99 protein-coding genes are annotated in these 115343 nt (G+C 38.0%); 89 read left to right on the top strand and 10 right to left on the bottom strand.

What is annotated here, in order from left to right:
- Nucleotides 1-27: 27 nt before the first annotated feature.
- The 3 genes from msrB to O3617_RS01595 all read right to left on the bottom strand — a co-directional run bounded on the left by msrB (nucleotide 28) and on the right by O3617_RS01595 (nucleotide 3243).
- Nucleotides 28-963 (bottom strand): peptide-methionine (R)-S-oxide reductase MsrB, encoded by a 936-nt coding sequence (msrB, locus tag O3617_RS01585; RefSeq protein ID WP_371448291.1) that lies wholly within the window; start codon nucleotides 961-963, stop codon nucleotides 28-30.
- Nucleotides 964-2085 carry a 5-methyltetrahydropteroyltriglutamate--homocysteine S-methyltransferase gene (locus tag O3617_RS01590; RefSeq protein ID WP_371448293.1) on the bottom strand — a complete coding sequence of 374 codons (1122 nt, stop codon included), beginning with the start codon at nucleotides 2083-2085 and terminating at the stop codon, nucleotides 964-966.
- 222 nt (nucleotides 2086-2307) lie between these two features.
- Nucleotides 2308-3243 (bottom strand): LysR family transcriptional regulator, encoded by a 936-nt coding sequence (locus tag O3617_RS01595; RefSeq protein ID WP_005380952.1) that lies wholly within the window; start codon nucleotides 3241-3243, stop codon nucleotides 2308-2310.
- A 108-nt stretch (nucleotides 3244-3351) separates the two neighbouring features.
- On the opposite strand from O3617_RS01595, the gene rnmV reads away from it, so the two are divergent.
- Together rnmV and rsmA are read left to right on the top strand one after the other, a co-directional pair.
- Entirely contained in the window at nucleotides 3352-3882 is a 531-nt protein-coding gene (gene rnmV / locus O3617_RS01600; protein ID WP_005378514.1) for a ribonuclease M5, read from the top strand.
- A 57-nt stretch (nucleotides 3883-3939) separates the two neighbouring features.
- The gene (gene rsmA / locus O3617_RS01605) at nucleotides 3940-4794 is read left to right on the top strand and encodes a 16S rRNA (adenine(1518)-N(6)/adenine(1519)-N(6))-dimethyltransferase RsmA (protein WP_371448294.1); all 855 of its coding nucleotides are present in this window, start codon (nucleotides 3940-3942) and stop codon (nucleotides 4792-4794) included.
- A 74-nt stretch (nucleotides 4795-4868) separates the two neighbouring features.
- On the opposite strand, the gene O3617_RS01610 is transcribed toward rsmA, so the two are convergent.
- Nucleotides 4869-6116, bottom strand: a complete 1248-nt coding sequence (locus tag O3617_RS01610) for a sodium/glutamate symporter (protein WP_316585952.1) — start codon at nucleotides 6114-6116, stop codon at nucleotides 4869-4871.
- 236 nt (nucleotides 6117-6352) lie between these two features.
- A complete protein-coding gene (locus O3617_RS01615; protein WP_371448296.1) occupies nucleotides 6353-7948 on the bottom strand; it encodes a peptide chain release factor 3 in 1596 nt (531 codons plus the stop codon).
- Between the two features lie 176 nt (nucleotides 7949-8124).
- On the opposite strand from O3617_RS01615, the gene O3617_RS01620 reads away from it, so the two are divergent.
- Nucleotides 8125-10437 (top strand): DNA topoisomerase 3, encoded by a 2313-nt coding sequence (locus O3617_RS01620; RefSeq protein ID WP_371448298.1) that lies wholly within the window; start codon nucleotides 8125-8127, stop codon nucleotides 10435-10437.
- A gap of 49 nt (nucleotides 10438-10486) precedes the next feature.
- On the opposite strand, the gene O3617_RS01625 is transcribed toward O3617_RS01620, so the two are convergent.
- Nucleotides 10487-11785, bottom strand: a complete 1299-nt coding sequence (locus O3617_RS01625) for a DEAD/DEAH box helicase (RefSeq protein ID WP_371448299.1) — start codon at nucleotides 11783-11785, stop codon at nucleotides 10487-10489.
- 509 nt (nucleotides 11786-12294) lie between these two features.
- On the opposite strand from O3617_RS01625, the gene O3617_RS01630 reads away from it, so the two are divergent.
- The 57 genes from O3617_RS01630 to O3617_RS01910 all read left to right on the top strand — a co-directional run bounded on the left by O3617_RS01630 (nucleotide 12295) and on the right by O3617_RS01910 (nucleotide 71607).
- Nucleotides 12295-12525 carry a ferrous iron transport protein A gene (locus O3617_RS01630; protein WP_371448300.1) on the top strand — a complete coding sequence of 77 codons (231 nt, stop codon included), beginning with the start codon at nucleotides 12295-12297 and terminating at the stop codon, nucleotides 12523-12525.
- Between the two features lie 13 nt (nucleotides 12526-12538).
- The gene (gene feoB, locus O3617_RS01635) at nucleotides 12539-14908 is read left to right on the top strand and encodes a ferrous iron transport protein B (protein ID WP_371448301.1); all 2370 of its coding nucleotides are present in this window, start codon (nucleotides 12539-12541) and stop codon (nucleotides 14906-14908) included.
- Nucleotides 14909-15141: 233 nt separating this feature from the next.
- Nucleotides 15142-15360 (top strand): FeoB-associated Cys-rich membrane protein, encoded by a 219-nt coding sequence (locus tag O3617_RS01640; protein WP_371448303.1) that lies wholly within the window; start codon nucleotides 15142-15144, stop codon nucleotides 15358-15360.
- Nucleotides 15361-15454: 94 nt separating this feature from the next.
- On the top strand, nucleotides 15455-15715 hold the full coding sequence (locus tag O3617_RS01645) for a DUF6110 family protein (RefSeq protein ID WP_005376730.1): 261 nt from the start codon (nucleotides 15455-15457) through the stop codon (nucleotides 15713-15715).
- Between the two features lie 15 nt (nucleotides 15716-15730).
- Nucleotides 15731-17866 (top strand): heavy metal translocating P-type ATPase, encoded by a 2136-nt coding sequence (locus O3617_RS01650; RefSeq protein ID WP_371448305.1) that lies wholly within the window; start codon nucleotides 15731-15733, stop codon nucleotides 17864-17866.
- Nucleotides 17867-18007: 141 nt separating this feature from the next.
- Nucleotides 18008-18415 carry a hypothetical protein gene (locus O3617_RS01655; RefSeq protein WP_371448306.1) on the top strand — a complete coding sequence of 136 codons (408 nt, stop codon included), beginning with the start codon at nucleotides 18008-18010 and terminating at the stop codon, nucleotides 18413-18415.
- A complete protein-coding gene (locus O3617_RS01660) occupies nucleotides 18408-19247 on the top strand; it encodes a hypothetical protein (RefSeq protein WP_371448308.1) in 840 nt (279 codons plus the stop codon). Before O3617_RS01655 ends, O3617_RS01660 begins: the two co-directional genes overlap by 8 nt.
- 58 nt (nucleotides 19248-19305) lie before the next feature.
- Nucleotides 19306-19983, top strand: a complete 678-nt coding sequence (locus O3617_RS01665; protein ID WP_371448310.1) for an ECF transporter S component — start codon at nucleotides 19306-19308, stop codon at nucleotides 19981-19983.
- A 71-nt stretch (nucleotides 19984-20054) separates the two neighbouring features.
- Entirely contained in the window at nucleotides 20055-20198 is a 144-nt protein-coding gene (scfA, locus tag O3617_RS01670; protein ID WP_004693318.1) for a six-cysteine ranthipeptide SCIFF, read from the top strand.
- A gap of 167 nt (nucleotides 20199-20365) precedes the next feature.
- Complete coding sequence (gene scfB, locus O3617_RS01675; protein ID WP_371448311.1) at nucleotides 20366-21775, top strand: thioether cross-link-forming SCIFF peptide maturase; 1410 nt, start codon at nucleotides 20366-20368, stop codon at nucleotides 21773-21775.
- A gap of 41 nt (nucleotides 21776-21816) precedes the next feature.
- Nucleotides 21817-24114, top strand: coding sequence for a carbamoyltransferase HypF (hypF, locus tag O3617_RS01680; RefSeq protein WP_371448313.1), 2298 nt, complete (start codon nucleotides 21817-21819; stop codon nucleotides 24112-24114).
- Between the two features lie 117 nt (nucleotides 24115-24231).
- A complete protein-coding gene (locus O3617_RS01685) occupies nucleotides 24232-24483 on the top strand; it encodes a HypC/HybG/HupF family hydrogenase formation chaperone (protein ID WP_371448315.1) in 252 nt (83 codons plus the stop codon).
- Nucleotides 24443-25561, top strand: a complete 1119-nt coding sequence (hypD, locus tag O3617_RS01690) for a hydrogenase formation protein HypD (RefSeq protein ID WP_371448316.1) — start codon at nucleotides 24443-24445, stop codon at nucleotides 25559-25561. The genes O3617_RS01685 and hypD overlap by 41 nt, the downstream gene beginning before the upstream one ends.
- On the top strand, nucleotides 25562-26569 hold the full coding sequence (gene hypE, locus O3617_RS01695) for a hydrogenase expression/formation protein HypE (RefSeq protein ID WP_371448318.1): 1008 nt from the start codon (nucleotides 25562-25564) through the stop codon (nucleotides 26567-26569).
- Between the two features lie 181 nt (nucleotides 26570-26750).
- Entirely contained in the window at nucleotides 26751-27197 is a 447-nt protein-coding gene (locus O3617_RS01700; protein WP_371448320.1) for a hypothetical protein, read from the top strand.
- 115 nt (nucleotides 27198-27312) lie between these two features.
- Nucleotides 27313-28443 (top strand): hypothetical protein, encoded by a 1131-nt coding sequence (locus O3617_RS01705; RefSeq protein ID WP_371448322.1) that lies wholly within the window; start codon nucleotides 27313-27315, stop codon nucleotides 28441-28443.
- A gap of 15 nt (nucleotides 28444-28458) precedes the next feature.
- Nucleotides 28459-30009, top strand: a complete 1551-nt coding sequence (locus O3617_RS01710; protein ID WP_371448324.1) for an LptA/OstA family protein — start codon at nucleotides 28459-28461, stop codon at nucleotides 30007-30009.
- A gap of 11 nt (nucleotides 30010-30020) precedes the next feature.
- Nucleotides 30021-30881 (top strand): UTP--glucose-1-phosphate uridylyltransferase GalU, encoded by an 861-nt coding sequence (gene galU / locus O3617_RS01715; protein WP_371448325.1) that lies wholly within the window; start codon nucleotides 30021-30023, stop codon nucleotides 30879-30881.
- 177 nt (nucleotides 30882-31058) lie between these two features.
- Entirely contained in the window at nucleotides 31059-31601 is a 543-nt protein-coding gene (locus O3617_RS01720) for a hypothetical protein (protein ID WP_371448327.1), read from the top strand.
- Nucleotides 31602-31627: 26 nt separating this feature from the next.
- A complete protein-coding gene (locus O3617_RS01725; RefSeq protein ID WP_371448328.1) occupies nucleotides 31628-32143 on the top strand; it encodes a biotin transporter BioY in 516 nt (171 codons plus the stop codon).
- Between the two features lie 55 nt (nucleotides 32144-32198).
- A complete protein-coding gene (locus O3617_RS01730; RefSeq protein WP_371448329.1) occupies nucleotides 32199-33305 on the top strand; it encodes a thiolase family protein in 1107 nt (368 codons plus the stop codon).
- 69 nt (nucleotides 33306-33374) lie between these two features.
- Nucleotides 33375-34610, top strand: coding sequence for an AMP-binding protein (locus O3617_RS01735; protein WP_371448331.1), 1236 nt, complete (start codon nucleotides 33375-33377; stop codon nucleotides 34608-34610).
- A 24-nt stretch (nucleotides 34611-34634) separates the two neighbouring features.
- On the top strand, nucleotides 34635-35633 hold the full coding sequence (locus O3617_RS01740; protein WP_371448333.1) for a nucleoid-associated protein: 999 nt from the start codon (nucleotides 34635-34637) through the stop codon (nucleotides 35631-35633).
- 11 nt (nucleotides 35634-35644) lie between these two features.
- Nucleotides 35645-36136, top strand: a complete 492-nt coding sequence (ybaK, locus tag O3617_RS01745) for a Cys-tRNA(Pro) deacylase (protein WP_371448335.1) — start codon at nucleotides 35645-35647, stop codon at nucleotides 36134-36136.
- 8 nt (nucleotides 36137-36144) lie between these two features.
- Complete coding sequence (locus O3617_RS01750) at nucleotides 36145-36807, top strand: viroplasmin family protein (protein WP_371448336.1); 663 nt, start codon at nucleotides 36145-36147, stop codon at nucleotides 36805-36807.
- 17 nt (nucleotides 36808-36824) lie between these two features.
- Entirely contained in the window at nucleotides 36825-37742 is a 918-nt protein-coding gene (locus tag O3617_RS01755; RefSeq protein WP_371448338.1) for an NAD-dependent epimerase/dehydratase family protein, read from the top strand.
- A gap of 9 nt (nucleotides 37743-37751) precedes the next feature.
- Complete coding sequence (locus tag O3617_RS01760; RefSeq protein ID WP_371448339.1) at nucleotides 37752-38030, top strand: DUF1294 domain-containing protein; 279 nt, start codon at nucleotides 37752-37754, stop codon at nucleotides 38028-38030.
- Nucleotides 38031-38042: 12 nt separating this feature from the next.
- Nucleotides 38043-39467 (top strand): glucose-6-phosphate isomerase, encoded by a 1425-nt coding sequence (locus O3617_RS01765; protein ID WP_371448340.1) that lies wholly within the window; start codon nucleotides 38043-38045, stop codon nucleotides 39465-39467.
- A gap of 145 nt (nucleotides 39468-39612) precedes the next feature.
- Nucleotides 39613-40260 (top strand): hypothetical protein, encoded by a 648-nt coding sequence (locus tag O3617_RS01770; RefSeq protein ID WP_371448342.1) that lies wholly within the window; start codon nucleotides 39613-39615, stop codon nucleotides 40258-40260.
- Complete coding sequence (locus O3617_RS01775) at nucleotides 40236-41435, top strand: type II secretion system protein GspD (RefSeq protein WP_371448343.1); 1200 nt, start codon at nucleotides 40236-40238, stop codon at nucleotides 41433-41435. Before O3617_RS01770 ends, O3617_RS01775 begins: the two co-directional genes overlap by 25 nt.
- Before the next feature lie 32 nt (nucleotides 41436-41467).
- Nucleotides 41468-43381: an ABC-F family ATP-binding cassette domain-containing protein gene (locus O3617_RS01780; RefSeq protein ID WP_371448345.1), complete on the top strand. Its 1914-nt coding sequence runs from the start codon at nucleotides 41468-41470 to the stop codon at nucleotides 43379-43381.
- Nucleotides 43382-43526: 145 nt separating this feature from the next.
- The gene (locus tag O3617_RS01785) at nucleotides 43527-44675 is read left to right on the top strand and encodes an ABC transporter substrate-binding protein (RefSeq protein ID WP_156931097.1); all 1149 of its coding nucleotides are present in this window, start codon (nucleotides 43527-43529) and stop codon (nucleotides 44673-44675) included.
- Between the two features lie 16 nt (nucleotides 44676-44691).
- On the top strand, nucleotides 44692-45573 hold the full coding sequence (locus tag O3617_RS01790; RefSeq protein ID WP_005384250.1) for a branched-chain amino acid ABC transporter permease: 882 nt from the start codon (nucleotides 44692-44694) through the stop codon (nucleotides 45571-45573).
- A complete protein-coding gene (locus O3617_RS01795) occupies nucleotides 45573-46583 on the top strand; it encodes a branched-chain amino acid ABC transporter permease (RefSeq protein WP_371448346.1) in 1011 nt (336 codons plus the stop codon). Before O3617_RS01790 ends, O3617_RS01795 begins: the two co-directional genes overlap by 1 nt.
- Before the next feature lie 11 nt (nucleotides 46584-46594).
- A complete protein-coding gene (locus O3617_RS01800) occupies nucleotides 46595-47356 on the top strand; it encodes an ABC transporter ATP-binding protein (RefSeq protein WP_371448347.1) in 762 nt (253 codons plus the stop codon).
- Nucleotide 47357: 1 nt separating this feature from the next.
- Complete coding sequence (locus tag O3617_RS01805; RefSeq protein ID WP_005380876.1) at nucleotides 47358-48068, top strand: ABC transporter ATP-binding protein; 711 nt, start codon at nucleotides 47358-47360, stop codon at nucleotides 48066-48068.
- A gap of 359 nt (nucleotides 48069-48427) precedes the next feature.
- The gene (locus O3617_RS01810; protein ID WP_371448348.1) at nucleotides 48428-49126 is read left to right on the top strand and encodes a polysaccharide biosynthesis/export family protein; all 699 of its coding nucleotides are present in this window, start codon (nucleotides 48428-48430) and stop codon (nucleotides 49124-49126) included.
- 42 nt (nucleotides 49127-49168) lie between these two features.
- The gene (locus O3617_RS01815) at nucleotides 49169-50995 is read left to right on the top strand and encodes a polysaccharide biosynthesis protein (RefSeq protein ID WP_371448350.1); all 1827 of its coding nucleotides are present in this window, start codon (nucleotides 49169-49171) and stop codon (nucleotides 50993-50995) included.
- Nucleotides 50996-51045: 50 nt separating this feature from the next.
- Nucleotides 51046-52479 carry a GumC family protein gene (locus O3617_RS01820; RefSeq protein ID WP_371448352.1) on the top strand — a complete coding sequence of 478 codons (1434 nt, stop codon included), beginning with the start codon at nucleotides 51046-51048 and terminating at the stop codon, nucleotides 52477-52479.
- Nucleotide 52480: 1 nt separating this feature from the next.
- Nucleotides 52481-53101, top strand: coding sequence for a CpsD/CapB family tyrosine-protein kinase (locus tag O3617_RS01825; RefSeq protein WP_371448354.1), 621 nt, complete (start codon nucleotides 52481-52483; stop codon nucleotides 53099-53101).
- A 22-nt stretch (nucleotides 53102-53123) separates the two neighbouring features.
- Nucleotides 53124-54323 carry a DegT/DnrJ/EryC1/StrS family aminotransferase gene (locus O3617_RS01830; protein WP_371448355.1) on the top strand — a complete coding sequence of 400 codons (1200 nt, stop codon included), beginning with the start codon at nucleotides 53124-53126 and terminating at the stop codon, nucleotides 54321-54323.
- Nucleotides 54320-55006, top strand: a complete 687-nt coding sequence (locus O3617_RS01835) for a sugar transferase (RefSeq protein ID WP_371448357.1) — start codon at nucleotides 54320-54322, stop codon at nucleotides 55004-55006. Before O3617_RS01830 ends, O3617_RS01835 begins: the two co-directional genes overlap by 4 nt.
- Before the next feature lie 9 nt (nucleotides 55007-55015).
- Entirely contained in the window at nucleotides 55016-55876 is an 861-nt protein-coding gene (locus O3617_RS01840) for a phosphorylcholine transferase LicD (protein WP_371448359.1), read from the top strand.
- Between the two features lie 17 nt (nucleotides 55877-55893).
- Nucleotides 55894-56613: a 2-C-methyl-D-erythritol 4-phosphate cytidylyltransferase gene (locus O3617_RS01845; RefSeq protein WP_371448360.1), complete on the top strand. Its 720-nt coding sequence runs from the start codon at nucleotides 55894-55896 to the stop codon at nucleotides 56611-56613.
- Complete coding sequence (locus O3617_RS01850) at nucleotides 56594-57661, top strand: NAD-dependent epimerase/dehydratase family protein (RefSeq protein ID WP_371448362.1); 1068 nt, start codon at nucleotides 56594-56596, stop codon at nucleotides 57659-57661. Before O3617_RS01845 ends, O3617_RS01850 begins: the two co-directional genes overlap by 20 nt.
- Entirely contained in the window at nucleotides 57654-58721 is a 1068-nt protein-coding gene (locus O3617_RS01855; protein WP_371448364.1) for a glycosyltransferase, read from the top strand. The genes O3617_RS01850 and O3617_RS01855 overlap by 8 nt, the downstream gene beginning before the upstream one ends.
- A 48-nt stretch (nucleotides 58722-58769) precedes the next feature.
- Nucleotides 58770-60020, top strand: a complete 1251-nt coding sequence (locus O3617_RS01860; RefSeq protein ID WP_371448365.1) for an O-antigen ligase family protein — start codon at nucleotides 58770-58772, stop codon at nucleotides 60018-60020.
- Nucleotides 59995-60927, top strand: coding sequence for an ATP-grasp fold amidoligase family protein (locus O3617_RS01865; protein ID WP_371448366.1), 933 nt, complete (start codon nucleotides 59995-59997; stop codon nucleotides 60925-60927). Before O3617_RS01860 ends, O3617_RS01865 begins: the two co-directional genes overlap by 26 nt.
- Nucleotides 60875-62044 carry a CapA family protein gene (locus O3617_RS01870; RefSeq protein ID WP_371448368.1) on the top strand — a complete coding sequence of 390 codons (1170 nt, stop codon included), beginning with the start codon at nucleotides 60875-60877 and terminating at the stop codon, nucleotides 62042-62044. Before O3617_RS01865 ends, O3617_RS01870 begins: the two co-directional genes overlap by 53 nt.
- A gap of 16 nt (nucleotides 62045-62060) precedes the next feature.
- Complete coding sequence (locus O3617_RS01875; protein ID WP_371448369.1) at nucleotides 62061-63512, top strand: lipopolysaccharide biosynthesis protein; 1452 nt, start codon at nucleotides 62061-62063, stop codon at nucleotides 63510-63512.
- 15 nt (nucleotides 63513-63527) lie between these two features.
- Entirely contained in the window at nucleotides 63528-64622 is a 1095-nt protein-coding gene (locus O3617_RS01880; protein WP_371448371.1) for an NAD-dependent epimerase/dehydratase family protein, read from the top strand.
- Nucleotides 64623-65789 carry a nucleotide sugar dehydrogenase gene (locus O3617_RS01885; protein WP_371448373.1) on the top strand — a complete coding sequence of 389 codons (1167 nt, stop codon included), beginning with the start codon at nucleotides 64623-64625 and terminating at the stop codon, nucleotides 65787-65789.
- Nucleotides 65790-65804: 15 nt separating this feature from the next.
- The gene (locus O3617_RS01890; RefSeq protein ID WP_371448374.1) at nucleotides 65805-66251 is read left to right on the top strand and encodes a VanZ family protein; all 447 of its coding nucleotides are present in this window, start codon (nucleotides 65805-65807) and stop codon (nucleotides 66249-66251) included.
- Between the two features lie 262 nt (nucleotides 66252-66513).
- Complete coding sequence (locus tag O3617_RS01895) at nucleotides 66514-67329, top strand: CpsB/CapC family capsule biosynthesis tyrosine phosphatase (RefSeq protein WP_371448520.1); 816 nt, start codon at nucleotides 66514-66516, stop codon at nucleotides 67327-67329.
- Between the two features lie 255 nt (nucleotides 67330-67584).
- On the top strand, nucleotides 67585-69735 hold the full coding sequence (gene nrdD, locus O3617_RS01900; protein WP_371448375.1) for an anaerobic ribonucleoside-triphosphate reductase: 2151 nt from the start codon (nucleotides 67585-67587) through the stop codon (nucleotides 69733-69735).
- A 131-nt stretch (nucleotides 69736-69866) separates the two neighbouring features.
- The gene (gene nrdG, locus O3617_RS01905; protein ID WP_371448376.1) at nucleotides 69867-70364 is read left to right on the top strand and encodes an anaerobic ribonucleoside-triphosphate reductase activating protein; all 498 of its coding nucleotides are present in this window, start codon (nucleotides 69867-69869) and stop codon (nucleotides 70362-70364) included.
- Between the two features lie 10 nt (nucleotides 70365-70374).
- Complete coding sequence (locus tag O3617_RS01910; protein ID WP_371448378.1) at nucleotides 70375-71607, top strand: chloride channel protein; 1233 nt, start codon at nucleotides 70375-70377, stop codon at nucleotides 71605-71607.
- Between the two features lie 134 nt (nucleotides 71608-71741).
- Here the strand turns inward: O3617_RS01910 and O3617_RS01915 are convergent, their stop codons facing one another.
- A complete protein-coding gene (locus tag O3617_RS01915) occupies nucleotides 71742-72290 on the bottom strand; it encodes a gamma carbonic anhydrase family protein (protein ID WP_371448380.1) in 549 nt (182 codons plus the stop codon).
- Nucleotides 72291-72301: 11 nt separating this feature from the next.
- On the bottom strand, nucleotides 72302-73255 hold the full coding sequence (locus tag O3617_RS01920) for a nitronate monooxygenase (protein ID WP_371448382.1): 954 nt from the start codon (nucleotides 73253-73255) through the stop codon (nucleotides 72302-72304).
- Between the two features lie 301 nt (nucleotides 73256-73556).
- On the opposite strand from O3617_RS01920, the gene O3617_RS01925 reads away from it, so the two are divergent.
- The 20 genes from O3617_RS01925 (at nucleotide 73557) to uvrC (ending at nucleotide 96331) form a co-directional block, all read left to right on the top strand.
- Nucleotides 73557-73691 carry a rubredoxin gene (locus O3617_RS01925; protein WP_004693422.1) on the top strand — a complete coding sequence of 45 codons (135 nt, stop codon included), beginning with the start codon at nucleotides 73557-73559 and terminating at the stop codon, nucleotides 73689-73691.
- A gap of 101 nt (nucleotides 73692-73792) precedes the next feature.
- The gene (locus O3617_RS01930) at nucleotides 73793-74308 is read left to right on the top strand and encodes a DUF177 domain-containing protein (protein ID WP_371448384.1); all 516 of its coding nucleotides are present in this window, start codon (nucleotides 73793-73795) and stop codon (nucleotides 74306-74308) included.
- Between the two features lie 25 nt (nucleotides 74309-74333).
- Nucleotides 74334-74510: a 50S ribosomal protein L32 gene (gene rpmF / locus O3617_RS01935; protein WP_005376859.1), complete on the top strand. Its 177-nt coding sequence runs from the start codon at nucleotides 74334-74336 to the stop codon at nucleotides 74508-74510.
- Between the two features lie 246 nt (nucleotides 74511-74756).
- Nucleotides 74757-75320, top strand: a complete 564-nt coding sequence (gene fapR / locus O3617_RS01940) for a transcription factor FapR (RefSeq protein ID WP_005381039.1) — start codon at nucleotides 74757-74759, stop codon at nucleotides 75318-75320.
- Nucleotides 75321-75323: 3 nt separating this feature from the next.
- Nucleotides 75324-76352: a phosphate acyltransferase PlsX gene (plsX, locus tag O3617_RS01945; RefSeq protein WP_371448385.1), complete on the top strand. Its 1029-nt coding sequence runs from the start codon at nucleotides 75324-75326 to the stop codon at nucleotides 76350-76352.
- Complete coding sequence (locus O3617_RS01950; protein ID WP_371448386.1) at nucleotides 76336-77331, top strand: beta-ketoacyl-ACP synthase III; 996 nt, start codon at nucleotides 76336-76338, stop codon at nucleotides 77329-77331. The genes plsX and O3617_RS01950 overlap by 17 nt, the downstream gene beginning before the upstream one ends.
- Before the next feature lie 15 nt (nucleotides 77332-77346).
- Nucleotides 77347-78291, top strand: a complete 945-nt coding sequence (gene fabK / locus O3617_RS01955; RefSeq protein WP_371448387.1) for an enoyl-[acyl-carrier-protein] reductase FabK — start codon at nucleotides 77347-77349, stop codon at nucleotides 78289-78291.
- A 12-nt stretch (nucleotides 78292-78303) separates the two neighbouring features.
- Nucleotides 78304-79245 (top strand): ACP S-malonyltransferase, encoded by a 942-nt coding sequence (gene fabD / locus O3617_RS01960; RefSeq protein ID WP_371448388.1) that lies wholly within the window; start codon nucleotides 78304-78306, stop codon nucleotides 79243-79245.
- A 1-nt stretch (nucleotide 79246) separates the two neighbouring features.
- Nucleotides 79247-79990, top strand: a complete 744-nt coding sequence (gene fabG, locus O3617_RS01965; protein ID WP_371448390.1) for a 3-oxoacyl-[acyl-carrier-protein] reductase — start codon at nucleotides 79247-79249, stop codon at nucleotides 79988-79990.
- Nucleotides 79991-80041: 51 nt separating this feature from the next.
- A complete protein-coding gene (locus O3617_RS01970) occupies nucleotides 80042-80272 on the top strand; it encodes an acyl carrier protein (protein ID WP_005376767.1) in 231 nt (76 codons plus the stop codon).
- 78 nt (nucleotides 80273-80350) lie between these two features.
- A complete protein-coding gene (locus tag O3617_RS01975; RefSeq protein ID WP_371448392.1) occupies nucleotides 80351-81307 on the top strand; it encodes an NAD(P)H-dependent flavin oxidoreductase in 957 nt (318 codons plus the stop codon).
- Between the two features lie 35 nt (nucleotides 81308-81342).
- Complete coding sequence (gene fabF / locus O3617_RS01980; RefSeq protein ID WP_005380883.1) at nucleotides 81343-82587, top strand: beta-ketoacyl-ACP synthase II; 1245 nt, start codon at nucleotides 81343-81345, stop codon at nucleotides 82585-82587.
- Nucleotides 82587-83330: a ribonuclease III gene (rnc, locus tag O3617_RS01985; RefSeq protein WP_371448394.1), complete on the top strand. Its 744-nt coding sequence runs from the start codon at nucleotides 82587-82589 to the stop codon at nucleotides 83328-83330. The genes fabF and rnc overlap by 1 nt, the downstream gene beginning before the upstream one ends.
- 106 nt (nucleotides 83331-83436) lie before the next feature.
- Nucleotides 83437-84480, top strand: a complete 1044-nt coding sequence (locus O3617_RS01990; RefSeq protein WP_371448395.1) for an elongator complex protein 3 — start codon at nucleotides 83437-83439, stop codon at nucleotides 84478-84480.
- 46 nt (nucleotides 84481-84526) lie between these two features.
- Nucleotides 84527-88081 carry a chromosome segregation protein SMC gene (gene smc, locus O3617_RS01995; RefSeq protein WP_371448396.1) on the top strand — a complete coding sequence of 1185 codons (3555 nt, stop codon included), beginning with the start codon at nucleotides 84527-84529 and terminating at the stop codon, nucleotides 88079-88081.
- Nucleotides 88081-89016, top strand: a complete 936-nt coding sequence (gene ftsY / locus O3617_RS02000; RefSeq protein WP_295229801.1) for a signal recognition particle-docking protein FtsY — start codon at nucleotides 88081-88083, stop codon at nucleotides 89014-89016. The genes smc and ftsY overlap by 1 nt, the downstream gene beginning before the upstream one ends.
- Entirely contained in the window at nucleotides 89006-89389 is a 384-nt protein-coding gene (locus tag O3617_RS02005) for a hypothetical protein (RefSeq protein WP_371448398.1), read from the top strand. The genes ftsY and O3617_RS02005 overlap by 11 nt, the downstream gene beginning before the upstream one ends.
- Nucleotides 89389-91569, top strand: a complete 2181-nt coding sequence (uvrB, locus tag O3617_RS02010; RefSeq protein WP_371448399.1) for an excinuclease ABC subunit UvrB — start codon at nucleotides 89389-89391, stop codon at nucleotides 91567-91569. The genes O3617_RS02005 and uvrB overlap by 1 nt, the downstream gene beginning before the upstream one ends.
- Nucleotides 91566-94418 (top strand): excinuclease ABC subunit UvrA, encoded by a 2853-nt coding sequence (gene uvrA, locus O3617_RS02015; RefSeq protein ID WP_371448401.1) that lies wholly within the window; start codon nucleotides 91566-91568, stop codon nucleotides 94416-94418. The genes uvrB and uvrA overlap by 4 nt, the downstream gene beginning before the upstream one ends.
- Before the next feature lie 74 nt (nucleotides 94419-94492).
- On the top strand, nucleotides 94493-96331 hold the full coding sequence (gene uvrC, locus O3617_RS02020) for an excinuclease ABC subunit UvrC (RefSeq protein ID WP_371448402.1): 1839 nt from the start codon (nucleotides 94493-94495) through the stop codon (nucleotides 96329-96331).
- Between the two features lie 73 nt (nucleotides 96332-96404).
- On the opposite strand, the gene O3617_RS02025 is transcribed toward uvrC, so the two are convergent.
- A complete protein-coding gene (locus O3617_RS02025) occupies nucleotides 96405-97760 on the bottom strand; it encodes an MATE family efflux transporter (RefSeq protein WP_371448403.1) in 1356 nt (451 codons plus the stop codon).
- A 193-nt stretch (nucleotides 97761-97953) separates the two neighbouring features.
- Here O3617_RS02025 and O3617_RS02030 point away from each other — a divergent pair, with 193 nt between their 5' ends.
- The 4 genes from O3617_RS02030 (at nucleotide 97954) to O3617_RS02045 (ending at nucleotide 101581) form a co-directional block, all read left to right on the top strand.
- A complete protein-coding gene (locus O3617_RS02030; RefSeq protein WP_371448404.1) occupies nucleotides 97954-98613 on the top strand; it encodes a TerC family protein in 660 nt (219 codons plus the stop codon).
- Nucleotides 98614-98773: 160 nt separating this feature from the next.
- A complete protein-coding gene (locus O3617_RS02035) occupies nucleotides 98774-99442 on the top strand; it encodes a TerC family protein (RefSeq protein ID WP_371448405.1) in 669 nt (222 codons plus the stop codon).
- The gene (gene rlmD / locus O3617_RS02040; RefSeq protein WP_371448407.1) at nucleotides 99442-100908 is read left to right on the top strand and encodes a 23S rRNA (uracil(1939)-C(5))-methyltransferase RlmD; all 1467 of its coding nucleotides are present in this window, start codon (nucleotides 99442-99444) and stop codon (nucleotides 100906-100908) included. Before O3617_RS02035 ends, rlmD begins: the two co-directional genes overlap by 1 nt.
- 25 nt (nucleotides 100909-100933) lie before the next feature.
- Nucleotides 100934-101581: a DUF4304 domain-containing protein gene (locus O3617_RS02045; protein ID WP_371448409.1), complete on the top strand. Its 648-nt coding sequence runs from the start codon at nucleotides 100934-100936 to the stop codon at nucleotides 101579-101581.
- A 125-nt stretch (nucleotides 101582-101706) separates the two neighbouring features.
- On the opposite strand, the gene O3617_RS02050 is transcribed toward O3617_RS02045, so the two are convergent.
- On the bottom strand, nucleotides 101707-103986 hold the full coding sequence (locus O3617_RS02050; protein WP_371448410.1) for a TonB-dependent receptor: 2280 nt from the start codon (nucleotides 103984-103986) through the stop codon (nucleotides 101707-101709).
- Between the two features lie 271 nt (nucleotides 103987-104257).
- Here O3617_RS02050 and O3617_RS02055 point away from each other — a divergent pair, with 271 nt between their 5' ends.
- From O3617_RS02055 to O3617_RS02075, 5 genes are all read left to right on the top strand, one after another.
- Nucleotides 104258-105838, top strand: a complete 1581-nt coding sequence (locus tag O3617_RS02055; RefSeq protein ID WP_371448412.1) for a YadA-like family protein — start codon at nucleotides 104258-104260, stop codon at nucleotides 105836-105838.
- A 316-nt stretch (nucleotides 105839-106154) separates the two neighbouring features.
- Complete coding sequence (locus O3617_RS02060; protein ID WP_371448413.1) at nucleotides 106155-109391, top strand: helicase-related protein; 3237 nt, start codon at nucleotides 106155-106157, stop codon at nucleotides 109389-109391.
- An 11-nt stretch (nucleotides 109392-109402) separates the two neighbouring features.
- A complete protein-coding gene (locus tag O3617_RS02065) occupies nucleotides 109403-110059 on the top strand; it encodes a DUF4391 domain-containing protein (RefSeq protein ID WP_371448415.1) in 657 nt (218 codons plus the stop codon).
- Nucleotides 110059-112011, top strand: a complete 1953-nt coding sequence (locus O3617_RS02070) for a site-specific DNA-methyltransferase (protein WP_371448417.1) — start codon at nucleotides 110059-110061, stop codon at nucleotides 112009-112011. Before O3617_RS02065 ends, O3617_RS02070 begins: the two co-directional genes overlap by 1 nt.
- Nucleotides 112012-112023: 12 nt before the next feature.
- Complete coding sequence (locus O3617_RS02075; RefSeq protein ID WP_371448418.1) at nucleotides 112024-115074, top strand: type III restriction-modification system endonuclease; 3051 nt, start codon at nucleotides 112024-112026, stop codon at nucleotides 115072-115074.
- Nucleotides 115075-115343 lie beyond the last annotated feature (269 nt).

Consider the following 115343-nt stretch of genomic DNA (forward strand, 5'->3'; position numbering starts at 1 on the left):
ATATATCGTCCTTTTATTGTATAGATATTAGTCGATATAAGGAATTAGGTATTCATACTTTGTTCCTAATAATTCATTTTTAGGTATAAATTTGAGCGCAGATCCATTGATACAATACCGTAATGATCCATTAGGTCCATCTTCAAAGACATGACCTAGGTGTGCATTACCGATTCGACTACGCACTTCAATACGCTGCATACCGTGTGAGTTATCTTTGTAATATCGAATAACATCCTTTGCTATTGGTTTTGTAAAACTTGGCCAACCACAGTGTGATTCGAATTTACGCGATGATCCGAATAGTGGTTCACCCGTTGTAATATCTACATAGAGTCCGGATCTAAACTCATCAGTCAATTCATGACTAAATGGTGCATCTGTAGCAGCATTTTGAGTCACTTCAAACTCTTGCGGTGATAAAGTTTGCAAGTCTTTTTCGGTCGGTATGTTATAGGCGCTATCGTCTATAAGTGGCTCTTGGGATAGGCCGAGAGGAATGTGACAATAACCATTAGGGTTTTTGTCTAAATAATCTTGATGATATTCTTCTGCAGAGTAATAGTTATCAAGTGGTAATACTTCGATGGCGAAGGGTTTGCTTTCAAAGGATTGAGCACGAGCTAATGTAGTCTCGATAATTGCTTTATCAGCGCTATCTGTATAGTATATACCTGTCCGATACTGAATTCCTTCATCCCCGCCTTGTTTATTGATACTAAATGGATCGATAGCACGCAAGAAATACTGAATTAAATGATCTAATGATAATATATCGGTATCATAGATTACTTTTAGTGCTTCTACATGGCCACTGTCATGACATACATCTTCATAACTTGGGTTGGTAGTAGGGCCGTTGGCATAGCCCACCTCAGTCGATACTATACCATGAATTTGGCGAATATAACCTTGTAATCCCCAGAAACAACCACCACCTAAGTATATTGTGCGTTCTGTCATCTAATCACCCCATACTTCGTGTGCTATTTCTTTAACTAATGCTAATTTTGCCCATTGTTCTTCCTCGGTTAATTGATTGCCGATTTCGCAGGATGCAAATCCGCATTGAGGGGATAGGCAAAGTCTTTCGAGAGGAATGTATTTCGTAGCTTCCTTAATGCGAGCCTTAATCACTTCTTTATCTTCTAGTTGTGGACGTTTTGTTGTAATGAGGCCTAATACAACCTTTTTATTAGGTGATACTTCACGTAATGGTTCAAAGCCACCGGACCGTTCGTCGTCGAATTCTAAGTAATATGCATCTACGTTTTCTTTGGCAAATAGAATTGGTGCTACTGGTTCATAGCCGCCGCTAGCAGCCCAAGTAGAGTTGTAATTACCGCGACATACATGTGTTGTAAAAGCTAGATCCTGAGGACGACCTTCAAGGGCCAAGTTATTTACGCGTAAGTATTTTGCTGTTTCTCCTTCGATGGTTACACTTTTATCTTTTTGACGGCCAGTCCAATAGCCATGGTCGCAGCACATACCCCATGTACAATCATCAAATTGAATGTTGCGACAACCTGCATCATATAAATCTTTTATAACTTGACGATAGGCTGCTGCAATGTCTTGGATTAACTCCTCTAAATCTGGGTAGAAGGAACGTGTTACAGTACCATTATCTTCTCGGAATAATTCTGCTAAGAATTGAGATGGGGCAGGGATGGTTTGACGAGCTGTTGTATGTTCATCTTCGAATTGTTTTACGAATTTAAAATGTTCTACGAATGGGTGATTAGTGCCTGTAATTTTGCCTGTAAGTGCAAGGGAACCAGGTGCTGTTTCTTGACCGTGGAATTTGTAGCCATGTTCAAGTTCAATTTCTTTTACACCATTGAATCCCCACATGAAATCCAGATGCCAATATGCGCGGCGGAACTCGCCATCTGTAATCACAGGTAGACCTGCTGCTTTTTGCTTTTGGATAAGATCTGTAATGAGACGATTTTCGACGGCTGTTAAATCTTCACGACTGATTTTGCCGTCTGTGAAAGCTTGACGTGCCTCTTTTAATTCTGCTGGGCGTAGGAATGAACCTACAATATCAAAATGAAATGGTGCTAAATGGTTAGACATAATAAAACCTCCTATAATAAACGGTATAACCGATAATTTCGATAGGTTTATTATAGCTAAGTCTAACTATATTTAAAAATATCTATATGTTGATGTTTGATATAGATTAGAGTTATGGAGGCAACCATATAGTGTGGCATTAGTTATAAAGAAAAAGTACATCCTTCTGTATAGAGGATGTACTGATTTAGTTTGTTATTTTGATTTGTAGAATCGAAAGATTTATTTTTCGGTGGGCAATTGAATATGTTTGCCATAATTGTTTACATATTGCTCTAAGGCATTAATATATCCTTGTCCTAAACGACTGCGCTGCATTTTATTGTTAGTAATGTAGCCGATATGCATGATGCCTTCTTCTGCTAGGGGTACAGAAATGATACTTTCACCATTGAACTCCTTATCGATAACGCCGCTTGATACAGTGTATCCATTGAGGCCGATTAATAGACTAAAGAGGGAGGCCCTATCACGGACGCGTATATGTTTTGGGCGCACAACAGTACTAAAAATTTCTTCGGAAAAATAGAACGAATTATGGTCGCCTTGTTCAAATGATACATAAGGATATGGTTCCAATTCATTCATGGAGACCATTTTTTTAGTAGCTAATGGATGTTGTTTGCCGATAAAAATATGAGGGCTAGCCGTGAATAGCTCTGTAAAGGTTAATTCGTTAGTATGAATCAATTTTTCTAGAACAGGTCGATTAAAATCATTGTAATATAAAAGACCGATTTCGCTTTTCATATGCGCTACGTCATCAATGATTTCATAGGTTTGTGTTTCCCGTAACGAGAAATCATAAGAGTCTACATCGCTTTGATTGATTAGATCGATAAAAGCATTTACTGCAAAGGAGTAATGTTGTGTAGATACGGAAAATTGTTTTTTTCCACCTTTATTACTCTTATATTGTTCTTCTAACAGCGTAGCTTGTTCCAATACTTGGCGTGCATATCCTAAAAAACGCTCGCCCTCCTTAGATACAGTAATGCCCTTATTGGTGCGATCGAAGATGGTAATGCCCATCTCCTTTTCTAATTCTTTTATGGCTTTTGTCAAGCTTGGCTGGGATACGAATAAACGTTTTGCAGCCTCACTAATACTGCCGATATTGGCAATTGTCGTTACATATCGCAATTGTTGTAATGTCACAATTATCTCCTTATTTTTATAGTTTTATATAATATTATACTAAACTATTACACCTATTTAAGCAATGCTATATATGTTACAATAATATAATAGATATAAGGAGGTACTATGTTAAAAGAGGTTATTGTAGTAGAAGGAAAATCGGATATACAACGTATACATCAAGCTATTGACGCTGATTGTATTGCTACGGAAGGATTTACCTTGCGCAAGGGCGTTATTGAACAGATTCGCGTAGCCTATGAGAAGCGGGGCATTATTATTCTTACCGATCCAGATACGGCTGGCGAACGTATACGTCGCGTATTAACAAAGAAATTTCCTAATGCACAACATGCCTTTGTTCCTCGCGATGAGGCCTATGCAAATGATGATATTGGTATCGAACAAGCTTCGCCAGAATCTATTATAAAGGCTTTATCTGTACTTCATACGGAATCATTGGTATCCAGCGAGGAATTTACGATGGCAGATCTTGTACGACATGGCCTTTCTGGATTTCCTAATAGTGCTGATAAACGAGCTGCCGTTGGTGCTGCTTTGGGTATAGGATATGGAAATGGCAAACAGTTCTTATATCGACTCAATCATTATGGCATCAGTCGTGATGAATATGAACAAGCCGTTTCAAGATGTTAATATACTTTCAACAAACATAGTATTAAATTCGTAACAAATTTTAGAATAGGAGTATTCATGATTGAATCTATCATTGCGAGTCCAGAAGTAGTTCATTATATCTGTAAACGTTTTGATATTAAAATGAGCAAAAAGTTGGGCCAGAATTTTCTGATTAAGCGTGGCATTGTTGATGAAATTGTAAAAGCTGCGGATTTACAAGAAGGGGAGCCTGTTTTAGAAATTGGTCCTGGTATTGGCACGCTTACACAAGGGTTAGCCCAGAGTGGTGCTAATGTAACGGCTATTGAGCTCGATACGCGTTTATTAGAGGTTTTAGATACGACACTAGCTCAATATAGTAACGTGACTATTGTTCATGGGGATGTGTTGAAATTGGATGTGCCGTCCATTATGAACAATGAACCGTTCAAGGTTGTTGCTAATTTACCATATTACATTACAACGCCTATTATTATGTCACTTTTGGAAAGTAGATTGCCTATAGAGCGCCTCGTTGTGATGGTACAAAAAGAAGTAGCCTTACGGATGGTGGCAAAGCCAGGTACGAAGGACTACGGTGCTCTATCGGTGGCTGTTCAGTATTATACTAAGCCCAATATCGTGTTAGATGTTCCGCCAAAATCTTTCTTGCCAGCGCCAGCTGTAACGAGTTCTGTCATTCGCTGTGTATTGCGTGATAAACCTCCTGTGGATGTGGTTGATGAAAAACTATTCTTCCGCGTTGTGAAAGCCGGTTTTGCGCAACGACGTAAAACATTTGCTAATACAATGAAGACGACAGGGCTTTCTAAAGATCGAATTGAAGAGCTTTTAGCAAAAGCCAATATCGATGGTCAACGAAGAGGAGAGACATTTACCCTCCAAGAATTTGCCGATGTAGCCAATGCGTGGGCGGCCTTAATTAAATAATATAATTAAAAGGTCCTAAGGATTATCCTTAGGACCTTTTGGCATAAAAAAGGACCCGAATGGGTCCTTTCATTTTAGTATAGAATGCCAGCCATTGTTGTAATAATAAAGGCATTAGCAAAGTCGATTAAGAATGCACCTACCAAGGATACAACGAGCCATGCACGAGGAGATGGGCCGTGTTTACTTGCTAAGGATAACATATTAACCAATGCGTTTGGCGTAGCACCTAAGCCGAAACCGATAGCGCCAGCACCAAGCATAACGGCATCGTAGTTGCGACCAAATAGGAAGTAAATAATGTATGCGAATACACAGATAAGCGCCATTTGTGCAACTAAGATTGTAATAAGTGGTAATGCAAGGTCGATTAATTGTACAAGTTTCAAGCTATTGATAGCCATTGTAACGAATAGGGACAATGCTACATTAGATACAGCATCAAGGGCAGCATCGTTAATCTTGTAGGATTTTGTAAAGTCACCAAAGTTACGAATGATGGCTGCACAAATCATAGAGCCAATGTATGCAGGCAATGGAGTTAAGATAGATAAACCAGCACTTACGATGGTACCAATACCAAGAGCTAGGCCAATCCACATACAAATCGTTAACAAATCCTGAGAGTTGAATTGCTTTCCGCCACTTTCAACGCGATCTTCAATGTAATCGATATTATCATCGTCCATAGTTTCAGGGTTTTCGTAAGGTGTTTTTACCTTATGCATCTTGATGATGCGTTCCCCTACTGGAGCACCTAAAATCGTACCAGCTACCATACCAAATGTAGCTGCTGCTACGGCTGCAGATGCAGTACCTGGAATACCAAGTAATTGTTCATAGTATGGACCGAAGGCACCTGCCGTACCGAGACCACCAATCATGGATACGGAACCAGCCATGATACCGATAATTGGTTCAATACCCAATGCTTTTGCAATGGCAATACCTGCAGTATTTTGAACTACAATCCATACGGCGCAAGCAAGGAAGAAGAAGATAATGAAAATACCGCCTTTTTTCAATACCTTTAAGGAAGCCATCAACCCGATGGTAGTAAAGAAGGCAAGCATTAAAAAGGTTTGCAAGGAACCTTCAAATTTAATATCCAAGATATGATAATAAGAAAGAATAGCAGTTAAAAATGCAAATGGTAGAGCCCCTACAGCTGGTGCTGGCATACACATGCGTTGTAAAAACTTGGAATGTTTATTAATCCAAGTACCTATGAATAAGGTAATTACAGCGAGGCCCACAGTTTGAATCATGGACAGGTTTAGTGTCCATACATCGTTGACTAACTTTAGGTCAATCAGTGGCATAAAATCACTCCTTTTAACAAATAAAAATAATTTATTACATTGTATCATGAACAACCAATTAAATACTATAGAATTTATCATGTATACAAAATATGTATAGATTATATATTCTACGTCTTCCTTATAAATTCCTCTAATGAGAATAGAAAAATTTTTGATTGTATAAATGTGAGAATAAAATAGCGAAGGATCGATAGAAAGGACCTTCGCCATTTATATAGTGAACTAAGATTTAATTAAATCTCATTATGTAGTTTTGGTGTTGTTAAGAATGTAACATCTGGATTACGCTCTTGAACCCAGCCCATTTGCCATTCGTTGGCGATGAGTACAACAGTGCGGTCACGGTTATCCTTTACGATCATCGCATTATCTAGACCTTTTAGTGTAGATGTATCTACTTCTCCATCAATCCAGCGTGCCACGCTATATGGCAATGTATGATTTAATAAATCGACACCGTATTCATTTTTTAGGCGGTATTCCAATACTTCAAATTGAAGCATACCAACAGCGCCAACTACGAAGGAGTCAAGAGCACCTGGTTGTTCAAAGATTTGAACAGCCCCTTCTTGGGCAAGTTGTGTCATCCCTTTTTGGAATTGTTTGCGTTTCATTGTATCTTTTGGAGATACACGAGCAAAGAATTCAGGTGGGAAGACAGGGAAGTCGCCAAATGTAATCTTATGCTTTTGTGCACATAGTGTATCACCTACACCCATTGTGCCAGCGTCGAAGACACCGATAATATCACCAGGGTACGCATCTTCTACAATGGTACGTTCTGTAGCCAAGAATTGTTGTGGTTGTGATAAGCGAATCGTCTTATTCGATTGGCGATGCAATACGGACATGCCCTTTTCGAATTTACCAGAGCAGATACGCATAAATACGATACGATCATGATGATTAGGGTCCATATTGGCTTGAATTTTAAATACTAAAGCCGAGAAGTCTTCGCTTGTAGGTTGTACAACCTCTTCGATAGCTTGACGTGGAGCCGGGGATGGAGCGAGTTCTAAGAATTTTTCTAAGAATGGTTTTACCCCAAAGTTTGTCATGGCAGAGCCGAAGAACATTGGTGTCAATTCACCGGCGCGCACCTTATCAAAATCGAATGGGTCGCCTGCAACGTCTAATAATTCGATATCATCTAGCAATGCTTGATATACATCGTCACCTAATAATTCCTTCATGCGAGGGTCAGTTAATGCCCCCTTTTCAGAGGCTAACTTTTCTTGACCATGTGTTTCATCCTTAGCAAAGAGCTCGATAGTTTCATGCTCTCTATCATATACGCCCTTGTATTCACCGTTGATACCGATAGGCCAGTTCATAGGGCATGTACGGATGCCGAGAACATTTTCGATTTCTTCCATCAAATCGAATGGACTACGACCAAAATGGTCAATTTTATTTACGAAGGTAAAAATCGGAATACCCCGTTCTTTAGACACGGCAAATAGTTTTTTCGTTTGTGCTTCCACGCCTTTGGCTACGTCGATGAGCATGACTGCGCTATCGGCAGCCATCAAGGTACGGTATGTATCTTCGGAGAAGTCCTGGTGACCAGGTGTATCGAGGATGTTTACGCGACATCCATCATAGTCGAATTGCAATACGGAACTCGTTACGGAGATACCACGTTGCTTTTCAATTTCCATCCAGTCGGAAACAGCGTGTTTTGCTGTTTTACGAGATTTAACGGACCCCGCCAAGTGAATGGCGCCACCGTATAAAAGTAATTTTTCTGTTAGTGTCGTTTTACCCGCATCCGGGTGAGATATTATAGCAAACGTACGACGACGTTGTACTTCTTCTAAAAATGTCATAATTCACCTCTGTTGTTTCGCTTGTGAAAGTTTAATTGTATTGTACAATTTTCACATCATTCATATCTTTAAAATTATACATGATTTTGGTAGTTATGACCACTAAATTGTAGTATAATGAGATTTCAAAGAGCGACTACGGGGATGGTCGCTATATGTACGTTAAGGAGGGGACCATGCGGTTATTTATTGCAGAAAAGCCATCCATGGCTCGAGAAATCAGTAAATGTTTGCCGGAAAATAAGAATATACAAAAACGCAATGGTTATTTTATCCAAGGTGATGATGTTGTTACATGGGTTGTGGGGCATGTATTACATCAAGCCGAGCCTGGTGACTATGACGATAAATATATTCGTTGGCGTCCTCAAGATTTACCAATTGTACCTACTGAGTGGAAATTACTCATAACCGACAGTAGTCGTCAACAGTTTGAAACCGTTAAAGAACTTATCGGAAAGGCTGATATCATCGTCAACGCAGGTGACCCGGATAGAGAAGGTCAGTTGCTAGTCGATGAGGTTTTGTATTTTGTAGGCAATACAAAACCGGTGCAACGGATTTTATTAAATGCATTGGACGAGAAATCTGTAAAATCGGCGTTAGGTGATTTGCGTGATAATCAGGACTTTCACAATTTATATCAATCTGCATTAGCTAGAGCGCGTGCCGATTGGTTGATCGGGATGAATTTATCAAGGGCCTATACATTATCTGAACGATATAAGGGGAATAAGGTAACATTGCCTATAGGTCGTGTAAAAACACCAACGCTAGCACTCGTGGTACGTCGTGAGCGAGAATTAGCCGACTTTAAACCGGTTGATTATTTTACCGTTAAAATTTTATATACCCATGAGAATGGTACTTTTTGGGCAACGTGGCAACCTAAGGATGAACAAAAAGGATTAGATCCAGATGGTCGTCTTATTAATAAGGGGGTTGCTGAAAGCTTAGTGCAACAGCTAGTATCAAGCTCTAATGGTGTGATAAAATCCGTTACAAAATCCAAGAAGAAAGATTTACAACGGTTGCCATTATCCTTATCGTCATTACAAGTATTGGCAGGGAAGGCATACTCTTATGACCCTCAAACTGTACTTGATACGGCACAGAAATTATACGAGAAAAAATTGACCACTTATCCTCGTTCTGATTGTGAATACTTGCCACCTAATCAATATGGTGACCGCATGGCTATTCTCAGCAATCTAGCGCAATCGGAGGATGAAAAACTTTCACAATGGGCACAAAACGCGGATAGAAATATTAAAAGTCGTGCATGGAATGAAAAAAAGATTACCGCCCATCATGCAATCATTCCAACCACAGTTGCTTGTAATGTAAATAGCCTAACTCAAGCAGAACGTAATATTTACTTTCTCATCAGTCAGGCCTATATTGCTCAATTTTATGGCGAACATGTATATGAGCAAACAAAGATTGTAGTTGGTCAATGCGAGGAAGAATTCGTTGCCAATGGTCGCGTTGTTATTGAAGAAGGGTGGAAGTCCTTATATAAGCGACAAAAGTCTAAGACTAACGCAGATGGTGATGAACCGGACTTAATCGATGAACGAGGTGCAGAATCGGGGCCTAAAAAGGATGCTATCGAGGAAGCTGATCATTTGCCGTCGGTTAAAAAGAATGACTCAGTTCAATATACGGATTCATCTGTAGAGTCAAAACAAACAAAACCGCCATCTCGGTTTACACCGTCTACATTATTGCAGGCCATGAAGGAAATTCATAAGTTTGTAAAAAATGAGGAACTAAAGAAACAATTAAAGGCCGTATCTGGTATTGGTACGGAAGCGACGAGGGCCAATATTATTGATGAATTAATCAGTCGTGGGTTTATGAAGACGTCTGGTAAGAAGCAGGTGCTATCGCCTACCGATACGGGGTATCTCTTGGTGGATGCATTACCTGATGAATTGTTATATCCTGATGAAACAGCCGTTTGGGAGGAACGCCTTGCCCTTATGAGTGAAGGTGAGGATACACTGGAATCGTTCCTGAAAGATCAGATTCAATTTTTACAGCATTTAATTGATAAACTTGGCTTTGATAAGCAGGTAAGTCGTGATCAAATGATGCCGAACGTAGTACGTACCATTTCCAATCAAAATGCAAAAAGGCCGTTGGATGTGAGTCAAGAAAATTTAAAAAACTCACCTGAATGTCCATCCTGTAAGAAGGGGCGTTTGCAACAAAGAAATGGTAAGTTTGGTGCGTTCATGGGGTGTACTAATTATCCGTCTTGCCGATATACACAACCTGTTGGTGGCGAGCAAAATATAAGTGCGAATCTAGAGGTTCCAGAAGAATCAAAGCAATATGTATGTCCTCGATGCAAAAAGGGATATTTTGTAAAGCAAAAGATGAGAGGACGCACTACATGGGTTTGTAGTAATCGTTCAGCTTGCAAGACTCAGTGCATGGATGTAGATGGTGTACCGAGTATCTATGCAAATCAAAATAAATAATGGCACATAAAAAATGCGTGTAGCTTGTGATTGCTACACGCATTTTGTGTTATCTACGTTTGCCACGTCGACCTGTTTGTGATGTAGAGGTACGGCGTTGACGAGTATTGGAACCTTTATGGCCTCGAGCCTTATGGGCTTTTGCTTTTGTAGATTGATAGGAACTTGTAATTTTAGGTTTAGATGTTGCTTTTTTGCGTTTTGGCGCAGTACTTGCATTGCCTTTGGTCTTGATTTGTCCATCTTTTGTGTATTTTGTTAGGGTTGCTTGAATGGCACGTTCTATGCGTCGTAACCAAGATTCATCGGTTGGCGTAGCAAATGTAACGGCTATACCAGAATTTCCTGCACGACCTGTACGACCGATACGATGGATGTAGTAATCTACATCATGAGGTACATCATAGTTGTATATATGTGTGATGCCTTCGATATCGATGCCGCGTGCGGCAATATCAGTAGCTACCAAAATTTGTGTTTTTGCCTTGGCAAAGTCTCGCAGTATTTGTGTGCGTCGGCCTTGTGTTAGGTCGCCGTGCATTTCAGCAATGTTAAGACCTGCAGCTGTCAATTCATAGGAGAGGCGAATGGCGCCTTCCCGTTTATTACAGAACACGATTGCCAAATATGGATTATCTTCCTGAATCATCTTGATGAGTCGAGGCGTTTTGTCCTCTGGATTCATCATGTATACGCGTTGGTCGATTGAGTCAAGTGTAATGTGTTTTCCTTCTGCCGTTACAGATACAGGTTTTGACATGTACGCTTTTGCTAGGTTACGGATTTTATCAGGAATCGTAGCGGAGAAGAGTAACAATTGTCGATTCGCATCTGTTTGACCGATTAGGTTTTCAATATCTGGTAAAAAGCCCATATGAAGCATTTGATCTGCTTCATCTAATACTACGCGGCGGATTGAATCGAGATGGAGAGAACCTCGCTTGGCATGATCTAATAAACGACCTGGTGTACCTAGAATAACATGGGGACGTCTGCCCAGTTGTTGTAATTGTGCTTCAATTGTCTTACCACCGATGAGAGGGAGAATATCCACACCTAACACTGCACCAAGTACCTTTGCCTCATCAGAAATTTGCTTGATTAGCTCTCTAGTTGGCGCAATGATAAGTATTTGCTCTTGGTGTACATCTGTGTGAACGCGTTGCAAAATCGGCAATAGGAAGGCCAGTGTTTTGCCTGTACCTGTTTGTGCCTTTGCAATAATATCGTTGCCTTTGAAGACGATAGGAATCGATTGTTCTTGAATTGGCGTTGGTTCCTTGATGCCTTGTTTTTGTAAGGTGCTAATGAGTTCGTCACAAACGCCTAAGGATTTAAAAGATTTCATGAGTCGTCCTTTCTTTAATACATATTATATTAATTATACCTAATCTCATAGAGGTGAGCAAATATATGTCTATAGAGGAATTTGATTCATGAATAATGATAGTTAAATATTATTTATATTACATAAAATGAGAATAGAATACGTAAAATTGAGAAATAAATATAACGTAATAGTTAATGATTCTTGTGTGATACATTATTAAATGAGAATGGATGTAGTAATAAATGATAATTAAATAAACTATATTCTCACAATTAGAAATTGAAGAGTAATTTATGCATAAAATTTAATTAGTGGATAACAAAGTTTATATAAGTGTTTAGACTGTATTTTAAAAGTAATTTATAATCATATTTAATAATATGTATTAGTAATTTGAATAACAAAATGATAATTATTGTTGAAATTCTAAATGCGCATGATATAATAATTTAAGATATTAATACGCATTATTCATTGGATGTGTGTATGATATGAGGTTGTTAGGTACAATAATTAGGAGGTGTAATATGGCTATCAAGAAATTGAAAGACATGAAAGTAGGCGAATCTGGCGTTATCTCAGCTCTTCATGGCAGTGGTAATGTTAAACATCGTCTCATCGACATGGGCCTTGTTCATGGTACAAAAATTCATGTTATGAAATTTGCTCCATTAGGTGACCCTGTGGAAATCAAGGTTAAAAACTTTGAATTAGCGCTTCGTACAAGTGAAGCAGGTATGATCGATGTAGAGGTGTAATAGGAGGTCTTTCATGGCGGACAACGAAAAAATTCGCATAGCGTTGGCTGGTAACCCTAACTGTGGTAAAACCACAATGTTTAACAATATTACCGGCGCTAAACAACACGTTGGTAACTATCCAGGTGTTACTGTAGAAAAAAAGGAAGGTCATACAAAATTTGATGGCCAAGATTTATTATTTATCGATTTGCCAGGTACATATAGCTTGACAGCTCGTTCTATGGATGAATTGGTAGCGCGTAATGTTGTTATTAATGATAATCCAGACTTGATTGTTAATGTATTAGATGCATCTAACTTAGAACGTAACTTATACTTAGCAGCACAATTGATTGAACTTGAAGTACCAACAGTTTTAGCTTTGAACATGTCTGATGTAGCTGAAGAGATGGGCTTTAAATATGATACTGCCTTATTAGAAAAAATGACTGGTACCACAGTTGTTCGTACTGTTGGTCGTAACAATATAGGTACTAAAGAGTTATTGGCGGCTACTGTTCAATGTGCTAAGGAAAATAAAAAACCAGGAGTTATTGTTCCTTACGGTGACATCTTGGAACCTAAAATCGCTGAATTAGAAGAAGAAATTGTAAAGGCTGGCACTGTAACATATCCAATTCGTTGGGTAGCTGTTAAATTATTGGAAAAAGATGCTGATGTGGTTGGCAAAATCATGCGTCTTGACAATACTAATGGCATTATTGAGAAAGCTAAAGCAATTCGTGAAGAATTAAAAGATCAAGTTGATCTTGATGTGGTGTTCCAAGAATACCGTCACCGTTTTGCAGTAGAAGTATTCAATGCTATTACAGTAGAACATCCAGGCGACGTAGAAACACGTTCAGATCGATTAGATAAAATTTTGACACACCGCATCCTTGGTTTGCCTATTTTCTTGGCTGTTATGTGGTTGCTATTTAACTTTGTAAATACAGTAGGTGCAATTCCTCAAGGTTGGTTAGAGGACTTATTTACATGGCTTCAACAATTAGCTACAACTTACATTCCTGAAGGTCAATTACAATCTTTGGTATCTGATGGTATCATCGCTGGTGTTGGTGCCGTAATGTCCTTCGTACCATTGATTCTATTATTGTTCTTAGGTATTTCTTTCTTAGAAGATACTGGCTATATGGCGCGTGCAGCCTTCGTAATCGACCGCGTAATGCGCGCATTTGGTTTACATGGTAAATCCTTTATTCCATTGCTTTTAGGCTTTGGTTGTTCTGTACCATCCGTAATGGGTGCTCGTATCCTTGATAACTACAAGGATAGAATGGTAACAATTTTAATTACACCTTTCATGACATGTTCTGCTCGCTTGCCTGTATATACATTGTTTGCAGCGGCATTCTTTGATCCTGAAATGGCAGGTACTATTTTATTCTTAATTTACTTAGCAGGTATCATCTTTGGTGTTATTTTTGCTAAAATTTTCCGTAAGTACTTGTTCTCTGGTGATGCTGAGCCATTCGTAATGGAATTACCTCCTTATCATATGCCTACATTGAAAGCTACAGTAATGCATATGTACGAACGTGCTATCTTGTACTTAAAGAAAGCTGGTACATTCATCCTTGCTGCTTCCATTCTTGTATGGTTCATCACATCTTATCCAAATGATGTAGAATATTCTAAGGATTATGATCAATTACATGATCAAGTAGCTGCTACATATGAAGTTAAAGATGCTGACACATTAGCTCATTTTGGTATCACTACAGATGAACAAAAAGACCAAGTTAATGAAATCGTTGATAATATGAAAGCTACTGTAGAAGATGCTACTTCAGCGGCAGAAGATAATGATGAAGATGCTCCTGAAATTGAAGTTGAAGAAGATTCTGAAGCACCTGAATTGTTCAACGATATTAAGGAACAAAATGAACAATTATTCCCTGTAGCTTGGGCTATGTATAAAAACCAAGCTAACTTGGATGATGAAAATCAAAAACTTGATGAAGAACAAAAATCTGAAAAATTGGAACAATCCTATGCTGCTATGTTCGGTAAAGCAATTAACCCAATCTTAGCTCCATTAGGTTTCGATTGGAAAATCGGTGTGGCACTTGTGGCTGGTTTAGCAGCTAAAGAAGTTGTTGTATCTACATTGGGTACTATCTATGCGGTAGGTGGCGATACAGATCATCCTCAAGCATTGACTGATTACCTACAAAGTGATCCACACTTTACACCATTAATCGTATTAACATTAATGCTTTTTGTATTGTGTTATCCACCTTGCATCGCAGCTCTTGCGGTTATTAAACGTGAAACTGGTTCTTGGAAATGGATGTTATTCATGTTCTGTTATGAAAATGTATTTGCATGGATTGCATGTTTCATTTTCTATCACGTAGGTCTTGCATTGGGTTACTAATTCAAGATGTTGCTAAACATTTCGTTTTAACCACATCTTGAATACTTGTGACGATTTTATATAGTATAGTTGTAAATTTGTTATAGGTAATTTAAAAATAATACTTGATAATTATCAATATTCGTGGTTAAATGATAATGAGAAAAGGGAAATATCCAAGAGGTATTGCTTTTAGCTTATTTATCACTAAAGCACATATTGACATTTAGTTGATATTGAGAAAGAGGTATACTATGGATAACCTAATTATAGGACTTATAGTTCTGTTAGCATTAGCTTACTTAGGCAATAAAATTCGCAAACAAGTGTCTGGTAAAGGCGGTTGTGGCTGTGGCGGCGGTGGTTCTTCTGAAGAATCTAAGTCTCATAAGTCGTCTGGCTGTGGCAGCGGATGTAGTTGCAGTTGTGATGGTTCCAATAAAGCGTTGGGCATCAAACGCGTTGATAAGTAAGAATCTCATGCGGTAATGGAAGAGGAGTCTCTATAATGAGCTCCTCTTTTCATATATATGTATTAATTATGTCAAATAAGAAAGGAAACACATCATGTTTAACTTCAATCAAAACAATCTTAAAAACGCTAACTTATTCGCAGCAGGTCTTGCTTTGGGTACTGTAGGTCTTAAAGTGTTGACTTCTAAAGATGCTAAAAAAGTATATGCTGGTATCGTAGCAGCAGGCCTTCGCGCTAAAGAAACTGTATTGGAAACTGCTGAAAAAGTACAAGCTTCCGCATCTGATGTATTAGCAGAAGCTCAAGAAATTAACGAAGCACGCAACGAAGAAATCTTTGAAGAAAACAAATAATAGAAGGGTTTAACTATGTTACAATTTTCTGTTGTACGAAAACTCAGAAATCGCTTGCATGTTAAGGTAACAGGTCATCGCTTTACAGAAGCTGAAGCTGCTTATGTAGAGGATACATTATTACTCAATGATGCAATTTTAGACGTAACCTTCTATACGCGCAGTAGTCAGATCGCCATTAAACATACTGGAGATTCTGAAGCTGTTCGTGATGCGGTGTTAGGTCTACGCGATTTAGATTTGTCCGAAGCTCCTGCTTTGAACGAATACTCTCCGCGCTTGGTAAATAAAAAATACCGTGAAATGATGATTAATCGCACAGCTATTTACTTAGGTAAAAAAGCAGTGTTACCTGCACCAATTGCGGCTGCATGGGCATGGTTTGATGGTATTAAGTTTATCGGTAAAGCGATTAAAACTTTGTGGCAACGTAAGTTAACTGTAGAGGTTCTCGATGGTGTTGCTATTGGTGCAGCTTTACTTCAAAAAGATTATCCTACAGCTGGCGCTGTTATGTACCTATTGGGTATTGGTGATATCTTAGAAGAATGGACTCACCGTAAATCTGTATTGAACCTTGCTCAAAGCATGTCTTTGAATGTTGATAAAGTATGGGTTTTAGTTGATGACATTGAAGTTAGCAAGCCTGTTAACGAAGTTGTGGAAGGCGACAAAATCATCATCCGTCAAGGTGAAGTGATTCCATTGGATGGCACTGTAATCGATGGAGTTGTTCTTGTAAATGAAAGCTCCATGACCGGTGAACCAGAAGCGGTTCGTCGTGATCAAGACAGTTCTGTATATGCTGGTACTGTTGTTGAAGACGGTAAAGCTATTGTAGAAGTACGTAGCACATCCAAATCTTCCCGTTACGAAAAAATCGTAAACCTTATTGAAGAGTCTGAACAAATGAAATCCGGTATGGAACAACAAGCATACCGCATGGCTGATAAATTAGTACCTATTAGCTTTATCGGTGCTGGTTTAACATATTTATTGACTCGCAATGTAATGAAAGCATTGTCCTTCGTTATGGTTGACTTCTCTTGTGCATTAAAATTGTCTATCCCATTAGCTGTCCTTTCAGCAATGCAAGAAGCATCTAAACGCGGTATTACCGTTAAGGGTGGTAAATTCTTAGAACAAATTGCACAAGCAGATATGATTGTATTTGATAAAACAGGTACACTTACTAAAGCAGAACCTGAATTTGAACAAATCATTCCATTCAATGGTCATGATGCAGATGAAATGTTAAAATTAGCTGCATGTATTGAGGAACATTTCCCTCATTCCATGGCAAAAGCAATTGTACGTGCTGCAAAGGATCATTCCTTGCCTCACAAGGAAATGCATTCCGACGTAGAATACGTTGTAGCTCATGGTATTGCATCTAAAGTTGGCCGCTACCGTGTACGCATTGGTAGTGCTCACTACATCTTTGATGATGAAAAAACAAAGATTCCTGCAGATGAACAAGAAAAGTTCAATAACTTGCCAAATTCATCTTCCCATATTTACCTCGCTATTGGTGGTACTTTAGCAGCGGTTATTTGTATTAAAGACCCTGTACGTGATGAATCCAAACAAGTTATTGCTGATTTACATGCATTAGGTATTAAAAAGGTTGTCATGATGACTGGTGACTCCAAACGCAATGCTCAACGCGTAGCTAATGAACTTGGTATCGATGAAGTGCATGCAGAGGTATTGCCAGAAGATAAGGCAGCCTATGTAAAACAAGCAAAAGCAGAAGGCTATACTGTAATGATGGTAGGGGATGGTATCAATGATTCCCCAGCTATTTCTGAAGCACATGTAGGCATCGCAATGAATGAAGGTGCTCCTATTGCTCAAAAAATTGCGAACGTTACCATTTCCTCTGATAACCTACAAGCTCTTGTAGATTTACGTCGTATTTCTATTGCGTTGATGAAACGTATTAAATCCAATTACAATGGCATTGTTGGCTTTAATGGTGCCCTTGTTGGTGGTGGCGTACTTGGCTTCATGCCTCCAAGTCAAACCGCTTGGTTACATAACCTATTTACATTAGGTATTGGCATCGAAAGCATGACTCCATTGTTGAAGGAAGAAAAAACTGAAGATACACATACAATTGATATCACCGCTGAATCTACAGTGGCATAACAATTGCGTATATTGGCTTTTACTGCCTGAGCTTAATAAAGGACCTCTTATAGAAAATTTCTATAAGAGGCCTTTTTTTGTAGCATTTTACTGGTGTGTAGTGTACAATATCAAGTGATTAATTATCTTAGGAGAACCTATATGAACACTTTGTTGGATATCTGTAAACAATCACTATATTTGAATATATTTATCGTGGCTATCCCTGTTATATCGTATATGATACATAATGGATCTAGTGCTACGGTGGCATTAGTATGGTATTTGCTGTTGTCTTTATGCATTCCATGGGCGTATTTATCATTTAAATCAAGCACATTTGGATCTGAAAATAAACGTATAAACCGCATTATATATGTGCTAGGGTGGGTCGTTATTCAGTTCGTGACTTATAAACTAATGTTCCTTGGTCTTGATTTGAATTGGCTATGGGGATTGCCATCTATTGGACGGGATATTATTTTTCTCGTTGGTATGTATGGTCAAGTCACAGTTGTGCTTATCATAGCGTATTTGATTTCTCAACTATTGGGAGGCACACATGAATAAGCAGTTCATAATATTTACATTAATTAGCGCGTTGTTTGTAAGTGTAGTGACTGCCGTATTGCATCAAACAGGTTTTAGTTCTCCTTATATCACATTTCCTGTTTTATCTCTATTAATACCTATCATATTACAACGGATGCGACAAGGTCAGTTTGACGAATTGCCACTTCGTATGGGATACCATGTATATAGTTGGGCCATTTTTACGGTTATCAATCTATTTACTACACCATTTAATGTAACATTGGAAAATCAAGCGCTTATAGCACTAGTTTTTTTATGTGTATATTTCTTTACACAGGTCTTACTTGAACTAGTGGCTTTATTGATGACATTTTTCTTTAAGCGCAATCATAGGTGGGGCGTAATTGATGAAGCTCTAGATATGGCGGTGTACATTCTACCGATTCCATTTATCTACTTGGGTTCTATTTTTTATATCAATTTGACGGATCCTATCATGGTAGCTTATTTTGGCCCTACTATTAGTTTAAATGCCCTTGTTGGGGAATTTCTATTCATCATTGTTTCTATGCTAGTGTTTGCATTCTATATGTACCCTCGTAATGGTGAATATAAAGGAACTAGGTTATTGCGTATTGTCGTTACGGCTGCTATGCTATTAGCGATGAATGGTCATATATTGTATGGTGGGTATATTCCTGAATTTGTGAAAGCTATTGCACCTACTATATTCCCAATTTATCAAGGTAATCCTCTTGTATTTATTACGCCAGGATTATTAGAACTTGTGTTTATTATCGTATCTGTACTAATTGGTAGACTAGTAGAGATAGGTATAATAAAAGCTCTTGCAAAACGCAAGGGGTGATTTTATTTCTAGTTTCGACTCATATCCTTAGAGAATGAGAGCGGAGGAGGATTATTTTATGAATGAAAATGTGAAGGATGGTAACCAACAGGTACCAATCCAAGAACAACAAGCCACACAAACAGAGCGTAAACAGAGTACAGAAACTGTTACAAAATCAGGTTTAACATTACGTGAACTAACGATTGTGGGCTTGTTAGCGGCTATTACCATTATTTTAGGCCTTTCAGGCTATGGTATTATGGCGTTAGGACCATTGAATGTTACTACCTTGCATGTACCGGCATTAATAGGTGCCCTTGTAGAAGGACCTAAGGTTGGTGCATTTGTAGGCTTAATTTTTGGTGTCTATAGTTTTTGGCAAAATTTTACAGCTCCAAATATTTTGTCACCTTTATTTATCAATCCTTTGGTATCAGTAGTGCCACGGATTATATTCCCTATATTGGCTGTATTGGTGTATAAATCTTTGTGGAAGGTACCACAAGGACCACGCTTGATCGTTTCTGCGTTGATGGGTACTGTATTCCATACATGTATGGTTATGGGATTAATTTATGTATTGTACTCCAATATGTTTGCAGAAGCAATGCATCTTACATCTGATCAAGTAATAGGAACCATTTTAATACTATCTGTGACACATGGTATTCCAGAAGCGATTTTTGCTGGTGTTATCGTAACACCAATTGCATTGGCTTTGCGTAAAGCATTGCGTAAGGACGTACAAAAATAATTTATATTTTACATAGTTTGAATATCTATGATAAAATAATAGTAATACAATAAGTATTGAGGAGGATAATCATGGCTAAACGTATTCGTACAATCAACACTGAATCTCTACAAAAAACTGCTAAAACTGGTGGTTGTGGTGAATGCCAAACTTCTTGCCAATCCGCTTGCAAAACAAGCTGTACAGTAGGCAACCAAGTTTGCAAACAAAAATAATAAAAAGAGAGCCGATGGCTCTCTTTTTTTATGTATGTATAGATTACATATTATCTATGGTATATATTTATGAGGACTTTCAGCACGATATATGAAAAATGTGGTACAATTATCTAGAAAGTTCTATATAGTTTAGCGCTTTCACATACACATAATTTGGAGGTACCATGTTAGAATTAAAACCAATGATCCACAAGTTTCGGATGAAAGATAACTACTATTGTTTAGATGTAAATAGCGGTATCATTCACGTTATTGATGAACTCATTGATAAAGTATTAGATATATATGACGGCACAAATCACGACGCGGTACATGCTGCGATGGATAGTTCAGAGAATCCAGTAGAATTAGATGAAATTATGGATGAATTAGATGAGCTCATCGCTGCAGAACAATTATTTGCGCCTATGAGTACTGAATTTAAGCTCGTAGTTGGTGAAAAACCAATCGTTAAAGCATTATGTCTTAACATTGCTCATGATTGTAATTTAGCATGTAAATATTGCTTTGCTAGCCAAGGCGATTACGGCGGTGTAAAACGCGAATTGATGAGCTTTGACGTGGCTAAACGAGCTGTTGATTTTCTCATCCAAATGAGTGGTACTCGCCAGCATTGTGAAATCGATTTCTTCGGTGGCGAACCTTTACTTAACTGGGATGTGGTAAAACAAACCGTAGAATATATTGAGCAAGAGGCACCAAAGCACAATAAAATCTTTAAATTGACATTGACTACTAATGGCATGCTATTGTCTCAAGAAAAAATCGATTATGTAAACGAACATAAAATGAGCTTGGTCTTGTCTCTAGACGGCCGTGAGGATGTACACAATGCTATGCGTCCAGTTGCTGGTAGCGGTGCTAATTCTTATGAATACATTGCTAAAAATCTTGTGAATGCTGTAAAGCAACGTCATGGCTTAGAATATTATGTACGCGGCACATATACGCATAGAAATCTTGATTTTACTAAGGATGTATTGGCTATGTCCGATTTAGGATTTGAGCATTTGTCTATGGAGCCTGTAGTAGGCGAAGAAGGCGACTATGTACTTCGCGAAGAAGATTGGCCAACGCTTGAGAAAGAATACGAAAAATTAGCTGACATATATTTGCAACGCCAAAAGGAAGGCTGGGGTGAAAAGTTCAACTTCTTCCACTTCCGTATGGACTTATATCGCGGGCCTTGCATGGCAAAACGTTTACGCGGTTGTGGTGCTGGTCATGAATATATGGCTGTAGTGCCAAATGGCGATATTTATCCATGCCATCAGTTCGTTGGCAAAGATGGATATATATTGGGTAATGTATATGAAGGATTGAAGAATACTGAAATTCCAAAGGATTTCCGCAACACACATGTGTTCACCAAACCTACTTGTGCGGAATGTTGGGCTAAATTCTTCTGCTCTGGTGGCTGTCACGCCAATAACATCACATTGGGCGGCGACTTACAAACTCCTTATGAATTTGGATGTCGTCTACAAAAGAAACGCATTGAATGTGCTATTATGATTCAAGCTGAGCTTGAACAAGCAGGCATTGATGGCAGCATTCCTGTTGCCTTAGGATAGACATTTTACATATTGTTATACGTTTTGTAATAGGAGCCACTATGGACACTAGATTGGAAGACAAACAAACTATTGAACGATGGGGGATTCGATTTACAGGTATCGTACAAGGGGTCGGATTTCGGCCCCTTGTTTCTATGTTGGCCCATCAATTAAGCATCAATGGGTTTGTATATAATGATAGTTCTGGCGTATATGTTGAGGCTCAGTCCGATGTAGAAACATTACAATTATTTGTAGATTCGATTCAGGAAGAACAGCCTCGATTATGCCGTATAACACATGTGGGTATTACAAAGCTGGATCTAGATGACGTTGATGATCATGCGGAATTTGTCATCAAACAGTCTCCTCTTGAGGGACAGGTAAATACCTTTATAAGTGCGGACACATCTCCTTGTGAAGAGTGTTTGTCTGAAATGAAGGAATCTGGTAGACGCTATGACTATCCTTTTATCAACTGCACCAATTGTGGACCACGCTATTCTATTATCAAGTCTATGCCTTATGATCGAGAACGTACTACTATGGCCGACTTTACCATGTGTGAAGATTGCCATAATGAATATGTTGATGTAAATGGTCGTAGGTATCATGCAGAACCAAACGCATGTGCTGAGTGTGGTCCTAGTTATCAATTATTAGACAAGGATGGTCACGTATGTGAGGTACAGGATTGTTTTGAACGCGCTAGAGAACTAATTGCTAATGGAGCCATTATAGCTTTAAAAGGAATTGGAGGCTATCATTTAGTGTGCGATGCCACTAATGATGAAGCTGTCCGATTGTTGCGAGAACGAAAACACCGTAAGGATAAGCCCTTTGCTATTATGGCTGGTTCTATCGACATCGTAGAAGATTTTGCTGTCGTCAACGATGGCGATTTAGATGTATTAAGTGATATGGCACGACCTATTGCTTTGTTGGAGAAGATTGCTGCGCCTCACATATCTATCAGTGAATTAGTGGCACCTAGTAATCATTTAATCGGCGTTATGTTGCCCTATGCGCCGGTACATCATGTGTTAGTCCCAAAAGATGCGGTCTGGGTTATGACTAGCGGTAATGCTAGTGGAGATTCTGTAATCTATGATGATGAAAAGGCGTTGTCAGAATTACACAGTATAGCAGATTATTTTTTGACACATAATCGCCAAATTTATGCACCTGTCGATGATTCCATTGTATCAGTAGTGGAAGATACGCCTGTATTAATTCGTCGGAGTCGTGGATATATTCCAGAACCAATCCACTGTGAATCAATCAACGATATATCGATACTCGCCATGGGGAGCGATCTTAAAAATACATTTGCCATTAATAAGAATCAAGAAATTTTGATAGGACCCCATATTGGTGATTTAGCTAGTCAGTCTACGCACGATACCTTTGAGTGGACTATACAACGATATGAACAGCTGTTTGATGTACAACCACAAGCCATTGTTATGGATAAGCATCCAGCATTTTTCTCATCCAACTATGGAAGAACATTGAGTCAAACTTTGCATGTTCCTGCTATAGAGGTTCAACATCACCATAGTCATATTGCGGCTGTTATGGCCGAGTATGATTTGAAATACCCTGTGCTAGGCATTTGTTTTGATGGCACTGGATATGGAGATGATGATACGATTTGGGGCGGTGAATTTATGTTGTGCTATGGGGCAGAGTATATGCGTGTTGCACATATTCATTTAGCGCCTTTGCCTGGTGGTGAGAAAGCGGTAAAAGAACCATGGCGTCAAGCTTTATGGTACTTACGAAATTATTATGGGGATGAGTTGCCTAATATATATAAAACATGGTTAACCACATTGCCTAAAGGCTGGCAAATTTTAGATAAGGCATTACAATCAGACATGTCCATGATGATGACTTCCAGTGCAGGTCGGTTGTTTGATGCGGTTGGATCCTTGCTAGGATTGGGGAATGAGCATTCTTTTGATGCACAAATCGCGATAGCTCTAGAGTCGGCATGTCAAAATGAAGATGGACGCTTGTTAGATTTTAATTATGATGGTGAGATTCTAGATTTTGTGCCTACCGTACAGCAGATTATGGATGGTTATTCCCGTGGTGAAGGTGTATCTTCGTTAGCTGCTAGCTTTCATAAAACATTAGCTATAGCAATTTGTGAGGTAGGTGCAGACTTATGTGAACGCTATGGCATTGATGACGTGTGTATTGGTGGTGGCGTTTTTCAAAATCGCCAATTATTAGCATCCTTACAGCATAAGTGGCATCATGGAACATTGTATATCAATAAAAAAGTGCCTTGTAATGATGGTGGCTTATCTTTAGGGCAATTGTGGATTGCTCATCAAAAAATGAAATAAAAGTATCATTGGTTACATAAGATACCTTGTATTTGTGATACAATTGATATGTTCAAAATATTTGAATTAATAGTTATAAGTATATATTTATAAATCAGAATTACTGGAGGAGGGTATATGTGTTTAGCAGTACCAGCACAGTTAGTTTCTATTAATGATGCCATTGGCACAGTAGAATTAACAGGTGCAACACGCGATTGTAGCTTACTTCTCGTGCCAGATGCAAAAGTGGGGGACTGGTTATTAGTCCATGCCGGTTTTGCCGTTCAAATTGTAGATGAAGAAGAAGCGAAGGCAACATTGGATGCCTTCCGGGAGTTGGAAGAACTTGAAGAAGCTTACTTTGCAGGAAAAACAGAAAACAGCTGATGCTCTATTACATCGCATCAATGAACTCCACACACCAGGCGAATGCGTACGCCTTATGGAGGTGTGTGGTACACATACGGTATCCATTTTTAGAGAAGGGTTACGTCAATTATTGCCATCGGGAATAGAGTTGGTCAGTGGTCCTGGATGCCCTGTATGTGTAACGGACCAAGTGTATATGGATAAAGCTCTAGAGTATGCCAAACGTGATGATGTTATTATTGCCACCTTTGGGGATATGCTAAAGGTGCCAGGTAGTTATAGTAGTCTTAGTGAAGCTCAAACACAGGGTGCTCATATTCATGTTATCTATACGCCGTTAGAAGTGTTGGAACTAAGTAAAAAATATCCTGATAAGTACATTGTATTTTTAGCAATTGGGTTTGAAACGACTATTGCTGTCATCGGTGCCACTGTGAAAGCTGTAGCACAGGCTGGCGTGAAAAATGTATTATTTTTAGTGTCTCATAAATTGGTTCCACCTGCATTGCGTGCCTTGTTAGATCGACAAGCGGGACAAATTGATGGATTCATCTTGCCAGGGCATGTCAGTGTTATCATAGGCGAAAAACCATATCAATTTTTACCGGATGAGTATAAAATTCCATCCTGCATTGCTGGGTTTGATGGAGTAGAAATATTATCCGCTATTGTCAATATTTTAGAACAACGAAAAAGTGGTCATTTTGAAGTCGGTAATACCTATCATTCTGTTGTTATGAAGGAAGGTAATCCTGTGGCTGTGCGCATGATGAATGAAATATACGATGTTTGTGATGATGCATGGCGTGGCATTGGTACAATTCCAAATTCTGGGTTACAGCTTAATGATGACTACGCATTTTTAGATGCAGAAAAAATGCTTCCTATACAGCTAGAAAAACCGTCTCTTGATCCTAAAGGTTGCCAATGTGGTAGTGTATTACAAGGTTTAATCAAACCTAATGAGTGCCCGCTTTTTGGAAAAGCGTGTACGCCGGATCATGCGGTAGGTGCTTGTATGGTATCTGTAGAAGGTAGTTGTGCTGCATGGTATAAGTATGGCTTTTCTAGTGGCGGATTAGCCTGGGAGGATTAAATGGAACGAGTTCGTTTAGTTCATGGAAATGGTGGTCGCTTTAGCCACGAATTGACAGAACGATTTATATTAAAATATTTTACTAATGATCTGTTAGCGCCCTTGCATGATGGGGCACAATTTCCGGTATCATCTGGGAGAATGGCTTTTACAACCGATTCCTATGTTGTACAACCAACCTTTTTCCCTGGTGGTAATATAGGTAAATTAGCTGTATGTGGTACAGTCAACGACCTAGCTATGAATGGTGCTGTTCCACAATATCTAAGTTGCGGGTTAATATTGGAAGAAGGATTGCCCTTCGATGAGTTAGAAGAAATTCTAAGTACTATGGCAGATATGGCAAAACTTGCGAATGTACAAATCGTAACGGGTGATACAAAGGTCGTAAAAAAAGGTGAAGTTGATAAAATTTACATCAATACGGCTGGTATTGGTATGATTCCCGAGGATATTCATATAGGTCCAAATTTTGTAAAACCTAATATGGATATCATCTTATCTGGATCGATTGGTGATCATTCTATAGCTGTTATGGGTGAAAGATTTGGCTTAGAATTGTCAAACTCTATTAAAACCGACTGTGCTCCATTAAACCACATGGTTCACGCTGTTTTACAGGAAGTTGGCCCTCAAGTTACATTACTACGCGATCCGACGCGTGGTGGTGTTGGCACAGTCCTTAAAGAGATAGCAGAGCAAAGTCAAGTAGGGATAAAGGTAGAGGAATCTCAATTTGTTATTCATGATGAAGTGAAGTCTGTTTGCGACATATTGGGGTATGACCCTTTATACTTAGCCAATGAAGGTAAATGTATCTTCGTAGTAGACCCTACTGTAACTGATCGAGTGTTAGACATATTGCATGGGTTCCAAGAAGGACGCGAAGCAACACGTATTGGTGTCACTATGGATAAAAATATCGGTAAAGTGGGTTTACAGACATCCATTGGTGGCGTTCGTCTTGTAGACTTACTCGGCGAAGATCAAGTGCCAAGAATTTGTTAAGTTTTAGTATCTAAATATGATATGCTGAAAAACATAGTTAAAAATTCAATTGTATAAAATTCATAATAAACTCATTGTATTTTTATATAATTTTACTATCTTTAAGTGTAAGTATTTATACTTTCACTAGAAACTATGTATAGAATTTGTTAAAATATAAGTATCTATTAGGAGGCTTATCATGAAAAAGAAAATTATGACCGCTGTTCTAGGGATTTGTTTGACTACAACTGCATTTGGTGGTATTTTAACTACTCAAGCTGGTGGTTTAAGTAGCATCCTTGGTGGTGCCGCTAAAATCGGTGGCGTTGGCATTTTAGTTAGCAAATTTGGTCCACAAATTGATTCTTTCTTAAATAAATTACTAAAACAAAATAATTTGAGTACTGAATATACTACGAAAGTAGTGCCTATTATTAGTATTGGCTCAAAGGGATATATTGGTGCTGCCCAAGTAACTGGCCCTGCATCTAGCATTGAACAAGTTAAGGCGGTGGCTCAAGTAGAAGGTAGCTTTAATGGTATGGTTCGTGTTAAAGGCCTAGTTCCAGTAGATAGTACAAACCCTGTAGGCGCTTCCCGTGTTCAAGGTGTGGGCGTATCTGCGCTTATTGATTTGAAAATTTAATGGCCACTGAGTTACTCCGTTAAGGAGAACTCAGAAAATAAGCACGGTCTTAGGCCCGTGCTTATTGTGCTGTTTAACGTATATGTCCCATAGAGGATGAGTTGTGGAGGATTATATGAAGAAGCAAGTACTTACACTTTTGATGGCATCTTTATTGACAGGCACGGCATTTGCTGCACCTGGTACAGTTACGGAAAAAACACAAGTATTAGAAAGCACTGTATATGGTGCACCTCAAGATGGCGCTGTAGTAGATCGCATTAACCAATTGGATGAAACTGTGTATGGCAATGGTTTTTCTGGTAATTCAGCTACATTGAGCAAACGTGTAGATTCTTTATATGATTCCGTTGAAGGTAGTGGTACCAATATTTCATTGCGTGAAGAAATGGACGCACTTGAATATACATACCAAAACAGCATTAATGATGGTTCTTTGGTAGAACGTGTTGAAAAGATGGAGCGTAGTGTGAATGGTAGAATTTCAACAGGTTCATTACAAAAACGTATTATTAGCTTGAAAACCAAGGTATATGGTAGTAATGTAACCCTTACAAATCAAGTAGGCACACTATCTTCTGATCACGTGTTCAAGGTAACACTAAATGATGCGGTATCCACAAAAACTAGTCATGAAGGGGATACAATTAAATTCACTGTTGCAGAAAATGTAATGGATGGCAACGTATTGTTGGTGCCAGCTGGTACGGTAGGTTCTGCAACGATTACATCCTTGAAAAAAGCGCGCTCTTTTGGACGTAATGGTGCATTAGATATAACTTTTGACTCTGTTCCTGCTATTGATGGTACAGAATTTACTGCTGTACAAGGTAATGAGGCTAAGGAAAAAACAAAGGGCGAGATTAAAGCGGCTGGTGCCTCTGTGGCTGGTGCAGTTCTACTTGGCCCTGTTGGCTTAGTAGGTGGTGCTTTCATTAAGGGTAAAAATATTGATTATCCAGTAGGCTCCACTATATTTATTCAACCTCAAGACTCTGTATCTATTCAAGGTCTTGTTATTGGTGGTGATGGGTTAGCTCATAGTGATGATGAACTAGCTGAAGCCGTGACAGTACCGACTGCAACTGATGATTCCGTAGATAGCACTGTGGATGAAGCAGATGATTCAACTGTGAACACTGACGAAGAAGATACAAACACTGCTGATTCAGAAGAAGTAGAAGATACAAATGATACAGCAGAAAATGTTTCACAACCAATCGTCGTAGTAAAGCGTAACCAATAGAGGAGTTTAGTAACCATGAGGAAACAAAGAGTACAATGGCTCGTGGCAGCATGCTTGCTTTGTTTAGCCCAGCCAGCGTGGGCTGCTTCAGACTCAATTACATATCAAGATAGTTTAGATAGTATATCTGAATCATATCCAGGTGAATTGCAACAACCTTCGACACCTGAACGCAGCAATATTCGTGTTGTTCGTCGTGGTGCTTCACCGATTACGGCACCAACAGAAAAATTACCAACTCGTGTTGATGCTGATAAAATGACATATTCTGGGAGTACTGGCGATGTAAATGCTTTTGGTAATGTAGTAGTTACTCAAGGTAATCGCACATTATTAGCTAATCGCATTACTGGTAATACTAAGACTACAGAATACAGAACTGCAGATGGTCCATATCGCTATTTAGAAGATGGTGGTAAAACAAAAGACCTTACTGGTGATGTTATGACCTATCGTACCAGTGACCAACATTTTGATGCCGGTCATACGCAAGGTTGGTCTGATCCTTATTATGTGAAGGGGCAGAACTTATCCTATGATGGTAAAACCGGTTCCATTGAAAAAGGTATGATTACATCTAAGCATGCGATGGCATTCAAACATACACCTGATTACCGCATTGAAGGGGAAGACATTAAAATTTACCCTGGTGATAAGGTGGTTATTCAACATCCAAGCTTTTACATTAAGAATTTTAAACTCTTTAGCTTGAAATCTTATACCAAATCTATACGTGGAGATAAACAAGGTAAAGTAAGTGCATTTTCTATTATGCCACGGCCTATTTATAATAGTGATGATGGTATAGGATTGCGTGGTAATGCGGAAATTCCATTGGGGAAATCTGGTGAAGCATATTTTGATTATAAATGGTATTCAAAAGCCGGATTTAAGCCTCAAATTGGATATCGCTATTTCTTACCTTGGGGGACTGCATCCATCGGGTATAGTAAAGTATCCAATGAATATAATGATGAAACTGTATGGGTAGAAAAAATCGGTGAATTACGTCTTGATACACATACGTACCATATTGGTAAATCCCCATTTACTGCACGTGGTGAAACAAGTATTGGTTATTGGAAGGAAGGTTCTGTAAAGGGATCTCATAAGGATTATAAGGTAGAGGTATCTCATGATCCAATCAATCTTTGGAAGGATGGCACATTGCGATTCTTCGGTGGCTACCAACGTGACTATTATGGCTATGATAAATCGATACGAAGCATGCCATACTGGGGTGCTCAATTCCGCACATCTGTTGGACCGAGAGTTAATGCGTGGGTTTCCTATAATCAACGTAATATTAATTATAATAATTCACCATACCGTTTTGACAGTACTGAGCTTCCTAAAGAACTTATTTATGGTGGGTCCTTTAAATTAACACGCCTCGATGATATTTCTGTAAGTGTTAAACAAAATATGATGAGTGGCGATGTGGATTCCATCTATTACACATACCATCGCGATTTGCACTCCTTTGATATGTATGTAACATATAAAGATTCCCATAAAAATAACGATAACCAATGGAAGATTAAATTTGTTGGTAAAGATTTCTAAGGAGCATAAATATGAAGTCTATTCGTAAGGCTGTTATTCCAGCAGCTGGTTTTGGCACACGTTTTTTGCCAGCAACGAAAGCACAACCAAAGGAAATGTTGCCTATTGTCGATACACCGGCGATTCAATATATTGTAAAAGAAGCACTCGATTCTGGTATTGAAGAAATTCTTATCATAACAGGTCGTAGCAAACGCGCTATAGAGGATCACTTTGATAGTAGTGTTGAATTAGAAGAGCTATTGCAAAAGCAAGGTAAAAATAAACAATTAGCTATGGTAAAAGATTTGGCGGATATTAAAATTCATTTTATTCGTCAGAAATCACCGCGTGGTTTAGGTGATGCCGTATTATGTGCTAAAGCGTTTATCGGTGATGAACCATTTGCCGTATTATTAGGTGATGATATTGTTTATAATCCAGAAAAACCATGCTTACAACAGTTGATGGATTGCTATGAACAACATCCAGGTATCATATTAGGTGCTCAATTTGTACCGAATGAAAAAGTAAGCTCTTATGGTATTGTATCCGGAGAACCGTTGGCAGATAACTTATATCGCGTTCATGGTTTAGTAGAAAAGCCAAGTGTTGATAAGGCACCGTCCAATTTAGCTGTTCTTGGTCGCTATATTTTAACACCTGATATTTTCGATATTTTAGAGAATACAAAACCTGGTGTTGGTAATGAAGTACAGTTGACTGATGCATTAGCTGCGTCAAAAACAGATAAATATGCATTAGCCTATGAAGGGATTCGCTATGATACAGGTGATAAATTGGGCTATTTGAAAGCTACTGTTGAGTATGCTCTTAGAAATGAAGATTTAGGACCTGCATTTAGAGAATATTTGAAAGGTTTGAAATTATAAACTAAATTATATATTTTTTCGACCTAGATATAAAATTGAGGCCACCGTTGATTATCAATGGTGGCTTTTCTTGTTAACCTGTGTATAGATGCTGGTTGACTATGATGGAATCGTTGATTATAATTTAATAGTAATGGTATAAAACTATTATTATAATGATGAAATATAAGGAGTAACATGCGAGATTTATTAGCTCTTTTAACTGATGAAACAACATTAAATTTACCTACTAATTGTGTTATTACAAAGGCTTATTTTGATACACAAGGTACAGCTAATACTGTGTTTCATGATGTAGAGTACAGAAATAATCGTATTTTTGTTTGTATGTCTAATACAAGCGGTACATTATGGGTGGATTTATTACAATTAACGAGACCTTTACAAATTCGTCAGATTCCCAAAGTTAACGAAGGAGATAAGACTCTTGCATTTACAAAGGATGAAATTATACAATTCGTAGAGGATGTAAACGATCGTAATCGTATTCATCGTGAAGCTCCTTATATAGTTCCAGGTTTACTTATACTTGAACACCTTTGGAATCATATGATTAATCATAATACGACTGTTGGGGTATCTATCCGCTTTTTATCGCCCATGCTTGCTGATGATTGTGTTAATATTGATAATCGGCGTAAAATGGGTGTATTGGATGGCCTATTAGATGATATGGTTCTGTTCAAAGCTCGTCTCTATGATGAGCATAAAACGATGTAATATTTTTTATATAAATGAGGTATATTATGGAAGCAAGACGTTTAACAAAAATGGCTTTATTAACAGCGCTATTATGCGTGTCCGCATGGATTTCATTTCCACTACCATTTAGCCCAGCTATGGTAACCGCATTAACATTGGTAGCTACATTGACAGGTTTATTATTATCTCCTAAGGATACATTAATCGTATTCATCGTCTATGTATTGCTTGGAACTGTAGGATTACCAGTATTTGTAGGTGGTACATCTGGACTAGGTAAGCTACTTGGACCTACTGGCGGCTTTATCTTCTCTTGGCCAGTTGCTTACACTTTGTTAAGTATCTGTAAGGGTAAATCAAGAAGTTTCTTATCTTATAGCTGGCGTTCTATAGCCATTACAATTCCTGTAGTATATATTTTTGGTGTAGCTGGATTTATGATTGTTACAGGAACTCCATTTTGGGCGTCTCTACCAATCGTGATGCTTCCATATATTCCTGGTGATATTGTAAAATGTTTAGTTGCCTCTTGGTTAGCTACAAAAATTAAAATACAATGATGATATGTGTAGGAGGTGTTATTAGTACACCTCCTTATTTATATGGAGAGCTACTATGTCTGTTTTTATTCATAATGGTTTACGAACCCCCATTGGTGTGGTCAATGGACAATATAAATCAATACGCCCTGAATTACTTGGCGCAAAGGTTATCAACCAGTTGTTTTATCGTATGGAACAGCCTTCTATTGATACTATTTTTTGTGGCAATGCTGTTGGTACAGGTGGAAATATTGCGCGATTGATGGGGCTTTACAGTGAGTTGCCAAACACCATTCCGGCTGTTACGGTGGATATGCAATGTGCATCGGGGATGATGAGTATTGAGATGGCCTATGCTCATATAGCATCTGGACTGATGAATACGGTGATAGCTGGTGGTATTGAAAGCTCGTCCTTACAGCCTATGAGAAGATATGCAGAATATGATGATCGTCGGGGCGATTATATGGTGGCGCAATTTTCTCCTGAGGATAGTTCACCGTTAGCTATGTTAGAAGGAGCGGAGCGCACCATGATAAAACATGGCGTAGGTGTAGAGGAGTTAAATCCATATATTATTAGGAGCCACCAATGTGCACAGCATGCGAAAGACAAGGGTATACTTTCACCATATATACTGGATATTGAAATAGATGGAAAACACTGTATTGATGAATCAATCCGTTCATCTATGAATGAAAAACTGTTAAATCGTATGAAACCTCTATTAGGACCTCATTCTATAACGACAGCAGGTAACGCTTGTTTAACTCATGATGGTGCAGCCTTTGTAACGCTAAGCAATCAACCGGGGCCATTTAAGATTATTCAGATTATGCCTTGGGCTGGAGACCCTTTGTATAGCCCAGAAGGTGCGTTGTTAAGTACCAAAAAGATATTAGACGTAACCGAGCTTTCACCAACAGCAATCGATGTGTTTGAATGGAATGAAGCATTTGCCGTAATCTCAGCCTTGTTTGGACGAGAATATCCAAATCTGGTTGAACGATATAATATGTTAGGTGGTGCATTGGCCTATGGACATCCTTATGGATGCTCTGGAGCTATGTTAGTATTGCACTGTATGGCAGCCTTGTCATATTGCAATGGGCGATATGGTTTGTGTGCCATTGCAGGGGCTGGAGGTACAGGAACAGCTATGATTATTGAGCGTGTATAGGTTAGGAATATATTGATGAGTAAGATATTGCAGAACATATATAAGTATGGTCAGAACCAACAGTTCCATATGGCCCTTATTATAGATGAAATTCATTATACATATAAGGACATTTATGAAAGTGCTATAGCACGAGCGCAGCACATAGAGTCCGATGCATGCATTACACGGATTATAAATGGGAATCGACAAATTATATTTATAGATACAGATTCTGTATATGAGCAACTCATATTGTGGTTAGCTACACTATGTAAAGGATATATTCCTATTGTTTCACATCCACATATGGATAATAAGTATCGCCAACAGTTAATAAGTTTACTTGGTAAAACAGATATCCCTAATGACGCGCAGTTTGGTGTTCTCACATCTGGTACAACAGGTATGCCTAAACCTTTATGGCGCACAGAATCATCTTGGTCTAATTATTTTGATATACAAAATAATATCTTTCATATTGATAAAGCAACACGTATATTTGTGCATGGCAGTTTTAGCTTTACAGGCAATACGAATATGATGTTAGCTGTCCTATGGGCTGGCGGTCAAATCGTAACGAGTGATAAAATGCAACCAAAGAGATGGCAATCATTGATTCATTCCCATCAATGCACTCATATTTATATGTTGCCTACAAAACTGCGTTTACTATTACGATGGAATAGCATTACCTGTTCTTGTGTACAATATATTATTGCAGGCTCACAAGTTGTAGATACAGAATTATTACATTCTCTACACATGCTATATCCAACGATGGAATTCATTCTGTACTATGGAGCATCAGAGCTAAACTATATTAGCTATTGTACTGGTGAAGAATGGCATATGTATCCCGGCACCGTAGGTCGTCCATTTCCAGGAGTCACTGTTGACATAAAAGATGATTATATTTATGTATCCACACGATTTAGTATATGCGGGCTCGAAGGAATGGTAACAGTTGGTGACAAGGGCCATTGGTGTGGAGATTACATTATATTTGATGGCCGTAATGGGGATATTATTAACCGAGGTGGTTATAAGGTTGCCGTATTAGCCTTAGAATCTCAGTTACAAGTTTTACCATCTATAGAGGATGTTGCTGTAATAGGCGTGCCTGATCTATTGCGCGGAGAAGAGGTTGTGGCCTTTATCGTGCCTGCAGAGGGCGTTACAGTGTCTGAGGTAGAATTTGATGTGCGTAGAGCTATTCCTCATGAGGAGCAACCTAAATATTTACGATATATCGATGCCATACCGTTAACAGATTGTTCAAAAATAGACAAAGAATTGCTAAAAGAATGGTATAATAAAGAGTAATATTTTTACCCTTTAGGAGTTATCATGCAAATTAATAAAGCAGCCTTAGAGATTTTTGATTTTACATCATCTTTAGCGGTCTATTCTGAACATGAATTAAAAATAGGTGAGCAAGACATACATGACTATATTGCAGGGCATGTAACGAAAGCTTTTAAAGACCCGAGTGCAAGAACGGGTACCTTACATACGCATAGTCCTATGGGAAAGCGCATTGGAGAATATAAATCTGGAGAGATTTCATTCATCACGTTGGCAAAAGAGTTAGGTGAGAAGACCTTTGACTATATGAAACAAGCTACAGTAGGCGTAGTAATTGATACTATCGTATGTGATGTAGTAACAGATACATCCTATATCTGTATGTTATTATGTCAGGCTCATGATGCTTTTACACATCAATTGTTTAGTGAAGATGATGGATCTCTATCAACAGAGCTTGTACCACATAAGGCAGTACTACCGATGCCAACACAAAAATTGCGAGCCTTTGTGGCTATTAATACATCGGATTTATCCGTTCGCATCTTTGAACCAAAAGGTGAATATGACGGTGAAGTTTGTTATATTCTAGCAGATAAAGTATTGCAACTTGGTACAGATCAATCTTCTAGAGATACTGTTAAGAAGGTAAAAACCATTATAGATAAGGTGGCACAAGCTCACGAATCCGATGGTGTAGCAGAGCTTACAATGGCAAAGTCCATGATTGCTAAAAATGCAGAAGTATCCGATACGGTGAATCCGGTCCGTATTGTGGAAGAGGTATTCAAGTCTAACCCGATTCAACAGGAAGCTGCTAAAAAGGAGTTAGCTGAACAGGATATGATGCGGCCATTACCGGTGAATCGTGAATTTGCTACGAAGGTAGGCGAACATCATAAGATTAAAACCGATACAGGCATAGAAATTTCTTTTCCTGTAGAATATATGCAAAATCGTGAATTTATTGAAATTAAAACAAACGATGATGGGACGCTTCGCATTGAATTAAAAAATATAAATAAAATTGTTAATAAATAGGAGGCTCTTATATGAGTAAGGATAAGCATAAAAAAACAAATGCATTACGCATATTAGATACTCATCACGTAGCATATACGATTAGTGAATATGAGTGGTCTGAAGAACGAGGGCAAGGTGTTCATGTAGCTGATGAACTAGGCCTAGATGAAAAAGAGGTATTCAAAACTTTGGTTGGCAAGGGAGATAAAACAGGATATGTTGTATTCTGTATTCCAGTAGCTGAAGAACTAGATATGAAACAGGCTGCTCGGGTCAGTGGCAATAAATCGGTGGAGTTAATTCATGTTAAAGATTTATTGGGCATAACTGGCTACTTGCGAGGTGGTTGTTCACCAGTGGGTATGAAGAAGCAATTTCCAACATTTTTTGATGAATCTATGCAAGCTCAAGAGGCCGTATACGTTAGTGCCGGTTTACGAGGCATGCAGATGCATGTTAATCCACAAGATTTACAATCTGTAGTAAATGCTGAATTTGTACCGCTTACCATGAAGCATTAGGAGGTTGTATGGCGAAGAAATTTTATGCTGTAAAAGCTGGCCGTACGCCGGGAATTTATGAGTCCTGGAGTGACTGTGAAAAGCAAGTAAAGGGCTTTGGTGGTGCTATTTATAAATCTTTTCCTACAAAAGCAGAGGCACAAGCCTTTATAGGTGATGAAGGTATGAGTATTGGTGATTATCTTACATCAACAAAGACGTCCAAAACAAACCATACAAAGGAATCTATAGCTCCTGATTTTTCAGAACCCAATCATTTAATAGCGTATATTGATGGTAGTTATGACAAATATAATCAATCGGTAGGTTCCGGTGGTATAATGTTTCTAAATGGTAATAAAGAAACATTTTCATTCGGCACAAAAGATGTGAAATATACAGAGTTTTGGAATGTTTCTGGTGAGCTATTAGCGGCTAAGCATGTTATGGAATATGCATTAACTCATGAGATTCCTAAGTGCTCCTTATATTATGACTATATGGGCATAGAAATGTGGGCTACGAAGAAGTGGAAGCGAAATAATGCATTAACTAATGAATATGCAGCGTTTTGTGAACGTATCTTTCCACATGTGAAAGTATACTTCCACAAGGTACATGCTCATACGGGTGATACGTATAATGAGATGGCTGATCAACTCGCAAAGGCAGGGGCAGCTAAAGGTAAATAATATAAAAGGGGAAAACAATGCGTGTTTGTGTAACGGGGGGCGCCGGATTTATAGGGTCCCATTTAGTTGATCGACTCATAGCATTAGGTCATACTGTATTGGTAATAGATAATCTTTCTACAGGGGTACGAGACTTTGTCAATCCGGGAGCCACATTCCTAGAGATGGATGTACGGGATTTTAATATTGAGTCTATTTTTGCAGAATTTAAACCTCAAGTCGTCTTTCATGAGGCGGCACAAACTATGGTGCCTGCATCCATGGAAAATCCTAAGATGGATTGTGATGTGAATCTCATAGGTCTAATTAATATGCTTGAATCTGCTAGAAAGCATAAGGTTGAACATTTTCTTATGCCTTCCTCTGCCGCGGTTTATGGTGATCTTGATACATTACCTCTTACAGAAGACATGTCTGGTAAACCAACATCCTTTTATGGCCTTACTAAATTGACAACGGAAGGGTATTTACGCATTTATGAACAAGCTTTTGGTCTAAAAACAGTATGCTTTAGATATTCAAATGTATATGGACCACGTCAAGGTGATGGCGGCGAAGGCGGTGTAATTAGTATATTTAACCGTCTCGTTAATGAGGACAAGCCGCTTACTATATTTGGGGATGGTGAGCAAACGCGTGACTTTATATATGTGGCCGATGTGGTTGAAGCCAATATTAAAGCCATGAACCATCCTGATTTAACAGGGATTTATAATATTTCTACTAATACAAGTACATCTGTCAATGAATTAGTGCGCTATTTTAAATCAATTACTGGTAAAGAGATAGTAACGAACTATGAAGCAGAACGGATAGGGGATATTCGCCATTCTCGCTTATGTAATGAAAAAGCAAAAAGAGATTTTGGATTTACAGCAATTATGGGTTTAGAAGATGGATTGAGTGAGACCATCTCATATTTTAAGGGAAAATAACAAAGAATTATGGGGGAAACGTATTTTCTAATTGTTATGGCCGTGTGGAATTGTATCGTTTGTTGTATATATGGATATGACAAGTTTTCCGCTATAAAGGGGTATGAGCGGATTTCTGAATTTACATTGCTATTTTTGGCCTTTGCCTTTGGCGGTTTAGGTGCATTATTGGGCATGGTACTATGCCATCATAAAACAGCAAAATTGAAATTTAAGTTATTAATTCCCATCGCTATTCTTTGGTCCGTATTTGGCATCGGTTATGGCTATGGTTGGATTGGTGCATAAAGGAGATACTTGATGTTACAGTTAGATTCTGGGTTTGAACTAGATTATAACAATATCTATAATGAAAGCTGCATACAGGCAAGGGACATACGAAACTTTGAACGGGCCATTCAAAATGTATGGCGTCATACCAACATTTTGCGCTCCACTGGGTATGAAGAAGGTCATTTATCCAAAGATGGTCAACCAGAACCAATCTTGTTTTATCAATTACCGTATATTTCTGAAGATGGTATCAATACACCGAATATGATGAAACGGTTACATGACTTACGTGAGTATGCTCGTAAAAGTATTGATACTGTTGTTTCTATTGGCATCGGTGGGTCTTATCTAGGTAGTAAGGTACTCTTTGATGTGCAATGTGGTTCATTTTGGAATAACTATACTGATGAAGAACGCAACGGCTATCCTAGATTTTATTTTGCTGGGTTTAATGTAGATGGCCCATACTTAGAAGGGCTAATTAAAACCTTAGTATCTCAGGCCGGTGAAAAGGGTAGTGACTATAAGGTTATGCTTGTAGTTACATCAAAGTCTGGTTCCACAATTGAACCGATGGCTAATTTTATGATTCTTCAAAAAGCATTAGAGGATCATCATATTAATTATGAAGTTACCGTCGTTACAGAAACAAATGATGAGGCACATCCTACTATTCTTCATGATATGGCTATCAAGCATCAATGGAGAACATTCTCTGTTCCTTATGGTGTAGGAGGCCGATTCTCCGTTTTTACTGAAGTAGGATTTGTTACAGCTGCTTTAGTGGGATTTGATATAGAAGGTTTTTTAGCCGGTGCTGCATCGATGGATATGGCTTGCCAAGAAGAGGATGTTTATAAAAATCCCGCACTATTTAGTGCATTATTAAAATATATTGCATCTGAGCGATATGGACGTATTATAGAGGTATTCATGCCTTATGGCGAGTCTCTACATTCCTTATCCGATTGGTATGTACAACTTTTGTCTGAATCATTAGGTAAAATGAGTAATACCTGTCTTCCTTATGGTCGTACACCTGTTCCTGCAGTAGGCACGATGGATATGCATGCACAAGTGCAAGAACACCAAGAGGGGCGTCTTAATAAGGTGGTTCAATTTATTAAGGTACGAGACTGGAATACATCGTTGATTGTTCCAAATTTGTATAGTGAGTACGACAAACTCGATGCAATTGGTGATATTCCTATTAGCGATATTTTGAATAGCGCCCTCGATGCGAATCGTGAGGCACTGTCTATAGATAATCGTTTTAATATGACCATATCGGTACCAACATTAAATGCATTTCATTTAGGGGAAATTATGTTTATGCATTGTTGGGCCGTGTATTTTGAATCGATTTTAGCTGGCGTTGATGCTTTTGATCAACCGGGTGTTGAAGTATATAAACGCTTGATTGGACCAAAACTTCAAGCTATGAAAAAATAATAATTGCTATCATAAATTATATGATTTGTCAAGGACACTAATAGTCACGGGGGTGACTATTAGTGTCCTTCTTTTATGTATATTTATGTTGCATACTGATACTAGATAGATATTTTACTCTACTATGTGAAAGGAGTCCTGATGAATGAACATACAGGAACGATTACGAGAAAAACTGCATCCCTATGTAACCCAATGGAAACGACACAAGAAAAGTATAGGTGTCTTGTTTGTTTTATGTGGGATAGCTATTGGATGGGGAATATTTCATACACCTGAGGCTGATTATGCCCAGATGGAACCTGATTCAACTGCCATGTCGAAATCAGAAGAAAAAGCTCATGAAATAACTTTGTTATACAGTACGAGCAATAACTTGCGAGCTCTTCCTTGGCGTGAGGTATTAGGTGAATCATTGGTTAATAGTAATATTTCTTTAAAACATACGATGAATGAAGAAGATATAGGTGAGTGGCAGGATAACCTAGACAATAAAAAGGCTTCATCAACATTAAAGTCTGGTAAAAAGAGATCTGCTAAGAAGAAAGTAGAAGAAGATAGCACTTCCAGTGCAGAACCAGTCATAACAAAACACAATAAGCAGAAAACAATTCATGTTAATGGCGTAATACATGGCCCTCAATGGGCTGTAATTTTAAGCAGTGGCACAGAATCTACTGTTGTTATGGAAGGTGATTCTTGGCATGGTGTAAAAGTAATTAATGTAGATGAAAATGGTGTAACCCTTGATGAAGGAGGCAATGTACGATGTGTATCTATTGGCGAATCATGATTATAGTTTTACTCTTAGGTGTAATAGAAAATCCTTGTGTATGGGCGAAAGAATCGATACATGTACAACAATCTGAGTCAGGTCAAAATACATATAGTTTGACGGTTAGCAAGGCTCCTTTGTCCGATGTGGTAGAGGCCATCAGTCGTAGTTATAAGATTGATATACTTGGCATTAATACATTAAACGGAACTGTAACAGGAACGATACATGGTAAGTCGCCATTAGACATGCTACATCATTTAGGGGATATGTATAATTTTGATATACAGGATGATCAGGGCGTGGTAACCATTACAGGGCATTCTGGTGCTAAGGAACATCGTCATGTTGTGGTAGTAGAACCAAAGGTAGCATCATCGACATCATTAGAATCTGTCATAAAAACTGTAGTACCTACTGGTAAGTTCGCAGTACATAAGGAAACAAATCAGATTGTATTGAATGTAACCGGAGACGAGGAAAAAGGGGTCAACTCAATCATTCAATCTGTAGATAGAGACATGAAACAGGTGCGATTGGAAGCCACCATTATGGCTATGGAACATTCCTATACGAAGGAGACTGGATTTAGATGGTCCTGGTTGAGTTTAACCGGCCATGGTAATGACAAGACAAATTCTTATGGTGCTATTTCTTTTGGAAAAGCTCCAGATGGGGAAGCCTATAAATTTTTTGTTAAACCTGAGCTTAGCCTTTTAGAAACATCGGGAAAGGCAGTTGTTATTGCAACTCCTTCTATTATGGCTTTAAATGGTGAAGCCGCACATATTTTGATTGGTGAACGAATTCCTGTTATCGAAGAGTCAATTTCTAATGGTGAAAGAAAAAGATCCATTCATTACGAAGAGGTCGGTATTAAGCTTGACTATACTCCGGTAGTGACGAAAAATGGTATCATTGATACATCTATACGAGCTGAGGTGAGCTCACCGATTATGGTATCTGAGATGAAATCCTATAAGATTACTACGCGACAAGCACAGACTAGAGTGCGTCTACAACCGGGAGAAGTACTAGTCATAGGTGGTTTAATGGATAATCGAGACCAAAAACAGATTGAGAAAATCCCAATACTCGGTGATATCCCTTTATTAGGTAAATTATTTAGACATAGCCGGAAGACAAAGGATAGCGTGGAAATGGTCATTTTTGTGAAAGCGACTGTGGTATAATAATAGGTACGGAATGATAAAGGAGGTATTGAATGGAACGCATTCGAATGATCGGCCTAGGAAAATCATTTGGGGTGCGCCAAGTGTTTTCCAATGTGTCCTTTGAAATAAAAGAAGGCGATAGAATTGCCTTGGTTGGCCCTAATGGGGCTGGTAAATCAACATTGTTGAAATGTATCCTCGGTATTGAGGAATTAGATGAAGGTCAAGTTGTTATGTCTCCTGTCGCAAGTATTGGCTATTTGCAACAAGATGTTAACTTAGGCGATGCCAGCTTGGCGGAAGAAATAGAAACAGCATGGGAAGATGTTCATGCATTAGAAAATAAATTACAAGAGTTAACGGCATATTTAGAGACTCACGAAGCCAGTGAAAGTGATTTACAACGATTAGATTATCTGCAAAATCGTTTGGAATGGCTAGGTGGCTACGACTATGAACAAAAAACAAAACGCATAGTATATGGCCTAGGCTTTACAGATGAAGATCTATATAAACCGGCTAATGCATTTTCTGGTGGTCAAAAAACGCGCATTAATTTGGCAAAGGCCTTAGTACGAAGTCCGGATTTTTTATTCCTCGACGAACCGACAAACCATTTGGATATGGAAATGTTGGAGTGGTTAGAAGGGTATCTATCATCCTATCGAGGTGGCATTCTGATTGTCAGCCATGACCGGTATTTCATGGACCGCATCGTTACAGGTGTAGTAGAACTAGATCATCACAAGGCCACCATCTATCGCGGTAATTATAGCCGCTATGTGGCACAACGAGAAGAACGTTTAAAAGCAGATACGATTGCTTATGAAAAACAGCAAGAATATATTAAGAAAACGGAAGAGTATATTGATAAGTATCGTGCTGGTATTAAGTCTAAGATGGCGAGGGGCCGTCAATCTCAATTAAATCGATTGGAACGATTAGAGGCTCCTGAAACTTCACATTCATTAGATTTTAAATTTCCACCGGCAGCTATGAGCGCTGATAAGGTACTTGTATTAGATCATGTGTCTATTGGCTACAAAACAGATGATCCAATCATTGATGATGTATCTATAGTTGTTCGACGTGGCGAATCTGTTGCCTTGATCGGTCCTAATGGGGCTGGTAAATCTACGATGGTGAAAGCTATTGTAGGGGAATTATTCCCTATAGAAGGTCATATCGATATTGGAAATCGTGTCCAAGCGGGGTACTTCTCACAAGAACATGAAGAATTACACGATCGATGGCAAGTGGTGGATGAGATTATCAATAATTATAATTTCACCGAAGAAAAAGCTCGTAATGTTTTAGGATCATTCCTATTTAAAGGAGATGATGTATTTAAACTAGTAGGTGATTTATCCGGTGGTGAACGAGCGCGTTTAGCTCTGTTAAAATTATTTTTACAAGGTGATAATTTCCTTATTCTCGATGAACCTACTAACCATTTAGATGTACCTACTCGTGAAATAGTCGAACGTGCGTTGCAGCAATTTGGTGGTACGTGTTTTATTATTTCTCATGACCGGTATTTCTTAGACCAAGTGTCTACGAGAACGTTAGTATTAGAGAATAAAGGTATTACCGAGTATTTAGGTAATTATTCTTATTATAAGGAAAAACTGAAGGAGCAAAATGATATTGCTGCCCTCACTGAGCATGTAGAAGAAGTCCCTAAAGACAAGGCTAAAACTGAGACAAAAGTGGTTCCTTCAAGTGATGAATCAAAACCAAAACCGAATACTTACATGGTGGAAAAACAACTAGCTGAGGTGGAAGAAGAAATTGCTCGGTTAGAAGCAACTATGAAAATGTATGAAGTGCAATTAGCCAATCCTGTAGTACAACAGGATTTAGAAGAGATGGCAAACATATCTAAGCAGCTTTCAAACACAGAAAGTTCTCTACAAGTACTGTATGAGAAGTGGGAACATTTTTCAGAATTGTTAGTAGAATAAATAAAACTTATAAGGTGTATATCTGAATTCTATAGAAAATATACATGATTTGATTGACAAACATAAAAATTATTTCATAATATAGAAGTATATATAATTTATACTATTATATTTGCTGTTATTGTGATTAAAGGAAGGGTGTAACATGAATAAATCCATGTTAAAAAAAGCAGCCATTTTTGGTCTTGCTGGTGTAATGGCAGTTGCTGCTGGTTGTGGTAGCAATAAAGATGCAGGTAATGCAAATAATAATGAAGCGAAAATCGCATTGTTAACAACAACTACAGGCGGTGCAGCTGCGTATGGTGAATCCATCAAAGCTGGTGCAGAATTGGCTGTTAGCGAAATCAATGCAGACGCTAACAATGTAAAAATTAATTTGCTCGTTGAAGACACTAAAGGTGACAAAAACGAAGCGATTAATGCGATGAACAAAGTAATTTCTAAAGATAAAGTTGTAGGCGTTATCGGTCCTATGTTATCTGGTGAAATGATGGCTGCTGGCCCTGTAGCAAATAAAAGTAAAGTCGTAGCTCTTGGTACATCTACAACTGCTGAAGGTATTACTGATATCGGCGATTACATTTTCCGTAATGCTGTACCAGAATCCTTGGCAGTAGATACTGCAATCAAAGAAGCACATAAAACTTTGAACTTTAAAACTGCAGCTATTATGTACTCCAACAACAATGACCAAATGGTATCTGTAAATAATACAGCTCGTAAAGCATTGGAAGCTGAAGGTGTACAAATCGTTGATACTGAAACATTCGCAGATAAAGATACAGATTTCTCTGCACAATTAACTAAGATTCAACAAGCTAACCCTGATGTAATCGTTGTTGCTTCTCTATACCAAGAAGGCGCATTGATTATGAAAAAAATGCGTGAAATGGGCATGAAACAACCTGTAATTGGTTCCAATGGCTTCAACAGTCCTGAATTTATTAAAATCGCAGGTGCTGCAGCTGATGGCGTTATCGTAGGTACACCTTGGTTCCCTAACAAAGATGACCAAAAGGTAAAAGACTTCCGTAAAGCTTATAAAGATAAATACGGTAAAGAACCAGACCAATTCGCAGCGCAAGCTTACGATGCAGTTTACTTGTATGAAGCAGCATTGAAAAAATCTGGCTCCACTACAGATCGTGAAAAATTCCGCGAAGCATTGAAAAATATTGCAGACTTCGTTGGTGTAACAGGTCAATTCAAATTCAATGACCACCGCGACCCTTCCATGGAAGTTCAAGTATTGCAAATTAGAAACGGTCAATTTGACGCATTAAAAAAATAAAAGTTGAGGTAGTATAGTGTTTTTACAACAATTAGTTAACGGGTTAACCCTCGGTAGCTTATATGCTGTACTCGCTATTGGCTTAACACTTGTGTTTGGCGTTTTAAATATCATCAACATGGCACACGGAGGCATCTTTATGATAGGTGCCTTCGTTGGTCTTTTTATGGTAACTGTTTTTGACGTAAACATTTTTGTAGCCCTTATCGTAGCGATGGCTGTAGGTGCCGTACTAGGTTACTTATTAGAATTTGTGGCGTTACGCCCACTACGTAAGAAAAAGGTGTCTCACTTAGCACCACTTATCAGCACCATTGGTGTTTCCATCTTCCTTGAAAGTTTGGCATTATTATTATGGGGTCCTCAAACGAGATCCTTCCCACCAGATTATATTGGTGGCCTTATCGACTTTGGGGTATTTAAAATCTCCATGGTGCAAATTATCGGTTTAGGTGTTTCTGTTCTCTTAATGATCATTTTAAATGTGGTTATTAAAAAGACTAAGATTGGTAAAGCCATTCGTGCCGTATCCATGAGTACTGAAACAGCAGCTCTCTTAGGCATCAATCCAACGATGATTATTTCTGTTACCGTTATGATTGCTTCCGCTTTAGGTGCAGCTGCCGGTGTACTTGTTGGTCTATCCTTCAATGCTATTGAGCCTACTATGGGTGTTATCATTGGCTTTAAAGGCTTGGCTGTACTTATCCTAGGTGGTCTTGGCAATATTACTGGTGCCATGGTGGGTGGCTTTATTTTGGGCATTGCGGAAATCTTCTCCGTTGCTTATGGTGCTTCCACATTCCGTGATGCGGTAGCCTTCGGTTTAATCATTGTCTTATTATTCTGGAGACCACAAGGTTTATTTGGTTCTAAAGATAAGGGGGGACGACCATAATGGATATTTTAAACCCTTATTATCTACAAATCGTGATGTTTTTCATCATCAATGCTATCCTAGGTATTTCCATTTATTTTACCCTCGCTAGTGGCCAGTTATCCCTAGGTGCTGCAGGTTTCATGAGCGTTGGTGCCTATGTAGGAGCATTGCTTTCTTTGAAAGCTGATTTACCTATCGTAGTTGGTATTTTGGTGGGTGGCTTTGTAGCCGCTTTAGTTGCCGTTGTCATTGGTTTGCCAACAACTCGATTGAAGGGTCTATACCTTGCCATCGCCACACTTGGTTTTGGTGAAGTAGTGCGTGTTATCTTCTTGAACTTAGATGTGACAAATGGTGCTCTTGGTCTATCCGGCATTCCATCTATTCCTCAAGAATTAACAAATTTTGCTTATGAACTAGACATCGATGGCCTTATGGGCATTGATGCTATTGCATGGGGCAACTTAATGGCTATTATTATATTATTAGCCATTTTAGTATTTATCATTGCCTTTTGTGTACGCATCAATAATAGCCGTGTTGGTCGTGCCTTTGCAGCAATCAAGGCTGATGATCATGCGGCTGAATTGATGGGGATTAATGTGGTGTACTATAAAATGATGGCCTTCATCATTGGTGCATTCATTGCCGGTATCGGCGGTGGTTTGTATGCTCATATTACAAACTTTATCAACCCTACAGATTTCAGCTATCACAAGGTAGTACAAATCTTGTTATTCCCAGTATTTGGTGGTTCCAATGTAGTATGGGGTTCCGTATTAGGTTCCTTTATTCTTACATTATTGCCAGAAGTATTGCGCTTCTTATCCGATTATCGCGATATTATCTATGGCGCATTGCTCGTCATTTTGATGGCTGTAAGACCAGATGGTATTTTGACAGAATCTATGGTAGACAAAATTAGCCGTAAATTAGGCTTTAAAAAAGCTTCGTACATTCCTGAAACCCAAGTACTAACAGAACGTTTTGAAGCGTATAAACGTAAACAACAAGAAAAACAAGGATAGGAGGGAACTGAATGCTATTAGAATTAAATGATGTAAGTAAAAGCTTTGGTGGCGTTGCAGCCCTCACAGGTATATCCTTTGGTGTTAAGCAAGGTGAAGTGTTTGGTGTTATCGGACCAAATGGTGCTGGTAAGACTACACTCTTTAACTTGATTACAGGTGTATTCCCTGTAAGTTCTGGCGAAATTGTATTTGATGGTATGTCGGTAGTAGGCATTAAACCTCATAGAACGGTAGAAATGGGCATTGCTCGTACATTCCAAAATATTCGTCTTTTTGGTAATATGACGGCTCTTGAAACAGTATTAACTGGTATGCATTGTCGGACTGGGTCGGGATTCCTATCTAGCTTCCTTAGAACAAAACGCCAACGCATTGAAGAAGAACGTTGTCGTGGTATTGCCTATGAGTTTTTAAAACTCGTAGGGCTTGAAGAGGATGCTGAAGAGGTGGCTACATCGTTACCATATGGTAAACAACGTCGCCTTGAAATTGCTCGTGCTTTGGCTACACATCCTCAATTAATTTTGCTCGATGAACCAGCAGCGGGGATGAATAACAGTGAAACAGAAGCGTTGCGCCAATTGATTGGTAAAATTCGCGACTTAGGTATTACTGTTGTCGTAATTGAACATGCCATGGAATTGATGATGAATATCTGTGACCGTTTGGTGGTATTCAACTTTGGTAAAAAGATTGCTGAAGGTACACCTCAAGAAATTCAAAATAATGAGGCTGTTATCGAAGCATACTTAGGTAAAGAGGAGGCGTAATATGTTAAAGCTAGAAAACATCGTGGCTGGTTATGGACATATTACAGCCTTAAAAGACATTAGCTTAGAAGTACCACAAGGGTCTATCGTGTCCTTAATTGGTGCCAACGGCGCGGGTAAGTCTACAACAATGAAGACTATTATGGGCCTTGTAAAGCCTACATCAGGTAAGGTGTTATTTGAAGGTCAAGATATTACAGGACATAAAACTCATCAAATTGTACATAATGGTATCTCCCTAGTACCAGAAGGTCGTCAAATTCTTCAAGATATGAGCGTTTACGAGAATCTTGAAATGGGCGCTTATATACGCAACGATAATGAGATTGAAGCGGATATCAAAAAGGTATTTAAACGCTTCCCAATTCTTGATGAACGGAGCTATCAACTAGGTGGTACATTATCCGGTGGCCAACAACAAATGCTTGCCATTGGTCGTGCTCTTATGGCCCGTCCTAAGTTATTGCTACTAGACGAACCATCTATGGGTCTTGCACCATTAGTAGTAAACGAAATCTTTGAAACTATTAAAGAAATTAGTGCAGAAGGCACTACTGTTCTCTTGGTAGAACAAAACGTACGTCAAGCATTGAAAATTGCTGATTACGCATATGTTTTAGAAACAGGCAAAATGGTATTGTCTGGTCCAGCTGACGAAGTGCGTCATGATCCTCGTGTCATGGAGGCTTACTTAGGTGGACGTGTAGAATAATATAAAACCATATTTATTTGGATGTATATATCTATTATTAGATAGATATATACATCCATTTTTTTTGTAAAAGTTATATGAATGTATAGGTTTTTTATTAGATACCTCAATAATTAGCAAAGCTATAATAAAAATATGCGTAAAAAAGTACACATAAAGAAATAGGTGTTAAGACTAGATAACATCGGTGTTTCACATGTTTCATGAAAAGCATACAAATAAGCTTCATCTTGTTTATATAGTAGTTACATAAAAACGATGATAAAATATGTGTACGATAATTAATTAAATATTAAATTTATTTAAATCGCTGTGTTATGATGTTTTGTTAATAGAAATAAATGTTATGAGGTGTATGTATGAATCGGAAATGGATTGCTTTATCTCTTGTAATAGGAACAATAGCCACTACAGGATTGGCAAAAGATGTTACCCCTGTTGCGGTCATGACGTCTCCTATGGACACGTCTGCAACTACGATTGGCTCTGATCAGCAGTATCGTCTGCGACAAGGAGACGAACTTACGATTGATGTGGTGCAGCAGTCAGATCTTGGTGCCAATAAAACTTTCACCATTCGACCAGATGGTTATGTATCAGTTCCCATGGTTGGAAATATTAAGGCCGATGGGATGACCGTAGAAGAATTCACCCGAAACGTATCTAATGCGTTATCTACATATATTATCAATCCTGATGTATCGGTTAATGTTACAAAATTGGGTGGCGTTCGTGTTTATGTATTTGGTGAAATTAATAAACCAGGGGCCTATACATTAACGAAATCGAGCACCATTATCGATGCGATTGGGGCTGCTGGTAGTTTCAACTGGGATACAGCTAAAAAGAAAATATTCTTAATTCATCAAAATGATCCTACAAAACCTATTGAAATCAATTTAAACAATATGTTGAAAACCGGTGACATGTCTCAAAACTACATTATGCGTGAAGGCGATATCTTGTACTTAACTAAGAACAGTAAGATTAGTTTCTCCAGAGATATTGCGCCAATTTTGACAGGTGCATATATGGTATCTCGCATAGGGAAAGACTAATCAATAAAGTATTATATGTAAGTCATATAAGGGGGGCTTTCATTGCGTTCATATTTATTACCGGGCCTATTACTTATTATAGATGTAATTACTATTATTGGCGTGGCATTAATCAGTTTGCTTATTCGATTTGATGGATATATCATGCCACAGTATATGGCTCAAATGATAGATGCATTGCCTATTATGGTGATTTCTTATATTGTTATGCTTTTATCCATGCACTTATATACACGCATATGGCGCTATGCAGGTATGCGTGAAGTAATGGCCGTATTAATTGCTACAACTCTAGGGGCTGGATTGTTTTACACCGGTATGTATGTATTTGGCAAGTCTTTGCCTAGGTCCATTTATTTAATCAGTTGGCTGCTTAGCACTGGTGTTATTGGAATTGGTAGAATGGTGCTTCATTATATTGCTATGCGCTATGGAGGAAAACAAAGTACTGATACGGATATGGTGAATACCTTAATCATTGGTGCTGGAGATGCAGGTGCTACGATTGCTCGTGAAATTGAACGGTATCATAAACGTTCACGTAAGGTAATCGGTTTTATCGATGATGATGAGGCCAAATTTAATCGTTTAATGGGCGGTGTTCGAATTCTTGGTAATCGACATGATATTCCATCCATAGTGAAAGAAAATAATGTGAAAGAGATTATTATCGCCATGCCTTCCGTTACGCGTCATGAAATCAGAAATATCATGGAAATTTGTTCGCCCCTTAAATGCAAGGTAAATACATTACCTGGCATGTATCAACTATTAGATGATGAAGTCCTCGTATCGCATCTTCACCCAGTTTCCATAGAAGATTTACTGGAGCGGGATGAGGTTCGCCTCGATATGGATATCGTAGAACATTACATTCACGATAAGGTGGTTCTTGTAACTGGTGCTGGTGGGTCCATTGGATCTGAAATTTGTCGTCAAATCATGCGTGTTGGCCCTAAGATGCTTTTGTTGTTAGGACATGGTGAAAACAGTATATACCTCATCAATCAAGAGTTAAAAAATCTCTATAAAGATGGCCCTATTATACCGATTATTGCAGATATTCGTGATAAGCAACAATTAGACAAAATATTTTCTCAGTATCATCCTGAAGTTGTATTCCATGCAGCAGCTCATAAGCATGTGCCGTTAATGGAAATACAACCGATGGCAGCCGTGTTAAATAATATTTATGGTACTCGAAATGTAGCAGATGTGGCTGGTCGTCATGGTGTAGAACGATTTGTCATGATTTCTACAGATAAGGCTGTCAATCCGACCAGCGTTATGGGGGCTACAAAACGTGTAGCTGAAAAGGTTATCATATCCATGAACGACATGTATGATACGAAATATATTACCGTACGTTTTGGTAATGTGTTAGGAAGTCGCGGTTCTGTCATTCCTTTATTCAAGAAACAGATTGAAGCTGGTGGTCCTGTAACTGTTACAGATCCAGAAATGACACGTTATTTTATGACCATACCAGAAGCAAGTCAACTTGTATTACAAGCTGGTGCCATGGGAAAAGGTGGAGAAGTATTTTTACTCGATATGGGTGAACCGGTTAAGATTATTGACTTAGCACGAAATATGATTCGTCTATCTGGATTGGAGCCAGATAAGGATATACATATTAAAATTACTGGTCTTAGACCAGGTGAAAAGAAATATGAAGAGTTGCTTACTTCTGAAGAAGGGACAAATAGAACGAATCATACAAAGATATTTGAGGCTGCTTTAGATACTGTTGATCGTAACTGGTTAATGGAAAAAATCGGTAACTTTGATTCTTGTAAAACGGATATGGATGTGATTGGAGTATTACAGGATATTATTCCAACGTATACACCTAATCATAATGTATAAGCGGGAAGAGAGACCGCTGTGTTGTATACCTGCTTGAAAGGGGTATTGGGATGGAACAAATTATAGACGTAAAAGATATAGCTAAGATTCTTGTTAGAAGGCGACGAACTATTATAAATGTGACAGGTATTTGCATCCTGCTAGGAGCAGCTTATCTCGTAGTGACGCCATCAACCTATCAATCTACAGCTATGTTGCGCATCAAACAAACACAAGGCTTAGGTAATTCAGTACTATCTACTGATCAAGGGTATTCAGATACTATGGCGCGTCAATTGATGAATACCGATGCAGAGATTTTGAAGAGCCGCAATGTAGTGGAACCGGTTATTAATGAAGTTGAAGGCGATCAAGTAATAACGTATGAAGAATTCGTTAAAAGCCGCATTGAGACGAAACCATATAAAGAAACACAGCTATTGCAAGTTAGTGTAACAGGTAGAACACCTGAAAAAGCGCAAGAAGCAAATCAATTATTGATTGATACATTTTTGAAACGTTTAGCAGATTTATCGCAAGTTGAGCAAAAGGCGACTCGTGAATTTTTGCAAAAAAGAGTGGTAACAGCGAAGGAGGAATTATCTGAAGCAGAGCAAAAGCTCCAACAATTCCAAGTGGATAACAAAATATATTCCACAAATGATCAAATGAAGGGGCTTACTGATAAGATTACGTTAATCGATCGCGAAAAGGCACAAAATAAGCTTGATTTAGAAACGGCGCAAGCTGCATTAGGTAGCATTAATGCGGATTTAGGTTCGGCAGGTGCTAGCATTGCAGATAGCTCAACTGTACAAGCTTATAAATCACAACTAGCAGATTTAGAGGCTCGTAAGGCAAGTTACGCAGGTAAATATACAGATTCACATCCTGCAATGAAGGAAGTAAATGATCAGATTGCTAAAGCACAAGCCGGTTTACAACAGGAAATCGATGCTATTGTTTCGCAGCAAGCACCATCAAGCAATTCCGCTCAACAAGGTTTATTAGCCGATAAATTTAGAAATGAAGCGGCATTAGCTGTGGCTCAAAGTAAAGAAGCCGCCTTAGCCGATTTAGATAAAGATAACGAAGATGCGATGAAAGCACTTCCTGAAAAGGAACGGGGATATATTCAAGCTAAGCGCGATGTAGATGTAGCTCAAGATATTTATGAAATGCTTTCTAAACGTCTAGAGGAAGCTAAGGTGGCAGAGGTTATGGTACCAAATGAGGTACAAATCGTCGATGCTCCTACATTACCAGAAAAAGCGATTGCTCCTCGTCGTGTACTTGTTATGGTTGCCAGTGCTATTATCGGTTTAATTTTAGGATGTTTGTATACATTAGTTAACTCCTTGCGAAATCGTAGAGTACAGACTGCAAATGATGTTGAAGATATGTTACAGGTGCCGATGCTAGGTGTTATTCCTAATCACAGAAAATCGGTCACAGAAGAACCTAAGAATAAAGTGTTGCGTTGGTTGTATAAGGTGAGAGGTTAAGATGGATACGATACGATTAATTTCAAATGAATATGGTGATACTCCTCTTGTGGAATCTTATCGAACATTGCGTAGTAATTTGCAGTATCGCTGTAATGCTGAAAATAGAAAATTGCTGTGTGTTACATCTGCCACAACCGGTGAAGGTGTATCTGAGGTGGCGGCTAATTTAGCTATCTCATTATCTAGGAATAATGACAAGGTATTGTTAATTGATGGTAATTTACGCAATCCTGTACAGCATGTTGTATTTGATGTGAAAAATCAAGGATTAACTAATCATATTATTATGGATGAAGATTTGACGATTCATCGTCATGTAATGCCGCATTTAGATGTAATTACTAGTGGTTCAGCTGTAGAATCTCCATCTGAAGTTGTTGATTCCCATCGATTATCAACGATTTTTGAATACATTCGTGATGAATACGATGTCATCATAGTGGATACACCATCCGTGTTAAGTGTGACGGATGCCTTGGTTATAGCTGAGAAATCAGATGGCGTTCTCTTTGTTGTAAAAGGTGATTATGTTCAACCTGATGATATGGCATTAGCTAAACAACGATTAGAGCAAATTGGAGTACCTATTATCGGATCAGTGTTTATTGATATGGAATAAATGGAAAGTATAGGTGAAAGCTATGAAAATTAATTTCTCTCCTCCAGATATTACAGAATTAGAAATTAATGAGGTGGTAGAAGCGTTAAAAAGTGGTTGGATTACAACTGGACCACGTACTAAGGAATTAGAACGACGTATTGCAACGTATTTAGGGACGCCAAAGGCGGTGTGCTTAAATTCAGCAACTGCAGCCTTAGAAATGATTCTTCGCGTATTGGGTATTGGACCAGGTGATGAAGTTATAACTAGTGCTTACTCCTATACGGCTAGTGCAAGTCCTGTAGTTCATGTAGGGGCAAAACTAGTATTAATCGATACAGCACCTGATTCTTATGAAATGGACTATGATAAGGTGGCTGCGGCTATAACCGATAAGACAAAGGCTATCATTCCTGTTGATATTGGTGGCGTACCTTGTGATTATGATTGTTTATTTACAATTGTAAATGATGCGGCAACGTTGTTTACACCAAGTAATGACATACAACGTGCTTTGGGCCGAATTCCAATCGTCGCAGACTGTGCCCATTCCTTCGGGGCAACCTATAAAGGGGTGCATACAGGCAATGTAGCTGACTTTAGTAGCTTCTCCTTTCATGCGGTAAAAAACTTTACCACTGCTGAAGGTGGGTGTGCTACGTGGAAGCATATAGAGGGCATTGATGATGAAGCTCTCTATAAGGAATTCCAACTATTATCTTTACATGGTCAGGATAAGGATGCATTGGCCAAAACTAAGATGGGGGCCTGGGAATATGATATTAAAGGTACCTATTATAAGTGCAATATGACGGATATAATGGCTGCTATTGGATTGGCCCAATTAGAACGATATCCTGGCCTATTAGAACGGCGTCGTGAAATGATTAATCGATATAATGACGCATTTAAAGATTGTCCTGTATCTGTAGTACCTCATTATACGGAAGAGCATATGAGTAGTGGTCATTTATATTTAGTGCGTATCAATGATGCAACCATAGAACAACGTAATGAATTAATTGAACGAATGGCAGAAAAAGGTGTTGCTACAAATGTGCATTATAAGCCAATTCCGATGCACACGGCTTATAAAAACTTGGGATTTTCTATCGATGATTATCCGAATGCATATGACCAGTTCAAAAATGAAATTACACTACCCCTTCATACTAATTTGACAGATGAAGAGGTAAGCTATGTGATTCATACATTTAAAGAATGTTTAGGTGCATTATGATTTGGAAATCATGGCAGGAATTGCCCGATGATATGCGATGTGGCGCAGTTCGTCCTTATTACGATATCTTAGCATCTAAACGGAGTGATTTACTGCTTAAGTCTATTTTTGATCGACTAATGGCAGCCATTTTATTACTCTTGCTAAGTCCTGTATTTCTGGCCTTAGCAGTATGGATAAAGGTTGATAGTGAAGGTCCTGTGTTTTTTAGACAAGAACGGGTTACGCAATATGGTAAAATCTTTAGAATTTATAAGTTTAGGACCATGGTGCAAAATGCAGAACAGCTTGGTGCACAAGTTACGTCTAAAGGCGATATGCGTGTTACCGCTGTAGGACAGGCGCTACGAAAATGTAGACTCGATGAGTTGCCTCAATTAATTAATATATTGGAAGGCACAATGAGTTTTGTAGGCACGCGCCCAGAGGTCCCACGATATGTGGATGCTTATACTGATGAAATGAAGGCGACATTGTTGCTCCCTGCAGGTGTGACGAGCATAGCTAGTATTCGGTATAAGGATGAAGATGCATTGTTAGATGCAGCAGATGATGTAGATGATTGTTATATTCATAATGTATTGCCTGCAAAGATGGAATGGAATCTAAAGAGTATTGTAGAATTCTCATTTTGGCGAGAATTGAAGGTTATGGTGGAAACGGTATTGGCCGTTATACGTTAGAAAGGTAGTATGGCAGAAACAACAGCTCATGATATACAAGCTAAAGAATTAAATATGCTTTTAGTATTTAAAGAATTTTGTGATGTCCATAATCTACGATTCTATTTATGTGGCGGTGGTCTTATTGGTGCTATTCGACATAAGGGATTTATCCCCTGGGATGATGATTTAGATATTTTTATGCCACGTCCCGATTATGAACGATTAGCTCAACTTTGGCCTAAATATGGAGATAAACGATATACCTATTGTAGGACCACAAAAGATAAGATTTATCATGATGCAGGTGCATCAATCCGCGATGAAGAAACGACTTTCATCAATCGTCACAGTGTGAATGAAGATATTTGTCACGGTTTAGCCCTTGAGATTATGCCCATTGATGGTTGTCCAAAGGGTTCTGTTAAACGATTTTTTCAATTAATGTGGGCCATGACATTTGCTCTATTTAATGCACAACGTTTACCTGATAACAAGGGCAAAGTATATCGATTATTGGCAGGTTGTATATATAAGGTGATTTCTAAACCATCATGGCGATATCATATATGGCGCTTTGCAGAAAAACAAATGAGCCAATATGATTTTGAAACATCCGATGAAGTAACAGAACTAATCGGTAGTTTGAAAGGTATGAAGCTGCGCCATCCACGGAAGGATTTTGACCATGTTGTATATAAGGAATTTGAAGGCCATCAAATTCCCGTTATGGCTGGGTATGAACGGTACTTACGTTTGATTTGGGGCGATTATATGCAATTGCCACCAGTAGAACAGCGCGTAGCGAAACATGATGCTGTATATATCGATATGGATCATAGTTATACAAATTATAAGGGTGTTCATTATTTAGTAGATTCACATCGTTAGTCGATGAGGGAGGTTCTATGAAAAGAATAGCAGTTATATTTGCTGGTGGCGTAGGATCCCGTATGAAAAATGATAAAATGCCAAAGCAATTCCTTGAATGGAATGGCAAGCCTATACTAATACAAACATTATCTATCTTTGAAGAAGAACAACTCATTGATAGCATTGTATTAGTATGTAAGGCAGACTGGATGGATTATGCAAAAGCACTGATTGCAAAAGAAGGACTTCAAAAGATTGTATCTATTGTTCCTGGTGGCGAAACTGCTCTAGACTCCCAATATAATGGTTTGCTTGAAGTGAAACGATTATATGGTGTTGATGATATAACAGTACTCATTCATGATGGTGTACGACCTTTGGTTGATCGATCTACCATTGTTAGAAATATACGATCTGTTGAAACAAAGGGGAGTGCCATTACGGTAACTCCTGCTATTGAAACGGTTATGGTTACTGATGATGGAGAAATAAAGACGATTTTAAATCGTCAACAATGTTTGATGGCAAAAGCGCCTCAAAGTTTTAGGCTCGTTGATATTCTTTCAGTTCATGATACATCAATAGCTGAAGGAATTCATGATTTTATCGACTCTGCATCTATGATGATGCATTATGGATACCCATTATATCCTGTATGGGGCGAACCAGAGAATATTAAGATTACGACTCCATCAGATTACTATATGTTTACAGGTATATTGAAAAATAGAGAACGTGGAGGTGAGGGCAATTAATACAGTTGTTGAACGAGACATACAAGAAATTATAGAGGATTCTCATATATTTAAGGCTTTTCAAGGCAAGACAATACTAGTCACAGGTGCTACAGGTTTGATTGGTTCTATGGTGGCTCGTTCATTAGTAGCTGCTAATGATGCCTATCATCTTTCATTACATGTCGTGTGCCATGTGCGCAATACAGAAAAGGCTTATCGTATGTTTGTGGATATTTTAGATTCACAAGCAATAACATTTGTGGATACTCCGATAGACTCTCTAGATGTAGCCTGCGACTATATTATGCATGGTGCAGCTCCTACAAAATCCAAATACTTTGTAGAACACCCAGTGGATACGATTCGTACATCGATACATGGTACGGAGCGTATGTTGGAACTAGGAAAAGAACAACAGATTTTAGGCATGGTATATCTATCGAGCATGGAACAGTATGGTATACCCTATGAATCTGGTCAAGTTATGACGGAGGATCGCATTGGGTATTTAGATCATCTAAACGTTCGTAGTTCCTATTCTGAAAGTAAGCGTATGTGCGAATGTTATTGTAAATCCTATGCTGTTGAATTTGGTGTCCCTGTTAAAATCGCTCGCCTTGCGCAGACGTTCGGCGCTGGTGTACCGTTAGATGATAATCGGGTATTTATGCAGTTCACCCAACATGCCTTGGATGGTCGTGATATTATCCTTCATACTAAGGGCGATTCCATGTCCAACTTCTGTTACATTACGGATGCGGTACGTGCCATTATCATCCTGATGACCAATGGTGAAGTCGGGGAAGCTTATAATGTATGCCATGATGAGGAAACACGTAGTATTGCTAGTATCGCTAACTTGGTAGCGTGCCATGTGGGGAACGATAAGATTTCCGTCGTCTTCGATATTCCAGAAAATGTATCCTCCTTTGGTTATGCACCTACAGTTCATATGTTTTTGAATTCTAGGAAGATGCGTAATCTATCATGGGAACCACAGGTAACGATGAAGGATGCGTATATGCGTCTGGCTGAATATATCAAAGAGGAGCGGCTATATGGGTAAAGAAATTATAATTGTTACCATATCTCTTGGTAATGATGGAGCCGAACGAATTTTAACAGAATTAGCACGACAATGGCATCATGATGGACATACAATTACAGTCATTCAAACAAGCCCTAATCGGTATGGTACAGAATATGCATTGCCGGAGGGAATTGAGCAAATTCAAATACATACGACGAGTTCCAATAAAATCATTCGTTTTTTACAAGAGATAAAAGCTCTTGTGGGAATATTAAAACGACGACCAAATGCGACATGTTTATCATTTTTAAGTGCGTCTAGCTTTATTTTGGCAATCAGTTCGTGGTTTGTAAACAATCGCATGGTGTTTTCTGAGCGAAATAATCCGCGTAAGGTTCCTGTAGGAAAATACCAACAGATGTTGCGAAATTTTGCGTTTCGCTTTGCTGATGCCATCGTATTTCAAACGGAAGATGCAAAATCATATTTTTCCAAGTCTATACAAAGCCGTGGGCATATCATTCCAAACCCTATTAATGGTAATTTACCGGAACCTTATGAAGGGGAACGTCAAAAGATTATTGTAACCGCCTGTCGATTGCATCCACAGAAAAATTTACCAATGATGATCAATGCATTTAGTATGCTAGCTGACGAGTTTAAGGACTATAAACTTGTCATATATGGTCAAGGTGTTTTAGAAGCTGAACTTCGACAACAAATTGCAAATTTAGGATTAACTGATAGAGTTCTTTTACCTGGTTTTGCATCTGATATTTTGGAACAAGAACGTCCGTGTACAATGTTTGTGTCATCATCTGACTTTGAAGGCATATCCAACTCTATGTTAGAAGCTATGGGCATGGGATTGCCTGTAGTTGTTACAGACTGTCCCGTAGGCGGTGCACGCATGGTCATTCAGGACGGTGTTAATGGGTTGCTTGTTCCTGTAGGTGATACGAAAACGATGTATGAAAAAATGAAATCCATCTTAGGAAATCCTGAGTTAGCCAAACGTATATCTACGGAGGCGATTAAGGTGCGAGATACGTTCCCGCTCAGTAAAATTGCTAAACGATGGATTGATATTCTATAAGGTCAGTTTGTGTTGTGATGTACATATATTGAGAGAAGAGGGACAGTATTGAAATTAAATATTACAACCATTTCCAACCGTCTTATATGGCTTATAACATTAGTATTTCTCGTACTTTCATTAACCATATCATTTGCCCTCGGTGATGCAGATTACGGAGCATATGTATTATTTGTATGCTTGTTTGGATTGATTCTATGTTATCTCGTTAGAGATCAAGGACGCATTACATTGTCGTTTACATGGATGCATATGTATATGTTGTTATTCATAGGTGCTTGCTATCTAAGTTCCCTAACTGCTCTTGATTCGTCTGTAGCCCTGAGTAGAAGTTTTGATATTGTAAAAATATTTTGCATGCTCATTGTTCTCTATATGTGCTTTCAGCGAGAAAAATCTGTTGATTCATTGCTGAAAATTGGTATGTGGACAGGATATATCGTCTGTTTTTATACAGTGTATTACTATGGACTTGACTATTTTATCAATGTACTTTCATCATCAGCTCGTATTGCTAATGATGCGTTAAATGCGAATACCGTAGGTTTGCTAGGGGCTAATGCCATCGTTATGACCGTATATTATATGATGTATGATAAGCCTCGGTGGTGGAACATTATAGCATTGCCAACATTAGGTATATTAGCTGCCACGGGGAGTCGGAAGGCATTGGTATTTGTCGTTATAGGCATTGTTTTATTATTTGTATTTAAAAGCTTTCGCAGTAACAATATTGTTAACTCCTTAGCTAAATTGGTGGCGTACTTAGGAATCGTTATTATTGCATTTATAGGAATTCTCCAATTGCCAATCTTCAGTGAAGTCTTAGAACGTATGAGTTCTATGGTAGATGCTTTCACCGGTACTGGGGGTGACTCATCTGCTATTGTTCGTATGGCCTTAGTGGATATAGGTTGGGATCTATTTCATCAGTCTCCGATTATAGGCGTTGGTGTTAATAATCCAGCGGTATATACATATTCTATTTTCGGTAGAGAAAATTATTACCTTCACAATAATTACATCGAGTTATTGGCGGGCACGGGTATTATCGGTGTGGTTACGTATTACTCGATGTATGTGTATCTCGTATATAACATGATTCGATATCATGATTTCCACAGCAATGAATATGTCATGGTATTTATATTACTTATGTCCCAATTAGTTATGGATATGGGCTTGGTTTCCTATGAAAGTAAAAGTACTTATTTTTACATGATGTTATTTTATATGGAGGTACAAATTTTACGTTCTAGAAGGGGGGAGTTACATGAGCCTACAAAAAATACTAAATAAAGGAAAACGATTCATCTCCGACCCTCACTATCGTTTGCGATCGATGATAAAAATGGGTGTCTATAATTCTCTAAGTGATGAAGCATTTCTACGAAAGATATTTCCTAAATACATGGGATATCCATTAAATTTAGATGATCCAAGAACCTTTAGTGAAAAAATGCAATGGATGAAGCTTTATGATCGAAAGCCAATATATACAACTATGGTTGATAAATATGAAGCAAAAAATTATTTGGCTGATAGGATAGACTCCAAATACATCATTCCTAATTTAGGTGTATGGGACTCTTTTGATGAAATTGATTTTGAAGCATTGCCTAATCAGTTTGTTTTAAAATGCACCCACGATAGTGGAGGAATTGTCATTTGTAAAGATAAATCTAAATTTGACAAAGAAGGAGCACGTCGAATTATAAATATGTCTTTACAACGGAATTTTTATCTAATAGCTCGTGAATGGCCTTATAAGAATGTAAAACGACGCATTTTAGCAGAACCATATATAGATGAGCTAGGGAGTGCGGATTTATTAGACTATAAGATGTATTCCTTTCACGGTGAACCAAAACTAACTGTAGTTTGTTCTGAACGCTTTTCCAAAGGTGGTACACGTATGAATTATTATGATGTTGATTGGAACTATATCAATCTTTCCATTCTTCATTATGAGCCTTCGAATAGAACCTTTGAAAAACCGCCTCATTATGAGGAAATGATATCGTTATGTAAGAAATTAACGAAGGACTATCCATTTTTACGAGTTGATTTTTATGATGTTAATCATCGTTTATATGTTGGGGAATTAACCTTATACCCTGGCGCAGGATTTATAAAGATAGAACCAATGGAGTTTGATTACAAAATGGGAGAGTGGTTACATCTTGAAGGTATACATCGGAGCTGATTTTGTTCCTACAGACGTAAATCGGATTTTATTCGAAAATGGTGATATGGAATCTATTATTGGAACGCAACTATACAACATGTTATGTGAGGCTGATTTAAATGTGTTTAACTTAGAGGTTCCACTTACAGATACCGATACACCAATTGATAAATTTGGCCATAATTTAAAGTCTCCTAGAAAAACAATCAATGGATTTAAGGCAATTCCTTCTTTGTTACTTGGTCTGGCCAATAATCATTCTTATGATCAAGGGTTTGAAGGTCTTGAATCTACAATACATGTATTGACACAAGCTAATATAGCATATTGCGGAGCGGGCAATGATGTAAACGAGGCAAAAAAAACGTATATATTTACTAAAGATGGTATACGGTTAGGTATTTATATGTGCACAGAAAATGAGTTTTCTAGTGCTACTATGCATAGTGCAGGGGCAAATCCTTTTGATGTACTTGAAAGCTTTGATGACGTACAAAAACTTAAAGAACAATGTGATTACGTAGTTGTACTGTATCACGGAGGTAAAGAGTTTTATAGGTATCCATCACCAATGTTGCAACGATATTGTCGTAAGTTTGTCGAAAAAGGTGCTTCTTTAGTTCTTTGTCAACATAGTCATTGCATAGGTGCTAGAGAAGAGTATAAAGATGGCACAATTATCTATGGCCAAGGGAGCTTTGTATTTAAAACAGAGTATTTCGATAATTTACCACACATAGTTGCTGATTCTATAGTTATAGAACTAACTATTGATGGAAATGAATTTCATATTCGTGAGATTCCAATAACTCGTACAGATGTGGGAGTTACAGTATCATCTGATGAACATGCTAAGAATGTTATGCAAATGTACAATCAATTAACAGACGATATTAAGGATCCTCATTTTGTATATGAAAATTATAAACATTTTGCGGATACACATATTAATCGCTATTTGCGTGAATTTATAGGACGTACATGGATTGTGAAAGCTATTAACCTCTTATGTAATCGTAAGCTAGTACATTTATTGTTAGGCAAAACGAGTTACTTAGCAATACAAAATTATCTTTCTTGTGAAGCACATCATGAATTGTTTTTACAAGGTTTAAAGAATATAAATCGGAAGTAAATGGATCAGAATTTATATGGATACTAAAGTTGTAGCTGCTGCTAAGTGGTCCCTTATAACGGAGGTCTTAGCGAAGCTTATTACACCAATTACAAATATCATATTGGCACATATATTAGCCCCTACAGCATTTGGTATTTTAGCGACCATTATGATGGTTATTTCCTTTGCGGAAATGTTAGCAGATGCAGGTTTCCAAAAATTCCTTGTTCAATACGAATTTGAAAGTGAAGAAGATAAACAGAAGAGTGTTAGCGTCGCATTCATTTCAAATATCGTGCTTGCTATTATTCTCTGGATCGCCATCATTGTGTGGCGTGATGATTTGGCATCACTAGTAGGAAATGATGGATTAGGTATTCCTTTAGCTGTAATGGGAACTATGTTGCCCTTAAGTGCATTTAGTAGCATTCAAATGGCAATGTATAGGAGAAGTTTTAACTTTAAATTTCTCTTAAGTATACGGATGATTACTATCGTTACGCCTTTATTCGTATCCATACCAATGGCGTTAGCAGGATTTGATTATTGGGCATTGATTGCAGGCCTATTAGCGGCACAACTCTTTACGGCTATCGCACTTTGTATACGACAAGAAAAGTTGATATCAATTTATTTTTCATATCAAGTGTTTCGTAATATGTTTAGCTTTAGTGCGTGGTCGTTGGCAGAGGCTTTCTCCATATGGCTCACTGCATGGATAGATACCTTCATTATTAGCCATTTTTTAAATGCTTATTATCTTGGTATGTATAAAATGCCAACTGCTATAGTGACTACGGTAATGGCTATTGCTACTTCGTCGATGGCTCCGGTTTTATTCTCTGCCTTATCACGGCATCAACATAATAAGGTGGAGTTTGAAAAAACGTTTTTTACCTTTCAACGATATATGGCGTTGTTCTTGGTTCCCTTAGGTGTGGGCATGTTTGTATACCAAGATTTTATTGTACAAATATTATTGGGACCACAGTGGAAATTAGCTGGTATAGTACTAGGGTCTTGGGCATTAAGCTCATCTTTAGTGACGGCTATATCTTATTTGATATCAGAAGCGTTTCGTGCAAAAGGAATGCCTAATATTTCATTCCTGGCACAGATGGCGCATCTCATCGTATTAATACCAGTTATATATATATGTGTTCAATATGATTTCACTACATTTGTATATGCCAGGTCGATAGTACGGGTTCAAATGATTGCTGTGCTTCTATATCTTTTAGCAGTTTATGTAAAGATGAATGCGTGGAATGTTATTAGCAATATTAAAACCTATATCATCACCTCCGTCATTGTAGGTGTAGGCTCTTATGTTCTATTGCATGTATATATTAGTATGATTTGGACGATTTTCTGTATATGTGTCAGTCTCATTTCGTATCTTGTTGTGTTGTATCTATTTCCAACGGAGAGAGTTGTGCTTACGAAAATATGGGATAGCGTTTTAACGAGATTAAGGCGTTCCTAAAGGAAAGGACAGAGTATGCTTTTACAAAATGTATCATTACATAACAAGGTAATTCTTATCACTGGTGCAGCAGGATTCGTAGGCGCCAATCTTGTTATGTCGCTTCTTAAAAATGTTGAAAGTAGTTGTATCATAGGTATCGATTCTGTTAATGATTACTATGATGTTAGTTTAAAAGAGTATAGATTACAACAGATTGAGTCCTTGAGAGACAATGGTAATCAATGGATATTTAAGAAGGGGAATATAGCAGATAAAGAATTCTTACAATCTATTTTTGAAGAATATAAACCCGATGTAGTTGTTAATTTAGCTGCACAAGCGGGTGTACGATATTCTATTACCAATCCAGATGCGTATATAGAATCAAATATTATTGGGTTTTACAATATTTTAGAATGTTGTCGTCATTCCTATGATAATGGTACAAAGGGTGTAGAACATCTTGTATATGCATCATCTTCATCCGTATATGGATCGAACAAAAAGATTCCGTATTCTACTGATGACCAAGTGGATAATCCTGTTTCCTTATATGCGGCTACGAAAAAATCCAATGAATTATTAGCTTATTCCTATGCCAAGTTATATAACATACCGAGTACAGGTCTTCGATTCTTTACCGTTTATGGACCAGCTGGTCGTCCAGATATGGCGTACTTTGGATTTACCAATACATTACGCAAAGGTGAAGTCATCAAAATTTTTAATTATGGTAATTGTAAACGCGATTTTACCTACATAGACGATATTATTGAAGGTGTGTATAAGGTTATGCAAGTGGCTCCAGAACGAAGAAATGGTGCTGATGGATTACCAGTGCCACCATATGCTATTTATAACATCGGTAATAATAGCCCTGAAAATTTATTGGATTTTGTGACGATTTTAGGGGAAGAGTTAATAGCTGTTGGTGTGTTACCAGCGGACTTTAATATGGAACGCCATAAGGAACTCGTTGCTATGCAACCAGGTGATGTACCTATTACCTACGCGGATACATCTGCTTTAGAAGCGGATTTTGGATTTAAACCAAGTACAACACTTCGAGAAGGTTTAAGACGTTTTGCAACATGGTATAAAGATTTTTATATGAAGGATGGTAAATAAATGAAAATAGCAATAGCTGGTACTGGGTATGTTGGTCTTTCAAATGGTGTATTATTGTCACAACATAATGAAGTGGTTGCATTAGATATCATTCCTGAAAAGGTTGATATGATTAACCGTAAAGAATCACCCATAGTCGACTCAGAATTAGCCGATTATTTGAAGAATAAGTCATTGAATCTTAAGGCAACCTTAGATCCTAAGGAAGCTTTTACCGGTGCTGATTATATTATTATTTCTACACCTACTAATTATGACCCGCAAAAGAATTTTTTTGATACATCATCTGTAGAATCTGTTATCAAAACAGTTCTAGATATTAACCGTGATGCGGTTATGATTATTAAATCCACAGTTCCCGTAGGATATACAGAGCAAATGAGAGAGCGATTTAATACGAATAATATTATCTTCTCTCCTGAGTTTTTACGTGAAGGGAAGGCGTTGTACGATAATTTATATCCTTCTCGTATTGTAGTAGGCGAGGATTCTGAACGTGCTCGTACATTTGCTCATTTATTAGCAGAAGGAGCCCATAAAAAAGATATACCTCTATGCTTCACTGGTTCTACAGAGGCAGAGGCCATTAAATTATTTGCTAACACCTATCTTGCATTGCGTGTAGCTTATTTTAACGAATTAGATTCTTATGCAGAGGTGCGTGGCCTTAATACGGGTGAAATCATTCATGGTGTATGCTTGGATCCACGGATTGGGGATTTCTACAATAATCCTTCTTTTGGATATGGTGGATATTGTTTGCCAAAAGATACGAAACAATTATTAGCTAATTATAATGATGTGCCTCAAAATCTTATATCTGCCATTGTCGATGCAAATCGAACGAGAAAAGATCACATTGCTGATGCCATCATTGGTAAAGACCCTAAGATTGTTGGTATTTATCGATTGACAATGAAAACAAATTCAGATAACTTTAGGGCTTCTGCTGTGCAGGGGATTATGAAACGGATTAAAGCAAAGGGCATTGCCGTTGTTGTGTATGAACCAACTCTTGAAGCGAATGATTTTTTCCACTCTCCTGTTATTAGAAATTTTGATGATTTTAAACGTGTAAGCGATGTAATTGTAGCAAATCGTTGGGATGAATCCTTAGCTGATGTAAAGGATAAGGTATACACTAGAGATATTTTTGACCGAGATTAGTGGCGGTGATAGTAGATGTTAAAAAAACATTGGATAAGCTTTGCTTTAGTTGTTCTTGTTATACTTTTTATCTGGGATAATTCACTGCAAAACGATATTTCCTCAGATGGTTTGAGCCTTACGATAACACAATGGTTGAGCCCATTCTTGTATAAGCTTGGTATTACAGGCGATATGTGGTCATTAAATCGAATTGTCCGCAAGCTGGCGCATGTATTTGAATTTGCTGTACTGGGTGGATGTTTATATGTAGCATTACATCAATTTAATCGTGAATATGCAGGTCTTAAAGTAATTGCAATAGGGCTTGTTATTGCCATTTTAGATGAATGTTTGCAACTTACAAGCATTGGTAGACATGCATCAATTAGAGATGTGGCCATCGATACGGCCGGTGTTATCATAGGTGTTGCCGTGGTACAAGTTATTTTATCTATATATCGTCGTATCCGACATGGTTAGTAGAAATTCTCTATTTTAATGAATAATAGATATGTTATATATAAGACCTCTATGAATATTTTATAGAGGTCTTATTTTTATGAAAGCAATGTGAAAATATAAAATAATCTTTAATTTTAAACAATCAAATATTATCAAAAGTTTAGGTATAAGTACTTTTCAAGACATAGATTCATTGGTATAATATGAATGTAAAATGAATTCAAGCAAAAATATATATTTATAGTGAGAGATTTATATCGAGGTAAGGGGCGATATAATGATGAGAATGGGGAAGGATATGAAACGTATATTAGATTTACATACACATATTTTACCTGCTATGGAAGATGGAAAAGGACCTCAAACTATGGCAGAATCTGTACAAATGATTAAAGATTTAGTGGCCAGTGGCATTACAGATATTTTTTGCACACCTAAGGTGAATATTTTAACTGTGCAGTCCTTTATTGCGTCAGTTCCTACTATTTTAGATAATGTAAGACATGCTGTGGCGGAACAAGATGTGAGTGCAACGTTGCATAAAGGTGCTGTTGTTGAATTGAGTGATTCTATGATTGAATATATTCGTAACCATAGAGAGGCTCTTGTACTTGGCAATAGCCATTTTATGTTAGTCACAATTCCAGCGGATTGTAAGCTACATCATGTTGATGCATGGTTACAAACACTATGTGACTTAGGCATTACACCTATTATAAATGAAGTAGAACGGTATAGTCTTTTCTTTAGAAAACCAGAGCTTTTATTGGCTTGGGTTGATAAGGGGATTTTGTTTGAATGTAATATTATGTCTTTTGAACATCATTCTGAACATTATACGAGAGCCATCGAGTTATATACAAATGGTTTGATACACTTCTTTGGTACAGGATATGATGTATTGCCAAATCAATATGGTAGCTATGTAGAGGTAATTTCTAAACTAGACATGGAATATAAGAAAGATCTACTTGGTGATGTGCGTTTGAATGAACGCGACTTATTAGCAGACCGAGTATTTTATCCTACAGTGCCAGATCATTGGGCTGGACGAAGACCTAATTTTTGGACTCGTCTTTTAGCATTAGCGTTCTAAGTTAATTTATGAAAAAGAGTTCTTTTATCATGCCAATTTTGCATGGTAAAAGAACTCTTTTTTACATTATATAGTATTTTTTATTGCAAATAAGCACAATATATAGTATACTGTGAGAGCAATAAAAAATACGGAATTTCCTATGAAATTTCGTATTTCTTTTACGAGAAAATATAAAAAGTATGGATTTTCCATACTTTTTTATATGTAGTAACTTTGACAGATTCGGATAATTGGACATGGGGAGGTTCCGAGATGTTGCATGTCATTAAACGGGATGGTACAAAAGTACCTTTTGATAAACATAAAATTGCAGTTGCTATTGAAAAGGCAGAACATAGTAGTACGGGGTTATATGAATCTGGTTTGGCCGAACGCATTGCTGACGAAATTGAAGCCTATGCGACTAAACTTCAAAAGGATATGACCATTTATGCTATTGAAGATCAAGTGTATTATAAATTGATTGAATATCATAATCCTGCAACAGCTCGCGCTTATGAAGGTTATAAAGCGGTACAAGCTTTCAAACGCCGTCAAAATACGACAGATGAAGATGTCATAGGTTTGTTGGATCGTAGCAACGTGAGTGTTCTTGACGAAAACTCCAACAAGGATGCGGCTATTGTATCTACACAACGGGATTTGATTGCTGGTGAAGTATCTAAGGATATTGCGCGTCGTAAATTGATTCCTACGGATATCCTTGAGGCCCATGATAGCGGTGCCATCCATTTCCACGATATGGACTATATCATTCAACCGATGTTTAACTGTTGCTTAATCAACTTAGAAGATATGTTGACAAATGGTACAGTTATTAATGGTAAGCGTATCGATACACCAAAATCCTTCCAAGTAGCATGTACAGTAACCACTCAAATTATTGCACAAGTTGCATCTGGTCAATATGGTGGTCAAAGTATTAATGGTATCGACCGTATATTGGCACCATTTGTACGTAAATCTTATGAAAAAATCCTCAATAATGTAATTGAAGAACAAGTTGAGATTTACGGCATGGAACCAAATATGGAAAAGGCTCGTGAAATTGCTTGGAAACGCACGCGTAAAGAGGTAAAGGATGGCATTCAAACCATTCAATACCAAATCAATACATTGATGACTACAAATGGTCAATCCCCATTTGTTACATTGTTCATGTATTTCCAACCTGATTATGAGTATGCTAAAGAAGCAGCTCTTATTACAGAGGAAATTTTGCGTCAACGTATCAAAGGCGTTAAAAATGAAGCCGATGTATACATTACACCAGCATTCCCTAAATTGATTTATGTATTAGACGAACACAATGTTCATCCGGATAGCCCATATTATTATTTAACAGAATTAGCTGCTCAATGTACGGCTAAACGCATGTATCCTGATTATATTTCTGCGAAGAAGATGAAGGAAAATTACGAAGGCAATGTATTCAGTCCTATGGGATGTCGTTCCTTCTTGTCTCCTTGGAAGGATGCAGAAGGCAATTATAAATTTGATGGTCGTTTCAACATGGGCGTAGTAAGTTTGAATTTGCCACAAATTGGTATTTTAGCACGCGGTAGTGAAGAAAAGTATTTTGAAATCTTAGATAAACGTCTAGAATTGGCTGAAAAGGCATTGATGTTACGTTATAATCTATTAAAAGATGTAGTAAGTGATGTATCTCCAATTCATTGGCAACATGGTGCTATTGCGCGCCTTAAAAAAGGTGAAAAAATTGCTCCGTTCTTGACTGGTGGATATGCTACGATTTCCCTTGGTTATATCGGTATTTACGAAGCATGCCGATTGATTACCGGTGAATCTAATACTGGTGAGCATGGTCGTGTCTTTGCTATGAAAATTATGGATCGTTTGAACCAAGCTATTAATGAATGGCGTGAAAAACATAATCTAGGCTTTGGTCTTTATGGTACGCCTGCTGAAAGCTTAACAAATCGCTTCTCTTCTTTGGACCGAGCACGCTTTGGTATCATAGAAGATGTAACGGATAAAGGTTACTATACGAATAGTTATCATGTAAGCGTTCGTGAAGAAATTAACGTATTTGATAAATTTGCTTTTGAGTCTGAATTCCAAAAGAAATCGACAGGCGGTTGCATTTCTTATGCAGAAATTCCGAATATGACAAATAATATTCCTGCAGTATTGACGATGATTAAGTATATTTACGACAATATTTCCTATGCAGAGTTCAATACAAAATCTGACTACTGTCATGAATGTGGATTTGATGGTGAAATCAAGGTTAATGATGACAATCAATGGGAATGCCCTCGTTGTCATAATACAAACCGCGATAAATTAACGGTTATCCGCCGTACGTGTGGATACCTTGGTGAAAACTTCTGGAACGAAGGTCGCACAAAAGAAATTAAAGATCGCGTAATGCATATTTAATTTTATTAATCGTAAACATGTTAAAAGCTGTGCCATAGGCACAGCTTTTACTATATACATGATAAATTGAAATATATCTATATGTTTAATTTAGTCAAAGTTGATCACAGGCAAATAGTATGGGGGTTATTATGAGATATGGACAGATTCGACAATATGATATCGCCAATGGAGAAGGCATACGCACATCTATATTTGTAACGGGCTGTACCCATTGCTGTTATAATTGTTTTAATGAAGAGTATCAGGATTTTAATGCTGGTCAAGAGTGGACTGATAAAGAAACAGAATTGGTAGTATCCTATGTGAAAAATCCTAATTGTGCAGGTCTTACCTTGTTAGGCGGTGAACCATTTCAAAATGTAGATGGTATGCTAGCTATAGTGAAAGCTGTGCGTGAGGCAGCACCTGAGAAACCTATCTGGGCTTACTCTGGCTATGTGTGGGATGATATTATATCTGATCCATCGCGCCGTAGCTTAGTGGAACAAATCGATATACTCGTGGATGGTCGATTTGTAGATGAGTTAAAAGATCCATCCTTACGATTTAGAGGATCCTCTAATCAACGAATTATTGATGTACAATCTTCGTTGAAACAGGGTGAAGTAGTACTGGCTATGGAGTGATATAGAGAGTATGTTAGATAAACGTTTACTTGGTTTAGTTATAATCGTTGGCCTAGTGGCGGGCTTAATCGGTTCTTTTTATACCCATTTGTTACATTATATCCAACATTTTATGTATGCCTATTCTACGTCAGAAGGCTTAACATTTGGTCAAGCTGTGGCCCGTGTATCACCTGAACATCGGTTATTGGCAGTATTAGTCTGTGGCCTATTTGGTGGTGTAGGGTGGGTTCTTATCCATCGATATGGAGATCCGCTTGTCGATATAAAAAAAGCTGTTCAGGACTCTACAAAAGAAATGCCTCCATTGACCACATTTATTCATGCTACATTGCAAATTATTACAGTTGGCATGGGATCACCGCTTGGTCGAGAAGTTGCACCGCGTGAGGCTAGTGCGGGGATTATGACCGGACTATTACGCTATGTTGATATGCGCCCTGAGGACAAGTCGCTTATTATTGCTTGTGCTGCTGGAGCAGGCTTAGCTGCCGTATATAATTCTCCTTTATCAGCTGCTATTTTTACGCTAGAGACATTACTTATCTCATGGAATGTTCGAGCCATGAGCGCAGCCCTTTTATCGTGTGGACTAGCTACATTGGTCGTTCGTCATGCAGGGATAGGAGATCTTGTTCAGTATACGATGCCACAACCACCTTTATATGGTAGTTATCAAGAATTTGCTATCGTCCTTGGCGCTGTCATTGCTATTGGCGTTGTTTTATTTGATAAAACACAATCCTTATTACCTAAGTTTGATAGAAAAAGCCCTAAAATGATTGTCATAGCCATTTTATCATTTGCTGTTATTGGGGTGATGGCCATGTATTTTCCAGAAATCCTTGGTAATGGTAAAGCTGGTAATCAGTTGACCTTTACAGATTTGGTAGGATGGGATTATGCATTAGGCCTATTAGCTACTAAATGGATTGCCGTATTACTTGCCTTAATGGCTGGTGCTTATGGTGGTAGAATTACGCCATCCATGATGCTAGGTAGTACATTGGCATTAGCCTTTGCCGCATTGTGGAGTATTATGGTCAGTCCCGTTCATTTAGGCTTTGCTGCATTTATAGGGGCCGTAATTTTCTTGGGATTGGCACAAAAGATGCCGCTTACATCCTGTGTGTTCATGTTAGAACTTTCACGATTTTCCGTGGAAATGTGCTTCCCAATGGCGCTAGCTATGGGTTCTGCATTGATAACGCAGCAGATTGTAAAAGCAAGATTCCAATTATAAAATAAACTGTATACTATATCAGATGATGTTCTGATGATAAAGAAATAGCGACTAGTTGATACCGTATGATCGACTAGTCGCTATTTTGTGTGTGAAGGCTCTATTTATAGAAGACCTTATTTTTTACATTGTAATTATACGATTTTGGCGTTTTTATCGTATTCTTCGCCACCACAATTTGGTAGCATACCATATTCAACAGTCCAAAGGTGTTTATATTTCAATGCTTGATTGTGGATTCTTTCAACTTGGGATTCATCAGTGCGTACGATGCGTGCAGGAATACCAACGACTAAAGAGTATGGAGGGATTGTAGTGTTTTCTTTTACCACTGCACCGGCTGCAATGATAGAGCCAGTACCGATATGACAACCACTTAGTACGATAGCCCCCATGCCAACGAGTACATTATCCTCGATGGTAGACGCATGAACAATGGCACCATGGCCTATAGTTACATAGTCGCCAAGTATACAAGCCTCATCATCATCGACGTGAAGCACAGAGTTATCTTGTACATTGGAATAACGACCTACTACAATTTTATTAACATCGCCACGAAGTGCACAGTTTTGCCAGATGGAGGCAAATTCTTTCAACTCTACATCGCCGGCTAGTTCAGCACCAGGCATAACACAAGATTTTGGATCTAATTTTGGATACTTTCCATGATAAGGTAACATAGGACCTCCTATTAAATTACTTCGATAAAGCGTTGTGCTTTACGGATTGCCATAATAGCTTCATTAATGACAGAGTGTACAATAGTTTGAGCTGGTTCAATTTTATTAAGTCTATTAAGCGCTTGGCCTACTTGTACAGCACCATTGACAACGTCGCCATCGATAGCAGCTAATTTATTTGTACCTTGGGACATTTTGCTGCGTTCTTCTTTTGTTGTAACACCATCAGTTTCTGCTGCAATATAACGGTCTGTAAAATCACTGCGCAAGCTACGTACACCACCGTGACCGGAGAGAAGACCTGTTACAACGGAGTCAGTGTCTGTTGCTTTGATAATTGCTTCTTTCATATTTTGATGAGCTTTACATTCTTCGGCAAGCAAGAAACGGGAGCCCATTTGTACACCTTCAGCGCCCATCAATAAAGCTGCTGCCAAACCACGACCATCAACGATGGAACCAGCCACAACAACAGGAATAGTGATTTCTGGTAGAATGTTTTCCATCAAAGACATTGTTGTTTGGGAACCGATGTGACCACCAGCTTCCATACCTTCTACGACGATAGCATCGGCACCAGCATCTTGAATGCGTTTTGCCAGTTTCAAGGAAGGTACAACAGGAATAACCTTGATGCCTGCTTCTTGAAATGGCTTAATATATGGGGTAGGGTTCCCAGCGCCAAGTGTTACAAATGCAGGTTTTTCTGCGATAATAACATCTACTAATTCATCTTTATTAGGGGCCATAAGCATTAAATTTACACCAAAAGGTTTATCTGTTAGTTCTTTGCATGCGCGAATTTCATTGCGAGTCCATTCTGCATCGCGACCGCCTAAGGCGATAACACCTGTAGCGCCAGCGTTAGCCACAGCCGCAACTAATGTAGATTCAGAAACCCATGCCATGGCACCTTGGATGATAGGGTATTCAATATTTAGTAATTCAGTCAGTTTTGTTCTCATGAATCCTCCTATAATATAGTTATATATAAGAAAATAAAGTCTATAATGTGGTGTATATATAACATACCACTATGTAATCTATGTAATAGTATATCATAAAATTCTAATTGATAATAGATTTCATTACATGAGTAAGTGTGAAAGTAATTCAAATCAGCTTTCAGAGGATATTGAAAATATTATAGAAAAATGGAAAATGAGTATTGAAAAGTTTCGATATCTTTGCTATACTATATTACAGATAAAGTATCTTAACGATATGAACACATTAATATAATCTCAAGTGAAGGAGGAAATAGACATGGAAAAATACGTATGTGTAGTATGCGGTTGGGTTTATGACGAAGCTGTAGAAGGCGTTAAATTCGAAGATCAACCAGCTGATTATGTTTGCCCTATCTGTGGTGTTGGCAAAGATCAATTCGAAAAAATGTAATTGATACATTAGAAAGGCTATCTTAAGCAATATTGAGATAGCCTTTTTTATTTGACAAAGCACACTGTCATGTTTATAATATTATAAGTCGAGGTAAGATTATGAAACTGCAAGTAGAGCAAGCAAAAGAACATATAGGAAAGAAATTTCCTTATAGCTATACGATGCCGAGTGAAGAACTTGGTAGTGACGTAGTTGCTTTTCCTTGGAGCCGTCATGATATAACTATTAGTGGTGAGTTTTGGTTTGATGGTCAAAACTACATCGTTCAAGGTTCGATTCATTCTAAAGGTGATTACGAATGTTCCCGTTGTTTAACAACTACGGAACATGAGCGCAATGATTCCTTCGAGGAAATCTTTAGTGATTCTCGAGATGCCGATGAAGATGTGATTCCTTTTAATGGAGAGGAAATTGACTTAACCGAACTGATTCGGGATACATTAATCATCAATGAGCCCTCTCAAGTGTTATGTCAGGATGATTGCAAAGGATTGTGCGTTCATTGCGGAGCAAATTTGAATGTTTCACCTTGTTCTTGTGAATCCTTTGTGGTGGATCCTCGATTCGCAGAGTTACGTGCTTTGCTTGATGAGAAAGATGATAGACTATCCTAATGATTGTACTAAGGAGGTGCAGATAATGGCAGTACCTAAGCGTAGATTATCCAAATGCCGTCGCGATCGTCGTCGTGCAAACTGGAAATTAGAAGCTCCTGGTTATGTAGCATGTCCACAATGCCACGAACCTATGATGCCTCATCGTGTTTGCCCTACATGTGGTCACTATAAAGGTGAACAAGTAGTTGCAAAAGCCTAATTGAGCGTGTGAAACACCTACACATTTGTGTAGGTGTTTTTTACTGCCCAGAAATAGATGCATTGTGGGTTAATATATGTTTATATTAATATATCATATAAAATATTAACTAGAATTAAAATAAAGACAATATTTGGTATATTATCATAAAATATAGCACAATATGTATGAAAATCCTTGCCAACATGGGAATTATTATATATACTTAAGATGTAATATTAATACTAGGTCATAAAAGGTGGTCCCATGAGTAGGTTGAAGAAGCAAGAAAGACAGAAACAGTTAACAGAAAAACTGAATATTACGCCTTTTCTTACTGATGAAGAGTTGGCATCTCACTTTGGTGTCAGTGTACCTACCATTCGACTCGATCGATTAGAATTGGGAATTCCTGAACTGCGTGAGCGTATAAAGGCTATGGCTACTGAACATGCACAGGATGAACAACCGGAACCAATACAACATGAAATTGTTGGTGAACTTATCGATGTAACAGAAGGAAAACAAGCCTTATCCATGTTACACACGACGCCGGATATGGAAGATCGTTTTGGTTATATTGATCCGCAGTATTTGTATGCTCAAGCAAATTCCTTAGCGAAACTAGTTATGGGTTCAACGCTTTGCTCTGCAGAGGTAGGGAATATTAAATATAAAAATCCAGTAGAGTCTGGTACTAATTTGGTGGCGAAAGCAGAAATTGTTCGTCGTCGTGGGGATAAATACTTTATTTGGGTTATAATAAGAGATAAAATAAAAGAAGTATTTAGAGCTAAATTTATCATGGAGTCTGTGGAGAATCGGGTGTAGTATATGAAAATTGCAATTGACGCCATGGGTGGTGATTTTGCTCCCTTGGAAATCGTCTTAGGCGCCTTGGAAGCAGTGCGAGAAACGGAACATATTGATGTTGTTCTCGTAGGCGATAAAACTCAAATATTCAAAATTTTAGAAGATAATAATGAAACGAATAATCCTCGCATTTCTGTGTATCATGCGAGTCAAGTAATCGGTATGGATGAGCATCCTGGTCAAGCATTGCGCAAGAAGAAAGATGCTTCGGTTGTAGTGGCAACATCTTTAGTTAGAAGTAAAGAATGTGACGCCGTTATTGCTCCAGGGAGCACAGGGGCAGCTGTAGCGGCAGCATTATTTGGTCTTGGCCGTATCAAGGGCATTGATAGACCTGTTATTGCTACGCCAATGCCAACTGTAAATGGTATTACCGTTATGTTGGATTCCGGCGCGAACTCAAACAGCAAACCAAAGCATCTTGTACAAGGTGCTTTGATGGGGGCTGAGTATGCGAAACTTTTACTAGGCAAAGAAAATCCTACAGTAGGTCTTCTCAATATCGGTGAAGAAGCAACTAAAGGAAATGAAGTTGTGCTCGCTACATATCCTATTTTAGAAAATATGAAAACGATTAATTTTAAGGGGAATGTAGAAGGCCGCGATATTCCAAAAGGAACTGTTGACGTTGTCGTTTGCGATGGCTTTGTAGGTAATGTAATTCTTAAATTTGCAGAAGGTCTTGTAACGGGTTTGACACAGCTCATTAAAGATAGCATCATGAATGGCGGAATATTAGCCAAAATTGGAGCGTTGCTTATTAAACCAGCGTTGAAACCAATGGCCAAGAAGGTGGATCATACTGAAAATGGTGGTGCTCCATTACTAGGTGTAAATGGTGTGTTTATGATTGCTCATGGCAGTTCGAAGGCAAAAGAAATTAAGACAGCTATTACTATTGCAGCCGATTTGGTAGAACGCAAAATTATTGAACATATTCGAGAAACAATGGAAATTGAAGGAGCCGTAAAATATGACTATGATGAATAAACCTGTCGGAATTATTGGTACAGGTAGCTTCCTTCCTGATAATGTGGTAACTAACTTTGATTTGGAGAAAATGGTCGATACAAGTGACCAATGGATCAGAGAACGTACAGGCATTGAAGAAAGACGCATTGCACCAGAGGGTATGAATACATCCTATATGGCAACTGAAGCTGCTAAAAAAGCACTTCAAATGGCTAAACTCGATGTGGAAGATATCGATATGATTATCTTTGCTACATTGACACCGGATATGGTGATTCCTTCTGCCGCATGTATGTTACAAGCGAATCTTGGTGCAAAAAATGCAGCGGCTTATGATTTGCAAGCTGCATGTTCAGGTTTTGTATATGGTTTGATTACTGCCCAAAGCTATATCGCATCGGGATTATTTAAAAACGTTCTCGTTGTAGGCGCAGAAATTTTGTCGCGTCGCGTTAACTGGAACGATCGCGGAACTTGTATTCTATTCGGCGATGGTGCAGGTGCAGCTGTTGTTTCTGAGGTTCCAGAAGGTTATGGTATTAAAGGGGTCGACTTAGGTGCCGATGGCACTGGTGGTTCTGCCTTGTGTATACCAGCTGGTGGAACAGCTGTTGTAGCTAATGATCAACGTATAGAAGAAGGTTTGACATTCATCCATATGGATGGTCCAGAAGTATATAAATTTGCTGTTAAAACAATGGGGAAAACAGCGTTGAAATCTCTAGAACGAGCTAATATGAATTTGGATGAATTAGATTATTTTATCCCTCATCAAGCTAATATTCGTATTATCGATTCAGCCGCTAAGCGTTTACATATGCCAAAAGAAAAGGTATTTGTAAATTTACATAAGTATGGTAATACATCTGCTGCATCAGTGGCGATTGCGTTGGATGAAGCAAATCGTGAAGGTTGCTTAAAACGCGGTGATAATGTAGCACTTGCAGGATTTGGTGCTGGCCTTACCTGGGCTAGCCTCGTCTTGAAATGGTATTAAGGAGGAAACATCAAGATGATTAAGACTGATATTTGTGATTTGTTACAGATTGAGTATCCTATCTTTCAAGGTGGTATGGCTTGGTTAGGGACTGCAGAACTTGCATCTGCTGTATCTGAAGCTGGTGGCCTTGGCATCATTGGTGCAGGACATATGCCTCCGGATGTTTTCCGCAATGAAATTCATAAAGTAAAAGAACGCACAAATAAACCATTTGGTTGTAACATTATGCTAATGTCTCCTTTTGTAAAAGAAGTTATGGAAGTCGTTGTTGAAGAACGCGTTCCTGTTATTACAACTGGTGCAGGTAATCCTGGTGTATATATTCCAGCATTGAAAGAAATTGGCACAAAGGTTATTCCTGTAGTTGCATCTGTTCTTTTAGCTAAACGTTTACTTCGTGGTGGTATTGATGCGATTATTGCAGAAGGTACAGAATCAGGTGGCCATGTTGGGGATATTACAACAATGGCATTGTTACCACAAGTTGTAGATGCTGTCGATGTTCCAGTAATTGCTGCTGGCGGTATCGCCGATGGTCGTGGCGTAGCAGCTGCTTTTGCACTAGGCGCTCATGCAGTTCAAATGGGTACACGTTTTGTCCTATCTGAAGAATGTATCGCTCATGAAAACTATAAAAACGCTGTATTGAAAGCAAAAGATCGTTCTACTGTTATGACTGGTCTTACAACAGGTCATCCAGTTCGAATTATCGAGAATCAATTAGCACATAAATATAAAAACCTTGAATTTAGTGGTGGTTCCAAAGAAGAATTAGAAAATCTTGGCGCAGGTACACTTCGTAAAGCTGCTATTGAAGGTGATGTAAAAGAAGGCTCCGTTATGATTGGTCAAATCGCAGGTATGCTACACGATGTGAAACCTTGTAAAGAAATCATTACAGACATTATGACAGAAGCTGAAACAGTGATTAAAAATCTACAAACTTTTGGCAAATAAGGAGGCCATCCTATGAAAACTGCATTCGTATTTCCAGGTCAAGGATCTCAAAAAGTAGGCATGTTACAAGATTTGTACAATGCATACCCTATTGTTAAACAACGCTTTGAAGAAGCTGATGAAGCATTAGGCTATTCTATTTCTAAGTTATGTTTTGAAGGTCCAGATACTGAGTTAGTTAAGACTGCTAATACACAACCAGCTATTTTGACTGCTTCCGTAGCTTGTTACGAAGTATTGAAAGAAAATGGTTTTACACCTGATATTGTGGGTGGTCATAGCTTAGGTGAATATAGTGCATTGGTAGCTGCTGGTGTTCTTAACTTTAAGGATGCTGTCTATGTTGTTCATAAACGTGGTGAATACATGCAAGAAGCAGTGCCATTAGGCAAAGGTGCTATGGCAGCAATCCTTGCATTACCAAGAGAGCAAGTTGTGGAGATTTGCCAACAAGTTAATGATACAGTAGGTTCTGTACAAGCTGTTAATTTTAACTGCCCTGGTCAAATTGTAATCGCTGGTGAAACTGCAGCTGTAGAAACAGCAGCAGAAAAAATGAAAGAAACTGGTGCAAAACGCGCTGTTATGCTTCCTGTAAGTGCTCCATTTCACAGTCGTCTTATGGAACCTGCAGCAGCTCGTTTGAAAGAAGAATTAGATAAGATCCAAGTTAACGATGCTAAGATTCCAGTAGTAGCTAATGTAACTGGCAAAATTTTGACAAATGCTAGTGATATTAAAGACTCTTTAGTTACTCAAGCTGCTAATCCTGTATTGTGGGAAGACTGTGTTGCAGAAATGGTTAACTTCGGTGTAACTCGCTTTGTAGAAGTTGGTCCTGGCAAAGTATTAACAGGTTTCACTAAAAAGATCAATAAAGAAATGGAATTAGCTAATGTAGAAGACATTCCATCCTTAGAGAAAACGCTTGAATTTTTAAAGGGGGTTCGATAAAATGCACTTAGAGGGTAAAGTAGCTCTCGTAACTGGCGCCTCTCGTGGTATCGGTCGCGCCGTTGCTATTCAACTTGCACAATCTGGTGCTGATGTTGCTGTTAACTATAGTGGCAGTGAAGCTGCTGCTCAAGAAACAGTAGACGCTATCTTAGCATTGGGTCGCAAAGCGATTAAAATTAAAGCCAATGTTGCAAATGCTGAAGAAGTAGCAGCAATGGTTGAAGAAACGCATAAAACATTTGGTCACATCGATATCTTGGTAAATAATGCAGGTATCACTCGTGATGGTTTGCTTATGCGTATGAAAGACGAAGACTTTGATGCCGTTATCGATATCAACCTTAAAGGTGTATATTTGGTAACAAAAGCAGTATCCAAAATCATGATGAAACAACGTGCTGGTCATATTATTAACATGACTTCTGTTGTTGGTTTGATGGGTAATGCTGGTCAAGCTAACTATGCAGCTTCTAAAGCTGGTGTAATTGGTTTTACTAAATCTTGTGCAAAAGAGTTAGCTAGCCGTGGTATCACTGTTAATGCAATCGCGCCAGGTTTTATCGATACTGATATGACAGGCGTTTTGCCTGAAAAGGTAAAAGAAGCTATGGTAACACAAATTCCGTTGGGCCGTATGGCTAAAGCGGAAGAAGTGGCTGCCGTAACAACATTCCTTGCTAGTGATTTTGCTAGCTATATTACTGGCCAAGTTATCAACGTAGATGGCGGCATGGTAATGTAGTTACAAAATTAGACTATATATAAATCTCATTTGAAAGGAGGTGAACCACTAATGAGCACTTTCGATAAAGTTAAAGCAATCGTTGTGGAACAATTAGGCGTTGATGAAGCTGAAGTTACCATTGATTCTACATTCATCGACGACTTAGGCGCTGACTCCTTGGATATCGTTGAATTGATCATGGCATTCGAAGAAGAATTCAATGTTGAAATCCCTGACGACGTTGCAGAAAAAATCAAAACCGTTAAGGATACAGTAGAATATATTGATTCTGCTAAATAAGCTGTATAGCTGACAATTCAGCCGTGCGGGGGGCCGAGTGGCTCCCCTAATCGGTATTGTTTACAGGAGGAATTGATAGTGAAGCTCCCTGAACTTCGCATTGGGAATCTAGTGGCCAAAGTACCTATTATTCAAGGTGGTATGGCGATTAGATTGTCTACAGCTCGGTTGGCAGCAGCCGTTGCAAATGAAGGTGGTATTGGCCTTATTGCAGCATCTGGATTGCCTTTTGATGAATTAAGATATGAAATACAATTAGCTAGAAAATTATCACCTACGGGTATTATTGGTATAAATGCGATGGTAGCAGCTACGCAATTTGCGGGGCTTGTAAAAACTGCCATCGAAGAGGGCATTGATCTTGTGGTGGCAGGTGCCGGTTTTTCAAGAGATATGTTCGCAATGGGTAAAGAGTCTGGTACTCCAATCGTACCTATTGTTTCTTCTGCGAAATTAGCGCGCATTTCTGAAGGTTTAGGTGCCGCTGCAGTTATCGTAGAAGGTAGCGAAGCTGGTGGTCACTTGGGAACAGATCGTTCTGCTCGTGAAATCGTACCAGAAGTTGTAGCAGCTGTTAAAAATATTCCAGTTATTGGTGCTGGTGGTGTTTTGGATGGCAAAGATATTGTAGATATGTTGAAATTAGGTGCCAGTGGTGTTCAAATGGGCAGCCGTTTTGCAGCTTCCGATGAATGTAATGCATCTGATGAGTTGAAAAAAATGTATGTACGTGCTACAAAACCTGAAGATATCGTACTTATTCAAAGTCCAGTAGGATTACCAGGTCAAGCTATTAAAAATAAATTTGCTGAATCTGTTCTAGATGGCACTGTAGCGCCACCAACAGTATGTGACAATTGTTTAAAACATTGTTCCCATAAATTCTGCATTATCCGTGCTTTATCTAGAGCGCAACAAGGTGATGTGGAAACGGGGTTAGTATTCTCTGGCAATAATATGAGAAAAGTCGATAAGATTATGCCAGTTAAAGATATTTTTGCACAGTTAAAACAACAAGTAGCAGAAATCGATTAATTAAAGGGGCTATATAGCTATAAGAGGTGGAATAATTGGAAAAACGTGTAGTAATTACTGGCTTAGGAGCGATTACTCCGGTAGGTATCGGTAAAGAGAATTTCTACAATGCGTTGTTAGAGGGTAAATCTGGTATTGGCCCAATTACACGCTTTGACGCATCTGACTATGCAACACGCATTGCAGGCGAAGTAAAAGATTTTGATATTACTCAATATGGCGTAGATAAAAAAGAAGCTCGCCGTATGGACCGTTCCGTTGAATTTGCAATTGGTGCAGCTGTTTTGGCAGCTGATGATGCGAAATTAGCACTTGATGAAGAAGATTTGGACCGTTGTGGTACAGTAGTTGGTACTGGTATTGGCGGTATTGACTCTATCCATGATGTGTATACAACATTATTTGAAAAAGGTCCTGGTCGTGTAAGCCCATTTGCAGTTCCTATGATGATTGCAAATATGTCCTCTGCACGCGTATCCATTCGCCTAGGCTTGAAAGGTCCTGTTATTACAGACGTAACAGCTTGTACTTCCGGTACTAATGCAATTGGTGATGCATTCCGCATTATTCAACGTGGTGATGCAGACATCATGTTCGCAGGTGGTACTGAAGCTGCTGTTTCCCCTGCTGCTGTAGCTGGCTTCGCAGCTATGAAAGCTATGTCTACACGCAATGATGAGCCTACAAAAGCATCTCGTCCATTTGATAAGGACCGTGACGGTTTCGTAATGGGTGAAGGGGCAGGTATCGTTGTACTTGAAGAATTAGAACATGCTAAAGCTCGTGGTGCTCATATTTATGCAGAAGTAGTAGGTTATGGCACAAACGGTGATGCTTATCATATTACAGCTCCAGCTCCTGGTGGTGTACAAGCTCGTAAATGTATGGAATTAGCAATTAAAGATGCAGGTATTGATCCAAAAGAAATTAACTACATCAATGCTCACGGTACATCTACAGGCTTGAATGATAAAAACGAAACATTGGCTATTAAAGAATTGTTCGGCGATCATGCAAAAGATATCGCTGTTAACTCTACAAAATCTATGACAGGTCACTTGTTGGGCGCTGCTGGTGCGATTGAAACTATTGTAATGGCAATGGCAATCGAAACAGGCAAGGTTCATCCAACAATTAACTGTGATAATCCAGATGAAGGCTTAGACCTTGATTATGTACGTGAAGGTGCTCGTGATTTACATGTTACAGCAGCTCTTTCCAATTCCTTTGGTTTTGGTGGTCATAACGGTACACTTTGTGTTCGCCGTTATGAAGACTAATGGGGCGTCACGTATCGCATAAGAATACTATAATGACACAAGCTCGTGAAGATTCTCTTCATGAGCTTGTTAGTCGTTTACATATACCGAATATCGATATTACAGTTTTAGATTGTGCTTTTACCCATACATCTTATGCGAATGAACATAAAGCTAAGCATATTCATCATAATCAACGCTTAGAGTTTCTCGGTGATGCTGTATTGGATTTAATTATTGGTGAATATTTATTTAAAACCTATCCCGATATGTCTGAAGGCAATTTGACAAAAATTAAGGCGGCTACAGTATGTGAAGATTCATTGGCCTCTGTCAGCCGTACATTGCATTTAGGTGATTATTTACTACTCGGCCATGGAGAAAAATCTTCTGGCGGTGGTGATCGGAAATCCATATTAGCGGATACCTTTGAATCCCTAATAGGTGCGTTATATATAACGACTGATTATAAAACAGTAATGGACTTTGCTCTTCATTATTTGGCCCCTAATCTTAAGCAAGCATTAGAAGGTAAGCGTGGTAAAGATTATAAGACATTGTTACAAGAATTTGTGCAACGAGATGGTGATAAACATATTGTTTATAATCTTATCAGCGAATCCGGTCCTGACCATGCTAAGACCTTTATGATGGAGGTATCTATCGATGGGGTTACTTATGAGGCAGGTACTGGTAAAAGTAAAAAAATAGCAGAACAACATGCAGCACAATTGACATTAGAACGGTTAATGGCTGCTATATAATAAGCGCCGCAAGGCGCTTTTTATATAGGAACTATTAATGTGAGAACATTTAGCAGGGAACGTATGTGATTTGAATCGTAAATAGTAATAGGAAGGAGGTATGTTCATGAAATATGGTATGATTCCATTTTTTATTCCGCATGTGGGATGTCCGCATATATGTACATTTTGTAATCAGTCTCGTATTACAGAAATATCGAGCATTGGATATTTAACACCAGCATATATTACATCTACTATTAAAGACTACGTTGGGGCTTCAAAAGACGATAAATATTGGGAAGTCTGCTTCTATGGAGGCTCTTTCTCGGCTATTGATCCAGAATTACAACAACAATTATTAGCACCAGCTTATGAAGCGCTACAAGATGGGCTAATAGATGGTATTCGGTGCTCTACGAGACCTGATGCTGTAAGTGATGCACAATTGGAACTACTACGTTCATTCGGTATGAAGACAATAGAGCTTGGTGTACAATCCATGGATGATACTGTATTATCCTCAGCTAAACGGGGGCACACCTCTGATGATGTAAAATTGGCAGTTAAGCAGCTACGAAAGTTTGGATTCTCCGTAGGACTACAACTATTGCCGGGCCTCTTAGGTGATACATGGGAAACGATTATAAAAACAGCCATTGAAATTGTTGCATTACAGTCTGACTTTGTACGGATCTATCCAGTTCTCGTTATAGAACATACGGAATTGGCGGATCAATATAAGTCGGGGGTATATGAGCCCTTATCATTGGATCTAGCATTGCAGTATTGTTCATTTTTAAAGAGTTGGTTTGAATCTCATCAAATTACCGTTATTCGGACTGGATTACAAAGTACCGAAGAACTCGACACAGGTGCTAGTCTATTGGCGGGTCCTTATGAGCCTGCCATGGGAGAACTAGTGACTAATGAGCAGTGGAAGCAGCGCATAGCATATTGCATCGATGAGCATACAGAATGTTTTAGAAATCCGATTCGCACCATTACGATATCCTATCCACGCTGTCTTACGTCTAAGGTAAGGGGATTAAAGAAACGGAATCTCACATATTTTGAAAAAACATATGGCAATATAACTTTCACATGGCGAGAAAATAATGATATTGATACAGTACAATGCAGTATAGATGGCATGGTATATGTGGTATAATTAAAAATATGATTTAATGGGGTTTGTACTAAGAAAGGAGGCAGTCATGCAATTACTGCGGCTAGAATTAAAAGGATTTAAATCCTTTGCTGATAAAACAGTTGTAAAATTCTCCCCAGGGATGACTGCCGTTATTGGTCCTAACGGGAGTGGTAAAAGTAATATTACGGATGCTATGAAATGGGTTCTAGGGGAATCCAATGTGCGTAATTTACGGGGCCAACGTGCAGAGGATATTATTTTCTCTGGCACAGAAAAACGAAAACCGATGAGTGCCGCCGAGGTTACCCTTGTATTTGATAATGCAGATGGTCAACTCGATGTGGACATGCAAGAGGTGGCCATTACACGTCGTATCTATCGGACTGGTGAAAGCGAGTTCCTCATCAATAAACGTACATGCCGTCTTAAGGATATTCACTTATTATTAGCTGATACGGGTCTTGGTAAAGATTCGATGGCTATCATTGGGCAAAATCGTATCGATGCTATTCTTAATAGTAAACCAGAAGAACGTCGCCTCATTTTTGAAGACGTTGCAGGCATTTCTCGTTTTAAAATTAATAAAGAGGACGCATTGCGTCGTATTGCGAGCACAGACCGGAATATGGAACGGGTTCGAGATATTATGGCGACCATTGAGGAACAATTAGAACCTCTGGCAGAAAAAGCGGAAACGACGAAAAAATATATGGCATTGAGCCGGAGTAAACGCGAATATGATGGTGTTATCGGCTTTCACAATTATAAGACCGCTGATAGATTATTAACCCGTGCAGAAAATGACAACATTGCGTTGAAAGATGAGGAAATTGAATTACAAACTCAATTAGCTACATTGGATGCACGACGTCATACATTACAGGCAGAAAATGCAAAGGATCAAGAACAATTAAAGTCTTGGGAATCGCAGTTTAGTGAAAAACAACGGGAAGAAGAACGCATCAATGGTACTGTAACACTACTAGAAGAACAGTTGCGTACAACTAAGCGTGAAGTAGAAGATACTTCGCTGCGTATTAGCGAAGCAGAAGCATCTAAAAAGGGTGAAGAGCAGCAATTGCTCATTTTAGATCGTCTTATTGAGGATGAAACGGCTCAATTAGAATCTGAACGCACTCAATTCGTAGTTTTAGAGGAAAATTATAATAAGGCCATTGCCCAATTAGATGCGGAACAATCATCATGGAAGTCGGTAGAAAACGTCAGACAAGCCTATCAACAGCGCCAATTAGATTTGGTTACTAGCATTGAAACGGCGAAGGCTACATTGCGAAATTTAGAATCTCGTAAATCTGAGTCCGCTGTTCAAGTAGAAACATTAGAAACGGAAATTAAAGAAGTTCAATCCAATTTATCAGCAGCGAAATCTGAACATGAATCATTAGAAACTCAATTTAATGAGTTATCTAATAAACGGAAGTCCTTAGTTGATGAAGAACGGTCTGCATCAGAACGATTGCGAGAAGCTCGAAGGACATTAAATCGCATGAGTAGCGATGTGCAAAAAGCACAGGGGCGCTTAGAATTATTAGCACAATGGGCAGAACAACATGAAGGCTACTTAGAAGGAACTAAAAACATCCTTAACGGTAAGGGCCCTTGGCGTGAAGCGATTAAAGGTGCGGTAGGTGATTTATTTACCGTAGATAATCGGTTTACTGTTGCTATCGAAATCGCATTAGGTGGTAGTGTTAATCATGTTGTTACAACGACAGCTAAAGCCGCATCAGAAGGCGTTCAATTCCTTAAATCAATACAAGGTGGACGTGTTACCTTCTTACCGATGGATTCTGTGAAAGGCCGTCCTTATGATACGTCTGCATTGTCGGAAGATGGTGTCATTGGGACCGCTGTTGACTGTATTGAATTCGATGCTGCCTATAATCATATATTTCAATACTTGTTGGGCCGTACATTAGTTGTAGAAACAATGGAACGAGCTATTGCGTTACAAAAGAAATATAATCAGCAGTTACGCATCGTTACATTGACGGGGGAACAATTCCAACCAGGTGGTTCCTTAACTGGTGGTGCAACGAAGAAAAAACGCAGTACCTTGTTAAGTCGTCGTGAAGAGGCGGCTCGTTTAGAGGCTGAATTAGCCTCCGTGGAAGAGCGTACAGCCAAGCTTGAACAACAAATTAAGGATGAAGAAAATCGTATTGAACGGGCGCAACAAGAGCGAACTGTGTTGGATGAACAGTATCAACATACGAATCTTTTGTTCTCGGCCAGTCAAACGAAGATTCAGAATATTGAAAACCAATTAGAACGTAAAAAGCGTGTGCTTCATGATGAGCAGGAACGTATCGTTCAAATTGGTGTGGATATGGGACAAACGAAACATGTGCTTTCACAGTCTGAATCGGAATTGTCAGCGTTACATAATTCACCTGAACAACAAGGTGATCAATCGGCGATTATGGAACGATTAAGTACGCTGCAAAAGGCACAGCAAGAGGCATATGAAGCTTTTACAGCTTCAAGATTGCTTTGTGAACGTTTAGAAAGCACCATAGAAGAACGTAAGGTACAACAAGAGCAACGAAAGCAAAACTTGGAAACCATAGCATCTCGCTTAGAACCTCTCATGGAGTTATTACATTCTAGTGAAGAGCGTTTGCATGTTGTGATTCCTGAACAAATTCGAGTTGCTAATGAGTCTCTTGAAGCGATTCGTGGAGAGGTTGAAAAACTTCGCGCTTTACGCGATGAAGCGTATCAATCAACTGCTGGCGCACGGGAAGAGATTGAATCAATTTTAGCTGAACAAGATAGACTCAATCAACGGTATAAGGTGGTTCAAAATCGTCTAGTTGAAGCAGAAGGTAAATTGACGCGTTATCGTATGGATTGTGATCGTGCGGTAGAGGATTTGAATGAATTAGGCTATTCATTGGAAGATGCACAGCATATAAATATTGCCGGTTCTGTAAATGATTGGAAAATGGAACAAGCTCGTTTAATGGCGGAAATTGCAGAACTTGGATCTGTAAATCCTAATGCTGTAGAAGAGTACGAAGAGACGAAAACTCGGTATGATTTCTTATCGAATCAATTAACAGATCTCGATACGGCAAAAGAACAATTACAGGCGGTTATCGCTGAAATGGATAAGGCCATGAGCACACAACTTTACGATGTATTAGATGTGGTAGGTAAGCAGTTCCAACATGTATTCAGTCAATTATTTGGTGGTGGTACGGCTCAAATCGTACTTACCGACCCAGAAAATATCTTGACTGGTGGTATTGATTTCTACATTCAACCACCAGGAAAAAAGCGTCAGCAATTGACGTTACTATCTGGTGGAGAACGAGCACTCACAGTTATTGCTTTATTGTTCTCATTCCTAGACTATCGTCCGGCTCCATTCTGTGTGCTTGACGAAGTTGATGCTGCTTTGGACGAAGCAAATGTAGAGCGATTTAGTTCTTATTTGAATCGCGTAAATAAGGAAACTCAGTTTATCGTCGTATCACATCGTAAGAAAACGATGGAAGCTGCCGAAGTATTACAAGGGGTGACCATGGTGGAGCGCGGTGTATCTCGATTATTAACGGTTTCATTTGAAGATGTGAAGGAGGATCTAGCATAATGGCATTTGGATTCTTTAATAAAATTAAAGAGGGCTTAGAAAAAACTCGTAAGTCCTTTGTAAAAAATGTAGAAACAGTAATCATTGGTTATGCAGAAATCGATGATGATTTTCTTGATGATTTAGAAGCGGTCATGCTCACTAGCGATCTTGGTCCTAAGACTACAGAGTATTTGATGAAGGAAATCCGCCGCGGTGTTACAGAAGGTATTATCAATAATACTGGTGATGTTATGCCATTTATGGAAGACCGCATTACAGAAATGCTTGTTGACCAAGAGGATGAAATTACCCTACACCATCCAGAAGTTATTCTCGTTGTTGGTGTTAATGGTGTGGGTAAGACTACAACTATTGCTAAATTGGCAAACTACTATACTAAAGAAGGTAAAAAGGTTATCATCGCTGCTGGTGATACATTCCGTGCAGCGGCGGCGGACCAATTATCTATCTGGGCTGACCGCGTAGGTGTACCTATCGTAAAACATAAGGAAGGTGCGGACCCTGCTGCTGTTGTATATGACGCGATGGAAGCCGCAAAGGCTCGTAATGCAGACATGGTAATTGTCGATACGGCTGGTCGTCTTCATACAAAAGTAAATCTTATGGAAGAACTTAAAAAGATGGGCCGCGTAGCGAATAACCATGTAGAGGGTGCTCCGCATCAAACGTTGCTCGTTTTAGATGGCACAACAGGTCAAAATGCGGTAAGCCAAGCTAAATTATTTGGTCAAGCCGTACCTGTTAATGGTATTGTAGTTACTAAACTAGATGGTACTGCAAAGGGTGGCGTAGTTATTTCTATTAAAGAAGAACTAGGCGTACCAGTACGTTGGATTGGCGTTGGTGAAGGCATGGACGATTTACGTCCATTTAATGCAAAAGAATTTGCCAATGCACTATTTAATAAAGGAATGATTCAAGGTGACAAATAAATATAACCGGGAATTCTTACTTGAATATGTAGAATCTGAAAATAAAAAAAATGAATGTAATGTAAGCCTAGAAAATATGGAAAAAATCGTTAGTTTAATCGAGTATTTCGGTATTGAATTATACCGTCCTATTACGAGATTACTACTTTCAAACTGGGAAGAAATTACAGATCGTATTAATAACTATACTGAATCAGATTGGATGATGGCCGATGAAATTCAAAAGACTACGCCTACATTAGATCGCTTCTCTATTGCTATGCTCATCGAAGTGTTAGAAGGTGAGGATACATTGAACCAAGCGGAAAATGCAGGTCATCGTTTGTCAGAGGAAGAGCTCAAAGCTATCCGTAAACATCAGGATGAACAGTAATGAAACATAATAGCTATAACTATGAAGGGGGCCAACCATTTAAGGTTGAGGCGCCCTTTGTGCCTACTGGGGACCAACCTGCTGCCATTCAATCTCTTACGGACGGGATTGAGCGCGGTGAGTGGGCTCAGGTCCTACTCGGTGCAACTGGTACAGGCAAAACCTTTACCATGGCAAAGGTCATTGAAGCGGTTCAAAAACCGACCTTGATTATCGCCCATAATAAAACATTGGCTGCTCAACTTTGCAGCGAGTTTAAAAGTTTCTTCCCTAATAATGCGGTAGAATACTTTGTGTCTTACTACGATTTCTATCAACCAGAAGCGTATATCCCTTCTAGCGATACGTACATCGAGAAGGATGCGTCCATCAATGATGAAATCGATAAGTTGCGCCATAGTGCCACTATGAGTTTGTTTGAGCGCCGAGACGTTATCATCGTTGCTTCTGTTAGCTGTATTTATGGCTTAGGGGACCCGGAGGACTATTCTGATCTCGTATTATCCTTGCGGTTAGGTCAGACGAAATCTCGCGATGAAATTCTGTCTAAACTCGTAGATATTCAATACACGCGTAATGATATGAATTTTATTCGCGGTACATTCCGTGTACAAGGGGATACCATAGAAATTTTCCCTGCTGCCTATAGTGAAAGAGCCATTCGTGTGGAACTATTCGGCGATGAAATCGACCGTCTTGTTGAAGTAGATGCATTAACGGGAGAAGTCATTGCAGAGCGCAAACATGTTGCGGTCTATCCTGCATCTCACTATGTTACAACAAAAGAAAAAATGAAAATTGCGGTAGAGCGCATCGAGGCAGAACTTGATGAGCAGTTGGCAAAACTGAAAGCAGAAGATCGTCTGCTTGAGGCGCAACGTCTTGAACAGCGCACCCGTTATGATATTGAAATGATGCAAGAAATGGGCTACTGCTCAGGCATCGAAAACTATTCCCGTCATATGTCGGAACGTAAAGCAGGGGAAGCACCATATACGTTGATAGACTATTTCCCTGATGATTTCCTTATCATGGTAGATGAATCGCATGTAACAATCCCTCAGATTCGCGCTATGTACAATGGGGATAGAGCGCGTAAAGAATCTCTTATCGAATACGGGTTCCGTTTGCCATCGGCACTTGATAATCGACCATTGAAATTCGATGAGTTTGTAGAACGAATCAATCAAATCGTGTATGTATCGGCAACGCCAGGACCATATGAAATGGAAGTAGAAACGAATGTGGCAGAGCAAATCATTCGTCCTACAGGCCTACTCGATCCATCCATTGAAATTCGCCCTATTAAGGGCCAAATGGATGATTTGCTTGGTGAAATCCACAAACGGGCTGCCAAGAATGAACGGGTTCTCGTTACGACATTGACGAAGAAGATGGCGGAGGATTTAACAGAGTTCTTGAAAGAAATGGGTGTCCGCGTTCGATACCTTCATTCCGATATTGTTACCATCGAGCGGGCTGAAATCATTCGCGATTTGCGGGCCGGTGTATTTGATGTATTGGTCGGTATCAACTTGCTCCGGGAAGGCCTCGATATGCCAGAGGTATCCTTGGTAGCTATTTTAGATGCCGATAAGGAAGGCTTCTTACGCTCTGATACAGCTATGATTCAAACTATCGGTCGTGCTGCACGTAACGTAAATGGTCATGTTATCATGTACGCGGACCGTGTAACCGGTTCTATGCAACGAGCCATAGATGAAACGGATCGCCGTCGTGCGGTACAAGAGGCATATAATATTGAACATCATATTACGCCAAAATCTGTATCTAAAGATGTGAAAGAGCTTATTGAGCTCACTAAAATCGAAGAAGATATGGTGACCGATGGCAAGGGGCTTTCACCAAAGAAGGGGAAAAAGAAATCCTCTGCAGCTGGTATGGACCATGGCCACGAACCATATGCTCAAGAGGCAGCTGCTACTAAGGTAGCAGAGATTACGGCGGAAGAACTATATAACAAGATTGAAGAGCTTGACCGTCAAATGAAGGCAGCTGCTAAACAGTTGGAATTTGAAAAGGCTGCCAAATTACGCGACCAATTGGGCGAACTTCGTCAACAATGGTCTGATATGCATAGTGCTGGTGAAAGCAAGTTAAAGAAATCACGAAAAAATTCTAAAAAACAATCACCAAAAAGTAAAAAGGTACATATATGAAAGACCAATTAATTGTAAAGGGTGCGCGTCAGCATAACCTTAAAAATATAGATATTTCACTACCAAGGGACAAATTTATTGTCTTAACTGGTTTAAGTGGATCCGGTAAATCGTCTCTTGCATTCGATACGATTTACGCAGAGGGCCAACGGCGTTATGTAGAATCACTGTCGGCCTATGCGCGTCAATTTTTGGGACAAATGGATAAGCCTGATGTAGATTATATTGAAGGTTTATCTCCGGCCATTTCTATCGACCAAAAAACCACAAGCCGTAACCCTCGTTCTACAGTAGGTACGGTGACGGAGATTTACGACTATTTACGTCTATTATTTGCCCGTGTTGGACATGCTCATTGCCCAAAGTGTGGTAAACCCATTACGCAACAAACCATTCAACAAATGACGGATGATGTAATGAGCTTTCCTGAAGGCACTAAGATTTTAATCTTAGCCCCTATGATTCAAGGGAAAAAAGGGGAACATAAATCCGTTTTTGAACAACTTCGAAAAGAGGGTTTTGTCCGTGCGCGCGTTGATGGTGTGGTACGTACGATGGATGAGGATATCGTATTAGAGAAAAATAAAAAGCATTCCATTGATATCGTAGTAGACCGTCTCGTTGTAAAAGAAGGTATTGAATCCCGTTTGGCAGACTCTATGGAGACTGCATCAAAATGGGCGGAAGGCATCGTTATCGTTCAAGAGGTAGATGGCCCTGAGCACATGTATAGTCAGAACTTTGCATGCCCAGATTGCCATATTTCATTGCCGAAAATTGAGCCACGCATGTTCTCCTTTAATAGTCCTTTTGGGGCATGCCCTGCTTGTTTGGGTATTGGCTCTACTATGGAGGTTGATGAAGATCGTGTAATTCCCAATGGCTCTATTAGTTTTGCCGATGGTTGTGTACAGGCGTTGAGTTCAAATCCTAATGCATGGTTTATGCGCCAGTTAGAAGGTTTATTGAAAGCTAATGGATACTCTTTGAATTCTACCTATGATGAATTGCCTAAAGCATTACAGAAGAAGGTCATGTACGGTACGACAGATAAGGTAGCTTTCACTTATGAAAATATGCGTGGCGAAGAAAAGGAATTTTTCACTGAATACGAAGGTATTCTGCCGATGGTGAAACGCCGTCATAGTGAGGCATCCACCGATTCCATGCGCGAAGAGTTTGAAAAATTTATGTCCATCAAACCGTGTACAACTTGTCATGGGGCTCGTTTAAAACCTGAGGTATTAGCTATCACCGTAGGGGGCAAAAATATCAATGAAGTAACCCAATTGACGATTAAAGAAGCGTTGGATTTTTTTATTCACTTGCAGTTAACTGATCGAGAACAAGTGATTGGTGCTCAAGTTTTAAAAGAAATCAATGCCCGTCTAGGGTTCCTTAACAATGTAGGTTTAGACTATCTAACGATGAACCGAAGTGCAGGCACGCTATCTGGCGGCGAAGCACAGCGTATACGTTTAGCTACACAAATAGGCTCTGGCCTTGTGGGTGTATTATACATTCTTGATGAACCGTCCATTGGCCTACATCAACGAGATAATGATCGACTTATTGATACCTTAAAAGGTTTGCGTGACCTTGGTAATACATTGCTCGTTGTAGAGCATGATGAGGATACGATGCGTGCCGCAGATTACCTTGTAGATATTGGACCAGGTGCGGGTGAGCATGGTGGTCAAGTCGTTGCAGCAGGGACTGTAGATGAGGTTATGCAGGTGAAAGACTCCATTACCGGTCAATATTTGAGCGGCTGCAAGTTTATAGCTCTCCCTAAAGAACGTCGTAAGCCAGGTAAAAACTGCATCGAAATACGCGGTGCTAAGGAAAACAATTTACAGAACATCAATGTAAAATTCCCAATTGGACTATTTACCGTTGTTACTGGTGTCAGTGGTTCAGGCAAGTCCACCTTGATTAATGAAATTCTTTACAAAGGATTAGCTAATCAATTGTATCGTTCGTATCACAAGGTAGGCGCTCATAAAGAGATTCGTGGCCTTGAACATATCGATAAAATCATCAACATTGACCAAAGCCCTATAGGCCGGACACCTCGCTCTAACCCCGCTACGTATACGGGCGTGTTCGACGCCATTCGTGAATTATATAGCCAAACGCCAGAAGCTAAAATGCGTGGCTATAAACAAGGCCGCTTTAGCTTTAATGTGAAAGGTGGACGCTGCGAAGCTTGTCGTGGTGATGGTATCATCAAAATTGAAATGCATTTCTTACCAGATGTGTACGTGCCTTGTGAGGTCTGTAAAGGGGCACGCTATAATCGCGAAACACTAGAGGTTAAATACAAGGGCAAATCTATTGCCGATGTATTAGATATGACGGTAGATGATGCGGTAGAATTCTTTAGTGCTATCCCTAAAATTTACAAAAAAATGGTAACATTACAAGAGGTAGGTCTTGGGTATATTCGTTTAGGCCAAGCGGCTACTACATTATCTGGTGGTGAAGCGCAACGTGTTAAATTAGCTACAGAATTAGCACGTCGTAGTACAGGTAAAACCCTATATATCCTTGATGAACCTACTACAGGCCTTCATGCGGAAGATATTAGAAAGCTGTTAGATGTATTACAAAAATTGGTAGATGGTGGCGACACGGTTATCGTTATTGAACATAATCTCGATGTTATTAAGACGGCAGATTATATTATCGACCTTGGTCCTGAAGGTGGTAATCGAGGTGGCACTATCGTGGCTACCGGTACACCGGAACAAATTGCAAAGGTGAAAGAAAGCTATACTGGAAAATTCTTAGGTCCTGTATTGGAACAAACTAAAAAATTTATGAACGCATCAAAGAAGCATAAATAATGTACAACATACTGTATTAAACAGTATACACGCGATTAAGTATTAATGGAGAATCAATAAAGAAAGGAGGATATATGGCATCTGAAGAGTTATTAGAAAAGGTTAGTCACTTGCCAACAACACCAGGCGTGTATTTATGGCGTGATCAATATAACCGCATCATCTATGTTGGTAAAGCGATTAATTTGCGTAATCGCGTGCGTTCCTATGTTCGTAATGATGCGAATCGAGCGCCTAAGGTGACGGCGATGATGAAGCGTGCCCTTGATGTAGAGATTATCCAAACAAAGACGGAAATGGAAGCCCTTATATTGGAAAATACGCTTATCAAAGAACATAAGCCGAAATACAATATTTCTCTTAAGGATGACAAGACATACCCGTATGTTAAAATCTCTGTTCAAGAAGACTATCCTCGCGTATATATGACACGTCGTCTTGAGCGGGATGGGGCTAAATATTTTGGGCCTTTTACTGATGTAACAGCTGTTCATGTAGTCCTCAAGTTGATTCGACAGTATTTTCCATTGCGTACCTGTAAATCAATGAAGGTAGAACGTCCTTGTTTGCAATATCATATGCATTATTGTGAGGCGCCATGCTTTCATAAAATATCCGTACCCGATTACCGAAAATATATTGATGAAATTATAGCACTCTTTGAGGGGAAACCAATTCCATTATTAAAGCAAATCAAAGAGAAGATGGAGACAGCTGCTGAAGAGCTCCGATTTGAAGATGCAGCACGCTATCGAGATCAATTGACGAGCATTGAAAAAATTCAAGAAAAACAACGGATGGTAACGCAACGTGGTGACCTCGATGTACTTGGTATTGCTGTGGATGGTCAATTGGCATGTGTACAACTACTCTTTATTCGAGGTGGACGATTATTAGGCCGTGAAAATTACTTCGTTCAAAATGAAGGCGACTCGGAAGAGACAATTATGACCGATTTTATTAAGCAGTACTATGGAGATACCACCTTTATTCCTAAAGAATTATTATTGCCTATGGAAAGTTCTGAGCAACATCTATTTAAGGATTGGTTTAGTGAAATGAAGGGCCAACAGGTTGATGTTCTCGTGCCTCAGCGAGGCTACAAGATGGACATGATAAAAATGGCTCATGAAAATGCAGAAACATTCCTTGAAGAACGCCGCCGCCAATGGCAATACCAAATCGATAAGAGTGGTGGTGCCGTTAAGAAATTGGCGGAGGTCCTCGATTTGCCTAGATTGCCGGAACGTATGGAATGCTTTGATATTTCTCATACACAAGGCTCTGAAACTGTCGCCTCCATGGTTGTCTTTGAAGGTGGCAAGCCGGCTAAGAAGGAATATAGGCGCTTTAAATTAAAGACTACACAGGGCAAGCCAGACGATTTTAAATCAATGGCAGAAATCATGGAACGCCGCTATGGTAATGAAACGGATTGGCCTATGCCAGATCTCATTATCATCGATGGTGGTAAGGGGCAGCTCAATGCATCTATACCGCTCATACGTGCTGTAGGTGTTACAGATGTGCCAGTCATATCCTTGGCAAAACGGATAGAAGAGGTCTTTGTAGAGGGGCAAACGGATAGCATCATTTTGAGTCATCATTCACCAGAGTTGCAATTATTGCAACAAATTCGTGATGAAGCCCATCGATTTGCTATTACCTATCATCGTAAATTGCGGGGCAAACGTAACTTAGAATCCGTACTCGATCACATTGATGGCATTGGCCCTAAACGACGTAAGGCTTTATGGGCTCATTTCAATAGTTTAGAAGCTATGAAAAAAGCCAGTATAGATGAATTAGCTAAGGTCGATTCTATGAACTATAAGACGGCGGAAACGTTATACAATTTTTTCCGCATGTCGAAGGTAGAAAAACAAGATGTATTACAAGGTAACAAAATGTAATACAAAAATAGTTAATACCTTATACTAGAAAAGCAGCACTGCTGAGTATGACTCGCAGTGCTGCTTTTGTGCGTTATGCTTTTATATGTACTTGTTTGTGTTGAATATACCATGTTCGAATGGTGAATAGTATGCCTGCTACAATTACGCTAGCTAATAGGCCTATCCATACACCGAATGGGCCGTAGTTAGGGTTATTGGCAAGAATGTACGCGATAGGGAAGCAAACGCCCCAATAGGAAATGAGAGAAATATAGAATACAATCTTTACATCTTTGTAGCCCCGTAGAATACCTTGTAACGGTGTACCGATGGCATCGAAGGCGGAGAAGAAAACGCCATACCCGAGGAATCCATAAATGAGATTGTATACCTCTTCATCATTCGTAAATAATGCAGATATGCTTTCCATATGAGTGAATGTGAAAGCACAAATCAAAATCGCAATGACAATGGCTAACACGCGAGAAATGTAAGAGTATTGAATAGCTTCTTTATGTCGCTCGGCACCAACTTCATAGCCTACGGCAATGGTGGAAGCCATGGCAATGCTAAGTGGCAAACAATAGAACACGTTGGTAAAGGAAATGACCGATTGGTGAGCCGCCACGACAGCAGATCCAAAGTGCACCATCAATAGGCCGGCAATACTGAAAATGCTGGCTTCGAAGAAGATGGAAGAACCGATTGGTAAACCAATTTGCAATTGTTCACGTATGTATTGCCATTTGGGGCTTACCCAATCTTTATAGATGCGATATCCCTTTAATTTAGGATGGAAGAGTACCATCGCACTAAATAGAATAAAGTTTGTCCAACATGCTCCGGCAATACCATAACCAGCACCGACACCGCCAATTTCAGGCAATCCGAAGTGCCCAAATATCAGTGAGTAGTTTAAGAATACATTCACTATAAAGCTAGTTACTACAATAGCCATAGAATAATGAGTTAACCCGTGGGAATCAACGGTGTTACGCAATGTATTAACCCATAACAGAGGGAATAGGCCAAGTGCGAAAGCTTTCAAATAATTGATACAAACTGCTGTAGCAGCGGGTTCTAAGTTAAGGAAATTTAGTAATGATACTAATCCGAAAACACCAAGTAATAATATGATTAGTGCTAGGGTTGTTGCAATATAAAACCCTTGGTAGACGATGGTAGGGATGCTATCTGTTTTCTTGGCTCCCAATAGCTGTGCAATAATCGGGGTGATGCCCATTAGGGTCCCTTGTGCAAAGATATAGAATAATAACCATAGATTGTACCCTGTCGCAACCCCAGCTAAATCAATTGTACTATATTGTCCCGTTAAGAAGATGGCGATAAATGTGCCCCCTACAAGAGAAAATTGGGTGATGCACATAGGAGTAAATAGTTTAATGAACAACCATAATTTTTGTAGTATAGAATATGTTTGATACATAATGACCTCCTAAATTGATGATATATTTTAACATAGTCTATCTATTATGGCTAGGTGTATAGAAAACTATAGAATATAGTTGTATATATGGGTATTCGTATTAGGAATAGAGGTACCCATTACAGTATTGTACAAGGTAGATTCTCTTTAGTATAATAAGTATATTAAATATTTTCGTTATAGGAGGTACGAATTGGACATTTTATCTGTTCAAGGTTTATTGGCAATGTTACAAATCATTGTCATCGATATTCTGTTAGCTGGTGATAATGCCATCGTCATTGGCATGGCTGCACGAAATTTGCCAGCTAATTTACAAAAGAAAGCCATTTTCTGGGGCACTGCAGGTGCCATCATTTTACGTCTTGTTATGGCATTCCTTTTTGTTGAGGCTTTAAATACAATTCCAGCACTTCGTTTAGTAGGGGGTATTCTTTTGTTATGGATTGGGTACAAGCTCGTTGCTGATGATGACAGTGAGCATAACATCGAGGCCAAGGATAGTTTGCGAGCTGCCATCATGACGATAGTCATTGCTGATGGCATCATGGGCATCGATAATGTAATCGGCGTAGTAGGCGCCGCAGGTGGACACATGACAATGGTAGCCATTGGTATGCTTATTACTGTACCTATCATCGTATATGGCAGTACGTTATTTGTGAAAGTCATTGAGCGCTTTCCAATTATTCTCTACGTTGGCGGTGGTATCCTAGGATGGGTCGGCGCTGGCATGAGTGTGGAAGACACATTAATTGCTCATACAGTTGAACCATATGCGTTGTACATAAAAATAGCTGCAGTTATCCTCGTAATAGGTGCATCTTTAGTAGTAAAGCAATTAAAAAAATAGAATGTATATTAACATATCCCTTCTCTTAGCAATAGGAGAAGGGATATGTTTTTGAATGATATTTATGTTGATCAATACTATGCCTTTAGATGAGAAAATACATGAAATATGGTATAGTTAAGGGATAGTTATAGAATTAATTGTAATTGAGGTACGAATCATGGAATTTTTAGAAGTGGCCACATGGGTTACGATTGGCAAAATTATATTGATAGATATCTTATTAGCTGGTGATAACGCTGTAGTCATCGGTATGGCTGCTGGTAAACTAGCACCAGAACTTCAAAAGAAAGCCGTTATATGGGGGACGGTAGGCGCTATTTTAATGCGTCTACTCTTTGCTACAGTCTTGGTAGAAGCGTTAACCTTGATTCCTCTCGTTCATTTAGGCGGTGGACTTGTTCTCATATGGATTGCCATTCAGCTTTTAAAGAGCGATGACGAAGAGGCACACATTGAGGCTAAAAATTCTTTAATGGGCGCTATCTGGACGATTATTGTGGCTGATGCCATGATGAGTATCGACAATGTTATCGGTGTTGTAGGTGCAGCTAAAGGTCATTTAGAACTGGTTATCGTTGGTATGCTAATTACGGTACCTATCATCGTGTTCTGTTCTACACTATTCGCTCGCATTATTAATAAATTCCCAGCCATTCTTTGGGCTGGCGGTGCACTTCTTGGATGGGTTGCCGGCGAAATGATTGTAGAAGATCCACTTCTTTTGCCATACATTCAAGGTGAAGAATTACTCGTAAAATTTGGTGCCCTATTCTTTGTTCTTATTGTGACTGGTATCATTAAAATTTGGAAGAAAAGAGACGCGTAATGAACGGTACAGGTCGTACATCTCGTAACAAAAAATCTAAAGGTAGACAACAACATACAGGTAGTAAACTTTCAAAAAAACAACATGCCATTCTTAATGCACCTGTTAAGCTTGGTGATGAGGTGCTGGTAACCATTCACGGCATCGGCAGTAGTGGGGAAGGTGTAGGTCGTGTAGACGATTTTACCGTCTTTGTTCCCTTTGCATTGCCTGGGGAAACTGTGAAAGTAGCCATCAATATGGTAAAAAAGACGTATGCAACTAGCAAAATGATTGATATTATTACATCTGCTGATAACCGTATCGAACCAACATGTGATCTATATGGTGTATGCGGTGGTTGCCAATTACAACATATTACCTACGAGGGGCAGCTTTCACTCAAAACACAAAAGGTGAGGGATGTTATTGAACGCATCGGTCACCAAAATCCCAACCTTGTAAAACCTGCACTAGGGCCAAAAGAACCTTGGGCGTATCGAAACAAAATGCAAATGCCTGTAGGGGGAACTAGAGGCGACATTCAAATGGGATTTTATGCAATGGGATCTCACAATATTGTGCAGGGGACGAATTGTCCTATTCAAGATGAAGGAAATAATCGTATTGCTCAAGTTTGTTATGATATTGCAAAAGAGCTTGATGTTGAGCCCTATGATGAACACACAGGAAAGGGCGTATTGCGTCATGTTATCGGACGTATCGGTCAATCTGGATGGATGGTCATTCTCGTAACTGCTACTGAATATTTACCGCATCAAGAAGAATGGGTTAAAAACATAAGCAATTGTATACCACAAGTAGAGACCATAGTCCATAATGTGAATGGTAAGCGTACTAATGTTATTCTAGGTCCTACTAATCATGTTCTTTACGGAGATGGTATGATTACAGACCATATTAAAGACCTACGTTTCACCTTATCTCCACATTCATTCTTCCAAGTGAACCCAGAACAAACTACGGTACTTTACGATCAAGCATTAGCCTATGCGGATCTTAAAGGTAATGAAACTGTTATCGATGCGTACTGTGGTACAGGAACCATTTCATTGTTTTTAGCACATAAAGCGAAACATGTTATCGGCATTGAAATCGTAGAGCCAGCTATTATCAATGCCCGTGAAAATGCAAAAAATAATGGCTATGATAATACGGAATTCATCGTTGCTGATGCGGCGGTAGAAATGCCAAAACTCTACAGAGCCGGCGTACGACCAGATGTAGTTGTATTCGATCCAATCCGCGCAGGCTGTAAAGAAGATGTGTTGACCTCTGCAGCAGGAATGGAACCTAAACGCATTGTCTATGTGTCCTGCAATCCTGCAACCATGGCGAGAGACATTGAAATATTGACACATTATGGCTATGGACTCAAAGAAGTACAACCAGTAGATATGTTCCCAATGACTGCGCATGTCGAAGCCGTAGCCTTGCTTACTAGAAACGAAGAGATACATAAGTAATTATTAGAGGGGTGCTTTTACAATCTTGAAACCTAGAGAGTTATGTGAAAAAGCTTGGCAGGAGATAGCAAGTAAATTTCCTGATTTTAAGGTAGTTAGTAAAGGTCAGAAGTTAAAGAAAACCTCTAAGAATAAAGACCTTATCTTTGAAATCTACTTTCAAGCTAATAGAAATAACTATGCAGATAGCGTAGAGTTTGTTCCACATATTGCCATTTATTCTAAATCTATGAAAAAAGCTAATATTCATAACGGGTTTGTATATGGCGGAGAATTAGGTCGTTTGTTAAATAGAACGGAATGGCATTGGTATCAATTAGCAGGTGCTAGCTATCAATATACTGTAGATGAAGTTAGCAAGTTATGTGAGGAATATATAATACCGCTATTTGAAGATTTTGAAGATACAGAACGTAATATTGAAAAACTTATAGAGGGAGATATAAACGATCATAATCTACTATATTATATTTATCATTTTGGTGGAAAAGATAAAGCTCAACAATATTTTAATAAAATAATTAAAAATTCTGAGTTAAAAAGTATGTATATTGACTTTTATAATAAGTTGAAAGAAATGTCTAAAGAAAATATTTCAGTAGATACAAGTGAATTTTATGGATCCACTATGATAAAATTTGCATATATAAATGGAATACTAATAGAAGAATAACAAATTAGCCCATCGTATTGTAATATGCGATGGGCTTTTATCTGGTTTACATATTTAATTTAAAACTAACTTATGTAGTTGCAGTTAAATTAAATAACAACTATATAGTAATTGATAAATAATTATTAGAATTTAAATTTCATACTTGCAGAATATGTACGACCTGCGGTAGCTTCATCATCGTAGAAAACACGATTAAATACATTTTGAATGCCTAGTTGTAATGTTGCTTCTTTGGAGAATTTATAATTTACTGCTACATTAGAGATAAAGTAGCTATCTGCAGAACCGTATTGACCAGTAATATCATCTACAGCTTGACGACGACTTACATATTCAGCATCCCAAAGTGCATTCCATTTGCCGTTAGTATATTCAAGACCAGCATGGAATATGTGTTTAGGTATATCATAATTGATTTCTTCATATCCGCTAGCATTTGTATTAGGTAAATCTTTATGTTTTATACGACCCATTTGCCATGTATAGTTTCCAAATACAGACCATTTAGAGGAGAGTTGATGACGAAGTTCTAATTCTATGCCGCGACGCGTTTCTTGGTCGACATTTTCATACATTTTATAATCCACATCACCATTACTATCATAATGCGTTACATATTTAACCTTATCCTTTGTTTTTACATAGAAACCGGATAGATTTAATGCAGTTTTGGTACCCCATTCTTTTTTCAGACCTATTTCAAATGTATCTGACCGCTCTGGATCAAGGTTAGGATTTGCTCGCACTACATCACTGTAACGATATACTTGGCTTAGTGGAGGTGGGTTAAAGGAGTGACCATATGATGCGTATACGTTTAGGGAATCGGTTACATAATGTTCAATTGCTAATTTTGGACTCCATTCAGTATAGCTGCCTTCACCATGATTTACGGTGTCGTATTTATTATTTGTAGTATCATAGGTAACATGTTGACCATCAAATTTTTTAAATCGATCTATGCGAAGTCCTGTATAAATGGCCCAATTAAAATTAGGACGGTACGTATCCTGTACGAATAGAGCTAAATTTTTCGTTGCACCTTTGTTGATTTCATATAATCCACCAGGATATGTGGTCGAATCAAAGGAAGAATGATTTCTCCAATTCGTTAATTCCCGTCGTTTTTGCTCAAAGCTTTCTTTTTTCCAGTTAATGCCAGCAACAACACTGTGTTTACCCATACGATCCCATACTTTTTGTGCATCAAAATTAATTGTTTTTCCAGGGTAGAATGAATCATCCCCAGGACCGCTGTAGTTAGGTGTATTCGGATTATTAGGGCTAGAGAAACCATCTTTTTTACGATCTAATATGTTGAACGTAACTTGTAGCTTATTTTTATCGTTTTTATATTGTAGGTTATGAGCATGATATTCTTTTAATCCATCATAGCCTAAATATCTGCTCGTTCTAAGTGCTACATATTTTTGATTATTAATTTTCACATTTCCAGAGAATACAGGTACACCATTTACGGTGATGGTGCTCATTGGATTCTCGTAGGCATATCTATTTTTTGTGTATAGATAGGAATAGGTTAATGACTCTCTATCACGGAGTTTCATTGTTACATAAGCAGATAGATTCTTATTGTTATATGACTTATCACCACGACTACCCAATAGATAGGAACCGTCTTTTGTTTGTGGAACTGGATTGTCAGGTGTAACTGTTACCGTAGACGGTCTTATGTTGGCAGCTCTACCGGTAATAAAGAAACCTGGATATCCATCAGTTTTTCTTTGTTCTGCAGACATACCCACAGTAATGCGATTAGATACTTGTGCATCAAATCCTAGTTCATTATTAAGCGTGCCATGTGATCCATATCCAACTTGCCCATGCCAATGGATAGCTTTACCAGATTTCTTTGGCTGTTGTTGTTTCGTTTGAATGTTGATAACACCGGCAACACCTTTGCCACCATATAAAGAGGAGCTAGGACCACGTACTAATTCGATTCTTTCAATAGAATGCACTGGTATAGCTTCCCAATCAACACCATTATTAAAAGTATTGTTCATTGGTACGCCATCAAGTAATACCAATATATCTGTAGAATCAAATCCTCGGATTTGTAATCCACCATTTGCTTTTTGGCTTTTATACACGCCAGGTAACATTTGTAGAGCATCTGTTACCGTATCAACTCTTCGTGCTTCAATATCTTTGTCTGTTACAACAGATACAGCACTTGGCGTTTTTACGATATCCTCCATAGTTCTAGTAGCAGTTACAGTAATGGTATGAGATGCTTTAGGTTCATCGGCCACATTACTATCTGCTGCATATACAATGGATGCGCTCATAGCCGTTAAAATCATGGAAAATAACATGATTTTTTTGGTACTGGTGCATTTATAACCAGTTACTATTTTCTTTTTTTTACATTCTTTCATATGTATGATCCTCTACACTAATAAAATTAATTAACATACATTGTTTTTAGTATAGCATTAGAAAGAGCAAATCGTTATGAATACTAGTTATATGATTATAAGTAATAATAATTATATAAAAAGTGAAATTAATTTATAATTAATTTATATTATAGTTTTTTCTGAATAAAAATTATTTAGAAAGTGATCTGTGTATTGTGTATTTCAAGAAAGGAGTTAATTTTGTAAGTAGTTTTGTATATTCATAGAGAGATAAGAGAGAGCAGAGAAAATGAATAAAGTACAAATGATGTTAACTGGTAAGATGAATTTCCCAAATTATAATCTTAAGAACGTAAAGCGCCTTAGTACCGCAGTAACTGCTTGTGTATTTGCATTAACGTTAGGGACGGTTATGGTATTAAGCACATCTAGTGCAAATGCAGCTGGTCAAGTAATTGGTGGTTATACGACTGGTAATCAGGCATTAGGTGATGGTAGTGTCGTTGTCAGTGGCGGTAAAGATAAAGCCCCTAATCTTGCAGAAGGGGAAAATAGTGCTGTCCTTGGGGGAACGAAAAATATGGCCGAAGGGCCTTATACTGCTATTGTAGGGGGCTTTCAAAATATTGTTCACGAAGAAATACAAAATGGTGCCATCCTTGGTGGTACGAAAAATCAGATTGAAGCCGTAGGAAACCTAGTAGGCAATTATGCCACAATCAGCGGTGGGGAAGATAATATTGCGTATGGCGAGTCCTCATCTATTTCAGGTGGTAATTCTAATGGTACGTATGGTTTGCATAGCTCTATAGCTGGTGGTCGTGGCAATAATGCAGCTGGTGAAATTGGTTCTGTTATTGGCGGCTCTCAAAACAATGCAGATGGTAAAGGGAGTACACTTGCAGGTGGTTTAGGGAATACTGGTGTTGGTATGTGGTCCTCCGTATTTGGGGGGAGTAAAAATGAAGCTGTAGGCACTGGAGCCTCCATTCTTGGCGGTGGCGGTCGTGAATTTACAGGTCGTAAATTTGTAACCCATAAAAACATTGCCAATGGAGAGTATAGTACCATTGTTGGGTCTCGTGATGCTATGACCGTCGGAAATGGTAGTACAGTTGTGGGGGGCTCTAATGGTATAACCCTTGGCCTTGCTTCTACTTCCGTAGGTGGTGGTTTTACAGGTACTAAGGCAGAAAATAGTTTGGCATTAGGCCATAAGGCCGGTACTACTGTTAAATATGGCACTGCAATCGGTTATGAAAGCGTAGCTACCGAAGAAGGAACCATTGCATTTGGCCATGATGCAGGAGATATTTCTGGTTATACCGTGAAATACCCAGATAAAGAAGTGTCTACACATTTAGGTTATAAAAAGACCGTTCCAGATTATGATAAAGAGCCAACAGTAACATCTACTACATACTCAGATGCTAAATATAATCGTTTGGTGAAAGTAGCCGATGGTGTCGATGCACATGATGCAGCAACTGTAGGTCAATTAGAATCTGCTATTAGCCAAGTCCAATCGGTAGGGTCAAATTTAGAAACTACAGTTAATAAAGCAACGGCATCTAGCTACGCATTGGCTGCATTACAACCTAATTTCTCAGAAGGAGAAACTGGATTGGGTGTAGCTGTAGGATTTGGTCATTATCATGGAAAAACAGCTACCGCATTAGGTGCTTACTACCGGCCAAGTCGCAATGTTCAACTCAATGTAGGTACTGTAGTAGGCAATGGTAATCAAGGATTTAATGGTGGACTTAGTTTCAAAGTGGGTCCAGAATCAAAATCACGTACAGCATCTACGGATGAAAGAATTGCTCAATTAGAGAAACGTATCCAAGAACTAGAGCAAGCTAAAAAATAATTAGAATTAAATAAAGTAGATAAAAGCATTCTACATAGGCATTTATCAAGCCATAGGGGAAATCTTTAATCTAGATAGCACTAACTATAAAATGGTTAGTGCTATTTTGTTTTGCTTACTAATGTAATAATCTAAGAGATACTAGTAACATAAAATATATTATGAGAAAATCTAGGTTTATTTTTTGAAATAAGATTAATTTGTAAGTTTATTAAGTAAATTATTTTTCATAGAGTAGGGTTTCTTATATAATAGAAATATAAGTGTTCCAACAGAATGTAATAGGGAAATCATTCCGAAGTAAGGGGTTATACTGATGGATGTAAAAATTTTTGATAATATTAATGATATTGTTCGTGATGATATGATATCTACAATAAAAAAGGGGAGTAAGATATCGATTGCTGCGGCATGTTTTTCAATTTATGCTTATAAAGAATTGAAGGAACAGCTGGAACAAATAGATGAGTGTAGATTTATTTTTACAGCACCAACATTTATTAAAGAAAAAACAGAAAAACAAAAGAGAGAATTTTATATTCCTAGATTAAATCGTGAGAATAGCTTATATGGTACAGAGTTTGAACTGAAGCTACGTAATGAAATGAACCAGAAGGCTATAGCAAAAGAATGCGCAGAGTGGATTAAACGAAAAGCAACCTTTAAGTCTAATATTACGGGAGAGAATATGACTGGGTTTGTAAATGTAACGAATTCCAATTCTGCTACTACTTATATGCCTATTAACGGGTTTACCACAGTTGATATTGGTTGCGAGCGTGGTAATAATACTTATAACATGGTTAATCGATTTGAATCACCGTTTGCTGATACGTACATCAATTTATTTGAAAGCCTGTGGAATGATAAAAATAAACTTCAAGATGTTACTGATATTGTTATAGATAATATGACTTCTGTTTATAATGAAAATTCACCAGAGTCTATTTATTTTTTGATCTTATATCATGTATTTAGTGAGTTTCTCAATGATATCTCCACTGATGAATTACCAAATGAAGCTACAGGTTTTAAAAAAAGTAAAATTTGGAATATGTTATATGATTTTCAGCGAGATGCAGTACTTGCCATTATAAACAAGTTAGAACGATATAATGGATGTATTCTTGCCGATAGTGTTGGTTTAGGGAAAACTTTCACGGCACTAGCAGTTGTAAAATATTATGAGAATCGCAACAAAAGTGTTCTTGTTTTATGCCCTAAAAAGCTAGCAGAGAATTGGAATACCTATAAAGATAATTATGTAAATAATCCAATTGCTGCAGATCGACTTAATTATGACGTCTTATTCCATACAGATTTATCTAGACCTGGTGGATTTTCTAATGGTCTTGATTTAAATCGCTTAAATTGGGGAAACTATGATTTAGTTATTATAGACGAATCACATAACTTCCGTAATGGTGTTGGTACGCATGCTAATACTGTGGAGAATCGTTACGTAAAGCTGATGGATAAGATTATTAAGGCTGGAGTAAAAACAAAAGTATTAATGCTTTCCGCAACACCGGTTAATAATAGATTTATTGATTTGAAAAACCAATTAGCCATAGCTTATGAAGGTGATACTTCGTTAATTGATAATAAATTAGGTACTAACAAATCGATTGATGAAATATTTAGACAAGCACAACGCGCATTTAATGCTTGGAGTGAGTTAGATATTGCTGATCGAACAACAGATGCTTTATTAAAAACATTAGATTTTGATTTCTTTGAGTTGTTGGATAGTGTCACTATTGCACGGTCAAGAAAGCATATAGAAAAATATTATGATACTGCTGATATTGGTAAGTTTCCCATAAGAAAGAAACCTATTTCGTTAAGACCCGTACTCACTAATTTAGAATCTGCTACTAACTATAATCAAATTTATGAAGAATTAAGTAAGCTTTCCCTTTGTATCTATACTCCATCTAACTATATTTTTCCAAGTAAAATTCAGAAATATATTGATCTAACACATAATAAAGGTAATGAGTTAACCCAAACAGGTCGTGAGCAAGGGATTCGCAAATTAATGAGTGTTAATTTGTTGAAACGTTTAGAAAGCTCTGTTAATTCTTTTCAACTTACATTACAACGTATTTATAGTTTAATTAATGATACTGTAGATAAGATAAACCGATTTGAGCAATATGGTACAAGTAGTATTGATATGTATGAATCTGCTGATACAGAGTGGGATATTGATGATAGTAATACAGAATATTTTACTGTTGGAAATAAGGTTCAAATTGATTTAGCTGATATGGATTATAAAACTTGGCGATCTGAACTTACTTCAGATATTGAGGTTTTAAATGATTTGATGAGTATGTTGAATGTAATAACCCCTGAATATGATGGCAAGTTACAATCTTTACTCGAGGTTATATCTGAAAAAATAGAAAATCCAATTAATAATAATAATAAGAAGGTTCTTATTTTTTCTGCCTTTTCAGATACTGCTGAGTATCTATATGAACATGTTAGTACTTATATAAAAGATAAATATGGACTTGATACAGCTGTTATAACTGGTTCTATTGATGGTACAACTACTATTAAGAAATTTAAGGCTACTCTTAATAATGTATTGACATGTTTTTCTCCTATTTCTAAAGATAAATCAGTGCTATTGCCAGATAGTAATGATGAAATTGATATATTAATTGCCACAGATTGTATATCTGAAGGTCAAAATCTACAAGATTGCGACTGTGTTATTAACTATGATATTCATTGGAACCCTGTTCGTATTATTCAACGATTTGGTCGTGTGGACCGTATTGGTAGTAAAAATGAAAGTATTCAACTTATTAACTTCTGGCCTGATATGGATTTAGATGAATACATCAATCTTAAAGGTCGTGTAGAAACAAGGATGAAGATTTCTATTATGTCTTCAACAGGGGATGATGATCTTATTAATGCCGAGGAGAAAGGAGATTTAGAGTATAGAAAGCAACAGCTTAAACGTTTGCAAGAAGAAGTAGTAGATATAGAAGATATGTCTACAGGTATTTCGATTATGGATTTAGGTTTAAATGAATTTAGGCTCGATCTTTTAGAGTATATTAAAACTCATGGTGATATGGATACAAAGCCTAAAGGATTACATGCAGTTGTTCCATCATCCGAAGAACTTCCAGAAGGTGTGATATTTGTACTGAAGAATGTTAATAATTCTGTAAACATTGATGATCAAAACAGGATTCATCCATTTTATATGGTTTATATTGGTATGGATGGAGAGCTTATCTGTGACTATCTAAATCCAAAACAATTACTTGATGATATTAGATTATTGTGTAGAGGTAAAAAGGAACCGATACTAGAATTATGTCAAAAGTTTAATGAGGACACGAATGATGGGAAAGATATGCAGGAATTATCAAACCTCCTTGGTGAAACAATTCATTCTATTATCGATACTAAAGAAGAACGTGATATAGATAGCTTGTTTACAGTTGGTGGAACCTCTGCACTTATCTCAGTAGTATCCGGCTTAGATGACTTTGAGCTTATTTCTTTCTTGGTAGTTAAATAAGAAGGAGATATATGATGCTAGGTTTATCAAAAGCTACAGAATTTAATCGGAGAATTCCTAAGGCTAAGTTTTATGAGAATATAAATATTACGACTTCTTTAAAAAGATTGTTTGTAGATCAGGTAAAGAATATTTATTGGAGAAATAAAATTGCGTCTACAACTACTAATTTGATTGATGGAAAATATGTAACTGAGATAGAGGTATTTGAAGTCAATCTTAATAATTCACAAGTGGATATAGATTTATTCAAATTTATTGATAGTGTAATTCCGTATCATATTCTTTATATCTTAGAATACAATGGTAAGTATCAGGCATGGATTGGATATAAAGAATCTACGAATATAGAAAAGAAAATATCTATAGTAGATAGATACTATCATACAAATTGGCTTGAAGAAACGGAGTTAATAGTAAAACTTGAAGGTCTAAACCTTGATGAGGTATATGAAAACTTAGTACGCCAAATTGCTGGTGATAAGCTACAATTTGATAATTCCAGTGAGAGTTTGAAACAGTCTGTAGAACGTGATAAAGAAATAGAAATTTTACAAAACCAAATTAATATATTACAAAATAAAATACGAAAAGAAAAACAGCTTAATAAACAAATGGAAATGAATTCTGAGTTGAAGAAGTTAAAAAACGCATTGGAGAAACTATAATGGAAAAAATGAGAATGGAATCAGTAGATATGACTGAAAAAAATATAGAGAAAATTGAATCATTATTTCCTAATTGCATTACAGAAGCTTTAGATGAAAATGGAAAGTTAAAAAAAGCCATAAATTTTGAAGTGTTAAAACAAATGCTTTCTGATGAAATTGTGGATGGTGATGAAGCTTATGAGTTTACATGGGTTGGCAAAAAAGCTGCTATTGTAGAAGCAAATAAGCCAATTAGAAAAACACTACGTCCTTGTGTTGAAGAGAGTGTTGATTGGGATAATACGGAAAATCTTTATATTGAGGGGGATAATCTAGAAGCTTTAAAGCTTATTCAAGAAAGTTATTTAGGTAAAGTAAAAGTAATTTATATCGATCCTCCTTATAATACTGGAAGTGATCGGTTTATATATCCTGATAAGTATGTAATTAAATCTGATGAGTATAATAATAGAATCGGTATGTTTGATGAGAAAAAAAATAAGCTTTTTATCGAAAATAATATAAATAACCCTAGATTTCATTCTGATTGGACTTCAATGATATATTCTCGTTTATTACTTGCTAGAAATCTTCTATCTAATGATGGAATAATATTTATAAGTATTGGACAAGATGAATTGCAATCTCTGATAGCAATTTGTAATGAAGTTTTTGGTGAATCCAATCGATGTGGTATCATATCACGTGTTATGAAAAGTGGGGGGGCAAAAGGCAAGTTTTTCTCACCTAATATTGAATATATTTTAGTTTATTGTAAAAATATATTGTTATCAGGTAATTTTAGGGAACCTATTTCAGAAGATATTATTAATAAATTATATACTTCAATAGAGAGTGAAGGGAATCGGAAAGGTGAGCGTTATAGACCTTTTGGCTTATATCAATCCTCTTTAGCTGCAAGATCAAATCAACGATATTATATTCAGTGCCCAGACGGGACTTATGTTATTCCACCTGGAGAAACAATGCCTTTAGAGCTTAAAGATGGAGCTATGGTTTTACCAAAAGAAAATGATGGCTGTTGGCGATGGACTAGAGACCGATATTTAGAGGAGCGTGAAAAAGGAAATATAGAATTTAAAGAGTCAAAAGGGGTCTTATTAACTTCTGATGGAAAAAAATCTAAGTGGAATGTTTATACAAAGATATGGCTTTCAGATAGACAGGAAGAAGGGATGGTTCCTGTTGATTTAATTACTAAATGGGAAAATAGGATGAGTACTAAAGAATTATCAGAATTAGGAATCCCATTTGATTTTGCGAAACCAACCTCCTTAATCAAATACTTGATTGATATTGTTGATAACAATAAAAATGCGATAATTCTTGATTTTTTTTCTGGTTCAGCAACTACGGCTCATGCTACTATGTTACAAAATTTATCTGATAGTGGAACTCGAAAGTTTATTATGATTCAATATCCTGAAGCCTGTTATGATAAAAATAATACTTATGCAAATATTTGTGAGATTGGCAAAGAGCGGATTAGACGTGCAGGGCGTAAGATTCAGAAAGAAAATGTATTAGAAATTAAAAATTTAGATATTGGATTTCGTGTTTTTAAGGTTGATGATAGTAATATGAATCCTGTTTACTATAGTCCAATAGACTATACTCAAGAATTATTAGCTACAATTGAATCAAATATTAAGACCGGTCGCAATGATCTTGATTTACTATTTGGATGTATTATTGAATGGGGCTTACCACTGTCTTTATCATATAATTCCGAAGAGATAGAGGGATGTATAGTACATAATTATAATAATGGCGATTTAGTGGCATGCTTTAATGAGAATATACCAGATTCAGTTATTAAATATATTGCAAAAAAACAACCTCTTCGTGCGGTCTTTAGAGATAGTAGTTTTGAAAGTAGTCCGGCTAAAATTAATGTTGGTGAGATTTTCAAATCATTAGCTCCAGATACAAGAGTGAAAGTTATCTAAGGTGGTACAGACATGAAACTACAATTTAAGCATCAAAAATTTCAAGCAGATGCTGCAAAAGCAGTAGTAGATGTGTTTGCAGGACAGCCTTATTTAACACCAACATATATGATGGATAGGGGTTCTGGTTACATTCAACAATCACTGACAGAGGAAACAGACTTTACTGGCTTTAGTAATCAAAAAATAGTAAAAGAATTAAATGATGATTTAATTCTTAATCGAATAAAGAAAATACAACGAGATAATCAAATTCAACCATCTGAAAAATTAGAAGGTAGATATAATTTAACTATTGAAATGGAGACTGGTGTTGGTAAGACTTATACATATATTAAAACTATGTATGAGCTCAATAAACAATACGGTTGGAGTAAGTTTATAATTGTTGTACCTAGCATTGCTATCCGTGAAGGTATTTATAAAACTTTTCAAGTCACACAAGAACATTTTGCGGAAGAATATGGTAAAAAAATACGATTCTTTATTTATAACTCTGCTCATTTAACTGAAATTGATCGCTTTGCATCTGATAGCTCAATTAATGTAATGATTATCAATTCGCAAGCATTTAATGCTAAAGGAAAAGATGCTAGACGGATTTATATGAAATTAGATGAGTTTAGATCTCGCCGTCCTATAGATATTATTGCAAAAACAAACCCTATATTAATTATTGATGAACCTCAATCTGTAGAAGGGAAGCAGACAAAAGAGAGCTTAAAACAATTTAACCCATTAATGACTCTTCGTTATTCTGCAACTCATAAAAGTGATAGTATTTACAACATGGTTTATCGATTAGATGCATTAGAAGCTTATAATAAACATCTCGTTAAAAAAATTGCTGTAAAAGGGATTACTGAATCTGGAAGTACAGCCACTGAAAGTTATGTTTACCTCGAAGGCATTAATCTTTCAAAATCAGCTCCTACAGCAACTATTCAATTTGATTATAAAGGTGCCAAATGTATTCGAAAGATTACTAGGGTTGTCTCAGAAGGCTATAACCTCTATGATAACTCAGGCCAAGTGGAAGAGTATAAAGATGGTTTTATTATATCTAGAATCGATGGTCGTAATGACTCAGTTGAGTTCATTAACGGGGTAAAAATCTATGCTGGTGATGTAATTGGTAAGGTAAATGAAGATCAACTTCGACGCATTCAAATACGAGAAACCATTTTATCGCATATTGAAAGAGAACGTGACCTATTTTATAAGGGGATAAAAGTTTTATCTTTATTCTTTATCGATGAGGTAGCAAAGTATAAGCAATATGATGCTTCTGGAGAGCCTATTAATGGTATTTATGCAGATATGTTTGAAGAGGAATATAAGGATATTATTGATAATCTTCAAACAAAATTTGGTGAAGATGAGTATTTAAAGTATCTTAATGCTATTTCTGAGTCTTCTACACATGCTGGTTATTTCTCCATTGATAAAAAAGGAAAAATGGTTGATTCTAAGCTAAAAGATAAAAAAGAGAAAACATCTGATGATGTTGATGCTTTTGATCTTATTATGAAGAATAAAGAATTACTTTTAGATAGGGACCCTAAAAAATCTCCGGTTAGATTCATTTTTTCTCACTCAGCATTACGTGAAGGCTGGGATAATCCCAATGTCTTTCAGATTTGCACATTAAAACAAAGCAGTAGTGATGTGCGTAAACGTCAAGAGGTTGGCCGTGGTCTTCGTCTTTGTGTTAACCAAGATGGGGAACGTATGGATACAAATGTACTTGGTAATGATGTACATAATGTAAATGTTCTTACTGTAATAGCTAGTGAAAGTTACGATAGTTTTGCAAAGGGGTTACAAGCTGAAATTGCTGAGGCTGTAGCTGATAGACCTAAATCAATCACACCTGAATTATTTATTGGAAAAGTAATTAAAGATATACATAATAATGAACAGGTTATAGATGATAAACTTAGCCATATCATTTATTATCAACTTATTAAAGCTGATTATATTGATAAAAATGGTGCTCTTACTGATAAATATTATGATGATAAGTCTAATGGTTTAATACAGGTTGCTGATGAAGTATCAGACTCCAAAGATGCAGTTATAGGAATCATTGACTCTATTTATGACGCTAAATCAATGCAATTTGAAAATGCGCGAAGTAATAATGTTGAGCTTCAGTTAGACGAAGATAAAGTTTCTATGCCTGAATTTAAAGCACTATGGAATAAGATAAATTCCAAATCAGTATATGTGGTTGATTTTGATACTGATGAGCTTGTTAGAAATGCAATTTCAGCTATAGATAGCAAACTTCGAGTTTCAAAGATTTTTTATAAAGTTGAATCTGGTACTATGAAGCAGATTAAATCAAAAGAGGCATTAGAAACATCAGGTTCTTTTGTAAAAGAAGCTGCTTCAACATATGGAAGTAAAAATGCTGTAAGTTCTAATGTTAAATATGATTTAGTCGGTAAACTAGTAGATGAGACAGGGCTTACGCGTAAAGCAATTATACAGATTCTTCAAGGTATTGAATCTGCTGTCTTTAATCAATTCAAAGATAATCCAGAAGAGTTCATCATTAAAGCTGCATCTCTTATAAACGATGAAAAAGCAACAGCAATCATTGAGCACATCACATATGATGTATTAGATGAAAAATATAATATTAATGTATTTACTGACCCTACTATTAAAGGTCGTTTAGGCACTAATGCGATGAAAGTTAATAAACACTTATACGACCATATCGTGTATGATTCAACAAATGAGAAAAACTTTGCATCTGAATTGGATATAAACTCAGATGTAGCGGTCTATGTTAAATTGCCTGATGGATTTTATATATCAACACCTGTTGGTCGATATAACCCGGATTGGGCAATAGCTTTTTACGAAGGCACTGTAAAACATATTTATTTTGTTGCAGAAACAAAAGGATCTATGAATTCAATGCAACTTAGATTGATTGAAGAATCAAAACTACATTGTGCAAGAGAACACTTTAAAGCTATCAGTAAAGGGGACGTTGTTTATGATGTTATTGATAGCTATAAGTCATTACTTGATATTGTGACAAAGTAGTCTGAAGGAATATTTTATAAGAGATACGATAATGGAAGTTAGTAAGTTAGTTGACTTGTAATTGGGGATGATTCTTTGGCTAATTATGCAAATAGTTCAGTCATTTTTGTATCGAATCCTAATTATCATTTTATATTATCTATTCCTGATATAACCCCATATAGAACCATGAGAAAGATGGTATATGAAAATAAAGATAAACTTATTATAGTTGCTGGAGAATGGAATTCATCTAAAGAAGATAGAAGGATAATAAGATCAATTATATA

The organism is Veillonella sp. 27098_8_77, from assembly GCF_041431535.1.
Taxonomy (GTDB): Bacteria; Bacillota; Negativicutes; order Veillonellales; family Veillonellaceae; genus Veillonella.

What these genes read in the sequence shown, in the direction of transcription:
- msrB (WP_371448291.1), bottom strand. Translation starts at nt 963, where the DNA reads ATGACAGAACGCACAATATACTTAGGTGGTGGTTGTTTCTGGGGATTA.
- O3617_RS01590 (WP_371448293.1), bottom strand. Translation starts at nt 2,085, where the DNA reads ATGTCTAACCATTTAGCACCATTTCATTTTGATATTGTAGGTTCATTC.
- rnmV (WP_005378514.1), top strand. Translation starts at nt 3,352, where the DNA reads ATGTTAAAAGAGGTTATTGTAGTAGAAGGAAAATCGGATATACAACGT.
- rsmA (WP_371448294.1), top strand. Translation starts at nt 3,940, where the DNA reads ATGATTGAATCTATCATTGCGAGTCCAGAAGTAGTTCATTATATCTGT.
- O3617_RS01610 (WP_316585952.1), bottom strand. Translation starts at nt 6,116, where the DNA reads ATGCCACTGATTGACCTAAAGTTAGTCAACGATGTATGGACACTAAAC.
- O3617_RS01615 (WP_371448296.1), bottom strand. Translation starts at nt 7,948, where the DNA reads ATGACATTTTTAGAAGAAGTACAACGTCGTCGTACGTTTGCTATAATA.
- O3617_RS01620 (WP_371448298.1), top strand. Translation starts at nt 8,125, where the DNA reads ATGCGGTTATTTATTGCAGAAAAGCCATCCATGGCTCGAGAAATCAGT.
- O3617_RS01625 (WP_371448299.1), bottom strand. Translation starts at nt 11,785, where the DNA reads ATGAAATCTTTTAAATCCTTAGGCGTTTGTGACGAACTCATTAGCACC.
- O3617_RS01630 (WP_371448300.1), top strand. Translation starts at nt 12,295, where the DNA reads ATGGCTATCAAGAAATTGAAAGACATGAAAGTAGGCGAATCTGGCGTT.
- feoB (WP_371448301.1), top strand. Translation starts at nt 12,539, where the DNA reads ATGGCGGACAACGAAAAAATTCGCATAGCGTTGGCTGGTAACCCTAAC.
- O3617_RS01640 (WP_371448303.1), top strand. Translation starts at nt 15,142, where the DNA reads ATGGATAACCTAATTATAGGACTTATAGTTCTGTTAGCATTAGCTTAC.
- O3617_RS01645 (WP_005376730.1), top strand. Translation starts at nt 15,455, where the DNA reads ATGTTTAACTTCAATCAAAACAATCTTAAAAACGCTAACTTATTCGCA.
- O3617_RS01650 (WP_371448305.1), top strand. Translation starts at nt 15,731, where the DNA reads ATGTTACAATTTTCTGTTGTACGAAAACTCAGAAATCGCTTGCATGTT.
- O3617_RS01655 (WP_371448306.1), top strand. Translation starts at nt 18,008, where the DNA reads ATGAACACTTTGTTGGATATCTGTAAACAATCACTATATTTGAATATA.
- O3617_RS01660 (WP_371448308.1), top strand. Translation starts at nt 18,408, where the DNA reads ATGAATAAGCAGTTCATAATATTTACATTAATTAGCGCGTTGTTTGTA.
- O3617_RS01665 (WP_371448310.1), top strand. Translation starts at nt 19,306, where the DNA reads ATGAATGAAAATGTGAAGGATGGTAACCAACAGGTACCAATCCAAGAA.
- scfA (WP_004693318.1), top strand. Translation starts at nt 20,055, where the DNA reads ATGGCTAAACGTATTCGTACAATCAACACTGAATCTCTACAAAAAACT.
- scfB (WP_371448311.1), top strand. Translation starts at nt 20,366, where the DNA reads ATGTTAGAATTAAAACCAATGATCCACAAGTTTCGGATGAAAGATAAC.
- hypF (WP_371448313.1), top strand. Translation starts at nt 21,817, where the DNA reads ATGGACACTAGATTGGAAGACAAACAAACTATTGAACGATGGGGGATT.
- O3617_RS01685 (WP_371448315.1), top strand. Translation starts at nt 24,232, where the DNA reads ATGTGTTTAGCAGTACCAGCACAGTTAGTTTCTATTAATGATGCCATT.
- hypE (WP_371448318.1), top strand. Translation starts at nt 25,562, where the DNA reads ATGGAACGAGTTCGTTTAGTTCATGGAAATGGTGGTCGCTTTAGCCAC.
- O3617_RS01700 (WP_371448320.1), top strand. Translation starts at nt 26,751, where the DNA reads ATGAAAAAGAAAATTATGACCGCTGTTCTAGGGATTTGTTTGACTACA.
- O3617_RS01705 (WP_371448322.1), top strand. Translation starts at nt 27,313, where the DNA reads ATGAAGAAGCAAGTACTTACACTTTTGATGGCATCTTTATTGACAGGC.
- O3617_RS01710 (WP_371448324.1), top strand. Translation starts at nt 28,459, where the DNA reads ATGAGGAAACAAAGAGTACAATGGCTCGTGGCAGCATGCTTGCTTTGT.
- galU (WP_371448325.1), top strand. Translation starts at nt 30,021, where the DNA reads ATGAAGTCTATTCGTAAGGCTGTTATTCCAGCAGCTGGTTTTGGCACA.
- O3617_RS01720 (WP_371448327.1), top strand. Translation starts at nt 31,059, where the DNA reads ATGCGAGATTTATTAGCTCTTTTAACTGATGAAACAACATTAAATTTA.
- O3617_RS01725 (WP_371448328.1), top strand. Translation starts at nt 31,628, where the DNA reads ATGGAAGCAAGACGTTTAACAAAAATGGCTTTATTAACAGCGCTATTA.
- O3617_RS01730 (WP_371448329.1), top strand. Translation starts at nt 32,199, where the DNA reads ATGTCTGTTTTTATTCATAATGGTTTACGAACCCCCATTGGTGTGGTC.
- O3617_RS01735 (WP_371448331.1), top strand. Translation starts at nt 33,375, where the DNA reads ATGGCCCTTATTATAGATGAAATTCATTATACATATAAGGACATTTAT.
- O3617_RS01740 (WP_371448333.1), top strand. Translation starts at nt 34,635, where the DNA reads ATGCAAATTAATAAAGCAGCCTTAGAGATTTTTGATTTTACATCATCT.
- ybaK (WP_371448335.1), top strand. Translation starts at nt 35,645, where the DNA reads ATGAGTAAGGATAAGCATAAAAAAACAAATGCATTACGCATATTAGAT.
- O3617_RS01750 (WP_371448336.1), top strand. Translation starts at nt 36,145, where the DNA reads ATGGCGAAGAAATTTTATGCTGTAAAAGCTGGCCGTACGCCGGGAATT.
- O3617_RS01755 (WP_371448338.1), top strand. Translation starts at nt 36,825, where the DNA reads ATGCGTGTTTGTGTAACGGGGGGCGCCGGATTTATAGGGTCCCATTTA.
- O3617_RS01760 (WP_371448339.1), top strand. Translation starts at nt 37,752, where the DNA reads ATGGGGGAAACGTATTTTCTAATTGTTATGGCCGTGTGGAATTGTATC.
- O3617_RS01765 (WP_371448340.1), top strand. Translation starts at nt 38,043, where the DNA reads ATGTTACAGTTAGATTCTGGGTTTGAACTAGATTATAACAATATCTAT.
- O3617_RS01770 (WP_371448342.1), top strand. Translation starts at nt 39,613, where the DNA reads ATGAACATACAGGAACGATTACGAGAAAAACTGCATCCCTATGTAACC.
- O3617_RS01775 (WP_371448343.1), top strand. Translation starts at nt 40,236, where the DNA reads ATGTGTATCTATTGGCGAATCATGATTATAGTTTTACTCTTAGGTGTA.
- O3617_RS01780 (WP_371448345.1), top strand. Translation starts at nt 41,468, where the DNA reads ATGGAACGCATTCGAATGATCGGCCTAGGAAAATCATTTGGGGTGCGC.
- O3617_RS01785 (WP_156931097.1), top strand. Translation starts at nt 43,527, where the DNA reads ATGAATAAATCCATGTTAAAAAAAGCAGCCATTTTTGGTCTTGCTGGT.
- O3617_RS01795 (WP_371448346.1), top strand. Translation starts at nt 45,573, where the DNA reads ATGGATATTTTAAACCCTTATTATCTACAAATCGTGATGTTTTTCATC.
- O3617_RS01800 (WP_371448347.1), top strand. Translation starts at nt 46,595, where the DNA reads ATGCTATTAGAATTAAATGATGTAAGTAAAAGCTTTGGTGGCGTTGCA.
- O3617_RS01805 (WP_005380876.1), top strand. Translation starts at nt 47,358, where the DNA reads ATGTTAAAGCTAGAAAACATCGTGGCTGGTTATGGACATATTACAGCC.
- O3617_RS01810 (WP_371448348.1), top strand. Translation starts at nt 48,428, where the DNA reads ATGAATCGGAAATGGATTGCTTTATCTCTTGTAATAGGAACAATAGCC.
- O3617_RS01820 (WP_371448352.1), top strand. Translation starts at nt 51,046, where the DNA reads ATGGAACAAATTATAGACGTAAAAGATATAGCTAAGATTCTTGTTAGA.
- O3617_RS01825 (WP_371448354.1), top strand. Translation starts at nt 52,481, where the DNA reads ATGGATACGATACGATTAATTTCAAATGAATATGGTGATACTCCTCTT.
- O3617_RS01830 (WP_371448355.1), top strand. Translation starts at nt 53,124, where the DNA reads ATGAAAATTAATTTCTCTCCTCCAGATATTACAGAATTAGAAATTAAT.
- O3617_RS01835 (WP_371448357.1), top strand. Translation starts at nt 54,320, where the DNA reads ATGATTTGGAAATCATGGCAGGAATTGCCCGATGATATGCGATGTGGC.
- O3617_RS01840 (WP_371448359.1), top strand. Translation starts at nt 55,016, where the DNA reads ATGGCAGAAACAACAGCTCATGATATACAAGCTAAAGAATTAAATATG.
- O3617_RS01845 (WP_371448360.1), top strand. Translation starts at nt 55,894, where the DNA reads ATGAAAAGAATAGCAGTTATATTTGCTGGTGGCGTAGGATCCCGTATG.
- O3617_RS01855 (WP_371448364.1), top strand. Translation starts at nt 57,654, where the DNA reads ATGGGTAAAGAAATTATAATTGTTACCATATCTCTTGGTAATGATGGA.
- O3617_RS01865 (WP_371448366.1), top strand. Translation starts at nt 59,995, where the DNA reads ATGAGCCTACAAAAAATACTAAATAAAGGAAAACGATTCATCTCCGAC.
- O3617_RS01875 (WP_371448369.1), top strand. Translation starts at nt 62,061, where the DNA reads ATGGATACTAAAGTTGTAGCTGCTGCTAAGTGGTCCCTTATAACGGAG.
- O3617_RS01880 (WP_371448371.1), top strand. Translation starts at nt 63,528, where the DNA reads ATGCTTTTACAAAATGTATCATTACATAACAAGGTAATTCTTATCACT.
- O3617_RS01885 (WP_371448373.1), top strand. Translation starts at nt 64,623, where the DNA reads ATGAAAATAGCAATAGCTGGTACTGGGTATGTTGGTCTTTCAAATGGT.
- O3617_RS01890 (WP_371448374.1), top strand. Translation starts at nt 65,805, where the DNA reads ATGTTAAAAAAACATTGGATAAGCTTTGCTTTAGTTGTTCTTGTTATA.
- O3617_RS01895 (WP_371448520.1), top strand. Translation starts at nt 66,514, where the DNA reads ATGAGAATGGGGAAGGATATGAAACGTATATTAGATTTACATACACAT.
- nrdD (WP_371448375.1), top strand. Translation starts at nt 67,585, where the DNA reads ATGTTGCATGTCATTAAACGGGATGGTACAAAAGTACCTTTTGATAAA.
- nrdG (WP_371448376.1), top strand. Translation starts at nt 69,867, where the DNA reads ATGAGATATGGACAGATTCGACAATATGATATCGCCAATGGAGAAGGC.
- O3617_RS01910 (WP_371448378.1), top strand. Translation starts at nt 70,375, where the DNA reads ATGTTAGATAAACGTTTACTTGGTTTAGTTATAATCGTTGGCCTAGTG.
- O3617_RS01915 (WP_371448380.1), bottom strand. Translation starts at nt 72,290, where the DNA reads ATGTTACCTTATCATGGAAAGTATCCAAAATTAGATCCAAAATCTTGT.
- O3617_RS01920 (WP_371448382.1), bottom strand. Translation starts at nt 73,255, where the DNA reads ATGAGAACAAAACTGACTGAATTACTAAATATTGAATACCCTATCATC.
- O3617_RS01925 (WP_004693422.1), top strand. Translation starts at nt 73,557, where the DNA reads ATGGAAAAATACGTATGTGTAGTATGCGGTTGGGTTTATGACGAAGCT.
- O3617_RS01930 (WP_371448384.1), top strand. Translation starts at nt 73,793, where the DNA reads ATGAAACTGCAAGTAGAGCAAGCAAAAGAACATATAGGAAAGAAATTT.
- rpmF (WP_005376859.1), top strand. Translation starts at nt 74,334, where the DNA reads ATGGCAGTACCTAAGCGTAGATTATCCAAATGCCGTCGCGATCGTCGT.
- fapR (WP_005381039.1), top strand. Translation starts at nt 74,757, where the DNA reads ATGAGTAGGTTGAAGAAGCAAGAAAGACAGAAACAGTTAACAGAAAAA.
- plsX (WP_371448385.1), top strand. Translation starts at nt 75,324, where the DNA reads ATGAAAATTGCAATTGACGCCATGGGTGGTGATTTTGCTCCCTTGGAA.
- O3617_RS01950 (WP_371448386.1), top strand. Translation starts at nt 76,336, where the DNA reads ATGACTATGATGAATAAACCTGTCGGAATTATTGGTACAGGTAGCTTC.
- fabK (WP_371448387.1), top strand. Translation starts at nt 77,347, where the DNA reads ATGATTAAGACTGATATTTGTGATTTGTTACAGATTGAGTATCCTATC.
- fabD (WP_371448388.1), top strand. Translation starts at nt 78,304, where the DNA reads ATGAAAACTGCATTCGTATTTCCAGGTCAAGGATCTCAAAAAGTAGGC.
- fabG (WP_371448390.1), top strand. Translation starts at nt 79,247, where the DNA reads ATGCACTTAGAGGGTAAAGTAGCTCTCGTAACTGGCGCCTCTCGTGGT.
- O3617_RS01970 (WP_005376767.1), top strand. Translation starts at nt 80,042, where the DNA reads ATGAGCACTTTCGATAAAGTTAAAGCAATCGTTGTGGAACAATTAGGC.
- rnc (WP_371448394.1), top strand. Translation starts at nt 82,587, where the DNA reads ATGGGGCGTCACGTATCGCATAAGAATACTATAATGACACAAGCTCGT.
- O3617_RS01990 (WP_371448395.1), top strand. Translation starts at nt 83,437, where the DNA reads ATGAAATATGGTATGATTCCATTTTTTATTCCGCATGTGGGATGTCCG.
- smc (WP_371448396.1), top strand. Translation starts at nt 84,527, where the DNA reads ATGCAATTACTGCGGCTAGAATTAAAAGGATTTAAATCCTTTGCTGAT.
- ftsY (WP_295229801.1), top strand. Translation starts at nt 88,081, where the DNA reads ATGGCATTTGGATTCTTTAATAAAATTAAAGAGGGCTTAGAAAAAACT.
- uvrB (WP_371448399.1), top strand. Translation starts at nt 89,389, where the DNA reads ATGAAACATAATAGCTATAACTATGAAGGGGGCCAACCATTTAAGGTT.
- uvrA (WP_371448401.1), top strand. Translation starts at nt 91,566, where the DNA reads ATGAAAGACCAATTAATTGTAAAGGGTGCGCGTCAGCATAACCTTAAA.
- uvrC (WP_371448402.1), top strand. Translation starts at nt 94,493, where the DNA reads ATGGCATCTGAAGAGTTATTAGAAAAGGTTAGTCACTTGCCAACAACA.
- O3617_RS02025 (WP_371448403.1), bottom strand. Translation starts at nt 97,760, where the DNA reads ATGTATCAAACATATTCTATACTACAAAAATTATGGTTGTTCATTAAA.
- O3617_RS02035 (WP_371448405.1), top strand. Translation starts at nt 98,774, where the DNA reads ATGGAATTTTTAGAAGTGGCCACATGGGTTACGATTGGCAAAATTATA.
- rlmD (WP_371448407.1), top strand. Translation starts at nt 99,442, where the DNA reads ATGAACGGTACAGGTCGTACATCTCGTAACAAAAAATCTAAAGGTAGA.
- O3617_RS02050 (WP_371448410.1), bottom strand. Translation starts at nt 103,986, where the DNA reads ATGAAAGAATGTAAAAAAAAGAAAATAGTAACTGGTTATAAATGCACC.
- O3617_RS02055 (WP_371448412.1), top strand. Translation starts at nt 104,258, where the DNA reads ATGAATAAAGTACAAATGATGTTAACTGGTAAGATGAATTTCCCAAAT.
- O3617_RS02060 (WP_371448413.1), top strand. Translation starts at nt 106,155, where the DNA reads ATGGATGTAAAAATTTTTGATAATATTAATGATATTGTTCGTGATGAT.
- O3617_RS02065 (WP_371448415.1), top strand. Translation starts at nt 109,403, where the DNA reads ATGATGCTAGGTTTATCAAAAGCTACAGAATTTAATCGGAGAATTCCT.
- O3617_RS02070 (WP_371448417.1), top strand. Translation starts at nt 110,059, where the DNA reads ATGGAAAAAATGAGAATGGAATCAGTAGATATGACTGAAAAAAATATA.
- O3617_RS02075 (WP_371448418.1), top strand. Translation starts at nt 112,024, where the DNA reads ATGAAACTACAATTTAAGCATCAAAAATTTCAAGCAGATGCTGCAAAA.